The organism is Edaphovirga cremea, from assembly GCF_003332275.1.
GTDB lineage: Bacteria > Pseudomonadota > Gammaproteobacteria > Enterobacterales > Enterobacteriaceae > Edaphovirga > Edaphovirga cremea.
Window position 1 is genome coordinate 1 of record NZ_QOVA01000001.1, and the last position, 115,343, is coordinate 115,343.

The 115,343-nt window shown below is 51.8% G+C and carries 103 protein-coding genes (1 of these 103 running past the window's edge); 61 read left to right on the plus strand and 42 right to left on the minus strand.

Features of this window, described 5'->3' with window-relative positions; all coding sequences use genetic code 11:
* Nucleotides 1-1,290 precede the first annotated feature (1,290 nt).
* From DRI82_RS00005 to DRI82_RS00015, 3 genes are read right to left on the minus strand one after another with little or no spacing between them, the layout of a single operon-like run.
* A complete protein-coding gene (locus DRI82_RS00005) occupies nucleotides 1,291-2,109 on the minus strand; it encodes a dimethyl sulfoxide reductase anchor subunit family protein (RefSeq protein ID WP_114191471.1) in 819 nt (272 codons plus the stop codon).
* Between the two features lie 9 nt (nucleotides 2,110-2,118).
* The gene (locus DRI82_RS00010; protein ID WP_211317620.1) at nucleotides 2,119-2,667 is read right to left on the minus strand and encodes a 4Fe-4S dicluster domain-containing protein; all 549 of its coding nucleotides are present in this window, start codon (nucleotides 2,665-2,667) and stop codon (nucleotides 2,119-2,121) included.
* Nucleotides 2,668-2,670: 3 nt separating this feature from the next.
* The gene (locus DRI82_RS00015; RefSeq protein ID WP_114191472.1) at nucleotides 2,671-5,004 is read right to left on the minus strand and encodes a molybdopterin-containing oxidoreductase family protein; all 2,334 of its coding nucleotides are present in this window, start codon (nucleotides 5,002-5,004) and stop codon (nucleotides 2,671-2,673) included.
* Nucleotides 5,005-5,263: 259 nt separating this feature from the next.
* Here DRI82_RS00015 and DRI82_RS00020 point away from each other — a divergent pair, with 259 nt between their 5' ends.
* The 8 genes from DRI82_RS00020 (at nucleotide 5,264) to araD (ending at nucleotide 14,602) form a co-directional block, all read left to right on the plus strand.
* Nucleotides 5,264-5,962 carry an IclR family transcriptional regulator gene (locus DRI82_RS00020; protein ID WP_114191473.1) on the plus strand — a complete coding sequence of 233 codons (699 nt, stop codon included), beginning with the start codon at nucleotides 5,264-5,266 and terminating at the stop codon, nucleotides 5,960-5,962.
* Between the two features lie 676 nt (nucleotides 5,963-6,638).
* Nucleotides 6,639-7,712, plus strand: a complete 1,074-nt coding sequence (locus tag DRI82_RS00025) for a zinc-binding dehydrogenase (RefSeq protein WP_114191474.1) — start codon at nucleotides 6,639-6,641, stop codon at nucleotides 7,710-7,712.
* Between the two features lie 346 nt (nucleotides 7,713-8,058).
* Nucleotides 8,059-8,976, plus strand: a complete 918-nt coding sequence (locus DRI82_RS00030; protein ID WP_114191475.1) for a substrate-binding domain-containing protein — start codon at nucleotides 8,059-8,061, stop codon at nucleotides 8,974-8,976.
* A gap of 71 nt (nucleotides 8,977-9,047) precedes the next feature.
* Nucleotides 9,048-10,538, plus strand: coding sequence for a sugar ABC transporter ATP-binding protein (locus DRI82_RS00035; RefSeq protein WP_114191476.1), 1,491 nt, complete (start codon nucleotides 9,048-9,050; stop codon nucleotides 10,536-10,538).
* The gene (locus DRI82_RS00040; RefSeq protein ID WP_114191477.1) at nucleotides 10,535-11,521 is read left to right on the plus strand and encodes an ABC transporter permease; all 987 of its coding nucleotides are present in this window, start codon (nucleotides 10,535-10,537) and stop codon (nucleotides 11,519-11,521) included. Before DRI82_RS00035 ends, DRI82_RS00040 begins: the two co-directional genes overlap by 4 nt.
* Nucleotides 11,522-11,539: 18 nt before the next feature.
* Entirely contained in the window at nucleotides 11,540-13,024 is a 1,485-nt protein-coding gene (locus tag DRI82_RS00045) for an FGGY-family carbohydrate kinase (protein ID WP_114191478.1), read from the plus strand.
* On the plus strand, nucleotides 13,014-13,901 hold the full coding sequence (locus DRI82_RS00050) for an L-ribulose-5-phosphate 3-epimerase (RefSeq protein ID WP_114191479.1): 888 nt from the start codon (nucleotides 13,014-13,016) through the stop codon (nucleotides 13,899-13,901). The genes DRI82_RS00045 and DRI82_RS00050 overlap by 11 nt, the downstream gene beginning before the upstream one ends.
* A gap of 8 nt (nucleotides 13,902-13,909) precedes the next feature.
* Nucleotides 13,910-14,602 carry an L-ribulose-5-phosphate 4-epimerase gene (gene araD, locus DRI82_RS00055; RefSeq protein WP_114191984.1) on the plus strand — a complete coding sequence of 231 codons (693 nt, stop codon included), beginning with the start codon at nucleotides 13,910-13,912 and terminating at the stop codon, nucleotides 14,600-14,602.
* A 56-nt stretch (nucleotides 14,603-14,658) separates the two neighbouring features.
* On the opposite strand, the gene DRI82_RS00060 is transcribed toward araD, so the two are convergent.
* Complete coding sequence (locus DRI82_RS00060; protein ID WP_114191480.1) at nucleotides 14,659-15,675, minus strand: substrate-binding domain-containing protein; 1,017 nt, start codon at nucleotides 15,673-15,675, stop codon at nucleotides 14,659-14,661.
* A 418-nt stretch (nucleotides 15,676-16,093) separates the two neighbouring features.
* On the opposite strand from DRI82_RS00060, the gene ada reads away from it, so the two are divergent.
* Nucleotides 16,094-17,167: a bifunctional DNA-binding transcriptional regulator/O6-methylguanine-DNA methyltransferase Ada gene (ada, locus tag DRI82_RS00065; protein ID WP_114191481.1), complete on the plus strand. Its 1,074-nt coding sequence runs from the start codon at nucleotides 16,094-16,096 to the stop codon at nucleotides 17,165-17,167.
* A gap of 67 nt (nucleotides 17,168-17,234) precedes the next feature.
* On the opposite strand, the gene DRI82_RS00070 is transcribed toward ada, so the two are convergent.
* The 3 genes from DRI82_RS00070 to DRI82_RS00080 all read right to left on the minus strand — a co-directional run bounded on the left by DRI82_RS00070 (nucleotide 17,235) and on the right by DRI82_RS00080 (nucleotide 19,067).
* Entirely contained in the window at nucleotides 17,235-18,203 is a 969-nt protein-coding gene (locus tag DRI82_RS00070) for a quinone oxidoreductase family protein (RefSeq protein WP_114191482.1), read from the minus strand.
* Between the two features lie 190 nt (nucleotides 18,204-18,393).
* The gene (locus DRI82_RS00075; RefSeq protein WP_114191483.1) at nucleotides 18,394-18,732 is read right to left on the minus strand and encodes a helix-turn-helix domain-containing protein; all 339 of its coding nucleotides are present in this window, start codon (nucleotides 18,730-18,732) and stop codon (nucleotides 18,394-18,396) included.
* A complete protein-coding gene (locus DRI82_RS00080; RefSeq protein WP_114191484.1) occupies nucleotides 18,729-19,067 on the minus strand; it encodes a type II toxin-antitoxin system RelE/ParE family toxin in 339 nt (112 codons plus the stop codon). Before DRI82_RS00080 ends, DRI82_RS00075 begins: the two co-directional genes overlap by 4 nt.
* A gap of 206 nt (nucleotides 19,068-19,273) precedes the next feature.
* Between DRI82_RS00080 and DRI82_RS00085 the strand changes: the two genes are divergently transcribed.
* Complete coding sequence (locus DRI82_RS00085) at nucleotides 19,274-20,014, plus strand: 3-oxoacyl-ACP reductase family protein (protein WP_114191485.1); 741 nt, start codon at nucleotides 19,274-19,276, stop codon at nucleotides 20,012-20,014.
* Between the two features lie 86 nt (nucleotides 20,015-20,100).
* On the opposite strand, the gene DRI82_RS00090 is transcribed toward DRI82_RS00085, so the two are convergent.
* Nucleotides 20,101-20,535 carry a GNAT family N-acetyltransferase gene (locus DRI82_RS00090; RefSeq protein WP_114191486.1) on the minus strand — a complete coding sequence of 145 codons (435 nt, stop codon included), beginning with the start codon at nucleotides 20,533-20,535 and terminating at the stop codon, nucleotides 20,101-20,103.
* Between the two features lie 257 nt (nucleotides 20,536-20,792).
* Here DRI82_RS00090 and adrA point away from each other — a divergent pair, with 257 nt between their 5' ends.
* From adrA to DRI82_RS00105, 3 genes are all read left to right on the plus strand, one after another.
* Nucleotides 20,793-21,848: a diguanylate cyclase AdrA gene (gene adrA / locus DRI82_RS00095; RefSeq protein WP_114191487.1), complete on the plus strand. Its 1,056-nt coding sequence runs from the start codon at nucleotides 20,793-20,795 to the stop codon at nucleotides 21,846-21,848.
* Between the two features lie 237 nt (nucleotides 21,849-22,085).
* Nucleotides 22,086-22,370 carry an Arc family DNA-binding protein gene (locus DRI82_RS00100; protein WP_114191985.1) on the plus strand — a complete coding sequence of 95 codons (285 nt, stop codon included), beginning with the start codon at nucleotides 22,086-22,088 and terminating at the stop codon, nucleotides 22,368-22,370.
* A 314-nt stretch (nucleotides 22,371-22,684) separates the two neighbouring features.
* On the plus strand, nucleotides 22,685-23,119 hold the full coding sequence (locus DRI82_RS00105) for a DoxX family protein (protein ID WP_114191488.1): 435 nt from the start codon (nucleotides 22,685-22,687) through the stop codon (nucleotides 23,117-23,119).
* 89 nt (nucleotides 23,120-23,208) lie between these two features.
* On the opposite strand, the gene DRI82_RS00110 is transcribed toward DRI82_RS00105, so the two are convergent.
* Entirely contained in the window at nucleotides 23,209-23,724 is a 516-nt protein-coding gene (locus DRI82_RS00110) for a GNAT family N-acetyltransferase (RefSeq protein WP_114191489.1), read from the minus strand.
* 49 nt (nucleotides 23,725-23,773) lie between these two features.
* Here DRI82_RS00110 and DRI82_RS00115 point away from each other — a divergent pair, with 49 nt between their 5' ends.
* On the plus strand, nucleotides 23,774-24,316 hold the full coding sequence (locus DRI82_RS00115; protein ID WP_114191490.1) for a cysteine hydrolase family protein: 543 nt from the start codon (nucleotides 23,774-23,776) through the stop codon (nucleotides 24,314-24,316).
* A gap of 33 nt (nucleotides 24,317-24,349) precedes the next feature.
* Here the strand turns inward: DRI82_RS00115 and DRI82_RS00120 are convergent, their stop codons facing one another.
* The gene (locus DRI82_RS00120; RefSeq protein ID WP_114191491.1) at nucleotides 24,350-25,642 is read right to left on the minus strand and encodes an SLC13 family permease; all 1,293 of its coding nucleotides are present in this window, start codon (nucleotides 25,640-25,642) and stop codon (nucleotides 24,350-24,352) included.
* Nucleotides 25,643-25,791: 149 nt separating this feature from the next.
* Here DRI82_RS00120 and DRI82_RS00125 point away from each other — a divergent pair, with 149 nt between their 5' ends.
* Together DRI82_RS00125 and amyA are read left to right on the plus strand one after the other, a co-directional pair.
* Nucleotides 25,792-26,322 (plus strand): GNAT family N-acetyltransferase, encoded by a 531-nt coding sequence (locus DRI82_RS00125; RefSeq protein WP_114191492.1) that lies wholly within the window; start codon nucleotides 25,792-25,794, stop codon nucleotides 26,320-26,322.
* Between the two features lie 162 nt (nucleotides 26,323-26,484).
* Entirely contained in the window at nucleotides 26,485-27,972 is a 1,488-nt protein-coding gene (gene amyA, locus DRI82_RS00130; protein WP_114191493.1) for an alpha-amylase, read from the plus strand.
* Between the two features lie 52 nt (nucleotides 27,973-28,024).
* Here amyA and DRI82_RS00135 read toward each other — a convergent pair whose 3' ends face one another.
* The gene (locus tag DRI82_RS00135; RefSeq protein ID WP_114191494.1) at nucleotides 28,025-29,500 is read right to left on the minus strand and encodes an aminotransferase-like domain-containing protein; all 1,476 of its coding nucleotides are present in this window, start codon (nucleotides 29,498-29,500) and stop codon (nucleotides 28,025-28,027) included.
* Nucleotides 29,501-29,636: 136 nt separating this feature from the next.
* Between DRI82_RS00135 and DRI82_RS00140 the strand changes: the two genes are divergently transcribed.
* A complete protein-coding gene (locus DRI82_RS00140) occupies nucleotides 29,637-30,251 on the plus strand; it encodes a LysE family translocator (protein WP_114191495.1) in 615 nt (204 codons plus the stop codon).
* 259 nt (nucleotides 30,252-30,510) lie between these two features.
* Here the strand turns inward: DRI82_RS00140 and cspE are convergent, their stop codons facing one another.
* Nucleotides 30,511-30,723 (minus strand): transcription antiterminator/RNA stability regulator CspE, encoded by a 213-nt coding sequence (gene cspE, locus DRI82_RS00145; protein ID WP_114191496.1) that lies wholly within the window; start codon nucleotides 30,721-30,723, stop codon nucleotides 30,511-30,513.
* A 405-nt stretch (nucleotides 30,724-31,128) separates the two neighbouring features.
* Between cspE and pagP the strand changes: the two genes are divergently transcribed.
* Nucleotides 31,129-31,779: a lipid IV(A) palmitoyltransferase PagP gene (pagP, locus tag DRI82_RS00150; RefSeq protein WP_411704428.1), complete on the plus strand. Its 651-nt coding sequence runs from the start codon at nucleotides 31,129-31,131 to the stop codon at nucleotides 31,777-31,779.
* 172 nt (nucleotides 31,780-31,951) lie between these two features.
* Nucleotides 31,952-33,265 carry a bifunctional glucose-1-phosphatase/inositol phosphatase gene (agp, locus tag DRI82_RS00155; RefSeq protein WP_114191498.1) on the plus strand — a complete coding sequence of 438 codons (1,314 nt, stop codon included), beginning with the start codon at nucleotides 31,952-31,954 and terminating at the stop codon, nucleotides 33,263-33,265.
* 198 nt (nucleotides 33,266-33,463) lie between these two features.
* On the opposite strand, the gene DRI82_RS00160 is transcribed toward agp, so the two are convergent.
* The 4 genes from DRI82_RS00160 to DRI82_RS00175 all read right to left on the minus strand — a co-directional run bounded on the left by DRI82_RS00160 (nucleotide 33,464) and on the right by DRI82_RS00175 (nucleotide 36,686).
* Nucleotides 33,464-33,664 carry a hypothetical protein gene (locus DRI82_RS00160; protein WP_114191499.1) on the minus strand — a complete coding sequence of 67 codons (201 nt, stop codon included), beginning with the start codon at nucleotides 33,662-33,664 and terminating at the stop codon, nucleotides 33,464-33,466.
* Between the two features lie 171 nt (nucleotides 33,665-33,835).
* On the minus strand, nucleotides 33,836-34,690 hold the full coding sequence (gene sseA / locus DRI82_RS00165; protein WP_114191500.1) for a 3-mercaptopyruvate sulfurtransferase: 855 nt from the start codon (nucleotides 34,688-34,690) through the stop codon (nucleotides 33,836-33,838).
* Between the two features lie 193 nt (nucleotides 34,691-34,883).
* Entirely contained in the window at nucleotides 34,884-35,462 is a 579-nt protein-coding gene (locus DRI82_RS00170) for a GNAT family N-acetyltransferase (protein ID WP_114191501.1), read from the minus strand.
* A gap of 303 nt (nucleotides 35,463-35,765) precedes the next feature.
* The gene (locus DRI82_RS00175) at nucleotides 35,766-36,686 is read right to left on the minus strand and encodes a DUF808 domain-containing protein (protein ID WP_114191502.1); all 921 of its coding nucleotides are present in this window, start codon (nucleotides 36,684-36,686) and stop codon (nucleotides 35,766-35,768) included.
* A 560-nt stretch (nucleotides 36,687-37,246) separates the two neighbouring features.
* Between DRI82_RS00175 and aroL the strand changes: the two genes are divergently transcribed.
* The 3 genes from aroL to ppnP all read left to right on the plus strand — a co-directional run bounded on the left by aroL (nucleotide 37,247) and on the right by ppnP (nucleotide 38,632).
* Entirely contained in the window at nucleotides 37,247-37,783 is a 537-nt protein-coding gene (aroL, locus tag DRI82_RS00180; RefSeq protein ID WP_114191503.1) for a shikimate kinase AroL, read from the plus strand.
* A 114-nt stretch (nucleotides 37,784-37,897) separates the two neighbouring features.
* Entirely contained in the window at nucleotides 37,898-38,101 is a 204-nt protein-coding gene (locus DRI82_RS00185; RefSeq protein WP_114191504.1) for a YaiA family protein, read from the plus strand.
* 240 nt (nucleotides 38,102-38,341) lie between these two features.
* Nucleotides 38,342-38,632: a pyrimidine/purine nucleoside phosphorylase gene (gene ppnP, locus DRI82_RS00190; protein ID WP_114191505.1), complete on the plus strand. Its 291-nt coding sequence runs from the start codon at nucleotides 38,342-38,344 to the stop codon at nucleotides 38,630-38,632.
* 118 nt (nucleotides 38,633-38,750) lie between these two features.
* Here ppnP and rdgC read toward each other — a convergent pair whose 3' ends face one another.
* Together rdgC and DRI82_RS00200 are read right to left on the minus strand one after the other, a co-directional pair.
* Entirely contained in the window at nucleotides 38,751-39,662 is a 912-nt protein-coding gene (gene rdgC / locus DRI82_RS00195) for a recombination-associated protein RdgC (protein WP_114191506.1), read from the minus strand.
* Nucleotides 39,663-39,748: 86 nt separating this feature from the next.
* The gene (locus DRI82_RS00200; protein WP_114191507.1) at nucleotides 39,749-42,385 is read right to left on the minus strand and encodes an ATP-binding protein; all 2,637 of its coding nucleotides are present in this window, start codon (nucleotides 42,383-42,385) and stop codon (nucleotides 39,749-39,751) included.
* A 143-nt stretch (nucleotides 42,386-42,528) separates the two neighbouring features.
* Here DRI82_RS00200 and DRI82_RS00205 point away from each other — a divergent pair, with 143 nt between their 5' ends.
* The 6 genes from DRI82_RS00205 to DRI82_RS00230 all read left to right on the plus strand — a co-directional run bounded on the left by DRI82_RS00205 (nucleotide 42,529) and on the right by DRI82_RS00230 (nucleotide 48,714).
* Nucleotides 42,529-44,040, plus strand: a complete 1,512-nt coding sequence (locus DRI82_RS00205) for a sugar ABC transporter ATP-binding protein (RefSeq protein ID WP_114191508.1) — start codon at nucleotides 42,529-42,531, stop codon at nucleotides 44,038-44,040.
* A gap of 9 nt (nucleotides 44,041-44,049) precedes the next feature.
* The gene (locus DRI82_RS00210) at nucleotides 44,050-45,042 is read left to right on the plus strand and encodes an ABC transporter permease subunit (protein WP_114191509.1); all 993 of its coding nucleotides are present in this window, start codon (nucleotides 44,050-44,052) and stop codon (nucleotides 45,040-45,042) included.
* A 78-nt stretch (nucleotides 45,043-45,120) separates the two neighbouring features.
* Nucleotides 45,121-46,062: an ABC transporter substrate-binding protein gene (locus tag DRI82_RS00215; protein WP_114191510.1), complete on the plus strand. Its 942-nt coding sequence runs from the start codon at nucleotides 45,121-45,123 to the stop codon at nucleotides 46,060-46,062.
* Nucleotides 46,063-46,110: 48 nt separating this feature from the next.
* Nucleotides 46,111-46,800 (plus strand): D-lyxose/D-mannose isomerase, encoded by a 690-nt coding sequence (locus DRI82_RS00220; RefSeq protein WP_114191511.1) that lies wholly within the window; start codon nucleotides 46,111-46,113, stop codon nucleotides 46,798-46,800.
* 27 nt (nucleotides 46,801-46,827) lie between these two features.
* A complete protein-coding gene (locus tag DRI82_RS00225; RefSeq protein WP_114191512.1) occupies nucleotides 46,828-47,688 on the plus strand; it encodes a ketose 1,6-bisphosphate aldolase in 861 nt (286 codons plus the stop codon).
* Between the two features lie 9 nt (nucleotides 47,689-47,697).
* Nucleotides 47,698-48,714 (plus strand): carbohydrate kinase family protein, encoded by a 1,017-nt coding sequence (locus DRI82_RS00230; protein ID WP_114191513.1) that lies wholly within the window; start codon nucleotides 47,698-47,700, stop codon nucleotides 48,712-48,714.
* Between the two features lie 38 nt (nucleotides 48,715-48,752).
* Here the strand turns inward: DRI82_RS00230 and DRI82_RS00235 are convergent, their stop codons facing one another.
* On the minus strand, nucleotides 48,753-49,505 hold the full coding sequence (locus tag DRI82_RS00235; RefSeq protein ID WP_114191514.1) for a response regulator: 753 nt from the start codon (nucleotides 49,503-49,505) through the stop codon (nucleotides 48,753-48,755).
* 209 nt (nucleotides 49,506-49,714) lie between these two features.
* On the opposite strand from DRI82_RS00235, the gene mak reads away from it, so the two are divergent.
* Nucleotides 49,715-50,629: a fructokinase gene (gene mak / locus DRI82_RS00240; protein WP_114191515.1), complete on the plus strand. Its 915-nt coding sequence runs from the start codon at nucleotides 49,715-49,717 to the stop codon at nucleotides 50,627-50,629.
* A gap of 67 nt (nucleotides 50,630-50,696) precedes the next feature.
* On the opposite strand, the gene DRI82_RS00245 is transcribed toward mak, so the two are convergent.
* Nucleotides 50,697-54,392 carry an AAA family ATPase gene (locus tag DRI82_RS00245; protein WP_114191516.1) on the minus strand — a complete coding sequence of 1,232 codons (3,696 nt, stop codon included), beginning with the start codon at nucleotides 54,390-54,392 and terminating at the stop codon, nucleotides 50,697-50,699.
* The gene (sbcD, locus tag DRI82_RS00250) at nucleotides 54,389-55,621 is read right to left on the minus strand and encodes an exonuclease subunit SbcD (protein WP_114191517.1); all 1,233 of its coding nucleotides are present in this window, start codon (nucleotides 55,619-55,621) and stop codon (nucleotides 54,389-54,391) included. The genes DRI82_RS00245 and sbcD overlap by 4 nt, the downstream gene beginning before the upstream one ends.
* Before the next feature lie 212 nt (nucleotides 55,622-55,833).
* Here sbcD and phoB point away from each other — a divergent pair, with 212 nt between their 5' ends.
* The 6 genes from phoB (at nucleotide 55,834) to malZ (ending at nucleotide 64,007) form a co-directional block, all read left to right on the plus strand.
* A complete protein-coding gene (gene phoB, locus DRI82_RS00255) occupies nucleotides 55,834-56,523 on the plus strand; it encodes a phosphate response regulator transcription factor PhoB (RefSeq protein ID WP_114191986.1) in 690 nt (229 codons plus the stop codon).
* A gap of 23 nt (nucleotides 56,524-56,546) precedes the next feature.
* On the plus strand, nucleotides 56,547-57,863 hold the full coding sequence (gene phoR / locus DRI82_RS00260; RefSeq protein WP_114191518.1) for a phosphate regulon sensor histidine kinase PhoR: 1,317 nt from the start codon (nucleotides 56,547-56,549) through the stop codon (nucleotides 57,861-57,863).
* A gap of 17 nt (nucleotides 57,864-57,880) precedes the next feature.
* Complete coding sequence (locus DRI82_RS00265) at nucleotides 57,881-58,849, plus strand: PstS family phosphate ABC transporter substrate-binding protein (protein WP_114191519.1); 969 nt, start codon at nucleotides 57,881-57,883, stop codon at nucleotides 58,847-58,849.
* 423 nt (nucleotides 58,850-59,272) lie between these two features.
* Nucleotides 59,273-60,592 (plus strand): branched-chain amino acid transport system II carrier protein, encoded by a 1,320-nt coding sequence (gene brnQ / locus DRI82_RS00270; protein ID WP_114191520.1) that lies wholly within the window; start codon nucleotides 59,273-59,275, stop codon nucleotides 60,590-60,592.
* A gap of 96 nt (nucleotides 60,593-60,688) precedes the next feature.
* The gene (proY, locus tag DRI82_RS00275) at nucleotides 60,689-62,071 is read left to right on the plus strand and encodes a proline-specific permease ProY (RefSeq protein ID WP_114191521.1); all 1,383 of its coding nucleotides are present in this window, start codon (nucleotides 60,689-60,691) and stop codon (nucleotides 62,069-62,071) included.
* Nucleotides 62,072-62,180: 109 nt separating this feature from the next.
* Nucleotides 62,181-64,007 carry a maltodextrin glucosidase gene (malZ, locus tag DRI82_RS00280; protein ID WP_114191522.1) on the plus strand — a complete coding sequence of 609 codons (1,827 nt, stop codon included), beginning with the start codon at nucleotides 62,181-62,183 and terminating at the stop codon, nucleotides 64,005-64,007.
* A gap of 67 nt (nucleotides 64,008-64,074) precedes the next feature.
* Here the strand turns inward: malZ and ggt are convergent, their stop codons facing one another.
* The 3 genes from ggt to DRI82_RS00295 form a co-directional block, all read right to left on the minus strand.
* On the minus strand, nucleotides 64,075-65,835 hold the full coding sequence (gene ggt, locus DRI82_RS00285) for a gamma-glutamyltransferase (protein WP_245956743.1): 1,761 nt from the start codon (nucleotides 65,833-65,835) through the stop codon (nucleotides 64,075-64,077).
* 312 nt (nucleotides 65,836-66,147) lie between these two features.
* Nucleotides 66,148-66,750 carry a peroxiredoxin C gene (locus tag DRI82_RS00290; protein ID WP_114191524.1) on the minus strand — a complete coding sequence of 201 codons (603 nt, stop codon included), beginning with the start codon at nucleotides 66,748-66,750 and terminating at the stop codon, nucleotides 66,148-66,150.
* A gap of 235 nt (nucleotides 66,751-66,985) precedes the next feature.
* Nucleotides 66,986-67,567 carry an acyl carrier protein phosphodiesterase gene (locus DRI82_RS00295; RefSeq protein ID WP_114191525.1) on the minus strand — a complete coding sequence of 194 codons (582 nt, stop codon included), beginning with the start codon at nucleotides 67,565-67,567 and terminating at the stop codon, nucleotides 66,986-66,988.
* A 137-nt stretch (nucleotides 67,568-67,704) separates the two neighbouring features.
* On the opposite strand from DRI82_RS00295, the gene queA reads away from it, so the two are divergent.
* The 5 genes from queA (at nucleotide 67,705) to secF (ending at nucleotide 73,221) form a co-directional block, all read left to right on the plus strand.
* Nucleotides 67,705-68,775 (plus strand): tRNA preQ1(34) S-adenosylmethionine ribosyltransferase-isomerase QueA, encoded by a 1,071-nt coding sequence (queA, locus tag DRI82_RS00300; protein ID WP_114191987.1) that lies wholly within the window; start codon nucleotides 67,705-67,707, stop codon nucleotides 68,773-68,775.
* A gap of 95 nt (nucleotides 68,776-68,870) precedes the next feature.
* Entirely contained in the window at nucleotides 68,871-69,995 is a 1,125-nt protein-coding gene (gene tgt / locus DRI82_RS00305) for a tRNA guanosine(34) transglycosylase Tgt (protein WP_114191526.1), read from the plus strand.
* A 39-nt stretch (nucleotides 69,996-70,034) separates the two neighbouring features.
* Nucleotides 70,035-70,367 carry a preprotein translocase subunit YajC gene (gene yajC / locus DRI82_RS00310; RefSeq protein ID WP_114191527.1) on the plus strand — a complete coding sequence of 111 codons (333 nt, stop codon included), beginning with the start codon at nucleotides 70,035-70,037 and terminating at the stop codon, nucleotides 70,365-70,367.
* 27 nt (nucleotides 70,368-70,394) lie between these two features.
* On the plus strand, nucleotides 70,395-72,242 hold the full coding sequence (secD, locus tag DRI82_RS00315) for a protein translocase subunit SecD (RefSeq protein WP_114191528.1): 1,848 nt from the start codon (nucleotides 70,395-70,397) through the stop codon (nucleotides 72,240-72,242).
* A gap of 10 nt (nucleotides 72,243-72,252) precedes the next feature.
* Entirely contained in the window at nucleotides 72,253-73,221 is a 969-nt protein-coding gene (gene secF, locus DRI82_RS00320; protein WP_114191529.1) for a protein translocase subunit SecF, read from the plus strand.
* Nucleotides 73,222-73,279: 58 nt separating this feature from the next.
* Here secF and DRI82_RS00325 read toward each other — a convergent pair whose 3' ends face one another.
* Nucleotides 73,280-73,858 carry a SadB/YajI family lipoprotein gene (locus tag DRI82_RS00325; protein ID WP_114191530.1) on the minus strand — a complete coding sequence of 193 codons (579 nt, stop codon included), beginning with the start codon at nucleotides 73,856-73,858 and terminating at the stop codon, nucleotides 73,280-73,282.
* Between the two features lie 197 nt (nucleotides 73,859-74,055).
* On the opposite strand from DRI82_RS00325, the gene nrdR reads away from it, so the two are divergent.
* The 6 genes from nrdR (at nucleotide 74,056) to pgpA (ending at nucleotide 78,493) form a co-directional block, all read left to right on the plus strand.
* Nucleotides 74,056-74,505 (plus strand): transcriptional regulator NrdR, encoded by a 450-nt coding sequence (gene nrdR, locus DRI82_RS00330; RefSeq protein ID WP_114191531.1) that lies wholly within the window; start codon nucleotides 74,056-74,058, stop codon nucleotides 74,503-74,505.
* A gap of 8 nt (nucleotides 74,506-74,513) precedes the next feature.
* Complete coding sequence (ribD, locus tag DRI82_RS00335; RefSeq protein WP_114191532.1) at nucleotides 74,514-75,623, plus strand: bifunctional diaminohydroxyphosphoribosylaminopyrimidine deaminase/5-amino-6-(5-phosphoribosylamino)uracil reductase RibD; 1,110 nt, start codon at nucleotides 74,514-74,516, stop codon at nucleotides 75,621-75,623.
* A gap of 140 nt (nucleotides 75,624-75,763) precedes the next feature.
* On the plus strand, nucleotides 75,764-76,234 hold the full coding sequence (ribH, locus tag DRI82_RS00340) for a 6,7-dimethyl-8-ribityllumazine synthase (protein ID WP_114191533.1): 471 nt from the start codon (nucleotides 75,764-75,766) through the stop codon (nucleotides 76,232-76,234).
* A gap of 21 nt (nucleotides 76,235-76,255) precedes the next feature.
* Nucleotides 76,256-76,672 carry a transcription antitermination factor NusB gene (gene nusB, locus DRI82_RS00345; protein WP_114191534.1) on the plus strand — a complete coding sequence of 139 codons (417 nt, stop codon included), beginning with the start codon at nucleotides 76,256-76,258 and terminating at the stop codon, nucleotides 76,670-76,672.
* Between the two features lie 274 nt (nucleotides 76,673-76,946).
* Entirely contained in the window at nucleotides 76,947-77,927 is a 981-nt protein-coding gene (thiL, locus tag DRI82_RS00350) for a thiamine-phosphate kinase (protein ID WP_114191535.1), read from the plus strand.
* A gap of 71 nt (nucleotides 77,928-77,998) precedes the next feature.
* Nucleotides 77,999-78,493: a phosphatidylglycerophosphatase A gene (pgpA, locus tag DRI82_RS00355; protein WP_114191988.1), complete on the plus strand. Its 495-nt coding sequence runs from the start codon at nucleotides 77,999-78,001 to the stop codon at nucleotides 78,491-78,493.
* 63 nt (nucleotides 78,494-78,556) lie between these two features.
* Here pgpA and DRI82_RS00360 read toward each other — a convergent pair whose 3' ends face one another.
* The 4 genes from DRI82_RS00360 to xseB form a co-directional block, all read right to left on the minus strand.
* On the minus strand, nucleotides 78,557-79,531 hold the full coding sequence (locus DRI82_RS00360) for an aldo/keto reductase (protein WP_114191536.1): 975 nt from the start codon (nucleotides 79,529-79,531) through the stop codon (nucleotides 78,557-78,559).
* Nucleotides 79,532-79,675: 144 nt separating this feature from the next.
* Complete coding sequence (gene dxs / locus DRI82_RS00365) at nucleotides 79,676-81,538, minus strand: 1-deoxy-D-xylulose-5-phosphate synthase (protein WP_114191537.1); 1,863 nt, start codon at nucleotides 81,536-81,538, stop codon at nucleotides 79,676-79,678.
* A gap of 33 nt (nucleotides 81,539-81,571) precedes the next feature.
* Nucleotides 81,572-82,501 carry a (2E,6E)-farnesyl diphosphate synthase gene (ispA, locus tag DRI82_RS00370; protein WP_114191538.1) on the minus strand — a complete coding sequence of 310 codons (930 nt, stop codon included), beginning with the start codon at nucleotides 82,499-82,501 and terminating at the stop codon, nucleotides 81,572-81,574.
* A 6-nt stretch (nucleotides 82,502-82,507) separates the two neighbouring features.
* Nucleotides 82,508-82,750, minus strand: coding sequence for an exodeoxyribonuclease VII small subunit (gene xseB / locus DRI82_RS00375; protein WP_114191539.1), 243 nt, complete (start codon nucleotides 82,748-82,750; stop codon nucleotides 82,508-82,510).
* A 256-nt stretch (nucleotides 82,751-83,006) separates the two neighbouring features.
* Between xseB and thiI the strand changes: the two genes are divergently transcribed.
* Entirely contained in the window at nucleotides 83,007-84,455 is a 1,449-nt protein-coding gene (gene thiI / locus DRI82_RS00380; protein WP_114191540.1) for a tRNA uracil 4-sulfurtransferase ThiI, read from the plus strand.
* Nucleotides 84,456-84,565: 110 nt separating this feature from the next.
* Here the strand turns inward: thiI and yajL are convergent, their stop codons facing one another.
* Both yajL and panE read right to left on the minus strand, forming a co-directional pair.
* Nucleotides 84,566-85,147: a protein deglycase YajL gene (gene yajL, locus DRI82_RS00385; RefSeq protein WP_114191541.1), complete on the minus strand. Its 582-nt coding sequence runs from the start codon at nucleotides 85,145-85,147 to the stop codon at nucleotides 84,566-84,568.
* Nucleotides 85,110-86,021 (minus strand): 2-dehydropantoate 2-reductase, encoded by a 912-nt coding sequence (gene panE, locus DRI82_RS00390; protein ID WP_114191542.1) that lies wholly within the window; start codon nucleotides 86,019-86,021, stop codon nucleotides 85,110-85,112. The genes yajL and panE overlap by 38 nt, the downstream gene beginning before the upstream one ends.
* A 210-nt stretch (nucleotides 86,022-86,231) precedes the next feature.
* Here panE and DRI82_RS00395 point away from each other — a divergent pair, with 210 nt between their 5' ends.
* Nucleotides 86,232-86,723 carry a YajQ family cyclic di-GMP-binding protein gene (locus DRI82_RS00395; RefSeq protein WP_114191543.1) on the plus strand — a complete coding sequence of 164 codons (492 nt, stop codon included), beginning with the start codon at nucleotides 86,232-86,234 and terminating at the stop codon, nucleotides 86,721-86,723.
* A 98-nt stretch (nucleotides 86,724-86,821) separates the two neighbouring features.
* Here the strand turns inward: DRI82_RS00395 and DRI82_RS00400 are convergent, their stop codons facing one another.
* The 8 genes from DRI82_RS00400 to DRI82_RS00435 all read right to left on the minus strand — a co-directional run bounded on the left by DRI82_RS00400 (nucleotide 86,822) and on the right by DRI82_RS00435 (nucleotide 95,830).
* Nucleotides 86,822-88,189, minus strand: a complete 1,368-nt coding sequence (locus DRI82_RS00400; protein ID WP_114191989.1) for an MFS transporter — start codon at nucleotides 88,187-88,189, stop codon at nucleotides 86,822-86,824.
* Nucleotides 88,190-88,433: 244 nt separating this feature from the next.
* Nucleotides 88,434-89,321 carry a heme o synthase gene (gene cyoE / locus DRI82_RS00405; RefSeq protein ID WP_114191544.1) on the minus strand — a complete coding sequence of 296 codons (888 nt, stop codon included), beginning with the start codon at nucleotides 89,319-89,321 and terminating at the stop codon, nucleotides 88,434-88,436.
* An 18-nt stretch (nucleotides 89,322-89,339) separates the two neighbouring features.
* Nucleotides 89,340-89,672 carry a cytochrome o ubiquinol oxidase subunit IV gene (locus tag DRI82_RS00410; RefSeq protein ID WP_114191545.1) on the minus strand — a complete coding sequence of 111 codons (333 nt, stop codon included), beginning with the start codon at nucleotides 89,670-89,672 and terminating at the stop codon, nucleotides 89,340-89,342.
* Nucleotides 89,672-90,286: a cytochrome o ubiquinol oxidase subunit III gene (locus tag DRI82_RS00415; protein WP_114191546.1), complete on the minus strand. Its 615-nt coding sequence runs from the start codon at nucleotides 90,284-90,286 to the stop codon at nucleotides 89,672-89,674. Before DRI82_RS00415 ends, DRI82_RS00410 begins: the two co-directional genes overlap by 1 nt.
* Nucleotides 90,276-92,267 (minus strand): cytochrome o ubiquinol oxidase subunit I, encoded by a 1,992-nt coding sequence (cyoB, locus tag DRI82_RS00420; RefSeq protein ID WP_114191547.1) that lies wholly within the window; start codon nucleotides 92,265-92,267, stop codon nucleotides 90,276-90,278. Before cyoB ends, DRI82_RS00415 begins: the two co-directional genes overlap by 11 nt.
* Nucleotides 92,268-92,270: 3 nt before the next feature.
* Complete coding sequence (gene cyoA, locus DRI82_RS00425; RefSeq protein WP_114191548.1) at nucleotides 92,271-93,233, minus strand: cytochrome o ubiquinol oxidase subunit II; 963 nt, start codon at nucleotides 93,231-93,233, stop codon at nucleotides 92,271-92,273.
* A gap of 388 nt (nucleotides 93,234-93,621) precedes the next feature.
* Nucleotides 93,622-95,100, minus strand: a complete 1,479-nt coding sequence (gene ampG, locus DRI82_RS00430; RefSeq protein ID WP_114191549.1) for a muropeptide MFS transporter AmpG — start codon at nucleotides 95,098-95,100, stop codon at nucleotides 93,622-93,624.
* A 151-nt stretch (nucleotides 95,101-95,251) separates the two neighbouring features.
* Entirely contained in the window at nucleotides 95,252-95,830 is a 579-nt protein-coding gene (locus DRI82_RS00435; protein WP_114191550.1) for a lipoprotein, read from the minus strand.
* A gap of 311 nt (nucleotides 95,831-96,141) precedes the next feature.
* Here DRI82_RS00435 and bolA point away from each other — a divergent pair, with 311 nt between their 5' ends.
* The 9 genes from bolA (at nucleotide 96,142) to DRI82_RS00485 (ending at nucleotide 107,085) form a co-directional block, all read left to right on the plus strand.
* Nucleotides 96,142-96,456 (plus strand): transcriptional regulator BolA, encoded by a 315-nt coding sequence (gene bolA / locus DRI82_RS00440; protein WP_114191551.1) that lies wholly within the window; start codon nucleotides 96,142-96,144, stop codon nucleotides 96,454-96,456.
* 439 nt (nucleotides 96,457-96,895) lie between these two features.
* Entirely contained in the window at nucleotides 96,896-98,200 is a 1,305-nt protein-coding gene (tig, locus tag DRI82_RS00445; protein ID WP_114191552.1) for a trigger factor, read from the plus strand.
* A 494-nt stretch (nucleotides 98,201-98,694) separates the two neighbouring features.
* On the plus strand, nucleotides 98,695-99,318 hold the full coding sequence (gene clpP, locus DRI82_RS00455; protein WP_114191554.1) for an ATP-dependent Clp endopeptidase proteolytic subunit ClpP: 624 nt from the start codon (nucleotides 98,695-98,697) through the stop codon (nucleotides 99,316-99,318).
* 147 nt (nucleotides 99,319-99,465) lie between these two features.
* Nucleotides 99,466-100,740, plus strand: a complete 1,275-nt coding sequence (clpX, locus tag DRI82_RS00460; protein ID WP_114191555.1) for an ATP-dependent protease ATP-binding subunit ClpX — start codon at nucleotides 99,466-99,468, stop codon at nucleotides 100,738-100,740.
* A 192-nt stretch (nucleotides 100,741-100,932) separates the two neighbouring features.
* Entirely contained in the window at nucleotides 100,933-103,287 is a 2,355-nt protein-coding gene (gene lon, locus DRI82_RS00465) for an endopeptidase La (protein WP_114191556.1), read from the plus strand.
* Nucleotides 103,288-103,502: 215 nt separating this feature from the next.
* Nucleotides 103,503-103,775, plus strand: a complete 273-nt coding sequence (gene hupB / locus DRI82_RS00470) for a nucleoid-associated protein HU-beta (RefSeq protein ID WP_114191557.1) — start codon at nucleotides 103,503-103,505, stop codon at nucleotides 103,773-103,775.
* Between the two features lie 292 nt (nucleotides 103,776-104,067).
* Nucleotides 104,068-105,948: a peptidylprolyl isomerase gene (gene ppiD / locus DRI82_RS00475; RefSeq protein ID WP_114191558.1), complete on the plus strand. Its 1,881-nt coding sequence runs from the start codon at nucleotides 104,068-104,070 to the stop codon at nucleotides 105,946-105,948.
* A gap of 138 nt (nucleotides 105,949-106,086) precedes the next feature.
* The gene (locus DRI82_RS00480; RefSeq protein ID WP_114191559.1) at nucleotides 106,087-106,467 is read left to right on the plus strand and encodes a ComEA family DNA-binding protein; all 381 of its coding nucleotides are present in this window, start codon (nucleotides 106,087-106,089) and stop codon (nucleotides 106,465-106,467) included.
* Nucleotides 106,468-106,671: 204 nt separating this feature from the next.
* Nucleotides 106,672-107,085 (plus strand): acyl-CoA thioesterase, encoded by a 414-nt coding sequence (locus DRI82_RS00485; protein ID WP_114191560.1) that lies wholly within the window; start codon nucleotides 106,672-106,674, stop codon nucleotides 107,083-107,085.
* Between the two features lie 97 nt (nucleotides 107,086-107,182).
* On the opposite strand, the gene queC is transcribed toward DRI82_RS00485, so the two are convergent.
* Nucleotides 107,183-107,881 carry a 7-cyano-7-deazaguanine synthase QueC gene (gene queC / locus DRI82_RS00490; protein ID WP_114191990.1) on the minus strand — a complete coding sequence of 233 codons (699 nt, stop codon included), beginning with the start codon at nucleotides 107,879-107,881 and terminating at the stop codon, nucleotides 107,183-107,185.
* Between the two features lie 123 nt (nucleotides 107,882-108,004).
* Nucleotides 108,005-109,705: an SgrR family transcriptional regulator gene (locus DRI82_RS00495; protein WP_114191561.1), complete on the minus strand. Its 1,701-nt coding sequence runs from the start codon at nucleotides 109,703-109,705 to the stop codon at nucleotides 108,005-108,007.
* 104 nt (nucleotides 109,706-109,809) lie between these two features.
* Between DRI82_RS00495 and cof the strand changes: the two genes are divergently transcribed.
* Complete coding sequence (gene cof, locus DRI82_RS00500) at nucleotides 109,810-110,631, plus strand: HMP-PP phosphatase (protein WP_114191562.1); 822 nt, start codon at nucleotides 109,810-109,812, stop codon at nucleotides 110,629-110,631.
* 56 nt (nucleotides 110,632-110,687) lie between these two features.
* Here the strand turns inward: cof and DRI82_RS00505 are convergent, their stop codons facing one another.
* On the minus strand, nucleotides 110,688-111,728 hold the full coding sequence (locus DRI82_RS00505) for a PLP-dependent cysteine synthase family protein (RefSeq protein ID WP_114191563.1): 1,041 nt from the start codon (nucleotides 111,726-111,728) through the stop codon (nucleotides 110,688-110,690).
* A 122-nt stretch (nucleotides 111,729-111,850) separates the two neighbouring features.
* On the opposite strand from DRI82_RS00505, the gene DRI82_RS00510 reads away from it, so the two are divergent.
* From DRI82_RS00510 to DRI82_RS00520, 3 genes are all read left to right on the plus strand, one after another.
* Nucleotides 111,851-112,312, plus strand: a complete 462-nt coding sequence (locus DRI82_RS00510; protein ID WP_114191564.1) for an Lrp/AsnC family transcriptional regulator — start codon at nucleotides 111,851-111,853, stop codon at nucleotides 112,310-112,312.
* Between the two features lie 89 nt (nucleotides 112,313-112,401).
* The gene (locus tag DRI82_RS00515; RefSeq protein WP_114191565.1) at nucleotides 112,402-114,177 is read left to right on the plus strand and encodes a SmdA family multidrug ABC transporter permease/ATP-binding protein; all 1,776 of its coding nucleotides are present in this window, start codon (nucleotides 112,402-112,404) and stop codon (nucleotides 114,175-114,177) included.
* Nucleotides 114,170-115,343, plus strand: the 5' portion of a protein-coding gene (locus DRI82_RS00520; RefSeq protein ID WP_114191566.1) for a SmdB family multidrug efflux ABC transporter permease/ATP-binding protein. The gene runs 620 nt beyond the window's last position; only the first 1,174 of its 1,794 coding nucleotides appear in the window; the start codon lies at nucleotides 114,170-114,172; the stop codon falls past the right edge of the window. The genes DRI82_RS00515 and DRI82_RS00520 overlap by 8 nt, the downstream gene beginning before the upstream one ends.

Genomic DNA, 115,343 nt, shown 5'->3' on the forward strand with positions numbered 1-115,343 from the left:
AGGTTTCGGTTGATATAAATGTATTTTTCTACTTGAGCCTCGAAGCCTCAACCGACAAAGGGTCGCCAGTCGCCGCGACCCTTTGAACCCGGGCTTTTCCGCGGCATTTCTCGCCGGCTGCGCCGGTGCCTTCACTCATCACTCCGGCGGACGGGTCGGCTTTAGGTTCGGGTCATGCGTGAACTATTGTTTAAAAGCAGGCTTGGAGCAGGTTTCGGTTGATATAAATGTATTTTTCTACTTGAGCCTCGAAGCCTTAACCGACAAAGGGTCGCCAGTCGCCGCGACCCTTTGAACCCGGGCTTTTCCGCGGCATTTCTCGCCGGCTGCGCCGGTGCCTTCACTCATCACTCCGGCGGACGGGTCGGCTTTAGCCACCAGTCCCTGGCGGCGGACGCCTCTCACCGCCGTCCATGGCGGTTCGCCCCTGCCTGCGTTCTTCGCTCAGCGAGTCATGACGCTCTGGGAAGGTCAAAGGAAACAACAACAGATAAAAAAATGATAATGAATTGAGACAATCTTGATGTTTTCATTTTCTCTTTTGATTATTTCTTTTGTCTTTTGTCTTTTGTCTTTTGTCTTTTGTCTTTGTTTTTGACTTTCCCCTGAGCATCATGAATTGCTGAGGGCGGAATGTAGGCAGGGATGAGCCGCCATGGATGGCGGCGAAAGGCGTCCGGCTACAGGGACTGTAGCCTAAAGCCGACCCGTCCGCCGGAATGACAACCGAGGGGACCCGCAACGCGGGCAATTTATGCTGCAGAAAGCGCGGGTGCAGGGGGCGCGCTTCGCCCCCTGCTTAGATGCCGATCTTCACACTAAAAGAACAACATCATAGCGTAGGCATCTAACCAACAGAGCAATCTTTTGACGTTCACAGGCATTGAAATACAAAGTTTATTTTGAAGTTGACCTTCCCCCGAGCATCATGAATTGCTGAGGGCGGAATGCAGGCAGGGGTGAGCCGCCAGGACGGCGGCGAAAGGCGTCCGGCTACAGGGACTGTAGCCTAAAGCCGACCCGTCCGCCGGAATGACAACCGAAGGAACCCGCAACGCGGGCAATGAATGTTGCGTAAAGCGCGGGTGCAGGGGACACGCTTTTGTCCCCTGCTTAGATGCCGATCTTCACACTAACAGAACAAAATTATAGCTTAGGCATCTAACCAACAAAGCTATCTTTTGACCTCCACGAACATCAATCTGATATCAACAGAAACCCGCTCCGAGCCTGTTTTAAAAACGGATGCAAAGGGGGCGCCCCCCCTTTTAGTACCAACAGACACCATAACTAACACCATGGAAATTGACTCATCACATTGTTATAAAACAACATTCGTCCTACCACTTCACCTGAGACGATCATTGCCCCAGCCACTATCGCCAGCGTGGGTGACAGATGAACGCGGGTGCGGAGCAAAGTAAACATCGCCGCAGCAATCAAAATGCTGCCACAGATCTGCCACCAAAGCAGAACTCCCAACGTGCTTGCGCCGTCAATCTGATAACGTCCTGCCAGCGCGACAAGAACCATCACGATACCCGCCAGCATACCGCCACGAATCAGCCTCGAAACGTTGAGTCCACACGCGTTGAGCACGATCCCCAACGTAGTAAAACCTAACAACAACGGGGTGCCGAGGAAAGCCACTTGGGTGAAGGGGGTATGCCAGAGTGGGTGAAGCGCCATCTGCGCATAAATTTGCGCGGAAGACAGAATCGCGACGATACCCAATGCGGTGATGACTAATCCGAGAGCCGATTGCAGCGCTTTATTCTGCGGTCTGAACCAACATGCCAGCAGCCACAGCAACATACCACCGTTCAGCACAATGAATAACACTGCTTCACGACTGAGCCATGAATGACCCAGCCCCAATACGACGCGGTAAGCTTCAAAAGGGCTGCCCAGATGCGCCATCGAGAGTGACGATCCCAGTACTTCCACCAGCCACAGACCCAACGCAGTATATTTAATCTGTTGATGTGAAAGAGCCGGTTCTGCTTTCCGCCCAGCATTGAGCTGATAGAGAGTCAGAGCCAGCACGCCACCGATACCCCATTGGGTGAAAACGGTGAAAAAAACCAACGGCAATTCATATTCGCTCATAACCACTCCTTATTTATCAGCTGGAATAATGACCACGTTCGGTCCACTGATGTTATGGTCTGGCAGGTGATAACGCGCCTCCAGAGCGGTCCAATCGGTGGTGTGGATTTTCCTCAGTTCCTCAATATCGCCAAAGAGAAGCACACCGGCCGGACAAGACTCTACGCAGCGTGGTAATAGACCGTCGTCTAGTCGTTCTGCGCACATATTGCATTTGCTGGTTTTTCCCTCGGCGGGATCGAAAACTGGCGCGTTATACGGGCAGGCCATGATGCACATGCGGCAGCCAATACATTTATCGTGATCCTGCACGACAATACCGTCCGCCCGCTTGGTGTAAGTGTTGGCAGGGCAGACTTTCATGCATTGCGGATCGTCGCAGTGGTTGCATGACATCGCGATAAAGCCGCCGGTGTTGGGATTATCGGTATTGTATTCACGTACCCGCCGCCACAATACGCCCGGAGGCGTGTCATTTTCCGATTTACAGGCCATTGAGCAGGTCTTGCAGCCGTAACAGCGCTTGATATCGATTAGAAAACCATATTGCTTAACCATGGATTATCCCTCCGCCCTGACGTCAACCAAGGTACTGTTACAGCAATGGCCGGTACCCAGAAGTTCAACCTGGTCGTTGGTCACGTGACTGCTGCTGCCTCCTTGCTGCTCCCACCAACCGTTGTCCAGACACACCACACCCTGCTTGATCTGGGTAGTGACGACAGCCAGCGCCCGGTGTTCCCCGCGATCGTTATAAGCGACCGCCCAATCGCCGTGGCGAATGTTGCGTTGCCTTGCATCCTGCGGATGAATCATGACGTTCGGTTGATTGCGCTGTATTTCGAGGATCCACTCGTTCATCCCGTGGCTTGAGTGCACACTGCGCGCCAGTTTGCGCTGTACCGCCATCAGGGGGTATTTCTGCGCCAACTGCGGCGAACCCTTGACCGATTCAGTGACCTGCATATAGGTAACCACCGGGGAGAACTTCTGTTTCTGCCACTCTTCGATAAAAAAGTGCGCTTTCTTGGTCGTGGTGCGGAACTTGGCGTTCTCAAACGGTATCCAGTCTCCTTCAACGGGGCGAACCGGCCCTTTTTTCAGTTGTTCCAGCGTAATACCCGAGCCTTGCAGACAGGCGTTGATGTAGTGCTCGATGGGTTGGTTGAATACCTCGCCAAAGCCAAAGCGTTCTGCCAGCCGGGCGAATATCCAGTAGTCAGGTTTGGCTTCGCCCGGTGGTTCAACGGCTTTTTCCATCAACTGCACGTAGTGACTGCGTACCCCGGCCATCAGGCTTACGTCTTCAAATATCGTGGTAACTGGCAATACCAGATCCGCATACAGCGCCGTAGAGCTCATCAGGTTATCGGCGACCACAACAAACGGAACCTTTTTCAGGGCCTTGCGTACCTGATTGGTATTAGGCAATTGCGTCATTACCCCCATCGTCATAATCCACCAGAGTTTAATCGGATGAGGTTTGTCATTGACGATCCAGTCGCCCACTTTGGATACCGGAATGGGTGCAATTTTTTTCACATTGGCTGGCGGAGGAATTATCGGGCTGAATTTGGCCATCTGCCGCGCACCGCCAGCATCACACACGCCCGCACCGCGTTTGCCGATATTCCCGGTGAGCAACGCCAGATAGAACTGGCTCGCGGCAACGTAAGTGCCGAATTCGGTACGTTGCGCGCCGGACATGTTCTGGATAATCATGGCTGGTGCACTGCTGGCATAATCGCGCGCCAGGCGCAGAATCGTGTTGGCAGGAATATCGGTCTCCTGCGCGACGCGCTCCACCGGCCACGCTTTGGCCTGCTGGTAAACCTGTTCGAAAACCGTGCTGTAACCAGCCTCTGCGGGGAGCTGGTGCTGGAAAAGGGCGGGTACAATGGCGGGCGTGTCATGCCTGACTGTCTTCCCACTGAGCGTGTCATAAACCAGATAACTGTCTGCATCCTGTGGATCGGCACGCATCAGTTGATTGTCTGCCGACACCAGATAAACAGCCCCGGTGTACTGACGCAGAAAATCGGCATCAATACGCTGTTCTTCAATGATGATTTTCATCATCCCCAATGCCAGGGCGGTATCCGTACCCGGAACAATGGGGATCCACTCATCGGCTTTTGCGGCCGTTTCACTGAAACGCGGATCGATCACGACGATACGCGCGCCGTTTTCCTGAGCTTTGAGGTAGTTCTTAAAGTAGGCGTGCATTGTCACTGCGGGGTTGTTTCCCCAACAGAGAATGTAGCGGCTGTCGGCAATGGTATCGCGGGTATCGGCGTAGCGCAGGCCGACCATCGGCATCATGGCGGCAGTGACCGCCGAGCAGCACAACGAACCGGCCTGTTTGGTGGATCCGCCAAGATAGTCAAAAAAGGCTTTGCCCATGTCGTTCTTGATCGAATCCATATTCCCGGCGTGGGTAGAGATCAGCATTCCCTCATTGCCGTGTTCTTTGATCGTTGAACGTATGTTTTTCTCGATCAGATCGAGCGCTTCGTCCCAGGAGATTGGCTTGAATTTGCCTTCTCCTTTTTCACCGGTGCGCAGCAGTGGCGTAGTAACCCGCTGTTTGCTGTAAACCCACTTGGTGCGGCTGATCCCGCGCAGGCAGCACTTAACGTTGAAGTCTTTGCTGGCTTCAATTTTGATCAATTTGTCCTGGTAAACAAATGCGGTCAGATTGCAGTGCAGACATTCCATGGCACAGGTTGAACGGAAGGTTTTATAGTCTGAAAGCTGCAAGCGCACCCGGGGGAGGGGCGTGCTTTGACCGGGAGCCAGCGAGAAGGCGCAGGGAGAGATAAAGGCCATCCCGACGACACCCAGTCCTTTTAGCAGCGTCCGGCGGTTAAGCCGAAGGAGTGAGAGATTATCCATAATTTCCTCTTCTATTTTTATTCTACAACACGACATTACTTTTGTTCACCATTAGTAAACTTGGTTCACTTTTCAGATCTTGCAGAAAATCAAACTAACCCTATTTAGGTAGAAAAAAGAGTAAAAATGGGATCCAGGTAGAATAAATTCTGAACGTATTGAGTTAGCGGGATTGACAGCCTTTCGTGGGCGGATGTCTCTCGGGGCATTAAAATGTTAAAGTTACTCAAGTGGATGACCAATAATCGGGATGTTACTAATGGCAGAGGCGCAAGGGGTAAATTCGGTGGACATCGCCGTTTCGGTGCTGGAGTGTGTAACGGCGCTGGGGGGAACTGCGCGTGCGGCAGATATCGCGCGTATGAGCGGTCTGTCGAAAAGCCGTTTGCACAAATACCTGGTGTCGCTGTGTCGTTGCCAAATGCTCTATCAGGACAGCGAGACGAGCCGCTATTCGCTTGGCAGCAAGTTGCTGGCGCTGGCTGCGGTGGCGGAAAAGAAGAATACCCTGTTGACCATTATCAATAATGCGCTTTGCGAACTGCGTGACGAGCTTAACTACTCGACGGGTTTGGTGATCCGTCAGGGCGAATATCTGCTTCTCACCAACTATAACCGCAGCTATAAAAATATCGATATCGACTACCTGGGCAATTCACCCGTTCCCATGCTCTCAAGTGCCGCGGGCTGGGTTTTCATGGCGTTCGATTCTTCGCTGACGGTTCACCCCGACGCAGATCCGGCGATATTGGAAAAGGTACGGCGCCAGGGCTACGCGGTGCGTTATCAGGCGACCGAAGGAATTCCCGGTGCACGAGCAATCTCATGCCCCATTTTCAGTAAAAACGGGATGATGCTTGCTGCTGGCACAACAATGGGCTTCATTCCGGCAGAAGAAGAGGAAATTGAACGTTTGGCACGTTCTCTGATGGCGAAAGTGAAATCGATTCAGCTCTGACAAATAGAAGAAAATGTCCGCTTTACGTTTTCTGGTAGCGGACTACTTTTTTGAAACAATAGCGTAACGCATTTTCTGTGGCTTATTGGAGTAACAACGCCGGAAATTTACCTTTTCAGGTTAGGTAAATTGAAGGGTTTATTTCCGCCACTTCAGCGGAAAATCTCAATATATTATGTAACCACACTTAATCTGATTCTATTTGTAGGCCGAACAAAGGATATTCTGGATCAAAAATAATGACCAATAATAGACTGAAAATATTTCAGAACGAAATGTGAATGAAAAAGAGTCCTATTTAACCCCTGCTTTTCACCCGACTTCGCCTTTATTTCCCTAGTATAATGACAACTATTTTTCAGCTGAAATCATTCAGCTCTCAATAAATATGGATTTTTTTTGCAAAAAAGAGGCTGTTATCGATCTACCGTCACAATGCAAAAAGTTCGCATCACAACGTTAACAATTTGTGACTGCATTCATGTTTTTCGCCGACTTATCGTGATTATGATGTTGACGTTGTCATTTTGATGTCGATAAGTTTGAACTGGGCAGTAAAAAGAATTCCCCTTAATTTTTCTGGTGCGTTTTGGAGGTGGTGTTAGGGACGGTGTTGCTTTTTCATTAAAAAATGACAACGTCAACATATGCTCTGAACGCCAAATTGGAGATAAGAATGAACAGCTTGCCAACGAAAATGAAAGCCGTGGTTTGCCATGGTCCAGAAGATTACCGCTTCGAACACATTCCAACGCCGCGTCCAGGGCCAAGGGAAGTGGTCATCAAGGTCGATGGATGCGGGATTTGTGCGGGAGACTGTAAAGCCAAGGGCGGTGCACCTATGTTCTGGGGCGACGATCCGTGGGTGAAAACACCGGTGGTCCCAGGGCATGAATTCTATGGCCGCGTGGTTGAGTTGGGCGTTGGTGCAGCAGAAAAATTCAAAATCAAGGTGGGGGACCGGATTCTGGCGGAACAGATTGTTCCTTGCTGGGAGTGCCGTTACTGCAAATCCGGTAAGTATTGGATGTGCGAAGTCCATGATATTTATGGCTTCCAAAAAGATGTGGCAGAGGGCGGTATGGCGGAATACATGCGCTTCTCTGATCGGGCGATCATTCACAAGATTCCTGAGGGGTTGTCCCATAACGACGCGGCGCTGATTGAGCCCATGGCGTGCGCTATTCACACCGTGACGCGCGGTGACATTCAGCTCAACGATGTCGTGGTTTTGGCCGGTGCTGGCCCACTGGGGCTGTGCATGGTACAGGTCGCCAAACTGAAAACGCCGAAGAAACTGGTGGTTATCGACGCCATTGACGAACGTCTGGAACTGGCTAAATCCATGGGTGCCGATGTGGTGATTAATCCGTTGAAAGAAGATGCGGATGCCATCGTAAAAGCCATGACCGAGGGATACGGCTGCGACGTGTACATCGAAGCGACCGGCGCACCTATCGGCGTAACCCAGGGTTTGCAGATGATTAGAAAACTGGGGCGTTTTGTTGAATTCAGCGTCTTTGGCAAAGAGACGACGGTTGACTGGTCAATCATCGGTGACCGCAAAGAGCTGGATATCCGTGGAGCACACCTTGGCCCTTACAGCTATGACATTGCCATTGATCTGTTTGAGCGTGGTTTGGTGACAGCAGAAGGCATCATCACGCACAACTATGATATCGATGAATGGGACAAAGCCTTCGATATGGCGGCTTCCACCGATTCGATCAAGGTTGTCATCAATCCTTAAAGAATCCGGTTTTTGGTGGCTAAGTGTTTATTTTTAATCGTTGTTTGGTCGCTTAGTCACTCTTTTTATTAACCAGCAAGTTACATTTGTATGAAATATGCACTTAATCACAGTGTGGTTATTCCATATCGGATAAGCTAATGTTCACGTTGTCATTTCTGAATGGCAACGTGGTATGAAATATCACTATGCAACAATTGGCTGCGTCAGGCTTATTACTGATGGGGTCGGCTGTAACTGAAGCCGCAATAGGCAGATGTCAGTCTGTGATACCGGTTTCCATTTTTACCTAAAGCAATAACTAAAACACTCGGAAAAAGATAGAACACCTCATAGGAGATTTCTTATGTCATTCATTTTTAAAAAAGCACTGGCCGTATGTGGCGTCGCTGTTATCGCACTGGCGGCAAATATGGCAAATGCAAAACAAATAACGGTGGGAATGTCTTTCCAGGAAATGGACAACGCTTATTTTGTAACGATGAAAGAAGCATTGGATCAGGCTGGCAGCGATATTAATGCAAAAATCTATGTTGCCGATGCCCGTCATGATGTATCGAAACAAATTAGCGATATCGAAGATATGCTGCAGAAGAAAATTGATATTCTGCTGATTAACCCAGCCGATTCGGTAGGCGTTGAGTCTGCGGTATTGGCGGCAAATAAAGCGGGCGTCGTCGTCGTGGCGATTGATGCACAAGCGAAAGGGCCTCTGGACTCTTTTGTGGGTTCCAAAAACTATGATGCCGGTTTACAGGCCGGTAAATTCCTCGGTGAGTCGCTGAAAGGCAAGGGCAAAGTCGCGATTCTTGATGGGATCCCGGTTGTACCGATTCTGGAGCGCGTGCGTGGTTTCGAAGATGCCATGAAAGCTTTCCCGGACATCACCATCGTCACCAAACAAAACGGTAAACAGGAACGTGATACCGCACTGACAGTGACAGAAAACATGCTGCAGGCTAACCCGGATCTGGTGGGGATATTCAGCGTCAATGATGTCGGCGCGCTAGGTGCCCTGGCAGCCATTCAAGCCAACGGTGCGGATGTCAAACTGGTCAGCGTGGACGGTCACCCTGAAGCCATCAAAGAGATCCTGAAAGACAAATCTGCGTTCATTGCTACCTCTGCACAGTTCCCACGCGATCAGGTACGTATTGGTCTGGGTATTGCGCTGGCAAAATACTGGGGTGCCAACGTTCCTGCCGAAATTCCGGTTGACGTTAAATTGATCACCCAATCAAACGCGAAAGGCTTTAGCTGGTAAGTCGATTTATTGCAGGCTCCGCAGGCGATCCTCGTCTGTTGGAGCCTATGTTGACTGACGAGGAAGTTGTCATGACGCCACTATTACAGTTAAAGCAAATAAAAAAATCATTCCCCGGGGTAAAAGCACTGGACGGTATCAATCTCACGGTTGCAAGTGGTGAGATTCATGCGCTTTTAGGCGAAAACGGTGCAGGTAAATCGACGCTGATGAAAATTCTCTGCGGCATTTACCAACCCGACAGCGGTGAGATATGCATTGAGGGGAAAAGCCGGTCTTTTAGCAATTACCGCGAGGCCATTGATTCTGGCGTTGGCATTATATTCCAGGAATTTTCACTGATTCCTTACCTGAATGCGGTAGAGAACATATTCCTGAACCGGGAAATAAAGAACAGTTTTGGATTGCTGGATCGCAGCAAAATGCGCGCGAAAGCCGTCAACATATTCAAACGCCTGTCGGTGACGCTGGATATGGACGTGCCCGTCGAACAGTTAAGCGTGGCGCAGCAGCAATTCGTTGAAATCGCCAAGGCACTCTCACTGGACGCGAAAATACTGGTGCTGGACGAACCCACCGCCACGTTGACACCGGGCGAAGCGGAACATCTGTTTTGCGTCATGCGCGATCTGCGACTGCTGGGCGTCGGCATGGTGTTCATCTCCCACCATCTGGAAGAGATATTCCAGGTCTGCGACACCATTACCGTTCTGCGTGACGGGCAATATATTGGCACGGTACCTACCGCAGAGTCCGATATTAATCAGCTGGTTGAAATGATGGTGGGCCGCAAGGTCGAACAGGCATTTCCTATCAGGAGCCTCAAGCCCGATCGCAGCGTGAAAGTCCTCGAAGCGACAATCCAGCGGACGAAAACCAGCCCGAAAGACTGCTTTCATCTGCATAAAGGTGAAATTCTGGGCTTTGCCGGCCTGGTTGGATCGGGACGTACCGAAACGGTCTGCGCCCTGATTGGCGCCCAACGCTGTTTCCAGAAAACTATTAGTCTGCATGGCAAAACCACCCGGTTAAGCGATCCGGCGCATGCGCTGGAACAAGGCATTGGTCTATTGCCGGAAAGCCGCAAAACCGAAGGATTAGTGCTGCCTTTCTCTGTGAGCCAGAACATTACCCTCAACCGCCACGAAAAGATCGCCTCGATTTTAATTCATAGCAAAAAGGAGCGTTTGATCGTTAGGCAATTAATCAAAGCGGTGGGCGTGAAAACACCCAATGCCGAGACGGCAGTCAACACCCTCAGCGGTGGCAATCAGCAGAAAGTGGTGATTGCGCGTTGGCTGAACAATACGTGCAGCGTGTTGATCTTTGATGAGCCTACGCGCGGCATTGATGTGGGGGCAAAAGCTGAAATTTATCAATTAATGCATGAACTTACCGAGAAAGGAATCTCGATCATCATGATTTCTTCTGAGCTGCCAGAAATTATCGGCGTGTGCGACCGGGTTCTGGTTTTCCGCGACGGACATATTGTGGCGGAGTTGGACAATCAGGGAATCGACTCAAATACCATCATGTTACATGCAACGGGGAACACTTTATGAGTAGTCTGGACAACGCCTCCGGCCCGGTACCAAAACCATCAGGGCAACGCAGCTATCTGGATAAGTGTCTGCATCATCCCGCTTTCTTGCCCTTTATTGGTTTTATCGCGCTGTTTGTATTGATGATTTTCATGAACGACAGCTTCCTGACCTCCAACAATCTGACCAACGTGGCGCGGCAGGTCTCAATCAACGCCATTATCGCGGTGGGAATGACGTGCGCCATCCTGACAGGCGGGATCGATCTGTCGGTTGGCCCGGTGATGGCGCTGTCGGGCACCGTTGCGGCAGGTTTGATGATTGCCGGGATCCCCGTTCCGCTGGCACTGCTGGCGGGTGTGGCGATCGGTGGCGTATTTGGTGCCATCAATGGTGCATGTATCGCCTGGGCACGTATGCCCCCCATTATCGTTACCCTCGCTACCATGGGGATCGCCCGCGGCCTGGCGCTGATCTATACCGGCGGTTATCCGATTTCTGGCCTGCCTGAATGGTTCTCCTTCTTTGGTCGTGGCTCGATTGCCGGTATTCAGGTACCGATCCTGATTATGATTCTGGTTTACATCGTTGCCTGGGTGATTCTTAACCACATGTCTTTCGGGCGTCATGTCTACGCCATTGGCGGTAATGAAGAGGCCGCGCGCCTGAGTGGCATACGCGTTTCTCGTACCAAACTGCTGGTGTACGTCATCAGTGGCATTACCGCTGCGATCGCGGGCCTGGTTCTGACCTCCCGTTTGATGAGTGGACAACCCAACTCTGGCGTCGGATTCGAGCTGGACGCGATTGCGGCCGTGGTACTGGGCGGCGCGGCGATATCCGGCGGCAAGGGCGCGATTATCGGCACGCTGGTCGGTGCAATGATGCTTGGGGTACTGAACAACGGGCTGAACCTGATGGGGGTTTCACCTTATGTGCAAAACGTCATCAAAGGCGGGATCATTCTGGTCGCCATTTACATCAGTTCAGGTAAACGCAAATAACAGCCGACGGAGTAGGTAATGGCTTATTTTCTGGGTATTGATATTGGCGGTACGGTAACCAAAGCCGGGCTCTATTCTGCCGACGGGTGTGAAGTGGGAGTGGTAGAGCAAGATGGCGAAATGCTCTCTTCGCAACCCGGTTTTAGCGAACGTGATATGAACGCGCTGTGGTCCTCGGTGTGTCAGGTCGTAAAACAGGTGATTGCGTCCAGCGCCATTCAGCCAGCAGATATCCGTGGCGTGAGTTTTTCCTCACACGGCAAAGGTCTGTATGCCATCGATCAGCACGGAAAGCCGGTACGTAACGGGATCATCTCTTCTGATACCCGTGCGCTTTCGCTGGTACAGCAGTGGTGTGAGCAGGGGCTGGATCGTCACACGTATCAGCGTGGTTTGCAGCAACTCTGGACCGGCCATCCCGTTTCGTTGCTGCACTGGCTCAAACAGCATGAACCCGCGAACTACGATCGTATCGCCGCTGTGCTCATGGTGCATGACTATGTCCGCTTTTGCATGACCGGGGAAATCGCCGCAGAGATTACCAATATCTCCGGCAGCAATCTCTATAACCAGCATACCCGCAGTTACGATGCCTCGTTGATGGCGGACTTTGGTATCCCAGAAGCCGAAGGTAAAACCGCGCCAGTGATCGGATCCAGCGAGCAGGCCGGGGTGGTCACCGCAAGTGCCGCCGCCGCTTGTGGCCTTCTGGCAGGAACGCCAGTCTATGGCGGCTTGTTTGATGTGGTTGCCTCGGCGGTCTGTTCCGGGGTCAGTGACGAGAAAACCCTCAGTGCCGTGGCGGGCACCTGGTCAATCGCCACGTGCGTCACGGATCAAGTGATTGCAGCCGATCATCCTTACGTGTGGGGCAGTTATTGCATACCTGGAAAATATTTCGTTCACGAGGGCAGTCCAACGTCTGCCGCCAACCTGAACTGGTTTATGCGCCATTTCTGGGGCAACGATCGCAGCCTTTATACGCAATTTGATCAATGGGTTAAGCAGAACAATGGTAAGCCGAGCGATATCGTTTTCCTGCCCTATCTGTTTGGCTCGAACCTGAATCTCAACCTGAGCGGCAGTCTGGTCGGTATGCGCGGTCATCATGGGATGCCAGACGTGGTGAATGCCATCTACCAAGGCATCGTTTTCTCCCATCTGCTGCATCAGGATCGGATCCTCAAGCTGAATCCACACGTAGAACGCATTCGCATTACCGGTGGGCCGACGCATTCTGAACCCTGGATGCAGATGTTCGCTGACGGCGGAAATATTCCGCTGGAAGTGGTGGATATTCAACAATGTGGTTGCCGTGCCGCTGCGCTGTGTGCCGCTGTCGGCGCGGGTTACTACGCCGATTTCTCTGAGGCCATGGCCGCGACCCAACCGGCGGTACGGACGTTTATCCCGCAATCCACCTCCAATCAGAATCTGCGCCAACAGATGGCGCGCTATATCAATGTGGCTGAGGCATTAAGTGAGGTTGAGTATGCAAAGTAATGAATCCCAGCGCTATTCGTCGCCGATCTCGTTGGGGATTTATGAAAAAGCGCTGCCGGCAGGAATGGGCTGGTCTGAACGCCTGGATACTGCCCGCGAACTGGAGTTTGATTTTGTCGAGATCTCCATTGATGAGCAGCCTGAACGACAGGCGCGCCTTGACTGGAATCGGCAGCAACGCAGTGACTTTAACTGCGCCAAAATGAACAGTGGTATCAGGGTACCCAGCATGTGTTTATCGGCGCACCGCAGTGCACCTTTTGGCAGCCGCGACGCCGCAACCCGTGAACGTGCGCATGTCCTGATGGAAAAAGCGCTGGATTTTGCCGTCGATCTGGGGATTCGCAACATCCAGTTGGCCGGGTATGACGTTTACTATGAACCGGCAGATCGCGGCACGCGCCAGCGTTTTATCGACGGGCTGCAATGGTCGGTTGAACGGGCGGCACAGGCGCAGGTCATGCTGTCAGTAGAAATCATGGATACCACATTTATCAATAGCATCAGCAAGTGGCTGGAATATGATGAATTGATCCAGAGCCCCTGGTTCACCGTCTATCCCGATCTGGGGAATCTGTCCGCCTGGGGTAACAACATGGCGACGGAATTAACCAAAGGGATTGATAAGATCACCGCTATTCACCTGAAAGATACGGTACCTGTAACGCCGGATTCGCCTGGCAAGTTTCGTGATGTTCCCTTTGGCGACGGTTGCGTTGACTTTGTCCACGCTTTCGAAGTCCTCAGTGCACTGAACTACCGGGGACCTTATCTGCTGGAGATGTGGGCGCAAGGGCGCGACGACGATATCGACAGGGTGCGCAACGCCAAAGCCTGGATCGAGGATAAAATGCACGAAGGGGGGATTGGTCTGTGAGCGCAAAGATCAGTAAGCAACTGAAAGAACAGGTGCTGGAGGCCAATCTGAGCCTGCCGGGATATGGGCTGGTGACGTTTACCTGGGGGAATGTATCCGCGATTGATCGTGAACTCGGGCTGGTGGTAATCAAACCTTCAGGCGTCGACTATGCACATATGAAGCTCGACGATCTGGTGGTGGTGGATCTGGACGGAAATGTGCGTGAAGGGCAGTGCAAACCCTCGTCGGATACCGCCACTCATCTCTCGCTGTATCGCCATTTTCAGGAGTTGGGCGGGATCGTTCATACTCACAGCCGCCACGCCACTATTTGGGCGCAGGCGGGGCGGGATATTCCCGCACTTGGCACCACGCACGCGGACTATTTTTACGGAGCCATTCCCTGCACCCGGCCAATGAGCACGGAAGAGATCAACGGTGAATACGAGCATGAAACCGGGGAGTTGATTGTGCGGACATTCAATGAGCGCCACTTTCAGCCTGCGAGTGTTCCGGGGGTGCTGGTCTATTCCCATGGGCCATTCGCATGGGGAAAAGATGCCGATCAGGCGGTGCATAATGCCGTGGTATTGGAAGAAGTGGCAGCAATGGCATTGGCGACGTATCAACTGAATCCGCAGATTTCATCAATGCAACAGCCGTTGTTGGATAAGCATTTCTTACGTAAGCACGGCAAAAACGCCTATTACGGCCAGTAACCTTGACCATGAAGCAGATCGGGTACCCGACAGTACCTGCTCTGCTCCATGGGCTCTTATTCGTTTCCTTTAGTGTAGATAAGCTCCCCAGCAACATACTCGCGCCTTGGTTCTGCCTTGTTGTCTTTTGATTCAATTGCATGAAACAATATGTCGGCGGCTTTTTCACCCAGCAATACTGTGTCGTGATAGATCCCCGGTATTTGTTGGCCATAGGCGGCGGCATAAGGTGGATTATCGACAGAAAAGAATTTTATTTTCTCGTAAATATCCAATTGATGACAAATCGACATCGCGCCAAGAGTAATTATTCCGTTCAGCCCAACAATATATTGTGGCAGTACTTTCTGGTTTTTCAGTAATTCCCGCAGTTGCGTATCCTGTGAGTGAAAAGTATAATCACCGTACAGTGTCTGAATATTTTTATCATGACCGATCAACGCGCCCATAATTCCAGCAGTACGATCTTTGGTTATTTCAGAATCTTCAGGGCCACCGATAATCAGCAAACGCTCTTCGGATTGCTCAGCAAGAAAACGCCCGGCGCGGACGCCTATTTCGATATTATTCAGGAATACGCCACTGAGGTTTTTGCCATAGATATCTCTATCTATCAATACAATAGGTATTTTATACGCATCAGCCAGATCGAGGTAGTCAGGCTGGTAGCCTTTATCATCCCTTACCGCAGACAGAATGATGCCCCGCGCCTGATAACTGAATAGGGATTGTATCGCCTGATTTTCCACAGATTCATTGCTATCGGAATCAAACAGCATAATCTGGTAACCTTTATTACGTGCTATGCGTGATACGGTTTGAATAAGACTTGAATAGAAAGGATTGTAAATACTGCTGGTGACGACGCCAATAATTTGACTGCTATTTTTCTTTAACCCTTGTGCGAATGCGTTGGGAACATAATTCAGCTCCTTGGCGATAGCCAATATTTTATCGCGGGTTTCCGGCTTGACCAGATGCGGCTTATTAAAAGCACGTGAAACAGTAATATTCGTCACATTAGCGCGCTGTGCGATATCAATAATCGTCGAATTGCTATTTTCTTTGGCCACCTGTCGCCTCTGACGTCGAATAATGAAGCTGAGTATTACATTGTAATTAAGCGGGCTGAGCCTTGCTACACTTATATCGCTTACTTTCAAGCCGGTTAACGCACAATGACGCAAATCGACAGAAAATAGGCAGAGAAGTGTGAAACCCGCAGGCGGGTAGGTTACTTTAGGGTCGTTTTTGCTATTGTTTGTTTCAGGACGTTTGATGAGGGAAACTTTAGGACAAATATGTTTGAAACCAAAAATATATCGAGGTATTGCGTGTCACAGAACATCTATGATGATCAGACTTTTTTTGATGGCTATGCATAACTGAAGCGCCGTCGAATGAGAAAGCAAGAGCCGGAGTGTTTGCTTTTCCCATTGTCTCTATCCTGATGAGTATTGAGATACGCTATGCTCCAAGGTGAGGTTAATCATGAAAACAATTGAGACAAAAAACAGCAACCCGTCAACGGATGAAATGCGCTGGCAGGCGATAGTGACCCGCGACAAAAAGTCTGAAGGTCATTTTATCTATGCCGTTAAAACGACGGGGATCTATTGCTCACCGGCCTGCCCATCGCGGCAACCAAAGCGCGAAAATGTCCAGTTCTTCAATGATGCCGCTGAAGCCGAGGCTGCCGGTTTTCGCCCCTGCAAGCGTTGCAGGCAGGGACTGACGTCGTTGGCCGATCGGCATGCCGCACAGATAGCCAGCGTGTGTCGTTATATCGAGCAGGCCGAAGAAACGCCCACGCTGAATGAATTGGCGAAATATGCCGGTATGAGTACGTTCCATTTTCATCGCCTGTTCAAATCGATAACGGGGCTTACGCCGAAAGGCTACGCCGATGCACATCGCAGTCAGCGGGTGCGCGAACACCTGTCGCAGGATACATCAGTCACTGAGGCGATTTTCGATGCCGGCTATCACTCCAACGGGCGATTTTATGAGAAATCGAACGCGATGCTGGGCATGACGCCCACCGCATTTCGCACCGGGGGGCAAGGAATGAAAATCTACTTTGCCGTGGGATTATGTTCGCTGGGCGATATTTTGGTGGCTCAAAGCGAGCGTGGGATATGTGCCATTCTGCTGGGTGACGAACCGCAAAAATTGCTTCAGGATCTACAGGATAAATTCCCCAAAGCGGAACTGGTGGGCGGTGATAAAGCCTTTGAGCAGAGGATGGCGCAGGTTGTCGGCTTTATCGAAGCACCGGATACCGGTTTGGATTTACCTCTCGATATTCGCGGTACAGCATTTCAGCAGCGGGTCTGGCAGGCGCTGTGTGATATTCCGGTCGGCAGCACGGTCAGTTATGCCGTTATTGCACAAAAGATCGGCGCGCCGAAAGCGGTGAGAGCCGTGGCAGGTGCCTGTGCCGCCAACATGCTGGCCGTTGCTATTCCCTGCCATCGGGTGGTGCGCAATGACGGCGCGCTGTCAGGCTATCGCTGGGGTGTCGAGCGCAAACGCGCCCTGCTTGATAAGGAAGCCAAGGCATAAGGAGCGAGGGGTAACGTCTGGATGGTTTTGTCGCCCAAACGTGTTGATGTTGGGCGACATTTACCCATCAGGAAATCTGCAATACCGGACGAATGTCTTTATTTTCTTTCACCGCCCAGGCTTGCGCAATATCGGCAAGCGCAAACACTTGCGTCTCGACGGTAACCTTTCCTTCGGCAGCAAGATCGAGTATTTCGCCGACGATTTTTTTCATTGCGGGAATGGGGGGGAAATTCCCCGTACCGCTGCCGAGAATGTGCAAGTGGGAACTTCGCAGTACGGCAGCGGGCAGGCAAATGGTTGGTGATGCCATGGAACCGACATTGACCAACCGAATACCGTGATCAGAGCTACCGGCGTGGGAAGAGAGATCGTGATTGGTCAGCGTGCTTAACAATGCTTCTGTTGCTGGGCCCCAAATATAGTCAACAATCACATCATAACCTTCTGGCCCAGCCGCTTCGGCAAATGCAGCAACCAGCGCGTCACTCTCCAGCGTGAGATCGACAGTGGCATCTGCGCCGAGTGTATCCAGCACCGACTGCCGACGTCCGGCGGCAACAATACGTCCGGCACCGAGACTGCGCGCGGCGGTAATCGCCAGTTTTCCCGACGTTCCGGTAGCGCCGATAATCAATACCGTCTCGCCCGGTTGCAGTTTTGCCCGCCAGGCCAGAGGCAGCCACGCAGCCAGCGCCGGATTGATCAACGCGGCGGCTGTCGCATCGTCAACACCCTCAGGCACGGGAATGCTCCATGATGCGGGGGCCTTTTCCGCCATCGCCCCAAAAGGTTGGCGAAAGGATGAAAAATAGACCCGCGTGCCGTCCTGCAAACGACCGACACCATCGGTACCAGGCACAATGGGCAGCGTTTTCGGGCTGGAATAATGCACGCCCTTTACGATAGCTCGATCAAGTTGCTTGATACCGGCGGCGATAACATCGACGATCACTTCCCCTTCCAGCGCCGTGGGCTCTTCGAAATCACCCAGCGTTGGAACTTCACCAAGAACTTTTGCGATTGCTGCTTTCATAGACAGTCCTTATTTATGCCATCGTCCGCGTAGTGTGTGCCGAACGCATTCTCGAGCTGCTGAACTGAATGTTTACGTCTTTAACCAACGTTGCGTTGAGCACCTATCAGCGAATAGGGTGGGTGTCCTGCGCTGGGAGTTGGACGCCCTATGAATTTGGCTTCATGGGTTGTTGATTACACGATGTTGATTATTCAATAACAATACGTACTTTCATTCCTATGTTCGCTGCCATACTGACCAGCGAATCAAGGGTGAACTTCTCTGTTTTTTGATTCACAACATCTGAAACCCGCGGGCGTGAAACATGTAAAACCTGTGCGGCTTCTGACTGCCGGATACCTTCAGTTTTTATCCAGCAGGCGATTTTTTGCATAAGAGCCTTTTTCATCTTAACGGCTTGCTGAATTTCTTGATCCGATTCTGCAAGCAAGGCTGCGGCTTTCTCATCAGAAAATCCTAAGTCGGCAAAAATGTTCCCGTCCGCTGGAGTGACATGACGGGAAGCAACATCAATTTTGTCTGTCATTTTTTGGTTCTCCGTTCATTGAGCACTTCGCTGTATCGCGTCGTGATTGTTTTGACGTCTTTCTTGCTTGTTTGCTGCGACTTTTTTTGAAAGCTATGAAGCACGTAAATTTTATCTTCGAATTTAGCGACATACACTACGCGAAAGGTTCCTGCTTGTGCATCAATACGAATTTCAATCACTCCCATGCCCCAATCATTGATGAGCTTGAAATCTGATGCATCATGGCCGTATTGTATTTTCCGCAACTCTTTACCGGCTGATATTTGGGCATCTTCTGGAAATTTAATCAGGTCATTAAGTGAACTGCCGCGCCAGTCAATTTCCTTTGCCATCTACCCGTCTCCTTTTCAATGTATAAAATTTTATACATTTTAAGAAGGGAAAGCAATGCACTCAGTTAACTATTCGTTTGGTAACCCGAATCTCTGATCGTCGATCTTATGGGTAGGGTAAACGCGATTACCGACTACGCTTTGTCTATGTTTTATTTAATATTGCTCGCGTTATCCCGACGTCCACCCATCAACGGAGAACTACCATGACCACACTTCAAGGCAAAATCGCGTTTGTTCAAGGCGGATCTCGCGGCATTGGTGCCGCGATCGTTAAGCGTTTAGCCAAAGAGGGCGCTGCTGTCGCCTTTACCTATGTCTCATCTGCCGCCAAAGCCGAGGAGTTGCTCAACCAGATCCAGCAACAGGGGGGACGAGCGCTGGCGATTCAGGCCGACAGCGCCGATGCAGAGGCATTGCAAAGCGCGATTCAGCAGGCCGTCGCCACGTTTGGTGCGTTGGATATTCTGGTCAATAACGCGGGCGTGTTGGCGATGGCTCCGCTCGATCAACTGACGCTGGAAGATTTTGACCGCACGCTGGAGATCAACGTGCGCAGCGTTTTTGTTGCCAGTCAGGAAGCGGCCAAACACATGGGCGATGGCGGGCGGATTATCAATATCGGCAGCACCAATGCCGATCGCATGCCGTTTGCCGGAGGGGCCGCGTATGCCATGAGTAAATCTGCGCTGGTGGGATTGGTAAAAGGGTTGGCCCGCGATCTCGGTCCGCGTCAGATTACGGTCAATAATGTGCAACCCGGTCCGGTGGATACCGATATGAATCCGGCTGACGGTGATTTCGCAGAGGTGATGAAATCCATGATTGCCGTTGGCCGTTACGGCAAAGATGACGAGATCGCCGGTTTTGTTGCCTATCTGGCTGGCCCGGAAGCTGGTTATATCACGGGTGCGAGCCTGACTATTGACGGGGGTTTTGGTGCCTGACTTTTACCACGTTTAGCATCATGTGGGCGATCACACCGCTCCGCTGCTGTTCGTCCAGCAACGGGTGGGATATTGGCGTGATTGCCTCAGGTTGCAATGATTTTTTGCAACCGGAGTACGGCGTTTTCTTCCTCAACAGGAGAGAATCCCCTGCGCAGATAGAGTGCGCAGGCTGGGTTCTCTTTGAACACCGAGAGACGCAGCAGATGGCATCCGCGCTGTCGGGCCATGTTTTCCAAAACGTCCAGGGCTTGCGTGCCAATGCCCTGTTTGCGGAAGTCAGGATAGAGTTGCAGATCGCGAATAGTCAGTATGCCACTGTACGCCTGAAAACGGACGAAACCCGCCAGCGAACGTTGCCAATGGATGCGGTAGTTTTCCGTGTCTGGCCAGCTTTGCAGGAAGAGTTCCGGCTGCCATATCAGGCCACGCTGTGCGTAATAGTTGGCCATGTTTTCACGGGTGAGTGTTTCAGCCAATTCTTTATCGCTTTCGCTGACGCCGACCAGAGTAATTTCCATTGATTCCGTTCCTTTATCGTTTTCTGCTCTTCAAAATAGGCAAACAAACACGACCTCTCTTGATGATAGCGCAGGATATTTGTTGTCCGCTATCTCCTCCTTACGAAATTGACTCTATGCAAAGCGCCGCTTCCTGCTGTCCTGCCGAGGGTGGAAATAAAAAACGGCGCAATGGTCAATATCACCTAATATAGTTTAATAAACAGAGAGTTCACAACGAACCAAACAATAACCGCTTATCCGTTAAATGGAACCGAATGCCAATAGACACGTTGTTGAAGCCAGATCCCTACCGCTCAGGCTTGAGTTTTGTCAAAAGAGTCTACGCTCCCCGAGTGATTGGTCTTGGGGGCGGATTCTTCTGCGTCGCATCGGTTTTAATGACCCAGCCAGTGGTTTATTGGGTGTGGGGATTATTGTTTATCAACGGTTTTATCTGGCCGCACCTGGCGTATAGATGGGCGATCCGCTCGCCACAACCCTTTGGTGCCGAGATCCGTAACCTGATGGTTGATGCGTTGTTTGGTGGGGCATGGGTAGCGATGATGGGATTCAACGCGCTACCGAGCGCCATCATTATTTCGATGATGGGGATGAACAATATTGCTGCTGGGGGCAAGAATCTGTTCTTCAAAGCCTTGGGATTGCAGGTATTGGGGGGGCTTGTGGTGAGCCTGATCGCCCGGCAACCGCTGAATATTGCCACTACCCCAATGCAGGTTTACATCTGTCTGCCGATGCTGATGATCTACCCGATCTCGCTGGGGCTGGTGACATACCGAACCGCCCGGCATTTGGCAGAGCATAAGAAAAAACTGTTCTCAATCAGCGTGTTGGATGGGCTAGCCGGCATCAATAACCGGCGTTACTGGGAACATCTGCTGCACAACGAATATGACCGCTGTATCCGCTACCGGCATACGGCAACGTTGGTACTTATCGATATTGATCATTTCAAAAGTATTAATGATACCTACGGTCATAGCGTGGGTGACGAGGCCATATTGATGCTGACCGATGAGTTGCGTCTGAGCCTGCGAATGGTGGACGTTATTGGGCGCTACGGCGGCGATGAGTTTGGGGTTATTTTACCCGACACCCATATTGATCAGGCCTACCTTGTCGTGCAACGTTTGCGTGAGAAAATCAGTGCCCAGCGGCTTAAGAACGCACCGGATCTGGTTCTGCGCATCAGCGCGGGGATTGCTGAATATCAGCCCTCGATGGAAGGTTATCAAGAGTGGCTGAAGGCCGCAGATATTGCGCTCTACCGGGCGAAAAAAGCGGGGCGTAACCGAACCGAGCGCGCCTGACGATTATTCTTTTGCTGTTTATATCGATGATTATTTTTCTGTCACCTTAAAACGATAATATTCATTAGGTCATTGGCGATATGTTATTACGCCGATTGCCGTGAAGAAATAGGGTGGAGGGTAATATGAAATTTGAAATAATGTATTGTGACGGTTTGATGAAATTTTTATGTCAATATGGACAAGCCCGCCTCCATTGTCTACTTTGAAGATAACCCTATGATGGAGCGTAAAAAAATGAATGACTCAGTTAATCTGACAATTAAAATCCCTCTCGATTTAAAAGAAAAAATCAGGGCGGCTGCGTTGGAAAATGAAAATTCCCTGAGTGCTGAAGTGACCGCACGTTTAACTCAGACTTTTGCCTCCCCGTCAGCAAAACACCACCCGAAACGTCATGAACACGCCATCGATAATCAGGGTACTGAAGAGCAGGAAGAACAGGCATTAAGCCAGAAAGAGCTGAAAAGCTTGCGTCTGTTGCTCAAAAGCGTCGCCAAAAGTAAATCCAAAAAGAAATAACTGCACATAATGTCAGTGCCGCGTATTCGCTCACGGGCACTGACCCTCGTACTGACAGAATCATCCCGTCAAATGTGCCCTCTCCGACCAGCACAAATTCGCTTTATCTGTGCAAAACTCAATTTCCCTTAAGGGGAAAGATGACGTGCCATCCATAGAACCTTCAATAAAATTGCACTAAACTCATTATGTTAGTGAGTTTTTTTGGGATTGTTCTTAAATTTTCCCGCGGATCAATAAAACCATATTTATCACTTTGAGCGCGATCAACCTCATTATATGTTGGAGAGGTTTCCCTCAACTGGTATCAAAAAATGTTGAAATCTACACTGATCAAATTCAATCAAGCACTGGACAATAACGATCTCGGTAAACTGATTTTACGTATCACAGTCGGAGGTTTAATTCTTTTTCACGGCTGGCATAAATTAATCGGAGGCATTGGCGGAATTCAGGGCATGCTGGCGGAGCATGGGGTGCCAGCCTTTTTCGGCTACGGCGTGTTAATTGGTGAGGTTGTTGCACCTGTGCTGATTGTTCTTGGCATATTGACGCGTCCCGCCGCATTGGTTTTGGCCGCAACGATGTTTGTTGCCTGGCTGATGGCCGGTCTGGGGAAAACGTTTCTGCTAACGTCGGTTGGCGCTTGGGCCATTGAAGATTTGGCGTTCTTTTTCCTGGCGGCAGTCGCAGTTGCGCTGTTGGGAAGTGGGCGTTTTTCTGTTTGTACCAATCCTCTCTGGCGGTAAACCTTGTCGCCCCAACGCGACATTCGCTGCGTCGGGGCATTTATCAGGATTTGCGCAGCGGTAAGCCGCCGTCGCTTTTCCCCATTCCATCACGACAATAATTTGCTCATGATCCACATGCCTTCGTTTTGGCTGGGGCTGACAAAAACCGTTTCACCGACGATCTCCATTCCGCAGCGGGAATAAAAATTCTGCGCCCGGGGATTAATCTTCAGCACTTCCAGCCATAAACAGGGTTGCTGGTGCTCACGACTGTAATTTTCTATTGCGCAGAGCAGTGTTTTGCCATGCCCACTGCCGACAGCGTCAGGCAGAAAATAGAGTTTGTGGAGCAGTGCTCCGCTCAAGGTACTTTCGGGTATCGCGACGTCCCAACTGACCTTGGCATAGCCGAGCTCCTTGTCATCTTTACAAGCCAGCAGCCACAAATGTTCTCGGCTTTGCAGGCTTTTCTCCAGCGTTGGCAAGGTAAATTCCTTCTCCAGAAATTCTTCCATGTCTGTTTTATCGCGCCATAGATGACCAAAGTGTGCGTAGTAACTCTCTTTGGCTAACTTTCTCAGGACGTGAAGGTCATTGCCATTTGCTTGCCGAATGTTCAACATAGAATCCTTTCAGGGTTTTACTGTTTATCGGTATGGTCAGGAGATAATAATGTCATACGCATTACTGGTTATTGATGTGCAGCAAGGACTTTTTCAAACGAATCCACCGCCCGATAGCGTCGAACGTACGGTATCACGCATTAATTCCCTTTCATCACGCGCGCGTCAGAGCGGGGTGCCGGTGATTTTTATTCATCACGAAGCTGCTGGCAGCGTATTGGAATATGAATCTCCTGGCTGGGAATTGGCCGAAGGGCTGCATGCAGAACCGGGCGATCTGCGCGTGCGCAAAACCACACCTGATTCCTTCCTCTACACCGATCTCAGTAGCCACTTATCTGCATTGCAGGTGACCACAGTGGTGGTTTGTGGCTATGCCAGCGAGTTTTGTGTAGATACCACGGTTCGTCGTGCGGCAGCCGCTGGTTACGATGTGATTTTGGCCGCAGATGCGCACACTACCCATGATAAAGCCCATGCCGCTGCCGGAAAAATTCGTGAGCATCACAATGTAACGCTCGCGGCCATCAGGAGTTTCGGCAGTAAAATCAGCGCATTGCCCGCAGATAGCGTGGCGTTTTCAGCCGTTTGATTTATCCCGTTGGATGATGCGAGCCGCGGGTAGTCACCCGATATATCCCAATACACGGAACCACAGATAACTGAGTGGAACCAGCAGCACCCAGGTTGCAATGGCCGTGACCAGGCACAATTTCAGGCCATCCCGGGCCGGGACTTTGCCCATTCCCATTGCGACCACAATCGGCGATGCCTGATAGGGCAGTAGCGGTGTCGCATAACCAATAACCTGCGTCATCAATACGGTCACAAGCGGCAAGCCGCTGCCATCGGCCAGCACTTTTGCCAGCGGTGTGAATAGCGCGGGTACACCGTTTGCTGTGACCACAAAATTCAGCGCGGTAGTGATGCCGATCATTGAGGTGAAGGCGGCAAACGTTCCTTTATCCTCCGGCAATATTTTCAGCAATTGATGACCAATCGCGCTGCCAATTCCGCTATGGGTTACCAGCGCGGTCAACCCCAGAATACCGGCAACGTAGATACAGGTACGAATATTTACCCCGGCGGCAAATTCATCACCACTCAGGAATCCCCAACGCGGCAGCAAACAGAAACAGGCCGATGCCAACCCGATCCAGGCCGGCGGAATGCCGTGCAGCGTATCGCTCATCCATAACAACACCGTAATGATCAGCAGCGCTGAAAGTCGGTACTCTTTGGCCTGCATCGGTGGCAACGAGGTTTTGACGCCCGTCATCACCGGTTTGGCAGGGAACAGCCAGCACAGGCAGGCAATCAGGATAATCCCTTTCAGCACACCCTGAACGGGGGCATGCAGGAGCAGGTAGGGGAGGTAGGCGAAATGGATATCGAATGCGCTCTCCGCTGCGCCAGCCATGATCAGGTTGGGGACGTTGGCCGGTAAAATGGTCGCGGAGAGCTGAAAGGTACCAAATCCCACCGCCAGCGCCAGACCAATCCGCCCGCGTGAACCCTCACGTAACTGAATGCGATCGGCCATAGCCATGACAATCGGCATAAGCAACGTGATACGGCCCATATTCGACGGCATGATAAAAGCCAGTGCATAGGCCATCAGCACAACGCCACCGATCATTCTCGGCCACGACGTCGCCATATGCGGCAAAACGGCGCTGGCAATTCGATCGGCCAGACCCGAGTTACGGATCGCACACCCCAGAACAAAACCACTCAGTACCAGCCAGAACGCTGAGGAGGAAAAACCGGAAAAAATCACGTCGGCGGGCGCTAAATGCAAAACCATCGCCGCAGCGAAAAACAGCAGGGCGACAAAATACTCGGGCAATTTGGCGGTAGCCCAGAGGGCGATAATGATGAATGTCAGCAACGCTGGCAGAATAAATGAGGTATCCATCGAAACCTGAAGCTCCCTTTTAAATGTTATTATTTTGTTAGCTAATGACGGCAATAGAATATATCACAGGGCAAACAGTGTGTTGCGCCTTCTCACATTTCACCATTAAGATTGCGACATTCACATGGTCGATACAACGGGATTTAAAAATGAATGAGTCGTTATGTATCACCGATGCTAGCGCAGAAGATATGGCAGCGGTGCAGACTATCTATACCCATCATGTGTTACATGGCATTGCGACGTTTGAAGTGGAGCCGCCGGATCTGGCCGAAATGCTGAAACGGCGGCAGGCCGTCCTCGATAACGGATTGCCTTATTTGGTGGCCCGACTGGACGGGCAGATCGTGGGATATTGTTATCTGGTTCAGTACCGGCCACGCCATGCCTACCGTTTTACAGTGGAAAGTTCGGTCTATGTGGCGGAGAATTGTCAGGGAAAAGGGATTGGCAATGCGTTGATGACTGAGGCAATTGTGCGGGCAGAGCGCGGTGGTTGGCGGCAAATGATCGCCAATGTCGGGAACAGTGAAAATTACGGATCGCTGAAGCTGCATGAAAAATTGGGTTTTCGTACCGTAGGAACCCTGGCCTCGGTAGGCATGAAACATGGACGCTGGATCGATACGGTTTTAATGCAACGTCCCCTCGGTGAGGGGGACATGACGCTGGCCCAGTAGCCGCAGGCTGGGGATTTCAAATGTCATTTCCAGCCTGACAGTCGATTGTTTGCAATGGGGAAAATGCTTTTCACAAGCTCCATTTCCTCTGCTCCTACTTTTTTCAAAATCTGCACCATACTTTGCGTGCATCCATGCGGACTTTAAGGGGTAATCCGTACTATGAAAAATCCAACCATCCTTCAGTTTTTCCACTGGTATTACCCTGAAGGGGGAAAGTTATGGCCTGAGGCGACGGAACGTGCACAACACTTGGCTGATATCGGTGTGACGGCGGTTTGGTTGCCCCCAGCGTGCAAAGGTGCGTCTGGTGGATATTCGGTGGGTTATGACACTTACGATCTCTTCGATTTGGGGGAATTTGATCAAAAAGGAACCCGGGCGACGAAATATGGTGATAAAGAAGCGTTATTGCAGGCAGTCAGCACGTTAAGGGAAAAAGGCGTACAGGTGCTGATGGATGTGGTGTTCAACCATAAAATCGGCGCGGATGAAAAGGAGCGGGTGAGTGTCCGACCTGTGGATCCGGATAATCGTAATAATATCTCCTGCGAAGTGATCGAGGGACTGGCCTATACACGCTTTACCTTCGATGCGCGTGAAGGTAAATACTCAAAATTTATTTGGGATTTCAAATGCTTCAGTGGCGTTGATTATCTTGAAGATCCCGACATGCATGGTGTTTTCAAGATCGTCAATGATTACGGGGATGACGGCTGGAACGACGAAGTTGATGATGAACTCGGTAATTTTGACTACCTGATGGGGGCAAATATCGAGATTCGCAATTTGGCGGTTCAGGAAGAGTTGAAATATTGGGGACGCTGGCTGCTGGAAAACGTGCCCTGTGATGGCTTCCGACTGGATGCGGTGAAGCACATCCCGGCATGGTTTTTCAAAGACTGGCTGGAGCATGTCCGGGAGGAGGCGTCGCAGGATCTGCTGGTGATTGCAGAATACTGGTCACCTGACCTGGAGAAACTACAGCAATATATCGACCGTGTGGAAGGCAAATTGATGCTGTTTGATGTGCCGTTGCACTTCAACTTCCATACTGCGTCAAATCAGGGAGCGGAGTACGATCTGACAAAGATCTTCGCCGGAACATTGACCGCTGTCGATCCGTTACATTCTGTGACGATCGTGGCAAACCATGATACTCAACCCTTGCAGGCTCTTGAAGCACCGGTTGAACACTGGTTCAAACCACTGGCCTACGCGTTGATTTTGCTGCGTGAGCAGGGCGTGCCTTGTGTTTTCTATCCTGACCTGTTCGGTGCCAGCTATGAAGATGAAGGCGGTGACGGTGGAATGTACCAGATTGATATGCCGATCGTGGCGGGGCTTGAGACGCTGATCAAGGCCAGGGAACATTTTGCGCACGGTGCGCAAACCGACTATTTCGACGATGCCAACTGCATTGCTTTTGTGCGCGCTGGAATCGAGGGGGCACCCGGTTGCGTGGTTGTTCTTTCCAATGGTGCCGAGAATGCAAAAACCGTGGCCTTGGGTGAAGGGTTTGAGCATAAAAAATTCCGCGATTATCTTGGCAACCGTGAAGATATCCCGCAGGCCGATGAGCATGGCAATGTGACGTTACCCGTCAAAGAGGGCAGTGTCAGCGTTTGGATTCTGGAGGACGTACTTTAAACCAGTCGGCGGAAAAGGGGTCTTTTCCGCCTGTTGTTTGATGTGGTCTGTTTCAGGGCGTCTGGCCTGCGTTTAGGCCGGGCGCAATTTCACTCATTTCGCAGGCTACCTCACCAATTCTTTGTAGCGCATGGGTATAACGGGCATTGAACGGATAGCAGCACGACAGGCGCAGGGCGTTGCGGTAGCGCTGGCTGTTGGGCGAATAGAGTGTGCCGGGCGTTACGCAAATATTCTCGGTCAGCATGCGGTGAAACAGTGCAATGGTATCCACTTGCTCGGGAAACTCCACCCAGAAAACAAACCCCCCTGCGGGTACTGTCGCACGGGTTCCGTTCGGAAAATATTCGGCAATCAATGCCCTGGCCGCATCGACCTGCGCAGCATAGCGACGGCGCAAGCGGCGAATGTGGTGATCGTAGCCCCCGCTCTCTAAAAATTGTGCCACCGTTTCCGACAACAACCCTGATTCGGACATGGAAGAAACCGCTTTAAGCTTGTGCAGCGCCGAAGTAAAACGTCCGCCGATGACCCAGCCAAGACGGAAATCGGGTGCCAGCGTTTTCGAGAAGCTGGAGCAGAAAATCACCCAACCTCCGCGATCAAAGGATTTTACGGCCGGTGAAAGCGTCTTGCCGAACTGAATCTCGGCATACAGACCGTCTTCAATCAGCGGTACCTGATAGGTATTCACCAGATCGGCCAGGCGCTTTTTCGCCGCCACCGGCATACTGAAACCCAACGGATTTTGCACCGTGGGCATTGCAATGATTGCGTTCAGCCGTTTCTCGCTGAGCATCAGTTCCAGCGCGTCGAGCGATAACCCGTTCTGCGGATCGGTAGGGATTTCCAGGGCTTTCAATCCCAGACTGGCCAGCAGGGGCAGCAGATAAAAATAGGTCGGGGTCTCCAACCCGACGCAGTCACCGGGCCGTGTCACCACGCGCAACGCCAACTGAATCGCCTCCATACATCCGTGAGTCACCGTGATGTCATCCGCCTGCAACGTCATACCTAAAATCAATGAACGGCGGGCAATCTCCCGGCGCAATGTGGGACTCCCCGGTGGCAAAGGATACGTACCAATTAACTGCGGCTGTTGTCGCAACAGTGACGTCATGATTTTCGACAGACGTCCTGACGGATAAAAATCAATGGCTTGCGGGCAGGCGAGAGACACATTGGTAAATGCCGGATTGGTTTGGGTGGCAAACACCGTATCAATCAGGTCGAGCACGGTATCAGAAGGGGCTTTGACCGTTTGCGGAGGCGTAGCGGGAGTGTGTAACGTGGGTAACAGCGTGCGGACGTAGTAACCGGATTGCGGCCTGACTTCGATCAGTCCGCGATCTTCCAGTCGCTGATAGCTGGACAATACGGTATTGATACTGACCTGATGGGCTTCGGCGCAGCGTCGTAATGAGGGTAAACGACTACCGGGAGGAAATGTCCCGGCATGGATCGCGCTTGCAAGGCGTTCCGCCAAACGCTGATAACGGTTTTCTCCATTCTGTTCACCAATAGTCACAATGTGCCTCTCAAGCCATGGGTACAGTTAAGAATTTGAGTAATTGTACCCTATACAATAGTTATTTTCTGTCCCTGTAACCATAAGTCCGCACCGATTAACATGCAACAAAGGACTTTCATCAGGACAGATAATCATGCTCGATCCCTCATTTTTCAGTTACGTCACCGTGATGTCGATCACCCCTGGCCCCAATAATTTGCTATTGGCCGCTTCGGGAGTAAATTACGGTTTCAGGCGCACATTACCCATGGTATTGGGCGTCTCCTTTGGCTGTGCAATTCAGTGCTTATTGGTCTCACTTTTGCTCAGTTGGGTATTGAGTTGGGCCAGCGTATTGCGCTTTCCTCTGGCGGTGATGGGTTGCCTGTATTTATTGTGGCTGTCATGGAAAATCAGCCAGTCGGCCAGTCCAAAGATGCGCGAGGGTTCCAGGCCGATGAGCATACTCGGCGCAGCCCTGTTTCAGGCCGTGAATCCGAAAGCCTGGTTGATGGTGATCAACGTTGCGATTCTGTTTTCTGCCAAACAGGGTGGCGGTATTAGTCACATGCTGTTCGTTAGCGTGATGTTTTTCGCGTTGAATTTACCCTGCATTATCATTTGGGCACTGATGGGCGATCGCCTGCGTTTTGCCTTGCAGCAAGCGTGGAAACTCCGCCTGTTTAATGGGGTGATGGGAGGATTGATGGCAGCCACGGCATTGTGGTTGCTGGTGGAAGAGTGGCAGGTTTTTCGTTCTGTCGCGTAGACTTCTTGTAACGCCGTTGATACCGGCAAGGAGCGCAAGCGGCCCTGAGTTTGTAACCGCTGGTTGCTTTAACGGGGTAAGCGGTTTTACTGCGGAAAAACGATGATAAAAAACGGACAAAAAAAGCCCCGGCGGGTAGCCAGGGCTTCTTTATGTGCAGGACATTGAATAATCTGATTACTTGTCTGCTCCGGCTTAAACCATCATCGCGGTTGCAAGTTTCAACAACTTATTTTTTGTCACACACCACTGAATTCAATTACAGCGCAACAACGTTAACCGCTGAAGGGCCTTTCTGGCCAGCTTCGATACTGAATTCTACACGTTGACCTTCGTCAAGCGTTTTGAAATCATTGCTCTGGATTGCAGAGAAGTGTACGAACACATCTTTGCTACCGTCAGCAGGAGTAATGAAACCGAAACCTTTACCAGCATCAAACCATTTTACCAAACCAGTCATTTTAGTAGACATAATATTTCCTTTCAATTTTTTAGTGCCACCGAGTGGCGATGTAGGGTCTGCTTATCAGTATTTACTTATGGGGAGCACTAAAGAGAAGGAAATTCGTCGAGAAGTGATTTTTTATATCGCTTTAACTAAGAACTGCTTTACTTAAATGACTTACATAAATAGGTCTGTACTACAAACCGATGTAGCTATTAACGCATGCTGGGTTTTTAATAGCAAGCCTTATTTCACTTAATGACACAGGGACAAGAAAATCCCGAGCCAAAAACCCGGGCATTGAGAAGCGCATCTTGTTGCCGCGCACTGCCCACAGACGCCCATCCGCAGAGCATTGCAACGGGCTCGAAAGGCGTGTTTTAACTTTTGTCAGGAAAACACAAGATAAGTAAATTAAACGGTCGTTTAATAATGGTTGATAGCATCTGTCATATGATAAGAAGGTTATCCGTAAATGCGATACACATTATGATGTTTCTTGAAAAATCGACGATGAAGGCCCTGATGACATTATTCCTGGTTATTACTTTGCCGGGTGCTTTTGCTGCGACTGCTGTAAAGGAAAGTGCGTCAGAATCATCGCCAGGTTTATGGTCGACATTTAAAAATAATGTCGAAAAAACATGGGATAATTCTGATAACAAGGATTTTTATTTACCGGTAATTATGTGGCATAACCGTTGGACCTACGATGATGACAAAATAGAACAGTATAATGAGCATCCATGGGGGGCCGGTTACGGTCTTTCCCGCTTTGATGATCGGGGTAATTGGCACTCGTTATCTATAATGGCGTTTAAGGATTCGCATAATAAGTGGCAACCTCTTGGTGGATACGGCTATGAAAAGATTTGGCGGCCACTACAGGATCAGGATTTCCGCCTGGGTTTGGGTTTTACCGCTGCAGTAACAGCGCGCAATGATTATGACTATATCCCCATTCCCATTGTCTTGCCTTTGGCGTCAGTGAGTTATGACCAACTTTCTTTGCAGGCCACCTATATTCCGGGTACCCACAATAACGGTAATGTATTGTTTGCCTGGTTAAGGTGGCAATTCTAAGCCATATGGGCTATTTCACTCTCTCGCTGCGGCGAGCGGGATATCGATCCGCGACTCTGTGAGCCACCTCGCTACTTTTCCTGCGATAACTTCTATGCTGAATGATGACATTAATATGAATCAGTGCTTTCAACGGCTTACTGATAATAATAGATCTTTTATGGAGCTTTGAATGGAAAAAACAACTAAAGGTCTGGCACTGAGCGTGCTGGCATTATTGGTACCCCTCTCTTTCAATGCGGTCGCGGCAGGGAATAACAGTCAGGCACCGGACGGTTATCAACTGGAAAAGGTATTAATCATGAGTCGCCACGGGATCCGTGCTCCGCTGGTTAATTATGGTGATGTTCTGGCTGAATCAACGCCGCATAAGTGGCCGGTGTGGCAAACAGAAGGTGGATTATTGACGCCGAAAGGGGGATTGGTTGAGGAAAATGTTGGGCAATATTTCCGCGCCTGGCTGGCTGATACCAAATTATTACCCGCAGGAAGCTGCCCAACCGCACAACAGGTATTTACTTACGCCAACAGCTTGCCACGCACCATTGATACCGCGAAACACTTCGTTATTGGCGCTTTTCCCGACTGTAATATCACCATCAACCATCAGGCTGAAATCGGAAAAATGGATCCCACATTCAACCCGATTATCACTGCTGATGTTACCGACGAATTTAAAGAAAAAGCGTTATCTTCTCTGGCACAGCATGCCGGTGATGGCGGAATTGATGGGCTGAATCAGCGCCTCAAGCCTAATTATGCCCTGCTGGAAGAGGTCATGGATTATAAAAATTCCAAGCTCTGCAAGCAGGATAAACAGTGTGATATTTCTGCGCAGCCCTCCAGCGTGACGTTGCTAAAAGGCAAAGAACCGGGAATTTCAGGGCCCTTGCGGGTAGGAACCGGGGCATCAGATGCCTTTATGCTGCAATATTATGAAGGCTTCCCGCTGAAAGATGTGGCCTGGGGCAAGGTAACCACCACTGAACAGTGGCAGAAGTTGGAAGCGATCAAGAACCAGTATCATGAAACCCTGTTCGGTTCACCGGCGATAGCCGCCAATGCCGCCGCGCCGTTGATGAATTTTATCGCGGGTGCACTCGATCAACAGCCGGTTGGCGATAGCCGCCAGCAAGCCGCACAACAGGCGAAGCTCGCTGTACTGGTCGGGCATGATTCCAATATTGCGTCTTTGCTGTCTGCGCTGAAAACCAAAGACTATCAGTTGCCTGAACAGTTTGAGAGAACACCGATCAGCGGTGCGGTGGTATTCCAGCGCTGGCACGATACTGAGAAGAATCGTGATTTGATGAAGATCGAGTATGTTTACCCAACGACTGAGCAAATCCGTAACAAGAGCGCATTAACGCTGGCAACGCCTCCTCAGCGTGTAACGCTGGAGATTGCCGGATGTGCGGTGGATGCCCAGGGTTTCTGTCCTATGGATCAATTCACCAAAGCGTTGAAAGAGGATCAGCAAGGCTAGGAGCGGTAAGGCAGCGACTGCGCGCGGTATGGGTTAACGCGCAGTCGTTCTGTTCGGATGGCACACGTCTGAATTGTTCAAAATTAAACACAATTGATATTATTTAATTACATTTTAATAACATTAATTGTTGGTTTTTCGGTCTACAATTATCCTCAATAAACCAGAAGAAAGTGCTCTAGCCCATACCAGTTTATTTCAGCCCGCGTAGTGCGGGCTTCTTTTTTTGTCGTCAGGCGTCGATTTCTCCTGTGCTGAAGAGAACAGTTGCTGCAAGATTTCCAGGCGCTGTTCCGGGTTGGGGAACCAACGGCGCAGGAAGGTTGAACGTGATTCCGCGTCGCGCGTCGCGCGATAATAGCGGGTAAGGTATGGGGCGAGATAAGTATGAAGATCCATCAGATTTTCCTCCTGTTGGCGATGACGTAAGTATCGATCGCTAAAACAAGAAGAAATAGTGACAGCTTGTTTTTTATACTTCCGGTTTTATCTGTCCGTTTTTATTCTTACTGCTTTACCTAAAAAAATGGCTAAAAAAGGCGGACCCCAGTCCGCCTGATAAGATAACCGTCAGCCTTTGGCGACCGGCCACTGTTTGTTGACGTCACCCCATTCGGTCCAGGCTCCGTCGTATAATCCAACGGTTGGCGCTCCAACGGAGTGCAGCGCAAAGGCCAATGCCGCAGCCGTAACGCCCGAACCACAACTGACGATGATGGGCAGGCGAATATCCACCCCGTGTTCGGCGAAGGTTTTCTTCAGACCATCCAGCGGCTTCAGGTGACCATTTTCAGATATTTCGGTGAAGGGCACATTAATGCTGCCGGGGATATGTCCGCTGTGCAGTCCCGGACGGGGTTCAGCCACTTCGCCTTTGAAACGGCCTGCCGCGCGCGCATCAAGGATTTGCGTGCCGCCATTTTGCACAACGTTCATCACGTCTTTTTGCGTTTTAATTGCGCCCGCTGCGAGTTTGGCGCTGAATTTCTCAGGTGCTCGCGTCTTTTCGCCACTTTCTACCGCCAGACCCAACTCATGCCAGGCGTTGATCCCTCCGTCCAGAACACGGATCTGAACCTCAGGCAAGCCGACTCTGAGCAGCATCCACCAGGCGCGCGGCGCGCTGAAGAGATCGCCTTCGTCGTAAAGCACCACGGTATGTTTATTACTGATGCCAAGATTACCCATCGTTTTGCTGAATGAGGCATCCGTTGGCATCATATGCGGCAGCGGGGTGGAGGTATCGGAAGTGCCATCAATATCGAGATAAACAGCACCCGGAATATGTCCTGCCAGATACTCGGCTTTCATATTGGGTACTGAAGACGTGCCGGGTTTGGGCATGCGGCAGTCAACGACTATCAGGGAGTTATCCGTAAGGTGGTCGGCAAGCCAGTGAGCTGAAACGATAAAAGGTGATTTCATATCAGTTTTGTCCCTCATTGAGTACGGCAGGTTATTCAGCGCTTTACGTTCGGTTCATTAAGTATACCTGTCATATTTCAAGCTTCAGGTGCCCCCAGTCACATAGTTATCTATGCCTCTGGTGATTTGTGGGCGGATCGCGTTACTCACCCCATCTCTGGGCTCGCCCTTAAAGGGGCTGCTGCAAGTCGATTTAATCCTGCAAACCGAAATATTCAAGGCACAATATATCACCGGGAATAATCGAAAAAACCCAGGCATGGCGCGGTTTTCCATGATAGTAGAGGCGGTTGCGATGCAAGCCTTCCGCCGTCGCGCCAATTTTTTCCGCCACTCGCCTGCTGCGATGATTCTCTTCCATCATCACGATTTCCAGACGGGTCAAGGAAAGGCGATTGAACGCGAATTCGCTGATATATTTTACGGCCAGCGGTGCCAGTGAACGTCCGGTAAACTGGCTATGGATCCAATAGCCGACATTGGCTATTTTGTTCTCATGACTGATGTTGTTGATCGCAGCGCCGCCAATAACCCTGCCGGTCGCGATCTCGAACAGATTAAAATTGAATTCACTGCCTTTATGGCGTTTGTGCTCGGAATCATGCAGAAAACGCTGTGTATCCTTGAGCGTCATTGAATCAGTACACCAGTTTTCCCACTGACCGATTTCATGACGCGAGCTATAAATAGCAGAAAACAGCTGATCGGCTTCCTGTTCCAGAGGCACGCGTATTTCAATCTGTTGGTCGCGGTAAATCTGACGTGGAATCATGGACGGCTCCTGATTTTTATGAAGATTCAGCGTCACATATTGAATGATGTCCTGTCAATCAGTGGCCGATAAACTTGCTCACGGGATAATATAATCTCCACCAACGCGTGAAATCGCGAGTTGCAAAAAGGGGCCTCTGAGGATGTGGTGCGACACTTTGCTATTCAAGGCGATGGCTCGTTCAGCAGCGACATTATGATGATTAATGAAGTAGCGTATCAGCCGCTGACAGGGGGAAAAATGGGTCAGCGGCTGATCGGATAATTTGGCTCGCTCAGCGCATTTGGCTGGCTAAAGCCGAAACTACTTCTTACCGAACATCTTGCTTGCAAGCGTAACGACGGCCAGCACAATCGCGCCAGTAACAATACCCACGACCAAGTCGCTGGCACCGGTAATCAGCGTGTTCACAAATCCATTATGTCCATGGGTCATGGTATCGATCAGGCTATGCGCCCAGGGAAGTCCATGGGTGAGAATGCTGCCACCCACCAGAAACATGGCGATGGTACCCAAAAACGACAGCGCTTTCATCAACCAGGGAGCCATTCCCAACAGAAATCCTCCCAGTCCACGCAGTGCATGGCGAAATCCGCCTCGCCCCTCGAGACTGCTCAAGTAGAGACCGGCATCGTCAATTTTCACAATACCCGCAACCAACCCGTAAACGCCGACGGTCATGGCAACGGCAATCAATACCATTACGGTGATCTGATTGACAAAAGGAGCACCGGCAACGATTCCCAACGAGATAACGATGATCTCCGCCGAGAGAATAAAGTCGGTGCGGATCGCCCCCTTGATCTTCTGTTTTTCGATTTTGACGATATCGGCATCGGTCTTTGCCGCAGCGAGTTCCGCATCCCGTTCGGCATGGGGATCTTCGCTGTGCAGATATTTATGCGCAATCTTTTCAAACCCTTCGTAGCACAGATACGCACCGCCAATCATCAGCAATGGAGTGATCGCCCAAGGGATAAATGCGCTAATCAGCAATGCCAATGGAACCAGAATTGCTTTATTAATCATTGAACCTTTGGCGACAGCCCATACGACCGGCAATTCCCGATCGGCATTTACCCCGCTGACCTGCTGGGCGTTCAGCGCCAGATCGTCGCCTAAAACGCCGGCCGTTTTCTTGGCCGCCACTTTGCTCATTGCGGCCACATCGTCAAGTATCGACGCAATATCATCAATCAAAGCCAACAGGCTGGTTCCAGCCATAATCAGGTTCCTTAAGGTTAAATTTTCCGTAATACGGCAATTATTATTGATAAATCTGGGGCGAAATGACATCAGAAAGCTGCCATTTCTTTTTCTATACCCGCTAATTCTATGCCCGCTAAGTTTAGGCGTTACCGGAGATTTTAGCCTGCGACTGACTGATATTCCTCACCTATTATTCACCGTGAAAAACTTCCCGCCTGCGTTGGTTTATATCGGGAAACCCTTGTAATGATTTAGGGGCCAGCAGAGACATATAAGTAGCCACTAAATACACTGCAATGTAAATATTTATTTACACTTCATGTCCCTATTGCCCGCTGGTGCGGGCTCCTGATTATCGGAAATTCTCTCTTTCGTAAAAAAATATTTACGCAGTGATTGATTGATGCTCGATTATTCGCCATAGTTGGGGAAGGTTCTCGTAAAAACAGTGGGGCATTGCGTGAGATTTATTTCTATGTATGATGCCCTCTGCCTAAATACATCGAATACGGCCGAACAGTGTAACTATTAGTTCACACTCGCGGTAAAATTGGCGGCATAAAAGGATAACAGCAATGACTCAACCCATATTCATGATCGGCGCCCGTGGCGCAGGTAAAACGACAGTAGGCAGCGCGCTGGCTGAGGCCCTGGGTTTCAGATTCGTGGATACCGATCTGTATATGCAACAGAGCACGGGTCTAAGCGTTGCTGAAGTGGTTGCCCGCGAAGGATGGCAAGGATTCCGGGCTCGTGAGTCCCAGACGCTGGAGAAACTCAGTGCAGCCGATACGGTCGTGGCGACCGGGGGCGGAATGGTGTTGTCCAGTGATAACCGTGCCTTCATGCGCAGCGCAGGCACCGTATTCTATCTGCGTTCACCTGCCAATGTGCTTGCCCACCGTTTGGAAGAGTATCCGGAAGATTCGCAGCGCCCAACGCTGACCGGCCGTCCGATCGGTGAAGAGATGGTTGAGGTGCTTGCTGCCCGGGAAGCGCTCTATCAGGAAGCCGCCCACTATGTGATGGACGGTACCGTCCTTCCTCCGGTGGTGGTTGAGCATATTATTCTGACGCTCTCCCCCGTGTTTTCTGCCGCAATGGTGAAGTAATTTCGCTGGCCGGGACACGGATGTGTTCCGGCAAATTTTCAGACCCATCCGCCTCACTCGCTCTCAACGCTGTTCTATACTTACCCCTTAAGTGGATAATTACAGGACAAAAACATGCCAACACAACCTCCTTATCCGCGCACTGCGCGCATTGTGCCCGTTGATAAAGGCAGGCCTGGACATACCGTCATCTGGTATCAGTTAAGAGCCGATCACCCTCATCCTGATAGCTTGATCAGTGAACATGAAACAGAACAGGAAGCGATTGACTCGAAACATCGCTATGAAGACGAAAATATCGAAGGGTACAAGAAGTGATTGAGCCTCCCAGAAATGGGAGGCTTGCTCGCGCGCTCTATTCAGCACAATCTATAAAACCAGCACGTCCCGGTCGCTCGCGCGCGAGGAAAAATGCGCTTTCCCTGTCTGTAACGCAGGCTTTTCCCCCAGCCATGTCCAACTCCGGTGCACGATCCCACTTCCCTATAATAATCAGTGACAGTAGAAGTCGTCTCACCCTAATATGGTGATTCCATTTTTCGGGCGCAGGGTCAATCTATGCTGAATGTGAATGAGTATTTTGCAGGAAAAGTTAAGTCTATCGGCTACGTGAGTGACTCAGTTAACAAAGCCAGCGTGGGCGTAATGGAGAAGGGGGAATACACGTTCAGTACCCATTTGCCGGAAGAGATGACGGTGATAACAGGCTCATTGAAAGTCCTGATGCCGGGTGCACCGGATTGGCAGGTCTTCATGCCGGGAGAAACTTTTTTTGTTCCGGGTAAGAGCGAATTCAATCTGCAAGTTGCAGAAGCGACAGCTTATCTTTGTAAGTACTTGAGCAAATAGCTATTTTTTTCAAACAGGAAAGGGTTTCTATTTAAACAGGAAAAGGTTTCTGCTCAAACAGGAAAGGGCGCAATGCGCCCTTTCTGCTATCTGCAAGAAGCTGATTTTCTCGCGGTGATTATTTCTGTGCTTCGCCACCGAGTGCTTCAATGACATTGGCAATCAGTGCAGCAAGCTCACCGGTCATGAGAATGAAATCGGCATCAAAACGTGCCGCAAAATCCTCCCGGTCAATATCTTCATTCTGATCGCGGATCACGTCAGAAAACTTCAGGCGCTTGATGCTGCCATCGTCAGACAGAACGATCTGAATACGCTCCTGCCAGTCGACAGCCAGTTTGGTGACCAGTTTGCCATTTTCAATATGCACGGCAATCTCATCACCGATCAGATTCTGTTTTTTACAGCGAATCACGCCGCCTTCTTCCAGAATCGCTTTCAGTTCGGCTTCGTCCTGCAAAGCAAAACCGGCAGGCATGTCGTTGGAGCGCACCCATTCGGTCATCGTCAACTCGATGGGGCTTTCCATCGTCAGTGGCACCACCGGCAATGAGCCCAGGCTCTTACGCAGCAGGGCCAGCGTATCTTCGGCTTTTTTGGCGCTGGCGCAGTCGACCATAATCAGACCGTTAACCGTATCAATCCACATTAACGTCTGGCTGAAACGGCTGAATGCACGAGGCAACAACGTGTGCAGAACCTCATCTTTCAGGGAATCTTTTTCGGTTTTTTTCAGTTTGCGGGCTTGCTCGCTTTCCAGTTTTTCAATCTTGGATTGCAACGCCTGTTTGATCACCGGCGACGGCAGAATTTTGTCTTCTTTACGGGCGCAGATCATGATCTGACCATTGGCCGTGTGCGTCAGGGCATCACTGTGCGATCCCATCGGCGAGACCCAACCCGTTTTCGACATATCCTGGCTGCCGCACGGCGTAAAACTGAATGCGCTGAGTTGCTTTTCCATTTCTTCCGCAGACAGTGCAACTTCACGGCTCAAACGATAAACCATTAAATTTTTAAACCAAAACATCATGTTATCCCTGTCCCGGGCGCGCAGGTGGCGCGCAAATTGTCGTATGCTGGGCGGCATGATAACGAATTGAGGCGCATCAGTCGTTAAGAAATGTCACCGTGCGCGCTGATATTACGCTGCCACGCGCGACGTATCGCCTGTGCTAATTGACGTTGATTATAAGGTTTGGATAATTGTTCTACGCTGGTCAATGTCTCGTCGCGCTGCTGGCGGATATCCTGCCCGCTGACCAGCAGCGTAACCAGTCCCGGATTAATGATTCGCGCCTGCCGAATCACATCTGCACCGCTAAGGGAGCCGGGCAGCATCAGGTCACTGATCAGCATGGCAATGTCCGGCGTCTGGCGTAATAATGCCAGCGCGCTCTCCCCGTCGGCGCTTTCCAGCGTGAGGTAGCCAAGTTGGTGCAAGTGCTCACACAGGGTTTGCCGGACATCTTCTTCGTCTTCCAATACCAGCACCAGTTGATCGCCATTGTCGGTCTCTTCTATCGGCTCATCAATCACCGGACTCGGCGTTTGTGCAGAGGCACGCGGGAGTTGTAATCGCACCAGCGTGCCTTGCCCCGGCGCGGATTCTATCTGCACCCGGCCACCCGATTGCCGAATGAAGCCGTATACCATCGACAGCCCAAGCCCGCTGCCCGTACCAACGGATTTGGTGGTGAAAAATGGTTCGAACACCTGGGCTTTCACCTCCGCCGACATTCCGCAGCCATGGTCGATAACCTCGACCGCCACCATATCCTGTTTCTTGCCGCCGGTGCGTTCCACCCGCTGATTATAAATACGGATTTTTATCTCACCGGCCTCACCTTCCAGCGCATCACGGGCATTGACCACCAGATTCATCAGCGCATTTTCCAACTGATTGGCATCGATCCACGCTGGCCAGCCCGGCTGTTGCACTTCTATGGTCAGCGTCTGGCTGGCGGGCAGCGAATGCCGCAGCAACTCATGCAGGTTTTCGACCAGCGAACCGACCTGGACTGCCCGCGGATGCAATGCCTGTTTGCGTGAGAACGCCAGCAGGCGCTGGGTGAGTTGCGCGCCACGCCCTGCGGCCTTCAGCGCCCGGCTGACGCGCTGATCGGTTTGCGGATCCCGCGTTTGTGTGGTGATCAACTCCAGACTGCCGATAATGACCGCCAGCAGATTATTGAAATCATGCGCCAGTCCCCCGGTCAGTTGTCCAACGGCTTTCATTTTCTGGCTGTGCACCAGCGCTTCTTCCAGAGCTTTGCGCTCGGTACGTTCCAGTACCACATTGACCATGCCGCGATCGGGCACCGGGCTGAAACGCAATTCGATGACCCGCCCATCGTTGAGCCGGACTTCTTGCGGCTTGGGCAGTTCGCTGGTCAGATTCGCCAGCGTGTCGTCCCAACTGTGATCGCCGAGCCAGGTATGCTGTGGATGGCTGACGCGCTGCAATAATTCACGGTAGTGCTGACCGCGATGCAAGTGGTGTTCACCGAGTCCGAGCAATAGCGGATATTGCGGATTCCACACCACCAGATGCCCGGTACTGTCAAACAGCGCAAAGCCGTCCCGCATCGCGTGGAACGTGGTCTCAAGTTGGGTACTTTTTTCTTTGAGCAATTTTGACGTGTGCTCCAGCGACGCGGTATTTCGTGCGAAGACGCTGAAAGCGCGCGCCAGATCACCCAGTTCGTCGCGGCGCTGCAAGGCGGGCACGCTGACGTCGCGCTCGCCTTTTGCCAGCCGGGTCATGGCTGAGGCAATGGCCGTCAGGTGTGAGCCAAGGTTACGGTAGATATATATCCCGGCGAAACCGGTGATCACCAGCGCCAGCAGGGCAAAGGCGCCGATAAAGATGATGATCGAATTCAACTCCTGATGTGTTTTCGCGGTGCGTAGCTCGGATTCATCGGCCACTTTGCGCACATAGAGATTGATGTCGTCATTGAGCATCTCCACCAACGCTTTGATTTGGTAAGTGTAATACGTGATGGCCAGATCGCTGTTCTCCAACCGTTGCGCCAGCGGCATCAGGCTCTGTTGGGTATCCACAAACAGGCGCATTTTATCTTGCAGCAAAGGATCGTTTTGCACCGGCATCCAGAATTGCATGACGTGATTGAGTTGGGTGACGGCCGCCTTGGGCGAAGGGGTCTGGATAGCGATGGTCAGCAGTCGATCGATTTCGCTGCGCAGGGCCAGCGGCGGAGAGTTGGTCTTCTGACGGAACATGATGCTATTGATGTGATACAGGGTCGATTGCGCCTGATACAAGCCGCTCAGCAAGATGTTGCGCTGCAAATGGCGCGCATGGCCGTTGGTCAGCAACCGACTGACACTCTGTTCAAGCGTGGTGCTATGCGAAATAATCCGGCTGACCAACTGCGGTTCACTTTTCGCCAGTGGCGCATCCGCCAGACCCGCCAACGACGTTTGCAGCGCCAGCTGCGTCTGCTTCAGACGCGCCGATTCACTCTGGTATTCCAACGCGCCGACCACCTGGGAAAGCCGCACGGCGGAGGTTGCCACGTTCGCCGTATCACGCGCCAATGCCATGCTGCCGGTCATTTCGCTCAGCGTTTGTGCCTGCGCCAGCTCCTGGATTTTCCCGGCGTGGTTAAAACCGATAATTGCCACGCCGCTGACCATCAATGTGACGGCGACCACCAGCAGGTTGAACATCAATAAACGACCACGGGCACCAGCGAGCAGCCTCGGGCGGGGTGGGGATTCAGGCATCACGTTCGTCCAAAGCCGGGCAACTGAACTGAGTATAGAAGTCCGCGCCGTTAACATTATGACAAAGATGAATGGCGTCTGACATTTTCCATTTATCTGCGCCTGTTTTACTGCTGCGATGACATAAGAACAGGAGTGGCCCGATGGCAGTAACACCGATTCTGCAAATGAAAGACATCTCGCGCCGCTTTGGTCAGTTCTACGCGCTGAAAGATGTCAATCTCACCGTCTACGCGGGGGAAGTGCATGCGTTGATGGGCGAAAACGGTGCCGGGAAAAGCACCCTGATGAAAATTCTGGCCGGTGCCTATACCGCCACCAGCGGAGAGATTCTGATTGATGGTAAACCACACGCCATCAAAGGCCCAAAGGAGGCGCTGGCTGCGGGTATTACGCTGATTTATCAGGAGATCAATCTGGCGCCTAACCTGACTGTGGCTGAGAATATTTTTCTCGGCAGCGAGATTCATCGCGGTGGGCTGGTCAAGCGCAAGCAAATGGCGCTGGAGGCACAAAAAGTCATCGATCGCCTCGGTGCCCAGTTCAGCGCCACCGATCTGGTAATGAAACTGAGTATCGCGGAACAGCAGCAGGTTGAAATTGCCCGTGCACTGCATCGCAACAGCCGGATTCTGGTGATGGATGAGCCGACCGCCGCGCTGTCATCACGCGAGACCGAACAGCTTTTTGCCTTGATCAAACGCCTGCGCTCGGAAGGCATGGCGATCATCTATATCAGCCATCGTATGGCGGAAGTCTACGAATTGTCGGATCGGGTCAGCGTACTGCGTGACGGCGAGTATGTCGGTAGCCTGACGCGGGAAAATCTCTCCGCCACCGAATTGGTCAGAATGATGGTCGGTCGCCCGCTGAGCGATCTGTTCAATAAAGAGGCCGCCCAGATCAGCAATCAGCCGCGTCTGACTATTGAAGGTCTCACGGACGGGAAAAAAATTCATCCTTGCGATCTGATGGTCCGCGCTGGCGAGATCGTTGGGTTGGCGGGTCTGGTCGGTGCGGGTCGATCGGAGCTGGCACAGTTGATCTTTGGCGTGCGCAAGCACAGCGCAGGTCGGATCTTGATCGACGATAAACCGGTGAAAATCGGATCACCGCGCGATGCCATTGCGCTGGGAATTGGCTTCCTGACCGAGAACCGCAAAGAGCAGGGGCTGTTTCTCGATCTGGCCGCCCATGAAAATATCGTCATGGCGACGATCGAGCGGGACTCCCATTACGGCATGCTGGATCGCCGCAAAGGCCAGATCATTTCCCGTGAAGCCATTGATTCATTGAATATCCGCGTGCCACATGCCCAGGTACGTGCTGGAGGGCTTTCCGGTGGCAATCAGCAAAAACTGCTGGTTTCGCGCTGGATAGCCATCGGCCCACGAATTCTGCTGCTGGATGAGCCGACGCGCGGGGTGGATGTCGGTGCGAAAAGTGAAATTTACCGCATGATGAATCAGATGGCGCAACAAGGCGTGGCGATCCTGATGATTTCCAGTGAATTGCCGGAAATAGTTGGAATGAGCGATCGTGTTTATGTGATGCGTGAAGGTGCCATCGCCGGGGAGTTGCAGGGCGACATCACCCAGGAAAAAATAATGACGCTGGCTACCGGCGTTGCACTCTCTCAACCGACGCCCGTTTAAGGAGCCGCCATGACGACCAACCCAGAGACGCCGCGCATTAAAACTCCTACGCTGAAACGTGCCCTATTCAGTGATCTGATGCAAACCATCGGTATTCTGCCGATTTTGATTCTGATTGTGGCGGTATTTGGTTTTCTCACCCCCAACTTTTTCACCGATGCCAACCTGATGAATATTACCCGTCAGGCCTCGATCAATATTGTGCTGGCCGCGGGGATGACGTTCATCATCCTGACCGGCGGTATTGATTTGTCGGTGGGATCAATGCTCGGCGCAACAGCGGTGGTTGCCATGGTGGTGTCGCTCGATCCGGCCTTTGCCGCATTCTCGATCCCGATGGCGCTAATAGCGGGATTGGTTATGGGGTTGTTCAACGGCATGTTGGTGGCGTGGGCAAGGCTGCCACCTTTCATTGTGACATTGGGCACCTATACCGCCTTGCGCGGTGCGGCCTATCTGCTGGCGGACGGCACGACGGTGATCAATTCCAATATCAACTTCGAATGGATCGGCAACTCCTATCTCGGCCCGGTGCCGTGGCTGATCGTAATCGCGTTTGCGGTGATCGCCATCTGCTGGTTCATATTACGGCGTACCACGCTCGGCGTTCATATCTATGCGGTCGGCGGCAACATACAGGCGGCGCGCCTGACCGGCATCAAAGTAGGTTTTGTTCTGCTGTTCGTCTACGCCATGAGCGGGCTGCTATCAGGTCTGGCCGGGCTGATGAGCGCCTCGCGGCTCTACAGTGCCAACGGTAATCTCGGCACGGGGTATGAGCTGGATGCCATCGCGGCGGTCATCCTCGGCGGAACCAGTTTTGTCGGTGGCATAGGCACTATTACCGGTACGCTGGTAGGTGCGTTGATCATCGCCACCCTCAACAATGGGATGACGTTGATGGGTGTTTCTTATTTCTGGCAACTGGTGATCAAAGGTGCGGTGATCATCATTGCAGTACTGATAGACAAATACCGTACCCGTAATCATCAGGCCAGTTAATCATCCTCGGATAATTTTCAGGCGTAGTGCATGCCATGCTGCAGTTGGCGAAGAAGGTCAATCATCAGGAGAAGGTCTATGCGTTTTAATCACATCATGAGCTGTTTGCTGGCGGCATCTGTATTGGCGGCAGCCCCGCTGGCCCAGGCAAAAGAGTTGAAATCGATTGGCGTTACCGTAGGGGATTTGGCAAACCCGTTCTTCGTTCAGATAACCAAAGGAGCCGAACTCAAAGCCCGTGAACTGGCAGGTGACAAAGTCAACGTCACGCTGGTTTCAAGCGGTTATGACCTCGGCCAGCAGGTCGGGCAGATAGATAACTTTATCGCGGCAAAAGTCGACATGATCATCCTTAATGCCGCGGATTCCAAAGGCATTGGGCCAGCGGTAAAACGGGCCAAAGACGCCGGTATTGTCGTGGTCGCGGTGGATGTGGCCGCCGACGGTGCAGACGCCACCATTACGTCAGATAACACCCAGGCCGGGGTCATGGCCTGTAAATACATCGCCGATCACCTGAAAGAGAAAGGCAATGTGGTCATCATCAATGGTCCTCCGGTATCCGCCGTGCAAAACCGCGTTGAAGGCTGTATGACCGAGCTGAAAAAACATCCGGAAATCAAACTGCTGTCGTATAACCAGAACGCCAAGGGCAGTCGTGAGGGTGGACTGGAAATCATGACGTCATTGCTGTCGGCGAATCCGAAGATTGATGGTGTGTTCGCGATCAACGATCCGACCGCGATCGGTGCCGATCTGGCAGCGAAACAGGCGCAACGTAACGAATTCTTCATTGTTGGCGTGGATGGATCGCCAGACGGTGAAGAGGCGCTGAAACGTGAGAACTCCCTGTTTGTTGCCACACCAGCCCAGGATCCGCAGGTGATGGCGGCCAAGGCCGTTGAGATCGGTTACGACATTCTGCAGGGCAAACCCGCGCCGAAAGAGCCCGTGCTGATCCCGGTGACCCTGATCGATCGTAACAACATTGGCACGTACAAAGGCTGGACCGTGAAATAAGTCGCGGTTTGATTGAGGAACGAGAGTTATCTGGTGGCAGGAGGCGTTATGGATCGTTCGCAGGTGAATCGGATTTTACAGGAAACCCAACAATTCTTTGTCCGTCAGGATGTTCATCTGCCGCCTTTTGCCCATTTCAGCCCGCAGTCCTGGCAGTTACAGACGCGGGAAAACTGGCAGGAAGTGTTCGATCTCAAACTGGGTTGGGACGTCACGAGCTTCGGTAGTGACGATTTTCGTCACCATGGGCTGACGCTGTTCACGCTGCGCAATGGCTCGGTTGATGGGAAGCGTTACAGCAAAAGTTATGCCGAAAAGGTGATGCACTGTCGTGAAGGGCAGGTGACGCCGATGCATTTTCACTGGCGAAAGATGGAAGACATTATCAATCGCGGGGGCGGAAATCTGATTGTTGAGTTGCATAACCAGCAGCAGCAACAATTGGCTTCGACGCCAGTGAGCGTTGCCATTGATGGTTTTCGTCAGACGCACGCAGCGGGTAGCCGCATCCGCCTTTCACCGGGCGAAAGTGTCACGCTGACACCGGGGCTTTTTCATAGTTTCTGGGGTGAAGAGGGCTATGGCGACGTGTTGGTGGGCGAGGTTTCCATGACCAATGACGACGAACACGATAACTATTTCCTGACGCCGCTTGCACGTTTTGATCCGATTCGCGACGACGAAGCACCGCGCTGGTTGTTGTGCAATGAATACGCGCGCTATCTGTCGTCGTCATAACGTTTCTACACCAGTAAGGAATTCATTATGGCATTGATTTCTCTGGCCGAAGGGTTGGCGCATGCACGTCAGCACGGCTATGCGTTGGGTGCATTCAACGTTCTCGATACCCATTTCCTGCGGGCGATTTTCAGTGCAGCAGAGCGTACCCGTTCGCCGTTTATCATTAATATCGCTGAAGTGCATTTCAAATATGTCTCGCTGGAAACGCTGGTGGCGGCGATCAAGGTAGAAGCCGCTCAGCACGATATTCCGGTGGTGCTGAATCTCGATCATGGCCTGCATTTTGAGGCGGTGATGCAGGCGCTGCGTTACGGTTTTACCTCGGTCATGTTTGATGGCTCAACGCTCAGCTATGACGAGAATGTACGGCAGACGCAAGACGTGGTGCGCATGTGCCACGCTCTCGGCGTGTCGGTGGAAGCCGAACTGGGCGCAGTTGGTGGTGATGAAGGTGGCGCTCTGTACGGCGAGGCCGACAGCAATAAATTCACCGATCCGGCGCGGGCGAAAGATTTCGTCCAGCAAACCGGTATCGACACGCTGGCTGTCGCGATCGGTAACGCCCACGGCAAGTATAAAGGGGAACCAAAACTCGACTTTGCACGACTGGAGGCTATCCGCAAGCAAACGGGTGTTCCGCTGGTTCTGCACGGCGGATCGGGGATCAGTGATGCGGATTTCCGGCGGGCGATCCAGCTCGGCATCCACAAAATCAACTTTTACACCGGGATGTCGCAGGCGGCCCTGACGGCGATCGAGGGACGGATGGGCGAACGCAAGGCAATCTACGACGAATTCGCCGAACTCCTGATGGCAATCGAAAACAGCATCGCAGATGTTGTGGCACAGCAGATGCAGATTTTCGGCAGTGCCGGTAAAGCCTAGGAGACGATCATGACACAGCGGTTCGGGATCCTGTCGGCGGGCAATATGTTGGTGGATCACGTCCAGCGTATCGATCACTGGCCGCAACAGGGTTGGCTGACCGAGATTGAGCACAGCGACAAAGGCACCGGTGGCGCACCACTCAATGTCCTGCTGACGCTGGCGAAAATGGAAACCGGTCTGCCGCTGGCCGCGCTTGGGCTGGTGGGAGAAGACAGCGACGGCGATTACATTTGCCAGATGCTGGATACCTACCACGTTGACCGTTCCCGGGTACGGCGCACCGCCAAAGCCGCTACCTCAATGACCCAGGTGATGACCGAGAAAAATGGTCAGCGGACCTTTTTTCACGCCCCGGCCGCTAACCGCTGGCTGGATCTGGATGCGTTCGCCGACCTTGATACCCAACACCGTATTTTTCATTTGGGGTATCTGCTGTTGCTCGATAGTCTCGATAAGCCGGATGAGGAGTTTGGCACGCGCAGCGCGCGGCTTCTGGCGCAGATGCAGCAGCAGGGATATCAGACGTCGCTGGATTTGGTGTCACGTCAGGGCGATCCGCGTTATCAGTCGCTGGTTCTGCCCAGTCTGCGTTGGCTGGATTATCTGGTGATTAACGAACTGGAAGCCGGTGAATTTACCGGTCTGGCACTGCGTGAAGTGCAAGGTTCGCTGGACGTGCCCTTGATGGAAGAAGCGGCGCGGAGGCTGAAACAACTCGGTGTGCGACAGCGAGTGGTGATTCATGCACCTGAAGGGGCGTATGGGCTTGAGAATGGCAGTGGACTCTGGTTGCCTTCATGGCCACTGCGTGCAGAACAGATTGTTGGTTGTGTTGGCGCAGGTGACGCATTTTGTGCTGGTGTGCTCTACGCCAGCCATCAAGGTTGGTCGCTGCACGACACGTTGGAACTGGCACATACCAGCGCCTGTTTCAATTTGCGTTGTGCCAATGCCATCGACGGCGCGCGTCCGTTACCCGAGATGCAGGCATTTATACAACATCAACGTATACAACCTATATAGGCGTTTACAACGTACATAGGCTTTTACAAGCTGCGCGTTCAGGCCGTTCGGCTGGCGAGCACTGAGGCATCAGGCCGGGTGACGTCGGCTGAAAATACGTAGCCCAATCCGCGAATAGTGCGGATTAACATGGGTTGATGGGGATTGGTTTCTATTTTGCGCCGCAACCGCATGATCAAAACATCGACCGTGCGATCGAAGACATCCAGCGTTTCGCTGTGGGTCAGTTCCAGCAACTGATCGCGGGTGAGCACTTTGCGCGCGTGTTTTACCATCGCCAGCAGCAGGGAATATTCGCCCTGGGTGAGGAACACCTCTTCGCGTTGGGGATTGATCAACGTACAGCGCTGATCGTCCAGCCGCCAGCCGTTGAAAATCCAGCCGGAGGTGGGCGCGAGGTTGGCCGGTTCCAGTCCAAGCGCACCGCTGCGGCGCAATACGGCTTTGGCGCGGGCGACGACAACGCGGGGATTGAACGGTTTGCCGATATAATCGTCGGCACCCATTTCCAGTCCGACCACGACATCGGACTCCGATCCCAGTCCGGTCAGCATGATCACTGGCAGATCGGATCGTTGGCGATGGAGCTGTTGCAGAACCAGCAGACCGTTGGTATCGGGCAGGATCAGATCGAGCAGAACCAGCGCGATATCAGGATGCTGCTCAAGGAGTGTCAGCGCCTCACGACCATGATGGCAGGTATAGACCGTGAAAACGTGTTCATTCAACACATCGCAAAGCAATTCACAGATGGCGGGATCGTCGTCCACCACCAGAACAGCAGGTTTCATCACGTCTGCCTCATTATGTTACAAACAGGTTAAATTGAGTCTACTTGAAGGTATTGGAAAGCGTGGTGATGAGGCTGCGGAAATGTGAGAGCCGTCGCGGGTTGCGTGAGGATTTCGATCGGGCGGTCAACGTATCCGCAGCTTGCAGTCTGACGGGTATATACTGACTGTGATGAAACGTATTTAAGGCGAGCAGCCGGAGGCATAACGTGCGAATTGGTATCGATCTCGGTGGTACAAAAATTGAAGTGATTGCGTTGGCGAATGACGGGCGCGAACATTTCCGTAAACGGGTGGATACGCCGCGTCATGACTATCCGAAAACGCTGGAGGCGATTGCGGGGCTGGTGGCTGACGCCGAACAGGCAACGGGGGAGCGCGGCAGCGTCGGAATCGGTATTCCCGGCACCATTTCGCCGTACACCGGTAAAGTCAAAAACGCCAATTCCGTCTGGCTTAATGGGCAGACGCTGGATAAGGATTTGGCGAGTCTAATCAACCGTCAGGTGCGGGTCGCCAATGATGCCAATTGTCTGGCGGTGTCGGAAGCCACCGACGGGGCTGGTGCGGGTAAAAAAACCGTCTTTGCGGTAATCATTGGCACCGGCTGCGGCGCGGGCATTGCGATTAATGGCGAAGTGCACGCTGGCGGCAACGGCATTGGCGGTGAATGGGGACATAACCCGTTACCATGGCTGGATGATGATGAAGTGCGTTTTCAACGCGACGTTCCCTGCTATTGCGGCAAAAAGGGCTGTATCGAGACATTCATCTCCGGTACCGGATTTGCGCATGATTACTTCAGACTGAGTGGTATTCAACATAAAGGGGTCGAAATCATGCAGTTGGCGGAGCAGGGCGATCCGGTGGCGGAGCTGGCTCTGAGCCGCTATGAGATCCGACTGGCAAAATCGCTTGCGCATGTGATCAATATACTCGATCCGGACGTCGTGGTGCTCGGCGGCGGTATGAGTAACGTCGAACGCCTGTACAGTACGGTTCCATTGATGCTGAAACAGTGGGTGTTTGGCGGCGAGTGTGAAACACCGGTGCGCAAAGCCATTCACGGCGATTCCAGCGGTGTGCGTGGCGCGGCCTGGCTATGGCCGCAAGTGCTGGTCTGAGTCTTGGAACCAGCGGGGATCGGCGATCAGTTGCCGCTCCCCAAGACCGGACGACGCAAAGAGAGCGTTAAACCGCAAACTCGCTGCCCAAACGGCTGATCCCCAGCCCGTTGACCTTCTTCACTTTTATCTGCACCGGAATGCGCTCTTTCATGGCCTCCACGTGGCTGATTACCCCAATGGTTTTGCCGGAGGCGTTCAGGCTGTCCAGTGCATCAAGCGCGGTGTCGAGCGTTTCCGCATCCAGCGTGCCAAAGCCTTCATCAAGGAACAGTGAGTCGATGCTGGTTTTGTGGCTGACCAAATCGGAAAGCGCGAGTGCGAGCGCCAGACTGACCAGAAAACTCTCGCCGCCGGACAGCGTGCGGGTATCGCGCACGGCGTCCGCCTGCCAGGTATCGACCACCTGTAATTCCAACGCCTCGCTGGCCTTACGTTGCAGGAGATAGCGACCGTGCAGGCGTGAAAGCTGCAAATTGGCCAGATAGACCAGATGATCGAGCGTCAGCCCCTGTGCGAATTTGCGGAATTTATCGCCTTCCTTCGAACCAATAAGATGATTGAGATAACTCCAGTCATCATAGTGCAACTGACTCTGGGTGATTTGCTCGAACAGCGCCTGCTGACCGGCGCGGCGGCTGAGGTCGGTCGTTAACTGGTTACGGCACTCTCCTTGTTGCTGCACGGCCATTTTCAGTTGCAGATTGACGTCATCCCATTGCGCCTGAATCGCCGCGATTTCCGCCTCTTCTTTGCCCGACAAGAGGGATAGATCGTCAGGGCGCTGTTGCTGATGTTGTTGCAGCGCCTCTGCGGCCTGCTGTTGCAACACCTGAACCTGATGGTGGCGCTGCATTAATTTCTCTTTCCACTGTTGCAAACTCGCACGTTGTTCATCGCTCAATAGCGCGGCACGCAGGGATTCTTCATCGGCAAACTCACTGTGCTGCAAGGCGAGGCGCAACTGATCTTCCGCCTGCTGCAAACGTTGCCCGATGTGTTGCTGCTGCAATTGCAGACTGCTCAGTTCACCGGCCAATCGGTTGGACTGCGCCTGCGCCTGTTGCAGGGCATCGGAGGCATGCTGGCAGGCCGTTTCGCACTCACTGCTTTTCTTGCGCAGTTGCTCACGAACGGCAGCAACCGTGTTGTCCCCAAACAGATGCTGACGCTCCTGACGCAGTGTCAGTAGCGTCTGTTCAAGTTGCTGATATTGACCGTTAAGAATGACCAGTGCGTCGCTGCACTCTTGCAGGCTGCGCTGCTGGTTCTTGCGACCGGTTTCCAACACCTTTAGCGACAAGTCGAGATTCTGCTGCTCTTGCTGCTGGGTTTGCCAGCGCAACGCTTCTTCACTGCGCTCGGTAAGCCATTGATCCTGTTGCTCAGCGGCGGGCAACGTCAGACCAAATTCGGCCAGACTGGCCGCGAAGCGACTGCGTAGCTGCTCAAGGTGCAACTGCTGTTCGCTGGCCTGCTTTTGCAAACTGTCGTAGGTTTGCGTTTGGCTCTCCAGCCGCTGGGTGAGCAGCGCCAATTGCTGCTGGCTGGTTTGCAGCGCCTGCTGTGCAGTATTGAGTTGCTCACGCGATTGTTGCAGTTGGCGTTCAGCCTGTTCGAAGCGCGTCAATTGTTGCTGATTGTGCTCTTCTTCGCGATCGCAGGTGGTCAGCCACTCGCTCAGGGCGTGTTGGTCTTCCAGCACGAAATTCAGTGACAACGGTTGCGTCAGTGAATGCCAGCGCTGCTGCTGTTCCGCCAGTTCTGCTTCAGCGTGGGTAATCTCCTGTTGCAGGCGTTGCTGCTGATCTTTCAGCCCTTCGCTGCGGGTGCGTAATTCGGTGCCTGCGGTATAGAGTGCGTCAACCTGCACGCGCAGTTCCGCCAGACGCCGTGCGGTTTCAGTGGGTGTAACGGCGTGATAATCGGCAATGGCCGGATGTTCGGTTGAACCGCAAAGCGGGCACGCTTCGCCGGGTGTCAGCTTTGCCCGTTCTGCTTCCAATGAAACGATCAATTCCTGGCTTTTCAGCAGCGCTTCCAGATCGGTCAGATGGGCTTTCTGCTGTTTATAGGCGAGGCGTTTCTCCGTCAACTGCTGTTCTGTCTCAGTGAGTTGCTGCTGTTGCTGGGCAAAGTGCTGGCGCTGTTTCTCCAGCCGCTGCGTCGTTTGCTGCGACAGTTGCGACAGCATCAGCAACTGCTGGCGGGCAGGGCGCAGGTGATTCAGGCGATCGCGTTGTTCGCGCAACTGCGCTGGCGGCGTCTGTTTTTCCAGCTCGATAAATAACGTCTGCTGTTCGTCAAAGTGCGCCTGCGCCTGAACCCAGTGTGGTTGCTGCTGGCTCTGTTGCTGAACGATCGTCGCGATCTGTTCCTGCAACGCCTTGATCTGTAGAGTTTGCTGCTCTGAATGCCGGGACGTTTCCGCGAGCGTTTGCGTCAGTTGCTGCTGTTGGCGAAATTGCTCGCGCCACAGTTCAAGGTTACTGCTCCAATACTGATGGTGCGGATGCGCGGCGGCATAGTCGGTCAGCCGTTGCAGGCGCTGGCGAGCCTGTGAAATCTGCCCATCAGTCTGTTGCAACTGCTCTTTTCGCTGCGTTTCCTGCTTCTGTAATTCTTGTCGCTGCGCAGCTAACTGGTTAAGGCTGGACTGCTGCTGCGCGATTTGGTTATCCAGCGGAATCACCCGCTCTTCGATCAGTTTTTCTTGCTGAACCTGTTCGTCAGTATGCTGTTTGCGTTGGGCAGTGGCGGTTTCCAGTGCCTGTGTCAATGGCGTCAGGGCGGCCTGCTGTTGTTGCTGTTGCAGGGTGAGGCGATCGAGCTGCTGGTGTAATCGTTGTAAATCCTCTTTGCTGCGATCTCGCTCGCTTTGGAGAGGACGTAATTTCTCTGCGGGTTCACTGCGTGCCAGTCGCTGTAGATCCGGCTGCGCCTGCTGTAATTCCTGCTCGATCGTCTCCCGCTGCTGGCTGTAATCCTTAAGCTGACTTTCCCGCTGCTGCCACTGCTGCAACCATGACAGTTGATTTTGGTGGTGACGCGCCCGCTGGCTGAGCGCCTGTTCCTGTTGATCAAGCTGTGCAAGCCGCTCCTGCAAGGCAAGCGTCTGTTCGTCCGTGAGCAACTCGATACCGGCGGCGCGCTGGTGAAGCCCGTCCAGATCGATTTTCGCCTGCTTGTGTTTCTCAAAGACCTCGGCGGAAAGGCGACCATAAATTTCGGTGCCGGTCAGTTCTTCCAGCAGTTCGGCGCGATCGTTGGCGTCAGCATTGAGGAACGCAGCAAATTGCCCTTGGGAAAGCATCATCGACTTGGTGAAGCGGCCAAAATCCAGACCGGTGATCTGGGCGATCATATCCAGCTTGTCGCGCACTTTATCGGCAAGGATCTTGCCATCCGCGCAGAGCGCCAGTTCGACTTTTGGCGCCTGTAAATTGCCTTCGGCGGAATTTTTGGCCCGTCGCTGGCTCCAGAAAGCCCGGTAGGCGATGCCTTTCACTTCAAATTCCACCTCCGCCAGGGATTCGGCGGTGTGGCGGGTCATCAGTTCATTTTGGCTGGGCGTGACGTTAAGTCGTGGCGTCTGGTGGTACAGCGCCAGACAGATGGCATCCAGCAGGGTGGTTTTCCCTGCGCCTGTCGGGCCAGTGATGGCAAACAATCCGTTACTGGCGAAGGGTTCGGCTGTAAAGTCTATTTTCCATTCACCTTGCAGTGAATTGAGGTTCTTCAGGCGTAAACTCAGAATTCTCATGCCTGTTCGTCTCCCTGTGCATGCTGCACCTGCTCAACCACCTGGCTGAACATATGGGTGATTCGCTGCTGTCGCTGCGGATCGATCGCCTCTTCCTGTGCCAGTCGGCGTTCAAAGACGTCACTGATGCTCAATTCATTCAACGTCTCTTTTTCCTGGAGTGCGAGGCTGCGGTTGCGGTGCTCTTTGCTGCGGCGCAGCAGAATGACTTCCACGGGCAGCGTCTCGACCAGCGCCTGAATGCGGCGTTGGATATCGCTGAGATAATCCTGCGTTGCAACCTCAATATCCAGCCAGACCGGCAGCGCCGGATCTGCATCGGAGAATTGCTTCAACTGCTGTGCAATCTGCTCAAGATCGCCCTTGATCAACTGCATCGGTTGAAGCTGCGGGATCTCCAGCGTGTCGATACTGCGCAACTCCTGCCGCTCAAAATCAAGCAGGAAAACGCTTTTGGCGGTACCCAACTCATCGAAACTCAGTGGAATGGGGGAACCGCTGTAACGGATATGTTCGGTTTTTGCCACGCACTGCGCGCGATGGATATGACCCAGCGCAATATAGTCCGCCGGGGGAAACGCCTGTGCGGGAAAGGCATCCAGCGTGCCGATATAGATGTCGCGCACGGAATCCGACGTGCTGACGCCGACGGTGGTCAAATGCCCGGTGGCGATAATCGGTATCGCAAGACCCAACGTCTCCCTCAGTTGCAGCGCAGAGTGGTAAAGCTGTTGATAATGCCCGGAAATAGCTTCCTGTAGAGCAAGCTGTTTTTCATTGCCCGACTGCCCGGCGCGGCTGGCGATCAGATCGCGGGGACGCAGGAAAGGGATGGCACAAAGAATGGCACCGGGTTCTCCTTGACGGGTATTCAGCGTCAATACCTGTTGTTGCAGATCGCCGCTGGCATTGGCGATCACGGTGGTATTCAGACATGAAAGTAATTCGCGTGATTCATTAAGCGTTGCCACGGAATCATGGTTGCCACCCAGAACGACTAATTGGCAGCCGGTGCGCTGTAATTCCACCACAAAACGGTTATAGAGTTCGCGCGCATAGCTCGGGGGCGAACCGGTATCAAAAATATCTCCGGCGACGATCACCGCGTCGACAGCGTGCTTTTCGACCTGTTCAATCAACCAGTGTAAGAACGCCTGATGCTCTGCCGCACGGCTTTTGGTAAAAAAGTACTGACCGAGGTGCCAGTCAGAAGTGTGGATCAGACGCATAAGGCTCCCGTTTTGGCGGAGAAAGTTGTTGCTGATTATAAGCGTCGGGAGGGAGAGATGTCGTTGGTTAATCTGTTGTTAGTGGTAATGATGAATAGGAACTAGAATCAGCATCAGTCATAAGCATGTTTTTTCATAAATCTGTCACAAAACTGACGCATAATGGCGACCGCAACCAAGCTTTGGTTGCTAACACATTGGCAGGATTGACGATGGCAAGACGCATATTGGTCGTGGAAGATGAGGCGCCGATCCGTGAGATGGTGTGCTTCGTGTTGGAGCAGAATGGCTACCAACCCCTGGAAGCTGAAGATTTTGACAGTGCGATCAGCCGCCTGACCGAGCCTTTCCCGGATTTAGTCCTGCTGGACTGGATGTTACCCGGTGGATCTGGCATTCAGTTCATCAAGCATATGAAACGTGAAGCGCTGACGCGTGATATCCCGGTAATGATGTTGACTGCCCGCGGTGAAGAAGAAGATCGGGTACGTGGGCTGGAAGTGGGTGCTGACGACTACATCACCAAACCTTTCTCGCCGAAAGAGCTGGTTGCGCGCATCAAAGCGGTCATGCGCCGTATCTCGCCGATGGCGGTCGAAGAAATGATTGAAATGCAGGGGCTAAGCCTCGATCCGTCATCGCATCGGGTGATGGCGAACGAGCAGCCGCTGGATATGGGACCCACCGAGTTCAAATTGCTGCACTTCTTTATGACGCACCCGGAACGTGTTTACAGCCGCGAACAGTTGCTGAATCACGTCTGGGGCACTAACGTTTATGTAGAAGATCGTACGGTTGATGTGCATATCCGCCGCTTGCGCAAGGCACTTGAAGAGAGCGGCCATGATAGAATGGTACAAACTGTCCGGGGAACCGGATACCGCTTCTCAACGCGCTACTGAATGACAGCGCCGGGGAACACGTCGTGTTAGAACGCTTATTATGGAAAAGGCTGGCGCTGGAACTCGGTCTTTTCTGCTTGCCCGCCCTGATTCTCGGGCTACTGTTTGGCTATCTTCCCTGGCTGCTGCTGGTTTCATTGCTGGCTGCGCTGGGGTGGAATTTCTATAACCAACTCAAACTCTCCCACTGGCTGTGGCTCGACCGCAGCATGACCCCGCCCGCAGGCCGTTGGAGCTGGGAACCGCTATTTTATGGCCTCTACCAAATGCAACTGCGTAACCGGCGGCGGCGGCGTGAGCTGGCGCTGTTGATCAAACGGTTTCGCAGTGGCGCCGAATCCCTGCCAGATGCGGTGGTTATGACCACGGAAGAGGGCAATATTTTCTGGTGCAACGGACTGGCCCAGCAACTGTTGGGATTCAGATGGCCAGAGGATAATGGTCAAAACATTCTTAACCTGCTGCGTTACCCCGAGTTTACCCGCTATTTGCAAGGCCAGGATTTTGGTCGCCCTTTGACGCTGGTGCTGAATAACGGTCGCCACGTCGAGTTCCGCGTGATGCCCTATTCGGAAGGACAATTGCTGATGGTGGCGCGTGATGTCACCCAGATGCGTCAGCTTGAGGGCGCGCGGCGTACCTTCTTCGCCAACGTCAGCCACGAGTTGCGCACGCCGCTTACGGTCTTGCAAGGCTATCTGGAGATGATGAACGATCAGGAACTGAAAGAGCCCCTGCGCGGCAAGGCGCTCGACACCATGCAGGAACAGACGCGAAGAATGGATGGATTGGTCAAACAGCTTTTGACCTTGTCGAAAATTGAGGCGGCGCCGAATCTCGATATGCAGGAGCGGGTTGATATCCCGATGATGCTGCGGGTATTGCAACGTGAAGTCCAGACGCTGAGCAATGGTAATCACGACGTGATATTCCGCGTTAATGACGAGCTGAAAGTGTTTGGCAACGAGGATCAATTGCGCAGTGCGGTGTCGAATCTGGTGTATAACGCAGTGAACCATACGCCTGCGGGGACGCGGATCGAAGTCTGCTGGCAAAAAACGGCGCAGGGCGCGCAATTTCAGGTCAGTGATAACGGGCCGGGGATTGCACCAGAACACCTTCCCCGTCTGACGGAAAGATTCTATCGGGTCGATAAAGCCCGCTCGCGACAAACTGGCGGCAGCGGGTTGGGGCTGGCAATCGCCAAGCATGCCCTGAACCACCACGAAGCGCAACTTGAGGTGATCAGTGAACTGGGCTCGGGAACCCGCTTTGTGTTCACCCTGCCGAATCGATTGATTGTTTCCGATACTTCGACTAAAAATGTGACCCATTCCTGACACTTATGAGATTCCTGATGACCCACTGGCCTGATACGAGAAGATGGCGCAACGCACTCTGTTTGTGGTGCGCGCTTCTTGTCGCTGGCCCGGCGATGGCGCAGGAAAAAAACATGCTTTCGGGCAATCTTTCCAGCGTAGGATCTGACACGCTGGCGAATCTGATGACGCTTTGGGGCAATGATTTCGCCCATTCCCATCCCGGTGTGAATTTACAGATTCAAGCCGCCGGTTCGTCAACGGCACCCACGGCACTGGCCGCCGGGGCTGCACAGTTAGGCCCGATGAGTCGTCCCATGAAAGCCGGTGAAGTGACCGCTTTCGAGCAAAATTATGGCTATGCCCCGTTGGCCGTTCCGGTGGCGGTAGACGCGCTGGTGGTGCTGGTGCACCAGGACAATCCGCTGCGTGGCCTGACGCTGAATCAACTGGACGCCATTTTCTCAAGTACGCTCAATTGTGGTGAAGCGAAACCCGTCACCCGCTGGGGCGAACTGGGGTTGGGCGGCAGTTGGCAGAATCGATCGTTTCAACGCTATGGGCGTAACTCCGCCTCAGGCACTTATGGCTACTTCAAGTTGAAAGCCCTGTGCGGTGGCGATTTTATACCACAGGTCAACGAGTTACCCGGCTCCTCTTCTGTGTCACAGGCGGTAGGCGGGGCGCTGAATGGCATTGGTTACGCCAGTATTGGTTTTCATACCAGCGGGGCGCGACAGATTCCCTTGGCTGAGCAGGGAACGGATTACGTCACGCCGAGCGCAGAAAACGTACGTAATGGTCGCTATCCACTCTCCCGTTTCCTCTATATCTACATTAATAAGGCACCCAATCAACCCTTGGAACCGTTGACGGCGGCGTTTCTCGATCACGTGCTTTCAGCGACTGGTCAGGACGTTGTCTCGCGGGATGGGTACTTGCCGCTTCCTCCGGAGATGCTCGCCAGCACGCGGGAAAAACTGGGTTTGGCCGCCGAAAAACCATAAGCATTTCGTGCGTGAATGAGTGATAAATCATCTTTTTCGCGCATGAATATGCGTTGTTGAGCATATTTTGTGTGTTGATTGACTAAAAATGATACAAATCATGTAGTGTATATTAAATAATAACTGGCACGATTGACTGGTATGGGGAAAAACTCTGGTTGATCGTCCTGCTTTCTGGATCCCGCCTTGCCTTTGCGCACTACTAACGTTTACCTTAGCCCCCCGTTGTCGTTCCATAACATCTAAAACATTGCACATCATCAAGGGCGGTTACATTTTCCAGAAAGGAATTCTGTTTAATTTGCTGTAGGCATAAGGGCCATTTTTTGGCGTTTGCTGGCAATTAAAGAAAGTGCTGACAATTCAAGAAATTCGACAACGTGGGACTTTTTTTTCATTTGAACAGGTAACACGGCACCAATCATGAGTCATCGTTTAACAAGTAAAGATATTCTGGCATTGGGTTTCATGACCTTTGCCCTTTTCGTCGGCGCAGGCAATATCATCTTTCCTCCAATGGTGGGTTTGCAGTCGGGCCAACACGTCTGGTGGGCTGCGGCAGGCTTCCTGATCACCGCCGTAGGTCTTCCGGTGGTCACGGTTATCGCGCTGGCCCGCGTCGGTGGCGGCATCGATGCCCTGAGCACGCCAATTGGCCGCAACGCGGGTCTGCTGCTGGCGACCGTCTGCTATCTCGCCGTGGGGCCTCTTTTTGCCACACCGCGTACCGCAACAGTCTCTTTTGAAGTGGGTATTGCCCCGCTGACCGGTGACGGCGCACTGCCGCTGTTCATCTACAGCCTGGTGTACTTTGCGGTAGTGATTGCCATTTCGCTCTATCCTGGCCGTCTGCTTGATACCGTCGGGCATGTTCTGGCCCCACTGAAAATGGTGGCGCTGGCTATTCTCGGTATTGCCGCCGTGCTGTGGCCAGCCGGTCAAATTATTCCCGCCAACGAAGTTTATGAGCACGTGCCATTCTCCTCGGGTTTCGTCAATGGTTACCTGACGATGGACACACTGGGGGCGCTGGTCTTTGGGATCGTTATCGTCAATGCTGCCCGTTCGCGTGGCGTTACTGACGCCAAACTCCTGACGCGTTATACGGTGTGGGCCGGTTTGATTGCCGGAGTGGGCCTGATGTTGGTCTACCTCAGTCTGTTCAAACTGGGTTCCGGCAGCGGTGTGTTGGTGCCTGATGCCCAGAACGGCGCGGTGATCCTGCATGCCTATGTGCAGCATACGTTCGGCGGTGTGGGAAGTGGTTTCCTGGCAGTACTGATATTTATCGCCTGTATGGTGACGGCTATCGGCCTGACCTGCGCTTGTGCAGAGTTTTTCGCCCAGTATTTGCCATTGTCCTATCGCTCGCTGGTATTCATTCTTGGCCTGTTTTCCATGGTGGTTTCAAATCTGGGGCTTAGCCATTTGATCCAGATCTCCATTCCTGTGCTGACAGCCATCTATCCTCCCTGTATTGTGCTGGTGGTATTGAGCTTTACGCTGCGCTGGTGGAACAATAATTCGCGGATCATTGCGCCAGCGATGCTGATTAGCCTGATCTTTGGTATCCTTGATGCGTTGAAAGCCTCGACTTTCCAGCCATTGTTGCCTGCCTGGACCGACCATCTGCCGTTATCGACGCAAGGTCTGGCCTGGTTACCGCCAACGTTGCTGATTATGGTCGTGGCGGGAATTTACGATCGCATCATCGGCGAAAGCAAAGTTACCGTTCATCAATAGCAATCCGCCAAACGTAACCGGAGCGACTCTATCCGGAATATTTTGCCACGGGATCCTGCCCGTGGCTTTTTGCGTCAATAAAACAGGTTTATACACATGCAACAACCCGTCAATAAGCTCAAACGTGGCTTAAGCACCCGGCACATCCGTTTTATGGCATTGGGTTCGGCGATTGGTACCGGACTGTTTTATGGTTCTGCTGAAGCAATCAGAATGGCTGGCCCCAGCGTGTTGCTGGCCTATCTGGTGGGCGGTATCGTCGCCTTTATCATCATGCGCGCGCTGGGTGAGATGTCCGTCAACAACCCGCAAGCCAGTTCCTTTTCACGCTATGCGCAGGACTATCTGGGGCCGATGGCCGGTTATATCACCGGTTGGACCTACTGCTTTGAAATCCTGATCGTTGCCATCGCTGATGTGACGGCATTCGGTATCTATATGGGCGTCTGGTTCCCGGATGTACCGCACTGGATCTGGGTGTTGAGCGTGGTGTTGATTATCGGTGCCATTAATCTGCTGAGCGTCAAGGTATTCGGTGAGCTTGAGTTCTGGTTCTCCTTCTTCAAGGTACTGACCATCATCATCATGATCGTGGCGGGTATCGGGATTATCTTCTGGGGCATTGGTAACGGCGGGCAAGCGACCGGCATCCATAATTTGTGGACGCACGGCGGTTTCTTCAGCAACGGCATTATGGGCACCATTCTGTCACTGCAATTGGTAATGTTCGCCTACGGCGGTATTGAGATTATCGGTATCACCGCGGGTGAAGCCAAAGATCCGAAGGTCTCGATTCCGAAGGCGATCAACTCAGTGCCATTGCGCATTCTGGTGTTCTATGTCGGCACGCTGTTTGTGATTATGTCGATTTACCCATGGAATCAGGTAGGTACGCAGGGTAGCCCCTTTGTATTGACCTTCCAGCATATGGGGATCACCATTGCCGCGGGGATCCTGAATTTCGTGGTGATTACGGCGTCGCTTTCCGCTATCAACAGCGATGTGTTTGGCGTGGGCCGCATGCTGCACGGCATGGCAGAGCAAGGGCATGCGCCCAAGATTTTCAGCAAAGTGTCACGCAATGGCATTCCGTGGGTGACGGTGGTGGTGATGATGCTGGCAATGCTGGTTGCTGTTTATCTGAACTACATTATGCCGGAAAGCGTGTTCCTGGTGATTGCTTCGCTGGCGACCTTCGCGACGGTGTGGGTATGGATCATGATTCTGTTTTCACAGATCGGTTTCCGTCGCCAGCTCTCGTCGCAGCAGATAAAAGCACTGGAATTCCCACTGCGGGGCGGCATTTTTACCTCGGTAATCGCGATTATCTTCCTGGTATTCATCATTGGCCTGATTGGTTACTTCCCTGATACCCGCGTTTCGCTCTACGCCGGATTGATTTGGGTTGTATTGCTGCTGGCCGGTTACTGGTGGAAGACGCGCGTACAACGCACAATTGCCAACGCTACCAGCGAGTAAACGCTCTCCGCCCCCGTCCTCCTCCCTGAGTAACCTCAGAAAAGATGAGGGCGTGGGCGTCCTCTCGTGGCATGGTAGCGGCAAATGATTTTCTGAATCAGGAGTCCCTATGCTTAATGCCTGGCATCTGCCTGTGCCGCCATTCTTGCGGCGAAGAGGCGATCGACTTTACATCACCCTATTGCTGAGCGCTGAGAGTGCTCCTTCACAGGTTTTCTTGCGCGGTGAACCGGATAATGAAGAGTGGCTGCTGCCCATGCCTTCAAGCAAGCAGGGTGAATATATCCGTTATCACACCACGCTGGCCCTGCATGAAGGTGAGGATATTCGCCGCTATTGTTTCAAACTCCTGTGGCCTGAACGCCAGCAGTGGTTTGGGCCGCGGGGATTCAGCGCGATACCTCCGGGACAGTTGGAACAGTTCGCCGTCAGCGTACCGGATAGCGGCCCTGACTGGGTGGCGGATCAGATCTTTTACCAGATTTTCCCCGATCGTTTCTTTAGCAGCGGTGGTGACTATTTACTGCAAAACGACAGCTATTTCCATCACGCTGCCGGGCGCTGGTCAACGCGTAGCGACTGGAAAAAAACCTTGAGCGAAGAGGGTGCCGCGTCTGATTTCTATGGTGGCGATCTCGATGGGATCAGCAGCAAACTGCCGTATCTGCGCAAACTCGGCGTAACAGCCCTCTATCTGAATCCCATTTTCACCGCTCCGAGCGTACATAAATACGATACGCATGATTACTACCACGTAGATCCCTTTTTCGGTGGCAATGAGGCCTTGCTCCGCCTGCGGGAAAAGACCCGTAAAATGGGAATCAAGCTGGTACTTGACGGGGTATTCAACCACGCCGGGGATTCGCACCCGTGGTTTGACCGCCATAAATTGAGTGAAAAAGGTGCCTGCCACCACCCAGATTCACCTTATCGCGGCTGGTTCAGTTTCTGGCCAGACGGCACCACGCGCGACTGGAAAGGCTACAGCAGCTTGCCAAAGCTGAACTATGCCGATCCCGAGGTCGTGCAGCGGATTTATCAGGGTGATGACAGCGTTGTCCGTCATTGGCTTCGCCCGCCTTACAGTATTGATGGCTGGCGACTCGACGTGGTGCATATGCTGGGCGAGCACGGCGGAGCCAAAGGTAATCTGCATCATCTGGCTGGGATTTATCAGGCAGCCAAAGATGAAAATCCACAAGCCTATATTCTGGGTGAACATTTCGGTGATGCCCGGCGCTGGCTTCATGCCGGTGTAGAAGATGCCGCAATGAACTACATGGGGTTTGCCTTGCCGCTGCGGGCGTTTCTTACGGGAATCGATATTGCCATGCAACCGGTGGCGATAACGGCCAATGAATGTGCCGAGTGGATGGAAAACTATCGCGCCGGATTGTCCCACCAAACGCAGTTACGTCAATTCAATCAATTAGATAGCCACGATACTGCACGCTTCCTGACGCTCCTCAATGGCAATATCGAGCGCATGCGCATGGCGGTGGTGTGGATGTATACGTGGATCGGGGTTCCATGCATCTACTACGGTGATGAAGTTGGGTTGGACGGTGGTAACGATCCGTTCTGTCGTAAACCTTTCCCCTGGGAAGAGTCAGAGTGGAATCACGATTTGCTGGCACTTTATCGCCAGATGAGCGCACTGAGGCAACAGAACAAGGCGTTGCGTCATGGCGGATGCCTGATTTTGCACTCGACAGACGACACGTTGGTGTTTGTGCGTGCTTACCAGCAGGAACGAATCCTGATTGCGATACAGCGCAGTGCGTCGGCAACGGCAACGCTTCCGCTATCCCCATTAGTGATTGATGGCAGATGGCAGTGTCTGGAAGGTGAGGGAGTACTTACCTCGCAAACCACACATCTGCATATGGCGTTGCCTGCCGAAAGCGTTACGGTTTGGCGACTCATCCCTGCGTAAGGGCATGATCTTCAGGCTATGATTGAAACAGGCCGTAATCCCCAGCAGTGCGGATTACGGCCTGTGCTCAATACCCGATTGCCGATCCCGCCGGACGCCGGACGTCGTTGGCACCGTAGAAATACCCTTCACGCACGATCCCTGATACCGCAGAATCATTGCCTGAGTTCGCCGGTGTGACACCCACCGCGCCGGGCAGGCCAACCATAATCAGTTCTGCGGCTCCCCATGGCGTCTGCTCTACCATTTTATAGCCCCAGTTGCTCAGGATGTTGAGGCTATCAGCGGATACGCCGCGCTGCTCGTAATAAACCTCATCCGGCAGCCACTGGTGGTGAATACGCGGGGCATCCACGGCTTCCTGCGGTGCCATGCCGTAATCGATAATGTTCAATGCGGTTTGCAGCGTGATAGTAATGATGCGCGATCCGCCCGGCGATCCCAACACCATGAAAATTTTGCCGTCTTTAGTGACCAGGGACGGGCTCATGGAGGATAGTGGGCGCTTACCGGGGGCGATGGCATTGCTGGAACCTTGAACCAGCCCATAGAGATTCTGCTCGCCCACTTTGATGGTAAAATCGTCCATCTCATCGTTGAGGAAAAACCCAGTGCCGGGGGCGATAACGACGGCGCCGAAGCGACCATTCACCGTATAAGTGGTAGAGACGGCATTACCCAGACTGTCCACAATGGAGTAATGCGTGGTTTCAGGCTTTTCGTGCGGCTCCATACCGGGCTGAACCTGAGTAGATAGCGTGGCTTTTTGCGGCTCGATTTTTTTGCGGATTTCATCGGCATAACTTTTGCTGATTAAGCGGTCGATAGGGTTATTAACGAAAGCGGGATCGCCAAGATAGGTGTTGCGATCCATATAGGCATGGCGCATGGCCTCGGTCAGGGTGTGAATCGACGCTGCCGAGTTGAACCCCATACTCTTCAAGTCGTAACCTTCAACGATATTGAGAATTTCACACATCGTCACCCCACCAGAACTGGGCGGCGGGGCCGAGACAAACTTATAGCCACGGTAGCTGCAACTGATGGGTGTGGCTTCGCTGATCCGGTAGTTGGCGAAATCAGCGGAGGTCAGAATTCCGCCGCCTTTTTTGGCCGCAATTTCCACGGCCTGTGGGATTTTACCTTGGTAGAAGGCGTCTGGCCCCGTGCTGGAGATCGCTTGCAGCGTAGCCGCCAGATCGGTTTGCACCAGTTTGTCTCCGGGTTGTAAGGCACTGCCGTCGGGGCGCAGGAAGATACGTGATGACTCGGGATCCTGCTTGAAGCGTTTTACGGTGGTATCAAGAATATCGGTGTCAGCGCGGGTCAGTATAAAACCTTCACGCGCCAGCCGAATGGCCGGTGCCATCACTTGCTCACGGGTGAGTTTGCCATACTTATGCTGCGCGGTGTCCATACCAAGCACGGTTCCTGGGACTCCTGCCGCCAGATAACCGTACAGGCTGGCGTCTTTCTTCACTTTACCCTGGGCATCAAGGTACATGTCTGCGCTGGCTGCGGCCGGTGCGGTTTCGCGGAAGTTGATGAAGGTGTCACGGCCATCGGCCAGGTGAATCGTCATAAATCCACCTCCACCGATATTGCCGCAGCAAGGGTTGACCACCGCCTGCGCGTAACCTACCGCAACCGCCGCATCAACTGCATTGCCACCCATCTTGAGTATGTCGACCCCCACTTGGGAAGCCAAATGTTGCGACGTCACCACCATCCCATTTTTGGCTTCCACGGCGGGATTCGATGCGGCTTGCAGTGAACCACTGACCAGCAGCGCCAACACGCACAACGGTTTTTTCCACTTGGTTAACACTCTGTTCTCTATCAGCAAAATAGTCGCTCCTGTCGGTGGTTGTTTTCCCATCCAGCGTAATGAAACTAATGCCCAGCGTAATGTAACAAGCGCAGCGACAGAGGATGAGTCGGCAGGAAAAGCGTAGCAGATGAATAAATGTTCAGCTTAACAATGGTTTGTTTTTACGGCATAGGCCGCAAACTGCGAGGAGGAAAAGCAGGGAATGGAGAATGGAGCAGGATAAAAAAAACCGGCCAGCAAGGCTGACCGGGATTTACGTATATGCCATGAGCATAAATGCCGTGCTAACAATAATTCGCCGGGGCGAAATTACAGTTTAGAGGCGTTTTCAGTCAGGTATTTAGCTACGCCGTCTGGGGATGCGCCCATACCGCTTTTGCCTTTTTCCCACTGAGCCGGGCACACTTCGCCGTGCTCTTCGTGGAATTGCAGCGCGTCAACCATACGCAGCATTTCGTCGATGTTGCGGCCCAGTGGCAGGTCGTTAACAACCTGGTGGCGAACCACACCTTCTTTGTCCACAAGGAAAGAGCCGCGCAGTGCAACGCCAGCGTCTGGATGTTCGATACCGTAAGCTTTCTGGATTTCACGCTTAACGTCAGCAACCATCGCGTATTTGACTTCGCCGATGCCGCCATTTTCTACCGGGGTTTTACGCCATGCGTTGTGAACGAATTCTGAGTCGAAGGAAACACCAACTACTTCTACGCCGCGTTTCAGGAATTCTTCATAACGGTGATCAAATGCAATCAGTTCTGAAGGGCAAACGAAAGTGAAGTCCATCGGCCAGAAGAAAATTACAGCAGGTTTGCCGCTGATGTGTTTCTTCAGGTTGAAGTTTTCAACGATTTCGCCGCTACCGAGAACTGCTGAAGCGGTAAAGTCAGGGGCTTGACGAGTTACCAAAACCATAATTAACTCCTGTTAAAATAGGTAAGGGAGAGTTGATGTATAAGACGAGGGCAAGTATAGGGTTTAATGTCAGGTGAATAAAGGGTATCCGGCCAATCGATAAGATAGGTTTCCTCAATCGGATTAAGTAATAAGAATTAATCTTCTTTAAAAATACCCATTCCAGATCAAAGGGCTTCGTGCTGGTCACCCAGAATTCGCCACCCAGGTCTCAGATGTTCGCAGACAGTATGGACTAAATCGACTTCGATTTCGCCTGCGCCATCATTCTTGGATAGAATTGCCAGAAAAGGGTTTCAAATTGATGATAGTTACGCTCTATATCCGTAAAAGAGCCTGCCAGCGCATAAAGCCGCGGGCGGCGATTCGCCATGCCCTGTAACACATTGGCGATAAACGGCAGCTCGGCATAACGTTCCAGCCAGCGTTCGGGCCACATATAGGCGTTGAGATTCTGAAACCGTTCCGGGGTTTGTGCCAGTTGCGGCACGATAAGTCGCTGCGCGCGATTGATGAATGCGACCAATGTTTCTGCTGGCTCAATGCGTTGCCAGTGGCGGGCCAGAAAATGATCCCATAATACATCCAGCGTGATGGGTGATACGCGACGGTATTCGTCACTGAAATATTGTCGTGCCAGTTTGACTTCGGGGAGAGAGTCGGTCAAGGCATCTACCCGGCGGTGCATCATGATGCCGTCTGCAACGATCGGGCTGTAATGGTTACGTGGGTTTCCCCGAACAAAATCGGCCAGCAGATTTCCCAACAAGGAGCTTTCGGCCAATTGAGCCAGATGGAGGTGTGCGAGAAAATTCATCGACAAAGTATATACAAATCTTTTTGCAAATACCTTATTTCTTGCAGCCAAAGGCCGCTAGCCCTAGACTAGGCCGCCTGTTTTTATCAACCCCGGAATGCATGTTGGTCTGGGCCTATGTCTATAAGTGGAAAGCTATGCGCGTTGCCGATTTTTCGTTTGAACTCCCAGAGTCTTTAATTGCCCGCTACCCGCAACCTCAACGTAGCGGATGCCGTCTGTTGTCGCTGGATGGGCCAACGGGAGCGCTGACGCACGGCATTTTCACCGACCTGCTGGATCGGCTGGAGGCGGGCGATCTGCTGGTGTTCAATAACACCCGGGTGATCCCGGCACGTCTGTTTGGCCGCAAGGCGAGCGGCGGCAAGCTGGAGGTATTGGTTGAACGCGTACTGGATGACCATCGCGTTCTGGCGCATGTCCGCGCGTCGAAGTCACCAAAACCGGGTACAGAGCTGCTGTTGGGTGATGACGAAAGCATTTCGGCCACTATGCTGGAACGCCACGATACCCTGTTTGAGCTGCGCTTTAACGACGACCGTGATGTTTTCACCCTGCTGAATGCAGTCGGGCATATGCCATTACCGCCTTATATTGATCGCCCGGATGATGATGCCGATCGTGAGTTATATCAGACGGTATACAGCGAAAAACCAGGCGCCGTTGCTGCGCCGACCGCCGGGTTGCACTTTGATGAACCGTTGCTGGCTGCGCTGAGAGAGAAGGGCGTGGAAATGGCGTTTGTCACGTTGCACGTTGGGGCTGGAACTTTTCAACCGGTGCGGGTCGAAAGCATTGAAGATCACATCATGCATGCCGAATATGCGGAGGTTCCGCAAGAAGTGGTCGATGCGGTACTGGCCTGTAAGGCGCGGGGCAAACGTGTTATTGCGGTAGGCACTACGTCGGTTCGCTCGCTGGAAAGTGCGGCTCAGGCCTGCGAGAGTGGGCTTATTGCGCCGTTCTTTGGTGATACGCGGATTTTTATTTATCCCGGCTATCAGTATCAGGTTATTGATGCGTTGATTACCAATTTTCACCTGCCGGAATCTACGTTGATTATGCTGGTCTCGGCATTTGCCGGTTATCCGCAAACCATGAATGCCTATCATCAGGCCGTGGCCGAGCAGTATCGATTTTTCAGTTATGGCGATGCAATGTTCATCAGCCGTAACCCGCTGGCACCGCAACAGGCGGTTGGCCAGTAATTCCCGGGCTGGACATTATTCCGGTCCCTGTTTTCCGGGCGTTCAACGTTTCGGAGTTAACCTCGTTAGACTGTTTCTCTGACGCTGGAGGCAATGTGAAGTACGAATTACTGCAAACTGATGGCCGCGCGCGTCGTGGTCGTCTAGTCTTCGATCGTGGCGTAGTGGAAACCCCGGCTTTCATGCCTGTGGGCACCTACGGCACGGTAAAAGGCATGACGCCAGAAGAAGTAAAGGAGACCGGTGCACAGATTTTGCTGGGCAATACGTTCCACCTTTGGCTGCGTCCTGGTCAGGAAATCATGAAGCTGCACGGTGATTTGCACGACTTCATGCAGTGGCACGGCCCGATATTGACCGACTCCGGCGGCTTCCAAGTTTTCAGCCTGGGCGCAATGCGCAAGATTAAGGAAGAGGGTGTTCACTTCCGTAACCCAATCAATGGCGATCCGGTTTTCCTCAGTCCCGAGAAGTCGATGGAAATCCAGTACGACCTGGGTTCTGATATCGTGATGATTTTTGACGAATGTACGCCATACCCAGCCGATTGGGATTATGCCAAGCGTTCGATGGAGATGTCGTTGCGTTGGGCAGCACGCAGCCGTCAGCGTTTTGATGAGCTGAATAACAAAAATGCGCTTTTTGGTATCATTCAGGGCGGTGTTTACGAAGATTTACGAGATGTCTCAGTAAAAGGACTGGTGGATATCGGCTTTGATGGTTACGCTGTTGGCGGTTTGGCTGTCGGTGAGCCAAAGGAAGACATGCACCGTATTCTGGAGCACGTCTGTCCGCAGATCCCTGAAGGGAAGCCGCGTTACTTGATGGGTGTGGGTAAACCAGAAGATCTGGTGGAAGGCGTGCGTCGTGGAATTGATATGTTTGACTGCGTGATGCCGACCCGTAATGCCCGCAACGGTCACCTTTTTGTGACTGACGGTGTGGTGAAAATCCGTAATGCCAAGCATAAAGATGACACTTCTACCCTGGATGAACATTGTGATTGCTACACATGTCGCAATTACAGCCGTGCCTACTTGCATCATCTCGATCGTTGCAACGAAATATTGGGCGCGAGATTGAACACTATTCATAACCTGCGTTATTACCAGCGTTTGATGGCGGGTTTACGGCAGGCTATAGAAGAAGGTAAATTAGAGCAGTTCGTAACAGATTTCTACCAACGGATAGATAAACCGGTTCCACCTTTAAACGCTTGATTTCATACAACTGAATTTGATAACAATGAGGGAATTTAAATGAGTCTTTTCATTTCCGATGCCGTGGCATCTGCAGGGGCCCCAGCTCAAGGAAGTCCGTACTCTCTGGTAATTATGCTGGTGGTATTTGGTCTGATTTTTTACTTTATGATCCTGCGCCCACAGCAAAAGCGTGCCAAAGATCATAAAAAGCTGATGGACTCTATCGGCAAGGGTGATGAAGTTCTGACCACTGGTGGTCTGATTGGTCGCGTAACCAAAGTAGCAGAAACTGGCTATATCGTTATTGCGCTCAACGAGACGACAGAAGTGATGATTAAACGTGACTTTGTTGCTGCCGTTCTGCCGAAAGGTTCGATGAAAGCTCTGTAATTTTGATTTTTCCCGAAGGGAACTACCGTGTTAAACCGTTATCCTTTGTGGAAGTATCTGATGCTGATCGTTGTGATCTTCATCGGTCTGCTATATGCACTTCCCAACCTGTATGGTGAGGATCCGGCTGTTCAAATCACTGGCGCGCGGGGAACCGACGCCAGTGTTGCAACACTGGATCAAGTCAAAGATGTATTAGATCAGGAAAAGATTGCGAGCAAATCCATCGCGCTTGAGAACGGTGCGATCCTTGCTCGCTTTAGAGACACTGACGTTCAGTTGCGGGCGCGTGAAGCGCTGACGACGGCAATGGGCGATAAGTACGTTATCGCGCTCAACCTTGCGCCAGCTACCCCACGTTGGTTAAGCATGCTGGGTGCCGAGCCGATGAAGCTTGGGCTGGATCTGCGTGGTGGCGTTCACTTCCTGATGGAAGTCGACATGCAAACCGCGTTGGGCAAGCTGCAAGAGCAGACGATGGATTCTCTGCGCAGCGATCTGCGTGAAAAAAATATTCCATACGCTACCGTGCGTAAGCTGGAAAATCAGGGTGTTGAGGTTCGTTTCCGCGATGCCGATACCCGTGATAGTGCCATCAGCTACCTGACCTCGCGCCATCGCGATCTGGTTCTCAGTGCGACAGGTGATAACGCATTGAAAGCCGTTATGACCGATGCCCGCCTGAGTGAAGCACGTGAATACGCCGTTCAGCAAAACATCAATATTCTGCGTAACCGTGTGAACCAATTAGGGGTTGCCGAGCCGCTGGTACAGCGTCAAGGTGCCGACCGTATTGTTGTTGAACTGCCGGGTATCCAGGATACGGCGCGTGCCAAAGAGATTCTTGGTGCGACTGCGACGCTGGAATTCCGTATGGTCAACAGCAACGTTGATGAAACCGCCGCAGCCACTGGCCGCGTGCCGGGCGACAGCGAAGTCAAGAATATGCGTGATGGCCGTCCGGTCGTCTTGTTCAAACGCGTAATCCTGACCGGTGATCATATTACCGACTCGACTTCCAGCACCGACGAATATAACCAACCCCAGGTAAATATTTCGCTCGACAGCGCTGGGGGCAATGCCATGTCCAACTTCACCAAAGACAACATCGGCAAGCTGATGGCGACTCTGTTTGTGGAGTATAAGGACAGCGGTAAAAAAGATGCCAATGGCCGTTCCATTCTGGTGAAACAAGAAGAAGTCATCAACGTCGCGACCATTCAGTCCCGCCTTGGCAACAGCTTCCGTATTACCGGGATCAACGATCCGAACGAAGCTCGTCAGCTCTCACTGCTGCTGCGTGCTGGTGCCTTGATCGCGCCGATTCAGATTGTTGAAGAGCGGACCATCGGTCCAACGCTGGGTATGCAGAACATTACCCAGGGTCTGGAAGCCTGCTTGTGGGGTCTGGTCGCATCAATTGTCTTTATGGTGGTTTACTACCGTAAGTTCGGTGTGATTGCTACAACGGCGCTGATCGCCAACCTGGTATTGATTGTCGGTGTTATGTCATTGTTGCCGGGTGCCACGCTGACGATGCCAGGGATTGCGGGTATCGTGTTAACCCTTGCGGTCGCGGTGGATGCCAACGTACTGATAAACGAGCGTATAAAAGAAGAGCTGAGGAACGGGCGATCCGTTCAGCAGGCGATTCATGAAGGATATAAAGGCGCGTTTTCAAGTATCGTGGATGCGAACGTCACGACGCTGATCACGGCTATTATCCTGTACGCGGTAGGTACCGGTTCGATTAAAGGTTTTGCTATTACCACCGCTATCGGGGTAGCAACTTCCATGTTTACGTCGATCGTCGGTACTCGTGCCATCGTCAACCTGCTTTACGGCGGCAAGCGCATTAACAAGCTGTCTATCTGAGGAGTGCGTTGTGGCACAGGATTATACTGTTGAACAATTGAACTATGGCCGTAAAGTCTATGACTTTATGCGCTGGGATTACGTCGCCTTCGGTGTTTCGTTGGCTCTGTTGATCGCCTCGTTGGTGGTGATGTCGACCCGTGGCTTCAACTGGGGTCTCGATTTCACCGGTGGTACGGTGATTGAGATCAGCCTTGAGGAACCGGCCAATCTCGATGCGATGCGCAGTACCCTGGAAAAGGCTGGTTTCGCCGATCCCGTGGTACAGAACTTTGGCAGCAGCCGCGATGTGATGGTGCGTATGCCACCGGCAACCGGCCAGGCGGGTCAGGAACTGGGCAATAAAGTCATTAGCCTGATTAATGCTGAAATCGACAAAAGCGCGACGGTTAAACGTATCGAGTTTGTCGGACCGAGCGTCGGCAGTGATTTGGCGCAGGCCGGGGGGATGGCGCTGTTGGTCGCGCTCATCAGTATCCTGATCTACGTCGGTTTGCGGTTTGAATGGCGACTGGCGCTCGGTGCGGTTATCGCATTGGCGCATGACGTGGTCATCACCATGGGCGTGCTATCGCTGTTCCATATTGAGATTGATTTAACCATTATCGCCTCGTTGATGTCGGTTATTGGTTACTCGCTCAATGACAGCATCGTGGTATCTGACCGTATTCGTGAGAACTTCCGCAAGATCCGTCGCGGTACGCCTTATGAAATCATGAACGTGTCACTGACCCAGACGCTAAGCCGTACCATCATGACCTCGGCGACCACGCTGATGGTTGTATTGATGCTCTATATCTTTGGTGGTGCGATGCTGGAAGGCTTCTCATTGACCATGCTGATTGGTGTGTCTATCGGTACCGTGTCCTCTATCTACGTCGCCTCCGCGCTGGCGTTGAAACTGGGCATGAAACGCGAACACATGCTGCAGCAGAAAGTGGAAAAAGAGGGCGCCGATCAGCCTTCGATTCTGCCGTAATCTGTACAATGAAGGCGTAATGAAAAGCCCCGCAAGGGGCTTTTTTTATGGCGGGAAATCAGTTCATTACCGGGGATGACGCCGTTGCGGAGTCTGTGCTTGCTGACACTGGCACCACGTGATGCAGGCGAATAAAACCCAGTTGCTCTGGCGTCAAACCGCTGAAACGCAATTCAATGGTCTCCTCGGTTTTAGGCAGCAGGGATGTGCTGACGCTGATCGGTTGGGAAAGCATATCGATAGTCAACGGTTTCCCTGTAGCGGGATCGACTTCACCCCAATCTACGGTAGCGGTAAACGCTGGCAGTTGGGCTTGCGACAGCGCGCGAATGTGCAGCAATGCCTGTGTACCATTGGCCTCTGGTGAGATATGGCTTAAAGAAATACTCAGTTCACCAATGCTGGTTTTCAGCCTGGCGCCACTATTGGCTGCGGGCAACAGATAGACACCCTGATCGGACATTCTGTTAAGCGAACTCTGCTGTTCCAGTGCCGAAGCCTGGTTAGTGAGTGATTGCAATTTTTGGTTGAGTTGGCCGACTTCCGACTTGAGTTGCGGTATTTCCGGATTTTGTGCGCATGCAGTGAGCAGCGCCAATACCGAAAGTAAGCTGATTTTACGATAACTGATTGTCATGGCGGCGATTTCCTTTTCTATGTTTCTCCCTTCCAGCTTAGCCGTGATGACATTGAAAGTCATGTGATTCGCCGGAATGTTGCCCGTTAATGCGTGCTGGCTTAAGGCTTCCGTTAACAATTCCTCGCCAGCCTTTGTTGTCGTGCAACTTCGCGGTAAACTGTTATTCAGTTTAAGAATACTTATCAGGAAACTCCATGCATTGTCCATTTTGTGCCGCTGTTGATACCAAAGTGATCGATTCACGCCTGGTGGGTGATGGATCTCAAGTGCGCCGCCGACGCCAATGTCTGGTTTGTAACGAACGTTTCACCACGTTTGAAATCGCTGAATTGGTGATGCCGCGCGTGATCAAGAGTAATGGCGTCCGCGAACCGTTCAACGAAGACAAACTGCGTAGCGGAATGCTCAAGGCGTTGGAGAAACGTCCGGTCAGCTCTGATGATGTTGAAATGGCGATCAGCCATATCAAAACCCAACTGCGGGCGACGGGCGAACGCGAAGTGCCTGCCGAGTTTATCGGTAATCTGGTGATGGACGCGTTGAAAGCGCTGGATAAAGTGGCCTATATCCGTTTTGCCTCGGTATATCGCAGTTTTGAAGATATCCGTGAGTTCGGCGAAGAGATCGCCCGTTTGCAGGATTAAGGATATGTATGCACCACGATGAATTCTTTCTGGCCCGCGCGTTTGCCCTGGCGCGGTTAGGACGCTTTACCACGACGCCGAATCCCAATGTGGGCTGTGTATTGGTGCGCGAGGGTGAGATTGTTGGCGAAGGTTATCATCTTCGTGCCGGAGAACCTCATGCGGAAGTGCATGCGCTACGCATGGCGGGCGAAAAAGCCAAGGGAGCGACGGCTTACGTCACACTTGAACCTTGCAGTCACCATGGCCGCACTCCGCCTTGCTGCGATGCACTCGTGGCGGCGGGCGTGACCCGGGTTGTGGCTGCGATGCAGGATCCCAATCCGCAAGTGGCGGGGCGCGGGCTTTATCGCTTGCAGCAGGCCGGTATTGACGTCAAACACGGTGTGATGCTGGCCGAAGCCGAAGCGGCCAATCCTGGTTTCCTTAAAAGGATGCGCACCGGTTTTCCTTATGTTCAGGTAAAATTAGGCGCGTCGCTGGATGGGCGTACTGCCATGGCCAGCGGTGAAAGCCAATGGATCACATCGAAGCAGTCACGTCAGGATGTGCAGCGTTTCCGCGCTGAAAGCTCCGCGATTCTCAGCACCAGCAGCACCGTTTTGGCGGATGACCCGTCGTTGACCGTGCGTTGGGATGAACTGGATGAACGAACCCAGTCGGCTTATCCGCAGGTAAATCTACGCCAGCCACTGCGAATTGTTATCGACAGTAAAAATCGCGTTACACCACAGCATCGAATTATCTCGCAGCCAGGAAATACCTTGTTGGCACGATTGCAGGCTGACGATGTGATCTGGCCTGAGTCTGTTGAACAATGGCAAGTGCCTGGGCGTGATGGCCAGGTGGATCTGGTTTTATTGATGATGCAATTGGCGAAACGCCAAATCAATTCGATCTGGGTAGAGGCGGGAGCCAAACTGGCTGGCGCGTTGCTGCAGGCTGGATTGGTGGATGAACTGATAGTGTATATGTCGCCGAAACTGCTGGGTGATAACGCCCGCGGCCTATGCACATTGCCTGGTCTGACAGCCTTGGCGGATGCGCCGCAGTTGGCATTTACCGACGTCCGTCAGGTAGGCCCTGATCTGCGTTTACGATTAAAACCGATTGCCTAGATGTAAACTGACTGCCGCGAGAGTCAGCCAGGAAACCGTTTGCCTGTTGCACTTTACGAAAACCTCCTGCGCAGGAAACGAAAGAATATGATAGAATCCGCCCCCCTACGGGGTATTGAACCCATATTGAAGGAAACCGTATGAATGTTATCGAAGGTGTTGTTGCGACCCCTGACGCACGTGTGGCGATTGCAATTGCTCGTTTTAATAATTTCATCAACGACAGCCTGTTATCTGGCGCAATTGATGCGTTAAAGCGTATTGGTCAGGTTGCTGACGACAATATCACCGTGGTGTGGGTACCGGGTGCCTATGAACTGCCGCTGGCAGTCCGCGCTCTGGCAACTACCAAGAAATACGACGCTGTTATCGCGTTGGGTACGGTGATCCGTGGGGGAACCGCACACTTCGAATATGTGGCTGGCGAATGTAGCTCTGGCCTGTCAAGCGTTGCCATGAGCAGCGAAATCCCGGTGGCCTTCGGTGTTCTGACAACCGAAAGCATCGAACAGGCTATTGAACGCGCTGGCACCAAAGCGGGTAATAAAGGGGCTGAAGCCGCCCTGACCGCACTTGAAATGATCAATGTTATCAAGGCCATCAAGGCCTGAATTTAGTTTAAGGGGATTTCCGTGAAACCTGCTGCTCGTCGCCGCGCTCGTGAGTGTGCTGTTCAAGCGCTTTACTCTTGGCAGTTGTCTAAAAATGACATCGCCGATGTTGAATTACAGTTCCTGACCGAGCAGGACGTCAAAGATGTCGACGTAGCCTATTTCCGCGAATTGCTGACTGGCGTGGCAACCAATGCTGCCAGCCTGGATGCAATCATGGCACCTGTCCTGTCCCGCCAGCTTGAAGAACTGGGTCAGGTCGAAAGAGCCGTTCTGCGTATTGCGCTGTTTGAGCTCAGCAAGCGTCAGGATGTTCCCTACAAAGTGGCTATCAACGAAGCTATCGAACTGGCTAAAACCTTCGGTGCGGAAGACAGCCATAAATTCGTCAATGGCGTGCTGGATAAAGTGGCACCGACCCTGCGAAAAACTAAATAACACGCTATACCCGTCATACTTCAATTTGCAGGTGCGTTAACCGCGCCCGTTCACCCCAGTCACATAGTCATCTATGCTCCTGGGGACTCACGGGCTTGTCGCCTTCCTGCAATTTGAATTATTTAGGGTATACATATATGTTGAAGACACGGGCTGTCCTACAATTACAGCAGTCTGTTACGTTGAGCGACAACGTTCACACAACACTTTCAACATGTCAAAGGCCGGTTATCCGGCCTTTATCTTTTTTCGTCTCACTTTTTGGAATTGTACTATGGCATGTGGCGAATTTGACCTGATTGCCCGTTATTTCGATCGGTTTAAACGTACCCGTCTGGATGTACAGTTAGGAATTGGGGATGACTGCGCGTTGCTGACGGTGGCTGAAAACCAGGTGTTGGCAATCAGCACGGATACCCTGGTTGAGGGCATCCATTTTCTCAAGACGATCGATCCTGCGGATCTGGCCTACAAAGCGCTCGCGGTGAATTTAAGCGATCTTGCGGCAATGGGCGCCGATCCGGCCTGGCTTTCCCTGGCGTTGACGTTACCAAAAGTTGATGAACCCTGGTTGAAGGCATTCAGCGACAGCCTGTTTGAACACCTGAATTATTACGGTATGCAGTTGATCGGCGGCGATACCACGCGTGGCCCTTTAAGCATGACTCTGACCATTCATGGTCTGGTGCCAGCCGGGCGTGCCTTGACGCGTTCAGGTGCACGGGTTGGTGACTGGATCTATGTCACAGGCACGCTGGGCGATAGCGCGGCGGGTCTGGCGATTTTGCAGGACCGTTTGCATGTAGAAAATGAAACCGATCGGCAAGCTTTGATCCATCGCCATCTGCGCCCCTATCCGCGGATATTGCAAGGTCAGGGACTGCGCGATTTGGCCAGTTCAGCGATCGATATTTCTGACGGTCTTATCTCCGATCTTGGGCATATCCTCAAGGCCAGCGAATGCGGTGCCAGAATCGACCTTAATGCGCTCCCTTACTCGCATTGGATGAGTAATAACGTTGAGGCGGATCAGGCACTGAAGTGGGCACTTACTGGCGGTGAAGATTATGAGTTGTGTTTCACGGTACCGGAAATAAATCGCGGCGCGCTGGACGTATCCCTCGGGCATTTGGGGGCAGAATTCACCTGCATCGGCCAGGTTGGCCCCTCATCGGAAGGCGTACAGTTCTTCCGCTCGGGTGAACCGGTGGAATTGGATTGGCGTGGATTCGATCACTTTTCGGCGGGAGGCTGAGCATGAGTTCAATGAACAAGAAGCGCCCGATAAGTACGGAAGAGCAGGATCTGGATGCTGCGCTCAATGCAATGGACGTCGCGAAAAAACGTCTGAATATGCGCAATCCCTGGCATTTGCTGGCAACCGGTTTTGGTAGTGGCCTGTTTCCTTTCGGGCCGGGCACGGCCGGTTCTATCGCAGCGATTCCCTTCTGGATCCTGTTGACCTTTCTGCCATGGCAGGTCTATTCGCTGGTGGTGATGTTCAGCATCTGCATCGGTGTCTATATTTGCCATCAGACCGCGAAAGACATGGGTGTTCACGACCATGGCAGTATCGTCTGGGATGAGTTCGTGGGCATGTGGATCACCCTGATGGCGCTGCCGGTGAATGATTGGCGATGGGTACTTGCAGGGTTTGTGGTGTTCCGCATTCTGGATATCTGGAAACCGTGGCCGATTCGTTGGTTCGACAGAAATGTGCATGGCGGCATGGGCATTATGGTGGATGATATTGTTGCGGGGGTTTTCTCTGCGGGAATTATCTACCTGATCGGGCATCACTGGCCCTTCGCCCTGTTCTGATTGTCAGCAGGCGGGGTGTATATCCCGCCTGTATATTCCTCTTTACTGTACGTCTGTCAGCCGCTATTTAAAACCAACGACAGGGTGCGGTTTATACGCGCTTTCCAGCTCAGCTATCTCTTCGATTTTCAGCTCAATATCCAGCGCGGCAACGGCATCAACGAGATGTTCTGCGCGTGATGCGCCAATAATCGGCGCGGTGACGGCCGGTTTATGCAGCAACCAGGCCAGCGCGATTTGTGCGCGGGGAACGTCGTGATCTTCCGCCAGTGCAGCGACCCGTTCAGCAATATGCCCGTCGGCTTCTTCCGTTTGGTTGTAAAGCGTTTTACCAAACTCATCGGACACAGAACGGGCAGTGGTTTCCCCCCACGGACGGGTCAGACGACCACGCGCCAGTGGACTCCAGGGTAGCACGGCGATGTTTTCCTGTTCGCAAAGCGGATGCATTTCATTCTCTTCTTCGCGCTGAATCAGGTTGTACTGATCCTGCATCGAAACAAATTCTGCCCAGCCATTTTGCCGTGATATATCCAGCGCCTGGCGAAATTGGGCCGCATGCATTGAGGATGCGCCGATGTATCGGGCCTTGCCGGATTTCACCACGTCATTCAGCGCTTCAAGCGTCTCTTCAATGGGGGTGTTGTAGTCCCAGCGATGGATTTGCAGCAGATCAACATACTCCATTCCTAGCCGGTTCAGGCTGTCGTCAATGGACTGCAAAATCTGTTTACGTGACAAACCTTCGCTCAGATTATGCGTCTTATGGAAAACCTTGGTGGCTACGATCACCTCATCACGGCGGGCGTAGTCACGCAATGCACGGCCGACAATTTCTTCGCTGCTGCCATCGGAGTAGCTGTTGGCGGTGTCAAAAAAGTTAATGCCTGATTCAATTGCCTGTTTGATCAACGGGCGGCTGCTCTCTTCCGGTAGTGTCCACGCATGGTTGCCACGGCTGGGCTCGCCGTAAGTCATACAACCGAGACAGATGCGGGAAACGTTCAGATCCGTTTTTCCGAGTAGGGTAAATTTCATTTTTTTCTCCTTCGGTGATTAAAACAGTTCAGTGATTAAGAAAGAATGCCAAAAAGCGATCTTTTAACTTTAGTGTGTCTATAGGGTTATAGCGACAGCGATAGGGATTATGCCCTCCTCCAGAACAGGAGGAGGGAGAACGGATCAAGCTAACCACGCCTCGATCTGGCGTTGAATACCTGCGGCATCAAGACCGAGATCGCTGCGAATCTCTTCCTGCGAACCCTGCGGAATAAAGTGGTCAGGAAGGCCGATATTCAAAACCGGGGCCAACTGACGTTTTGCCATCAGCAGTTCATTCACACCGCTGCCTGCGCCGCCCATAATGGCGTTCTCTTCAATCGTGACCAGCACTTCATGACTGGCCGCCATTTCCAGAACCAACTCTTCATCCAGAGGTTTCACGAAACGCATATCGACCAGCGTAGCGTTGAGTTGTTCAGCAGCCTGTTGGGCTTCGGCAAACAGAGTACCGAAATTCAGGATCGCCACTTTTTCACCTTCACGACGAACGATGCCTTTACCGATAGGCAGCGACTCTAAAGGCTCGCAGGTTACCCCCGTACCGTTACCGCGCGGATAGCGGACAGCGGACGGCCCCAGATTATAGTGATAACCGGTATGCAGCATCAGACGGCATTCATTTTCATCGCTTGGCGTCATGATGACCATATTGGGAATCGTGCGCATGAATGAAAGATCGAAAGCACCCTGATGCGTCTGTCCATCCGCGCCAACAATGCCTCCGCGATCGATAGCAAACAGGACGGGCAGATTTTGGATCGCCACATCATGAATCAATTGATCATAGGCGCGCTGCAGGAACGTTGAATAGATCGCCACGACAGGTTTATAGCCGCCGATCGCCAGTCCCGCAGCGAACGTCACCGCATGCTGCTCGGCGATGGCGACATCAAAATATTGTTTCGGATATTCACGCGAAAACCGCACCATGCCCGAGCCTTCACGCATGGCTGGGGTTACGGCCATTAATTTGCTGTCTTTTGCCGCTGTTTCGCACAACCAGTCGCCAAAGATCTTGGAGTAGGTGGGCAACCCCCCTGCGCTCTTTGGCAGAGTCCCGGAGGCGGGATCAAATTTGGGTACCGCGTGCCAACTGATCGGATCCTGTTCAGCCGGGGCATATCCTTTGCCCTTTTTGGTCATGATATGCAGCAGTTGAGGACCTTTCAGGTCGCGCATGTTTCTCAGCGTCTGCGTGAGTGCCTGCACATCATGGCCGTCGACCGGACCGATATAGTTGAATCCAAGCTCTTCGAACAGCGTTCCGGGAACAACCATCCCTTTCAAATGCTCTTCGGTACGGCGGATCAGCTCTTTGATTGGCGGTATGCCAGAGAGGACTTTCTTGCCCCCTTCACGCAGTCGCGAATAGAGTTTGCCGGACAGCAGTTGCGCCAGATGATTATTGAGCGCCCCCACGTTCTCAGAGATCGACATTTCATTGTCGTTGAGTACCACCAGCATGTCGGAATTGATATCACCCGCGTGATTCATCGCCTCAAACGCCATACCGGCAGTAATAGCACCGTCACCAATCACACACACCGTGCGGCGGCCTTTACCTTCGCGCTCAGCGGCGACGGCCATACCCAGGCCCGCACTGATCGACGTGGAGGAGTGGCCCACGGACAACACGTCAAACTCGCTTTCACCACGCCATGGGAAGGGATGCAGCCCATTTTTCTGGCGAATGGTGGAGATGCGGTCACGGCGGCCCGTCAGGATTTTGTGCGGGTAAGCCTGATGGCCGACATCCCACACCACGCGATCAAAAGGCGTGTTATAGACGAAGTGCAGGGCGACAGTCAGTTCAACGGTACCCAACCCGGAAGCAAAGTGCCCGCTGGATTGGCTCACGCTGTCCAGCAGGTACTGTCGCAATTCATCACAAAGCTTGGGTAAGCTCTCTTTCGGCAATATACGGAGATCTTCCGGATTCTCCACCAGTGCCAGTGTCGGGTATTTGGCTATATCAAGACTCATCAGATGCTCATATCAGAGGTTTAACGATCATCATTAGTTATCGCGTTCAATAATGAAGCTGGCTAACGCCTGGAGTGGCGCCGTGTTATAAGATTGTTCAGCTAACAGGGTGAGCGCAGCTAATGCTTCCTGATAAAGATCCCACGCCTTTGCCTGCGCGCTGTCAAGTCCCAATAGGGCAGGGTAGGTACTCTTACCGTGTTGCTGGTCTGCTCCCTGACGTTTGCCGATGGTCGCTGTGTCACCGATCACATCCAGAATATCGTCCTGTACCTGGAAGGCCAGGCCAATCGCCTCGGCATAGCGATCGAGCAGCGGCAATGCCTTGCGTCCGTTCTCCCCGGCGGCGAATGCCCCCAATCGCACAGCGGCGCGGATCAATGCGCCCGTTTTGTGGCGGTGGAGTTGCTCAAGCTGGGCCAGGCTGATCGGCTTTCCTTCAGCGGCGAGATCAAGTGCCTGCCCGCCGCACATACCAAACACACCGCTGGCCGTTGCCAACTCAGAAATCATGCTCAGGCGATCTTTCATTGCCACATCGGGCATCGGCGCATCAGCGATAATAGAAAAGGCCAGCGTCTGCAATGCATCACCCGCCAGAATTGCACTGGCTTCGCCAAATTTAATGTGACAGGTGGGTTGTCCGCGACGCAGGTCGTCGTCGTCCATGGCGGGCAGATCGTCATGAATGAGGGAATAGGCATGAATACACTCAACGGCTGCCGCAGGTGCATCAAGATTATCCAGGGAAACACCAAACATCTCACCTGTAGCATAGACCAGATAGGGACGAAGGCGTTTTCCGCCTAACAGTGCGCCGTGTCGCATCGCACTCACCAACTGGGTCTCGTTGAAAGGCAATGTATCGAGATAACCTGTCAGTGCGCCATCAACCCGCTGCTGATGCACACGCAGCATGTCAGGAAAATCAATGGCATTGGCCTGCGGATCGAATTCAGCCATAAAATATTACTCAGCTTCCTGTGTAAAGGGTGCCAAAGGGGCGTCGTTGTCACTGTCCAGCAAGATTTGTACGCGTTGCTCTGCTTGCTGCAACTTTTGTTGCCCCTGACGAGCCAGTTTCACGCCGCGCTCAAATTCATTCAGGGCGTCGTCCAGTGGCAATTCCCCGGATTCAAGTCGGGAAACAATCTGTTCGAGTTCACTCAGTGCCGTCTCGAAATTGGCAGGTGGTACCGCTTTTTTTGGCATATTCTTTTTTCAACATCGTAGGTTAAGCACCGCAACCCGTTTCTGGCTGCCCCTTCCCCTAACAGGCGGATGGGAGGATTTCGTGGCGCATGGATGTGGTTTTACGCGCAGAACACCCAGGTATGGTGATATACTCCGCGCCTTGGATGTTATTGGTAAAGGCCGTTTCAGTCACGCAGCCTTTACCAATAACATGATTTTAGATCCATATTCATTCACTTACGACCCACTCCACACCAGACAATAAAAGACCGCCATGAAGTTTATCATTAAATTGTTCCCGGAAATCACCATCAAGAGTCAATCAGTGCGTTTGCGCTTTATAAAGATTCTTACAACTAACATTCGCAACGTCCTGAAAGATTATGATGAAACACTGGCGGTTGTCCGTCACTGGGATCACATTGAAGTCCGTGCCAAAGATGAAAATCAGCGTGAACCCCTCTGTGACGCCTTGACCCGTATTCCGGGTATCCATCATGTCCTTGAGGTTGAAGACCGCAGCTACACAGATTTACACGATATTTTTGAGCAGACGCTGGTCGCCTATCGCGATCAGGTCGAAGGCAAAACATTCTGTGTGCGGGTTAAGCGCCGGGGCAAGCATGCATTCTCTTCCGGCGAAGTCGAACGCTATGTCGGCGGTGGCTTGAACCAGCACATTGAGAGCGCCCGCGTGAACCTGACGCATCCTCAAGTGACCGTGAAACTGGAAGTCAACGACGACAAGCTTGTACTGATTAAAGCCCGTTATGAAGGTCTTGGCGGTTTCCCGATTGGTACGCAGGAAGACGTTATGTCTTTGATCTCCGGCGGTTTTGACTCGGGCGTTTCCAGCTACATGCTGATGCGTAGAGGGTGCCGGGTTCATTATTGCTTCTTCAATCTCGGCGGCTCGGCCCATGAGATTGGCGTCAAGCAGGTTGCCCACTATCTGTGGAACCGTTTTGGCAGCTCCCATCGCGTCCGCTTCGTCGCCATCGATTTCGAGCCGGTAGTCGGCGAAATTCTGGAGAAAATCGAAGACGGTCAAATGGGTGTGGTACTGAAACGAATGATGGTGCGCGCGGCTTCGCAAGTTGCGGAACGCTATGGTGTGCAGGCGATTGTTACCGGCGAAGCGCTGGGGCAGGTCTCCAGCCAGACGCTGACCAATTTGCGGCTGATTGATAATGCCAGCGATACATTGATCCTTCGCCCACTGATTTCTCACGATAAAGAGCACATTATTAATTTGGCCCGGCAGATCGGTACCGAGGATTTTGCCAAGACCATGCCGGAATACTGTGGTGTGATCTCTAAAAGCCCGACCGTAAAAGCGGTCAAGGCCAAGATCGAAGCTGAAGAGAGTATGTTTGACTTCGAGATTCTCCAGCGGGTGATTAACGAAGCGAAGAATGTCGATATTCGTGAAATTGCCGAGCAGACGCGCGAGCAAGTGGTTGAAGTAGAAACTGTTGCCGAATTTGCGCCAACCGACGTACTGCTGGATATCCGCGCACCGGATGAGCAAGACGAAAAACCGCTGAAAATGGAACAGGTCGAAATTAAACCTTTACCATTCTATAAATTGAGCACGCAATTTGGCGATCTCGATCAGAGTAAAACCTATCTGCTTTACTGTGAGCGTGGCGTAATGAGCCGTTTACAAGCGCTGTATCTGCGTGAGCAAGGCTTCAACAACGTCAAAGTTTACCGTCCGTAACTTCTGGGCAAGGCAGAGAGCATTTCCAAATAGAGACAGTCCTGGAAAAAGACTGGTTCTAGAAAAGGAATAGTTCTAGAAAAAGAATGGCTCTGCCTGGCTTAATCCATCTATCCTTCAGTTCCACACGGTAAAACCAACTGTCTGGCCACTTCTTCTGCTTTCTCACTGCTGGTTAAAAGCGCAATCAGTTTCAAGGCAAATTCCATGGATGTGCCCGGTCCCTGACTGGTCAATAAATTGACGCTGGCATCAAACACCACGCGATCCTTTTGCCAGCGGTCTTGCGGGATTTTATCTTTAAGGCCAGGAAATCCGGTCAGGCGGGCAGTGGGATAGAGTTGGTGATGCATCAAAACCAGCGCGGGTGCGGCGCAAATAGCAGCCACCAGCGTTGCCGCTTGCTCCCGCTGGCGGAGGGTTTCAATGAGCAAAGGCGTATCGCGAAAACGTTCTGCGCCTTTCAACCCACCGGGCAAAACAATGGCGTCAAAGGAATCATTGGCAACCTGTGCGAACGTTGTATCTGCCAGCAGATGTACGCCACGCGAGCAGACTATTTCCCGCGTGCCAGCATCATCAACGCTGGCGGTGGTGACCGCAATCCCCGCGCGGACCAGGAGATCTATGGTGGTTACTGCCTCGATCTCTTCACTACCAGGTGCCAGGCATACCAGAACTGACACGTTCATATTCATTCTCCTTTCGCTTGATCATTTCGAATAAGCGACTGTTCTCAGGAAGTAGCAGTCCATGGCTGCGGGCACGGCGCAGCAGGAAACCGGTGATATAGTCGATTTCGGTATGACGTTGGGTGCGGATATCTTGCAGCATTGAGGACGTATTGGCCTGCGTACTGTCGATGACTTCGCAAACATAATTCATCAGTGATTCCGTTGAAGTGTGATACCCCTCCATCGTCATAACCTGGGCAACTTCGCTGCAAATGGTCTCGATCTGCAGAGGATATGCCCGCAAATTGCCATTGCTGCAATTGTAGATCGCCGTGAGCGGATTGATGACGCAGTTAACGGCCAGCTTCTTCCAACTGGCAGAATGGATATGGTTATGCCAGGCCACATCGGGCAACGCCTTATGCAGCACTTCTGCCAGATAACTGACCGAACTGCCACGCGCGGATGTCGGTCCAATATGGGTTGTTCCGCTGGCGACATGGACAATTGTGTTGCCTTCATGACGCGCCGCGTGGGTGGTGACGCCTTGCAGAATCGGGAAGTCGTTCAGTGGCAGTTCATCCTGCGTTCCCATACCATTATGCAGCAGCAAAATGGCACAATCAGGATTCAGTAATGGCATTAATGCAGCGACTGCACCGGAAACCTGCCAGGCTTTCAACGTGACCAACAGCAGTTCACTTTTGGCAAGATGTTCTGGATCGTTGGTGGGCATATTGCGGTTGAACGATTCGCCGTTTAACGAGATGACATTTACAGAGCAAAAGGGTTGCGGCACGCGCAGCCAGCCCTGTACGTCATGTCCCTGCTGGTAAAGGGCCGAAATCCAAAGTTGTCCGAGTGCGCCACAACCAAGAACGGTTATTATCATCATTTCTCCCTTGGCTCTTTGGCGTTGCTCTTACAGATATAGAGATAATCGCTGATATTGAGATAATTATAGTATAGACATTTCTGTCATCGCTTAGTGGGCAAGTATGCAGCCAGACCTCGCTGTAAACCAGATGTCGACCACGCTATTTTGTTTCATGCCACGAAACGGTTATCATATTGGGTATTATTGATATGTGGGAGAGCCCCAATGCCATCTTTCGACATTGTTTCAGAAATTGATATGCAAGAAGTGCGAAATGCGGTGGATAATGCCACCCGTGAGCTGGGAACCCGTTGGGATTTTCGCAATATCCCGGCCAGTTTTGAGCTGAATGAAAAAAATGAGAGCATCAAAATCGCCAGCGAATCTGATTTTCAGGTCAAACAACTGGTTGATATCATTCGTGAAAAATTGGCGAAGCGCGGTATTGAGGGAGCAGCGCTGGATATTCCGGAAGAGATGGAACATAGCGGTAAAACCTACAGCGTCGAGGCTAAACTGCAGCAAGGCATTGAGCCTGCCGTGGCCAAAAAGATCATCAAGCTGATTAAAGACAGCAAGCTGAAAGTGCAGGCGCAAGTTCAGGGGGAGCAGGTTCGCGTAACCGGTAAAGCCCGTGATGATTTGCAAGGCGTGATGGCGCTGATTCGTGGTGCGGAGCTGGGACAACCTTTCCAGTTCAACAACTTCCGTGACTGATCGCTAACTCGTGAACATCCAGCAAAAAGGCGTCGAGTGCAAACTGACGCCTTTTTTTCTGTTTATGAAAGTCGGTTTATGAAAGCCGGACTTGTAGCTCAGACGGCATTTACCAATTGTTCCAGGGCTTTCCGGTTGGTTACTTTGGTGTCCACTTTTACGTACGCACTGCGCTCTTCTGGCACCACAATCGCTTCCGCTACGCCGGGTTGGGCCTTTAGGCGCGCTTCCAATGCCGAATCTTTCACCGCCAATTCGGACAGCGTAATCCTCAGGCTGCTGACATAAGGCGGTTCCTGCATCGTGGAACTCACGGTAAACCATACTGCTGCAAGCGCCGCGCAGACGATAAAGACTGCGCCTGCCCCAGCGAACCCGTATAACCAACCACCCAGGCTTCCGCCAATCGCGACACCGATGAACTGGCTGGTGGAGTAGACTCCCATCGCGGTGCCTTTATATCCGGCGGGGGATTCTTTACTGATCAGTGAAGGCAGAATCGCTTCCATCACGTTAAAGGCCAGGAAAAAAAGTTGGATGCCCGCCACGATAATCCAGAAACTGTGGCCGCCAGCGGACCAGAGCACAATTTCCGCCACGAAGAGTACGGCGACACAGCCCATGAAAACCTGCTTCATACGGCGTTTCTTCTCGGCATAGATAATAAAGGGAATGACCGCCGCGAAGGAGACCAGCATGGTGATCAAATAGACTTTCCAGTGTTCGCTGGGTGGGAAACCAGCCTGTTCCATTACTTGCGGCAATACGACAAAACTCGACATCAACAAGATGTGCAGACACATAATGCCGAAGTTCAGCTTCAGTAATTTGGCATTGTTCAGCACCTTGGTGAAGCTTCCCTTCACCATACTCGATTCGCGGTTCAGAACATGATTTGAGGCGGAAGGAACTACCGCCAGCGTGATGCCAATACCGCATAGAGCGAGAATGGCAATCATCCAGAACAGCGCATGCAGACCCAACGCATGCGTAATGATCGGCCCAAGAACCATGGCGATGGCAAAAGTGACGCCGAAGCTGATGCCGATGAAAGCCATCGCTTTCGTCCGGTTTTGCTCGCGGGTCAGATCAGAAAGAAGCGCCATGACAGCGGCGGCGATCGCCCCCGAGCCTTGTAATGCGCGGCCGATGATCACCCCCCAGATGGAGTCCGTCACTGCCGCGATCACACTGCCCAGTGCAAAAATCAACAAACCGAATACGATAAGTGGCTTACGTCCGATGCGATCCGAGATTAAACCAAAAGGAATCTGGAATAGGGCCTGCGATAAGCCATAAATACCGATGGCGATACCAATCAGGGCTTCACTGGCACCTGAAAGCGCCATGCCGTAGGTGGTCAGAACGGGCAATACCATAAACATGCCAAGCATGCGTAAAGAGAAAACCGTCCCTAGTCCCCACGTCGCCCGCCTCTCCTGCGGGGTCATTTGGTTATCGTTCATTACCACCTCAAAATGACAAACTGCGACATTGTAGTGCGGTTCGCGCATCAGGGTAAATTGCTTGTTGTTTAGCAGATATTACCGACGAATGGCGTGATGCAACAGCAATGTGTATTGGTTTTGCGAATGACTCAGGCAAATAAGAAAATATGCGGTTGAAAGCAGGCAGGGGAGGGGATAAAAAAAGTGAAGTGTCTGGCAAGTTGAATGCCAGTTCACTTCACTTCCAATAGTGTAAATCGCGTTACCAAACGTAGGTCAGCAGCGAGCCTGTTACCGGTACGTTGAAATCGACGGACATCATCACGCTTAATGAGGTGATGGCGACGATGGAGAAAACAAACAGTTTTCTTGCCCAGACGCGATCGTTGTCGGTCTTGTAGCCGCGCAGAGCCATACCCAACCACCAGACGCTGACCGCAGCGGCAACCACCAGGTATTTGTAACCTGCATAACCGCCGAGTGTCAGCATCAGTGTGGCCACCATAAACGCCAGGATATAAAGCGTGATATGGTTTTTGGCAACGGAGATGCCTTTCACCACAGGCAGCACGGGTATATTCGCAGCCTGATAATCCTTAAAACGGAAGATCGCGATGGCATACGAATGCGGCATTTGCCACAGACTGAAAATCGACAGCAGAATCAGTGCACCCGCATCGAATTCGTTGGTCACGGCACAATAACCGATAACGGGCGGCGCTGCGCCTGACAGGCTACCAATCAAGGTACCGTAGACTGAATGACGCTTCATGTAGAGGCTATAAACCCCGACATAAATGACGAAACCCATCACTGCCAGCCACATGGCCAACGCATTCGCTGCTACATAAAGCAGCGCGCCGCCTGCAAGACCCAGTATTGATGCATAAACCAGAGTGGTTTTCGGCGCAATGAGTCCTCTAACGAGGGCCCGGTTCTTCGTTCTCTCCATTTTCTTGTCGATGTCGCGGTCAATAAAGTTGTTAAAGACACAACCTGAGGCGACAACCAACGAGACACCGATGAGGGTGGCGAGAAAGAGGGGATAGTCGATGCTTCCTTTGGAAGCAAGGAGGAACCCCCCGACGACAGAAATTAAATTACCGAAAATAATTCCTGGCTTGGTTACTTGCAGGTATTGCTTAATCATCTCGCGCAGCTCGGCTCTTTAATGGACCATCATATTGATGTTGAGGTTGTACATAATCCAAAGTGAGCCCACAACAACGATAAGAATAATCATAACGGTGAACAGAAATGCCACCAGGTTCCAGCGTTCTTCCGACGACGAGTTCATGTGCAGGAAGTACACCAGATGTACGACGATTTGAACGACAGCGCAAGCTAGCACAACGCCGAGAATGGCCGCCTGGGAAGCTCCGCCGTTCATGACCATCGTAAACGGGATTACCGTCAGGATGATAGACAGCACGAAGCCAATCAAATAAGTTTTCAGGCTGCCGTGGCTTGCCCCGCCTTGCCCTGTAGGTGCATGACTCATTACATCGCCCCCATCAGATAAACTACGGTGAATACACAGATCCAGACAACGTCAAGGAAGTGCCAGAACAGGCTCAGGCACATCAGGCGGGTGCGGTTCACCGGAGTGATACCGCGACGGCTGACCTGAATCATCATTACCAGAATCCACACCAGACCGGTCGTTACGTGCAGACCGTGTGTACCCACCAGCGCAAAGAATCCCGACAGGAAACCACTGCGTGACGGGCCGTAACCTTCCACGATCAAATGATGGAACTCATAAACTTCCATGCTCACAAATCCGAGACCGAACAGGAAGGTCAGGAACAACCAACGATTCACCGCACCGATATTGCCTTTGTACATGCCGAGCATCGCCATGCCGTAGGTAATACTACTGAACAGCAGGAAGAAGGTTTCGACCAGAACGAACGGCAGTTCGAAAATGTCTTTACCTGCGGGACCGCCAGCGGTCCCGTGCACCAGGACTGCATAGGTTGCGAAAAGGCTCGCAAACAAAATACAGTCGCTCATCAGGTAGATCCAGAAGCCAAAGACTTTGGTATCCCCTGCATCGTGGTGCCCATGCTCAGCATGGGCCGCGTTGTGGGTAGTCAGAGTATCAGTTGACATGTTTCACGCCTGCCTTACTAATTTGTTCATAGTGTTGGGCTTCAATACGCTCGATTTCTTCAACCGGCACATAGTAGTCAACATCTTCGTCAAAGCTTTTGGCGATCCAGGTAATGATCATTCCGAGGAAGCTGACGATGGCCAACCACCAGATATCCCAGATCATTGCGAAGCCAAAGAACAGACTGAACGCTGCAATGATGACACCCGCACCGGAGTTTTTCGGCATGTGGATGGGTTCGTATTTCGCCGGACGTTTGTACGCTTCGCCTTTCTCTTTCATGTCCCAGAATGCATCACGGTCATGAATTTCAGGAACGATGGCGAAGTTGTAGAACGGCGGTGGAGAGGACGTTGACCACTCCAGAGTACGGGCACCCCACGGGTCACCGGTCAGATCGCGGTTTTGGTCGCGGTCACGCACGGAGATGAAGATCTGAATCAGTTGGCACAGAATACCGCAAGCGATCAGCGCAGCACCGCCAGCGGCAACCAGCAGCAGCGTGTGGAATTCTGGGTTGATGTCCTGGCTGATACGACGTGTCATACCCATAAAGCCGAGAACATACAGCGGCATAAATGCAATGAAGAAGCCGATAATCCAGAACCAGAATGCGCGGATCCCCCATTTTTCGTTCAGCGTGAAGCCGAACGCTTTCGGGAACCAGTAAGTCAGGCCAGCGAAGCAACCGAACACCACACCACCGATAATGACGTTATGGAAGTGGGCGATCAGGAACAAACTGTTGTGCAGAACGAAGTCAGCACCCGGCACGGCCAGCAGAACGCCGGTCATCCCACCGATAGAGAAGGTGACGATGAAGCCTACGGTCCACAGCATTGCCGAGTTGAACTGGATACGTCCCTGATACATGGTGAACAGCCAGTTGAATATTTTCACCCCGGTTGGGATGGAAATAATCATGGTCGCGATACCAAAGAACGCATTGACGTTCGCGCCAGACCCCATCGTAAAGAAGTGGTGCAGCCAAACGATAAATGACAGAACGGTAATCGCGATGGTTGCCCATACCAGCGAGGTATAGCCAAACAGACGTTTTTTCGAGAAAGTTGCAGTAACTTCCGAGAACACCCCAAATACGGGCAGAACCAGAATATACACCTCTGGGTGACCCCAGGCCCAAATCAGGTTGATGTACATCATCATGTTGCCGCCCATATCATTGGTAAAGAAATGGGTGCCCAGATAGCGATCCAGGGTCAGCAGCGCGACGGTGACGGTCAGAATTGGGAAAGCGGCGATAATCAGTACGTTGGTGCACAGTGCGGCCCAGGTAAAGACCGGCATTTTCATCATCGGCATTCCTGGCGCACGCATCTTGAGGATGGTCGCGAAGAAGTTTACCCCGGTGAGAAGGGTACCTATACCTGAGATCTGCACGCTCCATATCCAGTAGTCGACCCCGACCCCCGGACTGAATTCCTTGCCTGACAGTGGTGGATACGCCAGCCAACCCGTCTGCGCAAATTCACCGACCCCCAGGGAGATGTTGATTAACACCACGCTGACGGCGAAGAACCAGAAACTCAGGGAGTTCAGGAAAGGGAAGGCAACGTCACGAGCACCGATCTGCAACGGAACTACGATATTCATCAAGCCGATCACGAAAGGCATCGCCATAAAGAAGATCATAATCACGCCGTGGGCAGTGAAGATCTGATCGTAGTGATGAGGGGGCAGGAAACCCGCCTCACCCGCTGAGGCCAGCGCCTGTTGACTACGCATCATGATGGCGTCGGCAAAGCCGCGCAACAACATGACGATAGCAACGATGATGTACATGATACCAATACGTTTATGGTCAACGGTGGTTAACCATTCGCTCCACAAATAATTCCATTTACCGAAATACGTTATTGCGGAGACAAGTGCCAGACCGCCAACGATAATTGCAGCAATGGTGACCATGATAATCGGCTCATGGTACGGAACCGCATCAAGTGTTAGTTTTCCGAACATCTTTTATTCCTCGGCTCCGGCGTGCGAGTGTTCACCCATGTCCATGTCCATGTCCATGTCGTGCGTCGTGTCCATGCCTTCAGGCATTTTCGGCCCTCTTTGCGCGTTCATGTCGCTGCCCATGAATTTGCCAATAATTGCTTTGAACAAATCAGGTTTAACATTGGAGAAATACTCAACCGGGTGATTCTCACTCGGCGCAGCCACTTTGTTGAAATCTTCGGTTGTATTCAGGGTGTTAGGCGATTGCTTAACTTTTGCCACCCACGCGTCGAAGTCACCTTCGGTCGGTGTTGCAATGGCCGTAAACTTCATACCTGAGAAACCCTTGCCGCTGAAGCTGGCAGAGATACCCTTGAATTGTCCCGGTTCATTCGCAATCAGGTGCAACTGAGTCTGCATGCCGGCCATCGCGTAGATCTGTCCACCTAACTGAGGAATAAAGAACGAGTTCATTACTGAGTTGGAGGTGACTTTAAACTGAACGGGGACGTCTTTCGGGAACGCCAGTTCGTTTACGGTCGCGATACCTTGTTCCGGATAAATAAACAGCCATTTCCAGTCGAGGGATACGACCTCGATAGTCATGGTTTTGTTATCGCTGACAATCGGTTTGAATGGGTCTAATTGGTGGGTGGTTTTCCAGGTTATCGTTGCCAGAATGGCGATAATGATAATGGGAATAGTCCAGACCACGGCTTCGATTTTATTGGAATGGGACCAATTGGGGCTGTATGTTGCATTTTTATTGGAAGCGCGATACTTCCAGGCAAAAGCAAACGCCATAATAATGACGGGCACCACCACAATCAACATAAGACCGATAGCTGTAAGTATCAGCGTCCTTTGTTCAAGTCCTATTGCTCCTTTGGGATCCATCAATGCCGTATTGCAACCACTGAGCATTACAGCAGAGGCGAATAAAGACAACATCCCGATACTTTTATTGTATTTCTTAAGTCTCATCTAACGACCTCAATTACAAGGGCTCTATTGTCGTTTCATGTGTGCGGGCATTTTACGGGAACGTTGCAGTACTGTAAACACGCTTAAGTTCGTGTCAGTGGCTTGTTGACACTTTATGTTAACAAGGTCACAGATGTTGCTATGCGTGGTTATTTCCTAATGCCAACAATATGTTGCGACGAAAAAAACTTGTATTTCTGTATATTTGGAGCAAAAACAACACATAGTGCTTCTAAATAATTGACCTTATGGAAACGTTGTAGAGTCGATAAGTTTCTTTTATGTAAAAAATTTGTGATTTTAACGTAAAATTTAATTTAAGTCTCGAGTCCGAAAAAGAGCTGCAAGAAACGAACTGTTAATTAAAAATTAAATTTTAGCGAAGAAATTACGCCAAATTACTTCGGCGTTGAACTATATAGTCCAAGGCCGCCCCGGAAATTACACCGGAAACGCCAAGGATAATGCCAATTTCCAGCAGGCGATCGGCGAGCAAATGAAGTTCAGCCCAGCCGAGAGAATTGAAGATTAAAATCACCAACCAAACGAATAAACACAGGCAACCGCTGGTAAAAAACCTGAGTGCCCAGCGATAGCCGCCGTTGTAAGCAGTGCGGCGTTTGAAATCGTCATTATGTTGTGCATATTCAAGCGTTTGCTTACACGCTGCCAACAACAGTAATCCCGGAAGCGCCGCGACAATCGAGAACAGGTAAAACAGGGGCCAACCATGTGCTTCAACAAACCAGCCAGCGATAGGGCCAACGTAGACCCGGCCCACGGCAGAGAGTGCTGAAAGCAATGCAAATTGGGTCGCGGAAAATGATTTATTACAGAGCGTCATCAGCAAAGCCACAAACGCCGTAGTCCCCATGCCGCCACACAGATTTTCAAAGAAAATGGCTGCCGCCATGGTCGTGATATCTTTATCCGTGATCGCCAGTAGCCAATATCCGGCGTTGGAGACGGCCTGTAAAATACCAAATAACATCAAGGCGCGGAACAAGGATAGTCGCTGCATCAGCATGCCGCCATACAGGGCGCCAATGATTGTGGAAATTAACCCGAGGGTTTTATTCACCAACCCGACTTCTCCGGTATCAAAACCCACACCACGGATCAAAAATGTGGTGCTCAGACTACCTGCGAAGGCATCTCCCAATTTGTACAGCACGATCAGGCAGAGAATCATCCAGGCATTGTTACGGCCAAAAAAGTCACGCAAGGGCGCAACCACGGCTTGTTCGAGCGTACGTGGACTTGGTAGCGAATTATCGGGTTCGGGTGCCATAAACGTGGCGATCACGCCAATGAGCATCAGTAAAGCCATTAGCCAGTAAGTGGCTTGCCAGCCGAGATAGCGATCGGCTATCCACAGCGCCAGTCCACCGGATACCAACATCGCCAACCGGTAACCTAAAACGGAAATGGCGGCACCGCTGCCACGCTCTTCGGCGGGAAGCAGATCGGTTTTATAGGCATCAAAAACAATATCTTGCGACGCGGAGCAAAATGCGATCACCACAGCCAGCACAGCCAGCCACCACAAATCCCGCGAGGGTTGCATAAAGCCCATTGCCACAATAGCGACAATCAGCAGAAGTTGCGTCACGATCAACCAGCCGCGACGCCGCCCAAGAAAAGGGGGGGTATAGCGGTCCATCAGCGGTGACCACAGAAACTTGAAAACATACGCCTGACCTACCAGTGAAAAAATACCAATGGTTTTCAGATCAACATTCTCAACCGTCATCCACGCTTGCAGCGTACCGGATGTCAGCGCCAGCGGCAGCCCTGAGGCAAAACCCAGCAAAAGCAGAACGGCAGTATTTCGCTGAGAAAATATTTTAAGGTACTGATTGAACATGAAGCGCTTCCCGCAGGCATGAATTCATAATGTTGCAGACGCATAATAAAGGATGCGGGCAGATAATAAAGGAGGGAATAAAGAATGCGTAACAAGGACGTAAAATGGCATCTGCCCATATTCCTTGGGCAGATGCGGTAAAATACCTGATTTAGCGGGCGTTCTGCTTGATAAAGTCGCTAACGCTGGTGTCCTGCGCCATATCGGCAATGACATCACCCAGCACGGTGTTGACGGCGTTGGTGATCTTGTCATTGGTCGCGGTGAAGGCACCTTGAACGTTATAGGTAGAACGGTAGTTCTTGACCTGTTTGTTACCGTTCTTGGCGGTCGCAATAATCGAGATATCTGCCTTGGTGGTGATGTTGTAGCGCAGATTGCCTTCCTGAACGTCAGCAAACAGATTGTTTACCACGATTTGCAGGCCAATGGCGCCGTCTGCACCAATCATATAACCACGGGCACCCATCTGTTTCTCAAGCACTTCCTGCAGCAAGAAACGCAGGTCGCGGGATGGGGTCAGGGTGATCAACTGACCGTCACGGTTCACTCTGGCCAGTGCCTGATCTTTACGCTGATCGGCGCCATTAATGCTGACCGTCACGCCCATCAACGTAGGATCCTGCTGCGGCAGCACGATCTTCGGGGTGACGTTCAGGGTGTTGGTGCTGGTGGCACAGCTGGCTAACATCATCACGGCCAACATAGGAAAAAAGAGTCTCTTTAACATGGTCACTTCTCAATAATTATAGTGGGATAGCTGACAATAAAATTTTCAACATCATAGCATTGCCATAGCCCGGGGGAAGAGCTGATCGCATAGAAATTCACCTTGCCGATGCCTTTTTCACCAGATGGCCCGGCATACGGTCATTTTATGCCCATACAATCCTTACTAAATGATGCTAATTCTTAAAAGAGCGGCTCTAATGACCGTTATCAATGATAAATTTACATCGGTAATGCGATAACGCGTCAAAAAGCAGCTAATATTTAAAGACATGGGGCGCAGCTCTCTGCTGGTGTAATGAGGAGATCTCTATGATTCGCGAGCAAATAGAAGAAAAGTTAAGGGCAGCGTTTGAACCTGTGCACCTGGAAGTGGTGGATGAAAGTTATCGCCATAACGTTCCAGCAGGCTCGGAGAGTCACTTTAAAGTGGTGATGGTATCCGATTGCTTCTCTGGCCAACGTTTTCTGGAGCGTCATCGCTCCATTTATGGCGTTTTGTCCGCAGAGCTGGCGGATGGCGTACATGCGCTGGCATTGCATACCTATACGCAGAAAGAGTGGGCGGGTCTGCAAGACACTGTCCCCGCGTCACCGCCGTGTCGCGGTGCCGGAACGATGGCCTGACTGCCCCGGAACGCCAGCTAATTGCGCTGGATGAAAAGACCACACAGAGTATCGGTGGAACTTTTAGTCGTAAATGGGGTATTACTAGAGACGTATTTTGTAAACGGCCTGCGGGCCGTTTCTGTTTTTTTATTGCGCGACAGGTCGCTTTACCGATGCAAAGTCGGTAATTATGCCCTGAATCGAGGAAAGTGTGAGTTTTACCGCGCCAGTATTAGCTTGCCTCCTCGACTCATCACGCATGCACCGCTATAATGTCGCGTCTTATTTTTCCGGAATGGTTTCGGGACGCTTCTGAATACAGGGATAGGTTCTGGTTTAAGCGGCCGTCCCGGTTCTTTGAAGCCGTTTTCAAAGTAAGCAGTCTTTTATACAGGCTCTCATTTTGAGAACGGCTTCTGGAGTTGACCGAGCACTGTGATTTTTTTGAGGTAACAAGATGCAAGTTTCTGTTGAAACCACTCAAGGCCTTGGGCGCCGTGTAACGATTACTGTTGCTGCTGACAGCATTGAAAAAGCAGTAAACAGCGAACTGGTCAACGTGGCTAAAAAAGTTCGTATCGACGGCTTCCGTAAAGGAAAAGTGCCTAAGCACATCGTTGAGCAGCGCTACGGCGCATCCGTTCGTCAGGACATCCTGGGCGATTTGATGCAGCGTAACTTTGTTGATGCCATCATCAAAGAAAAAATTAACCCGGCTGGCGCCCCTAACTATGTTCCGGGCGAGTACAAAATGGGCGAAGACTTCACTTTCTCCGTTGAATTTGAAGTGTACCCAGAAGTCGAGCTTAAAGACCTGGAAAGCATCGAAGTCGAAAAACCGGTTGTTGAAGTCAACGACGCGGACGTCGACACCATGCTGGAAACCCTGCGCAAGCAGCAGGCTGACTGGAAAGAGACTGACGCTGCAGCGCAAGCTGAAGACCGCGTTACCGTTGATTTCAATGGCTCTATCGATGGCGAAGAATTTGACGGCGGCAAAGCTTCTGATTTCGTTCTGGCCATGGGTCAGGGTCGTATGATCCCAGGTTTCGAAGAAGGTATCCTTGGCCATAAAGCGGGCGAAGAATTTACCATCAACGTTAACTTCCCTGAAGATTACCATGCAGAAAACCTGAAAGGGAAAGCTGCCCAGTTCGCTATCGTTCTGAAGAAAGTAGAACAGCGTGAACTGCCAGAACTGACTGAAGAATTCATCAAGCGTTTCGGCGTGGCTGATGGTTCTGTTGAAGGTCTGCGTGCTGAAGTGCGTAAAAATATGGAACGCGAGCTGAAAGGCGCAGTCCGTAACCGCATCAAGACCCAGGTTATCGATGGTCTGGTGAAAGCGAATGAAATCGATGTCCCGTCTGCACTGGTTGATGGCGAGGTTGACGTTCTGCGTCGCCAGGCTGCGCAGCGTTTTGGTGGCAACGAGAAACAAGCGCTGGAACTGCCTAAAGAACTGTTCGAAGAGCAAGCTAAACGCCGTGTGGTTGTTGGCCTGCTGCTGGGCGAAGTGATCAGCAAAAAAGAACTGCAAGCTGATGAAGATCGCGTGAAAGCCCTGATCGAAGAAATGGCTTCTGCGTATGAAGATCCGCAGGAAGTTGTTGAGTTCTACAGCAAAAACAAAGAGCTGATGAACAATATGCGTAACGTTGCACTGGAAGAGCAAGCAGTCGAAGCATTGCTGACCGACGCCAAAGTAACTGAAAAAGCCACCACCTTCAGTGACCTGATGAATCAGGCCCCTGCTGCGTAATGTGCTGAACGCTATTGAGCTTTTCATGCTCAGATGACAGAGCCCGTGGCAATATGCTGCGGGCTTTTTCATTTATGGCAAAAGGACATTCCTGCGCTTCATGTGTTATTTGCACTATATTTAAAGTACTGATAAAACATTTAAGAGCTTGATATAGAGTCTTAACTCGTTGGGAAGCTACGGGTGCAGCTCGACAAAATCTGGAGGATTTCTCAACGCCAGAGGGCGAAGCCTTGTGAGTTATCACGATAGGGAAGGCGTAGGGTAGCGCAGTTGGCGTGTAAAAGAATTTTCCTACTCAACTTGAAAATGACCTGGTTGTCCCCCAACTGTTGAAGATAGTAAGGCTGTTGAGTTATGGCAGCACACGACTGATTGATAATGACCGTCTGAATGAGTGGGGCGAGCTGGCGTTTGAGCATGGTCATCATTGGCTATCTCAAGTAGAATCGGTTAAAAATGGCGCCGAAGTGAATTATATCTAGGAGACGGTAATGTCATACAGTGGCGAAACAGAACAATTTGCACCTAACATGGCTCTTGTACCCATGGTCGTAGAGCAGACTTCCCGTGGTGAGCGCTCATACGATATCTATTCACGCCTGTTGAAGGAACGTATAATCTTTTTGACCGGTCAGGTTGAAGACCATATGGCTAACCTGATTGTGGCGCAAATGCTGTTTCTTGAAGCAGAAAACCCGGAAAAAGATATTTTTCTCTACATCAATTCCCCGGGTGGGGTGATTACTGCGGGTATGTCAATTTATGACACAATGCAGTTTATCAAACCAGACGTCAGTACCATCTGTCTGGGACAGGCGTGTTCAATGGGGTCATTCCTGTTGGCTGCCGGGGCTAAAGGCAAGCGTTTCTGCCTGCCGAATTCACGCGTAATGATTCACCAGCCATTGGGTGGCTTCCAGGGTCAGGCGACGGATATTGAAATCCATGCCAGAGAGATTCTGAAAGTTAAAGCCCGCATGAATGAGCTGATGGCGAAACATACGGGTCAACCTCTTGAAGTAATAGAGCGCGACACTGAGCGCGACCGTTTCTTGTCTGCAGAACAATCTGTAGAGTATGGCTTGGTAGACTCCGTGATGAGCCACCGTCCCTGATGGCTCATGTCTGGTGCCGATAGGCTATAATTTACAGGCTCCCTGATGTAGAGGGCGTTAACTTTCGGCGATCAGAACGGTTAACAAGTCACTGGTCGTGCTGCTGCGGTATGGCAGCGGGACAGATATTAATGAAGAGGTTTACTGATGACAGATAAGCGCAAAGACGGTTCAGGAAAGCTGCTGTACTGCTCTTTTTGCGGCAAAAGCCAGCATGAAGTGCGTAAGCTGATTGCCGGGCCGTCAGTGTATATCTGCGATGAATGTGTTGATTTGTGCAATGACATTATTCGCGAAGAGATTAAAGAGGTGGCTCCGCACCGCGAGCGTAGTGCTTTGCCAACGCCACATGATATCCGCCAGCACCTGGATGACTATGTCATTGGTCAGGAGCAGGCCAAGAAAGTATTGGCTGTGGCGGTATATAACCATTACAAACGTCTGCGCAGTGGTGATAGCAGCAATGGTATCGAACTGGGCAAGAGTAACATTCTGCTGATTGGTCCGACCGGTAGCGGTAAAACGCTGTTGGCAGAAACGCTGGCGCGTTTTCTGGATGTACCTTTCACGATGGCAGATGCCACCACCTTGACCGAAGCCGGTTATGTGGGTGAAGACGTTGAGAATATCATTCAGAAGCTGTTGCAGAAATGCGATTACGATGTACAGAAGGCCCAGCGCGGTATTGTGTATATCGATGAAATTGACAAAATTTCGCGTAAGTCTGACAACCCCTCCATCACCCGTGACGTTTCAGGTGAAGGTGTGCAACAGGCATTGCTGAAACTGATTGAAGGTACGGTTGCCGCTGTTCCTCCGCAGGGGGGGCGTAAACATCCTCAGCAGGAGTTTCTGCAGGTGGATACCTCCAAGATCCTGTTTATCTGCGGCGGTGCATTTGCCGGTTTGGATAAAGTGATCGGCCAGCGTATCAATACAGGTACCGGCATCGGCTTTGGTGCAACGGTTAAAGGCAAAGCAGAGAAAGCGACCGAAGGTCAGTTGCTGGCTCAGGCAGAACCTGAAGATTTGATTAAATTTGGTCTGATCCCAGAATTCATTGGCCGTTTGCCGGTAGTGGCGACGCTGAGTGAACTGAGTGAAGATGCGCTGATTCAGATCCTGAAAGAGCCGAAGAATGCCCTGACCAAACAGTACCAGGCGTTGTTCAATCTTGAAGGTGTGGAACTTGAATTCCGCGAAGAGGCGTTGAATGCCATCGCCAAGAAAGCCATGGCGCGCAAGACGGGGGCTCGTGGTCTGCGTTCCATCGTTGAAGGTGCGTTACTTGATACCATGTACGATCTGCCTTCATTGGAGAGCGTAGAAAAAGTGGTTATTGATGAGTCGGTCATCGCCGGGCAATCCGAGCCGTTGCTGATTTATGGTAAGCATGAAGCGCAGCAAGCTTCTGGCGAATAATTAACCATTTTTTCCAGAGAGTTAGCAGCCAAATGGGGGATTTTTTCCCCCATTTGTTTTTCCTCGCATTCTTATCGTTGAATGTAAGATATTCATCCCCATATACTCAATAACCTACTTGCTGAAACCCTGAAAAGTGGAGTTTCACGAGATTTCCTTAACCTGGCGGAAGCTAAACTAAGAGAGAGCTCTATGAATCCTGAGCGTTCTGAACGCATAGAAATCCCCGTATTGCCTCTGCGCGATGTGGTGGTTTATCCGCACATGGTGATCCCGTTATTTGTTGGTCGGGAGAAATCGATTCGGTGCCTTGAAGCCGCAATGGATCACGATAAAAAGATCATGCTGGTGGCGCAGAAAGAGGCCTCAACGGATGAACCAGGTGTCAACGATCTCTTTTCAGTAGGGACCGTTGCATCGATCCTGCAAATGCTGAAGCTGCCAGACGGTACAGTAAAAGTACTGGTAGAAGGCTTGCAACGAGCGCGTATAACCACCCTGTCTGACAGTGGTGAACATTTTGCTGCCCAGGCGGAATATCTTGACTCACCAGCTATTGATGAGCGTGAGCAGGAAGTTTTAGTACGTACAGCGATTAATCAGTTTGAAGGTTACATCAAACTGAACAAAAAAATTCCGCCGGAAGTGCTGACTTCTTTGAACAGCATTGATGATGCTGCGCGTCTGGCTGACACCGTTGCTGCGCATATGCCGCTGAAATTAAGCGACAAGCAGTCAGTACTTGAAATGTTCGACATTACCGAACGCCTGGAATATCTGATGGCGATGATGGAATCGGAGATCGATCTGTTGCAGGTTGAGAAACGTATTCGCAATCGCGTCAAAAAGCAGATGGAAAAGAGCCAGCGTGAGTACTATCTGAATGAGCAAATGAAAGCCATTCAGAAAGAGCTGGGCGAAATGGATGACGCCCCGGACGAGCATGAGGCGCTGAAGCAAAAGATTGAAGCGGCAAAAATGCCGAAAGATGCGCGTGAGAAAACGGAAGCTGAGTTGCAGAAGCTGAAGATGATGTCGCCGATGTCTGCCGAGGCGACCGTTGTCCGTGGTTATATCGACTGGATGCTTCAGGTTCCGTGGAACAGCCGCAGCAAAGTGAAAAAAGATCTGCTGAAAGCGCAGGAAGTGCTCGATACCGACCATTATGGTCTTGAGCGCGTCAAAGACCGTATCCTTGAATACCTGGCGGTTCAGAGCCGTGTCAGCAAGATCAAGGGACCGATCCTGTGTCTGGTTGGGCCTCCGGGCGTGGGTAAAACCTCGCTGGGTCAGTCCATTGCCCGTGCAACGGGACGTCAGTATGTGCGTATGGCGTTGGGTGGCGTACGTGATGAGGCCGAAATACGCGGCCATCGCCGTACCTACATCGGTTCAATGCCAGGCAAGTTGATCCAGAAAATGGCAAAAGTTGGGGTTAAAAACCCACTCTTCCTGTTGGATGAGATCGACAAGATGTCGTCTGACATGCGAGGCGATCCGGCGTCTGCACTGCTCGAAGTTCTTGATCCAGAACAGAACGTGGCATTTAACGATCACTATCTGGAAGTGGATTATGATCTGTCCGATGTCATGTTTGTTGCTACGTCAAACTCGATGAATATCCCGGCACCGCTGTTGGACCGTATGGAAGTGATTCGTCTTTCCGGTTATACCGAAGATGAGAAACTGAACATTGCGATGCAACATTTGCTGCCGAAACAACTCGAACGTAACGCGCTGAAAAAAGGCGAGTTAACGGTTAATGAGAGTGCGATTGTTGGTATCATCCGCTACTACACCCGCGAAGCCGGTGTGCGTAGTCTGGAACGTGAAATCTCCAAACTGTGCCGTAAGGCGGTTAAACAGTTGCTGATGGATAAAACCCTCAAGCATATCGAGATAAACGGCGACAATCTGAAGGATTTCCTCGGCGTACAGCGTGTCGACTATGGTCGTGCCGATACAGAAAACCGTATTGGCCAGGTTACCGGGCTGGCGTGGACGGAAGTGGGCGGCGATCTGCTGACCATCGAAACGGCTTGTGTGCCGGGTAAAGGCAAACTGACCTATACCGGTTCGCTGGGCGAAGTTATGCAGGAATCCATTCAGGCAGCACTGACCGTTGTGCGTGCCCGTGCGGATAAACTGGGCATCAACCCTGATTTTTACGAAAAACGTGATATTCACGTTCACGTACCTGAAGGCGCGACGCCAAAAGATGGTCCAAGTGCGGGTATCGCGATGTGTACGGCGTTGGTTTCCTGTCTGACCGGTAATCCGGTGCGTGCCGATGTGGCAATGACGGGTGAAATTACGCTGCGTGGTCATGTTCTGCCAATTGGCGGGCTGAAAGAGAAGTTGCTGGCAGCTCACCGCGGCGGCATCAAAACCGTACTGATTCCGGACGAGAATAAACGCGATCTGGAAGAGATCCCGGCGAACATTATTGCCGATTTGGATATCCATCCGGTGAAGCGGATCGATGAAGTTTTGAACCTTGCATTACAAAATCCGGCGTTCGGCGCACAGCCTGTCGCGGTAAAATAGTGACGTACAGCAAAAACAATGGATAAAAGCAGGGCTGGCAGGCTAAATCTTACTTGCCAGCCTTTTTTTGTGCCGCTAAGTTAGATCCCTGTCTAACAACGCTTTGTCGCCGTCTGGTGACTTGCATCGAAATGACAGGCTTGCTATAAAAGCTGCGCGGTCGCGTGGGTAAGGATTGTTGGAGCGCGACAATAGAATTCTAGAGGGGAAGAAGAGTGAATAAGTCACAACTGATCGACAAAATTGCCGCAGGTGCTGATATTTCCAAAGCAGCAGCTGGACGTGCTTTAGATGCAATCATTGCTTCTGTTACAGAGTCTCTGAAGGAAGGGGATCAGGTCGCTCTGGTTGGTTTCGGTACTTTTGCAGTGCGCGAACGTTCTGCCCGCACTGGCCGTAATCCGCAGACAGGCAAAGAAATCGATATTCCAGCAGCAAAAGTGCCGGGTTTCCGCCCAGGTAAAGCTCTTAAAGATTCCGTAAACTGATTACCCGATGACTGTGTCCAACGTCAGGCATGTTTATGCTAAACAATCACCTGACGTCACTGAGTTGGTAAGGTAAGATACAAGGCGCATCGAAGTGATGCGCTTTTTTTATTTCATGCGCCATGAGCGTTATGCGGCACATGCGTTATTCTGGCGGGCTTGTCGGTAACGCGGGCAGTATTTGCATGCAGCGATATCTCGCTGCAACCTGCGGATTACCGCAGGGAATGTTGGGCACTCACGTGTCTGCGCAGGGTTTTTAATCCACATTACAGCGGAGTGTTGTCACACTATGATGGACAATTTACGCGCGGCCTCCAGTCATGTCGCGCTCAAAGTCATCCTGGCTATCATCATCTTGTCATTCATATTGACTGGGGTGGGTAACTACCTGGTCGGTGGTTCAAACGACTATGCAGCTAAAGTCAATGGTCAGGAAATTGGTCGTGCCCAGTTGGAACAGGCGGTGCAAAACGAGCGCGCCCGTTTACAGCAGCAGATGGGCGAGAATTTTTCTGCACTGGCTGGCAGCGAAGGTTACATGCAGCAAATGCGTCAGCAAGTGTTGAATCAGTTGATTGACGTCGCTTTACTGGATCAATATGCCAGAAAGCTGGGCATCTCTATCAGCGACGAGCAAGTCAAACAGGCTATCTTCAAGACGCTTGCTTTCCAGACCAATAATCAGTTTGATAACGAGAAATACCTGAACTCAGTCCGGGCGAATGGTTATACGCCAGATGCCTATGCGCAGTTGCTGCGTCGTCAGATGATTAGTCAGCAGCTCAATCAGGCATTTGCAGGCAGTGATTTTGTCTTGCCTGCTGAAGTGCAGAATATCGCTGATTTGGTGCTGCAAGAGCGTGATATCCGTCTGGCGACTTTCGATACCGACGCGCTGGCTGCCAAACAGCAGGTCACTGATGATGAGCTGAAAGCCTACTACGATCAGAACAAAAACAACTTCATCGCCCCTGAGCAGGTCAAAGTCAGTTACATCGCGATGGATGCAGCAGCAATGCAGGACAAGGTTAGCGTCAGCGATGATGAAATTGCAGCTTACTACGACCAGCACAAAAGTAGCTTTGGGCAACCTGAACGCAAGAAATTCGCGGTGATTGTGCTGAAGACGGAAGCTGATGCAAAAGCGGTTATTGCCGAGCTGACGAAAGGCGCTGATTTCGCTGAACTGGCGAAAACCAAATCTACTGATACGTTCACGGGCCAGCGCGGCGGTGAATTGGATTGGATGGAGCCGGACACCACGCTGCCTGAATTCAAAGAGGCAAATCTGACTGAGAAAGGACAGATTTCGGATGTCATTAAATCATCTTCTGGCTATCTGGTTGTGCGCCTTAACGACATTCAGCCAGAGCAGGTGAAACCTCTGACCGAAGTGCGTGACAGCGTTCTGGCCAAGCTCAAGCAAGAGAAAGCCCTTGATGCCTATTATGCACTGCAGCAGAAAGTCAGCGAAGCCGCTACCAGTGATAATGAATCCCTGGCGTCTGCGGAAGAAGCATCTGCCCTGAAAGTGGTGCACACGGATTGGTTCAACCAGAACTCAATTCCTGAAGCAATCAACTTCAAGCCGGTTGTACAGAATATTTTTGACGGCTCACTGATTGGTGCGAATGGTACTCCTGGAAGCAACTCGGATGTGATTACCGTTGATGGCGATCGCGCTTTTGTTGTTCGTGTCGAAGGTCATAAACCTGAAGCGGTCAAACCTTTTGATGAAGTACGCGATCAAGTCACCGTACTGGTAAAACGTCAGAAAGCTGAACAACAGGCACGCGTTGACGCAGAGAAACTGCTGGCAGACCTCAAGCAGGGTAAAGGCGAAGAGGCACTGAAAGCAGCGGGATTGGCTTTTGGTGAAAAGCAGAAGGTGCAGCGTTCACAGCAACCCGGTGCTTTTGAGCAGAGCGTATACGCGATGCCACAACCGAAGAAAGATCAACCAACCTTCGCCGTGTCTGAGGACGCCAAAGGGAATGTGGTCTTAATCGAACTGACAGCGGTAAATGCAGGTAAATTGCCTGAGACTGAAATCCAGAATTTCTCTCAGCAGATTCAGGAAGGTGCAGCGAATATCACTTATGATTCCCTGTTGGCCAACTTGCACAAAGAAGCGAAGATCACGTTGGGTACGGGTGCACAAACGCAGTAATCCTCGCAGCAAAATGTAACTCGTTGCAAAAACAAAAGGTCGCTTTCGCGGCCTTTTCCACATTTTGAATCCCTCAATTGTTGCTTTCCCCGCATTACGGCACTGTAGCCATGCTGTCAAACAAAGGGAGGAAACAGCATGAAAAAATTAGGAATTAGGTCACTTTCACTCGCATTGGCACTTGGACTTTGCAGCTTACCCGTGATGTTGCAGGCGGCACCCAATGCCGATACCAAAGCACCTGTTTCGCTCAGTGACTCAAATAAAAAAGTGGAAAAGACACCGCAAAGTGCGCAAGCAACAGAGCAAAGTCAAACGGTGGAAAAGCCCGTGAATATCAATACGGCAACGGCGGAGGAGTTTGCACAGGGACTGAGTGGGGTTGGACTGAAAAAAGCGGAGGCCATTGTCACCTATCGCGAAGAGTTTGGTCCTTTTACCGACATTGAACAATTGCAGGAGGTACCCGGAATCGGTCCTTCCTTGATTGAAAGAAACATGTCACGCCTGAAATTGTGATCCGGATCGCGGCTACAGTTTCTGGATTTCTGTAGTCGCGATGCTCTGCTACGCTAACATGAGAAGTCCGACCAGTGCGTCAAAGAACGCACTTTTCTTTTATTAGTCCCGAAATATTTAGAGATGCAGGTAACAGCAAGCGAATAACGCGTAATGCCCTGCAACTTCAAGTACGAAGGGGATAGACGGAGCAGTCATTCACCTATGCATACCTTAATTAAAGTTCGTGGTTTTCATATCGATGTTTATCAACATGTTAATAATGCGCGTTATCTCGAATTCCTTGAGGAAGCGCGTTGGGAGTGGTTGGCGCAGTTGAATGGTTTTCGCTGGATGCATGAAAATAACATCGCCTTCATCGCAGTGAATATCAATATCAACTATCGCAAGCCTGCTGTGTTGGGCGATATGTTGCGTATAGACAGCACACTGGATCGGCTGAATGGTAAAAGTGGTGTCATTAATCAGGTGATAACCCGTATTTCTGATGATGCGCCCGTGGTAGATGCGGCACTGACCTTTGTTTGCATCGATCTGAAAACACAAAGAGCATTACCACTAGAAGGAGAGTTGCTGGAAAAACTACAGGAACTGAAACGTCAGGATGAGGCTTCCTGATATCTTTCTTTGGAGACTAACTACCGTCGACGAGATAAATCATTCCACATTCTGTCCTGTTCTTCCCCGTCCTGCTAAAAACAGGACGGGCTGCTAATTATCGTAAACCCGTTTTATGCTTTAGGCTAAGCATCACCTGTTGCTGATTTTGTTGGTATTGTTGCAGGCCCTTGGCGCGAAGGTGACAGGCGGCACAGGTACCGCATCCATCGCCTTGAATACCGTTGTAGCAAGTCAGGGTGTCGTGGCGTACTTTATCAAGCTGCTGATAATAATCGGCCAAGGCCCAGGTTTCGGCTTTATTCAGCCACATTAATGGTGTCTCGAAGCGAATGTCCCGGGCGATACCAAGCGAAATGGCATGGTTCAGGGCTTTGACAAATTCATCCCGACAATCGGGATAGCCGGAAAAATCGGTTTCACATACGCCAGTAATGACCGCTTCAGCGTCAATCTGATAGGCATAGATCGCAGCCAGCGTCAGAAAAAGGATATTACGGCCAGGGACAAACGTGCTTGGAAGTTGACTGGAGGACTCGCTTTCGTAATCAGGCACCGGAATGTTGTCGCGAGTGAGGCTGCTGATGGCAAGCTCGTTAAGCAGGCCGACATCCAACACTTTATGGGCTCTGGCACCTAACTCAGCCGACAGCTTTTTCGCGACGTCAATTTCTGCCCGATGACGCTGGCCATAATCAAACGTAATGCAATGCGCTTCATCATATTGATGAAGCGCCTGGATCAGGCACGTTGTTGAATCTTGCCCACCGCTGAATACGACAACTGCTTTTTTCATCTGCTTACCTTTATCCGACTCGGCTCCCACCTGCTTACAAGCGGACAGGAGAATGAATGCAGACATGGTACTTTTCTTCGCTGCTGTTGGGTAGTCTTGAAGGCAAGCCGCACAATAAGGTATTTACTCAAGAGGTGGCGGGATCCATGCCTGCGAAAAATCAAACCAGCCCCACGCAGTGAGTTGAACACCGTTAACCCTTGGTGGCGCGCTGACCTGATATTGATAATTAAACAGTGGCGTTATCAGACCATTTTGCATCAACCCTTCAAAATAGTGCTGCAGGCTGGCCGAGCGCAGTAAAGCATCTTCAATTTGCTGTATGTCGAGCAGGGTGGATTGCAGATGCTCCCACGCGCCAGGCGGCAGAATGCCCTGCCATAAAGGATCTTGCCTCAACCAATTTTCCAGTGTGGCTTCTGGCGCTTCACCGATTAACCTATCACCCAGCAATAAATCTACCGTATCGACCTGTTCTGCCCCCATCCAGAGTTTGCCGGGATGATAAATGATCTCTAACTGGCAGCCTTCTGCGGCGAGAAGTTGTTGCAGTGCTTGCGTGACCGCTTCCAGTTCCAGCGGGGGATGGTAAAGCAATGTGAGTTTTTTCGGCAAGGAGATGTCGTCAACCTGCTGTTCTGGTATTTGCCAGCCAGGCAACATATCTCGGCTGGGCGTAATGAGGTTGGTGTCAATTGGCAAATTATCCAGTAGACGGGATCGCTGGATCAGCATGATCACTTTCTGCGCCTGTTGCTGATTCAACGTCTTACGGCGCAAATTGATGGCCAGATAACAGAATCCCAGGCTGGTACTGCGGCTGACAGGTTGTGCGAGTGGCAGCTCCTCTTTTCCTCCCAGCGTGATTCTCACCGGATGTTGGCAACTCACGCCAACCGACTGGTTAAAAATCTGCGGGGTTATCCAATATTCAATCGCTGCCAGATAAGGATGCTGCAAGTGGTAATAGCTATGCTGTTCAAGCCGGATCAGTCTCTCATTGAACGTCATCAAGCGAAAAGGGCCGCTACCGAGGGTGGCATTGTCTGGATGGGCCATCAGGCAAGTAAAATCAGCCAGACGATGTGCCAGCCAGTAGTCAGGCTCATGCAAATCAAATTGCAGGCATAGGGCGTGGGGCAGGGTGATCTGCGCGATGTTACGTAAACAGGCTTCTGTTCTGGGCGCGTCCCTGAGTTGTTGCAGCGTTAGCAATAATTGCTGTGCCGTAAGGTCTTCACCATTGTGCCAATGCAATTGGCTGCGCAAGAAGAAACACCAGGTTCTTCCTTCATTCGACAACTGCCAGTGGTGCGCCATATCGGGTTGCGGTTCGGGCGAACCGGTCACAAAACGGGTCAGACCGGCAAAAAGCGAATGAACCAAGTGTTGTTCGGCCCTGCCGGTAATGGTCTGGGGATTAAGGGTTTCAAGCGGACGATAATAGGGGATTCGCAACGTTGGGCTGTCAGCGTGCCATTGCCCGCCCATGTGGGGGGAAAGCAGTGTTTGCAGGTGCGCAGAATCAAGTTGGGTCAACTCCAGCGCTGCCGAATGGTCGCCTGACTTAAGCAATTGTTGTAAAAAGTTTTTGCGCAACTCTTCTGGAGTAATGAGGCACTCAAGCACTGCTCGTTTGGAACGGCCGGGTTGGGATTGCCAGCGCACCCACCCCTCAAGCTGTAGTTGTTGCACCAGCGTGCGGGCATGCCGTTCACTACAGATAAATATTTTCGCCAGCTCCGCGACGGTAAGCGTCACTTCATGGGCACCTGTCGATTGATACAAGCGCTGATATTGTTTTAATCGATTCAAAATACGCATGAGCTAAACCCGGCACTGTTTTTATAAAGTGTTCACTATTAGTTCCGTAAATACCACGCCATACTGACATCTCTGCTGTGAAGATCACATTCCAAGGGGTTCTGATGGTTCGTTTAGCCGCATTCGATATGGATGGCACATTATTGATGCCTGACCACCAGATAGGACAACTGTCTTTGGAGACACTGTTTCAGCTCAATAATCATGGTGTGATACTGACATTCGCGACGGGTCGTCATTATATTGAAATGAAAAGCGTTCTGGCCCGAGCTGGTTTGCAAGGGCATTTGATTACCGGGAATGGTACGCAAATTCATGATATGGAAGGTAATAAATTGCAGGGTGTCGATTTGCCACCCGATGTTGCTTACCACGTTCTGCACAGCCATTGGGATACTCACGCCAGCATGCATGCGTTCCGGGAAGAGGGATGGTTTACTGCGTATGATCAACCTCGTATGTTACTTGCCCATAAGTTCAGCGGTTTTCATTACCAACTGACCGACCTTCGAACCTTACCTGCCTTCGGTAATAACAAAGTCTGCTTCTGTGGCGCTTATGACGATCTGTTGCGGTTGAAAATCCAGTTGGAAGAGCAATTTACCGGTCAGGTGGATTTCTGTTTTTCTGCGGCGGATTGCTTGGAGGTTCTGCCGCTGGGGTGTAACAAAGGTTCTGCGCTGGCGATTTTAAGCGAACACCTCGGCGTGACATTGGCGCAGTGCATGGCATTTGGTGATGCAATGAATGACAAAGAGATGTTGGAGAGCGTGGGACAGGGTTTGGTTATGGGGAATGCACTGTCGGAATTGAAAAATCAACTGCCACATCTTCCGGTTATCGGCCCTTGCAGTAAGCAGGCCGTAGCCCACTATTTACAACATTGGCTGCATTCACCTCACCTCAGTTATTCCCCCGAATACTGAGGTCTTCTTGCTGGCCGGCCGGATACTCACTATCCGGCTTTTTTTGGCCTGTCATATTATATTCCGCTCAGCGCTGCCTCAAAGGAGGACAGATCGCCAATGTTATTGGCAACCCATTGTGGATCGTAATAGGTGTCGAGATAGCGTTCTCCGCTGTCACACAGCAAGGTGACAATGGAACCCTGCTCGCCTGCATCCCTCATTTTAATCGCCAGTTGCAGTGCGCCCCACACGTTGGTACCGGTAGAAGCCCCGACTTTGCGTCCCAGTTTTTTCTCCAGCCAATGAATCGTCGCTATGCTTGCTGCGTCAGGCACTTGCATCATGCTGTCGATCACCTCAGGGATAAAAGACGGCTCCGCGCGCGGACGCCCAATTCCCTCAATGCGGCTACCACATTGGCCCGTTATCGAACGGTCTTTTTGCTGAAAGCAGGGGTAAAACACCGAGTTTTCAGGATCAACTACCATGAGTTCGGTTGGATGGCCTTTATAGCGAATGTAGCGGCCCAATGTGGCCGATGTGCCGCCAGTTCCTGCGCTCATCACCAGATAGCGCGGTATAGGGAAAGGTTCCCGTTCCATCTGTCGGAAAATACTGTCAGCGATATTATTGTTTCCGCGCCAGTCAGTTGCGCGCTCAGCATAGGTAAACTGATCCATATAGTGGCCGTGCAGTTCTTTGGCCAATTGTTCCGAGGCGGCATAAATTTGCCCTGACTGTTCGACAAAGTGGCAGCGACCGCCGTAAAACTCGATTTGTTCTATTTTTCGCCGGGCGGTGCAGGTAGGCATAACTGCGATGAAGGGCAGGCCAATCATGCGCGCGAAATAGGCTTCCGAAATAGCGGTGCTGCCGGAAGATGCCTCGATAATGGTGGTGCCCTCTTTAATCCAGCCATTGCACAGACCGTAAAGAAACAGCGAACGGGCCAGTCGGTGTTTGAGGCTGCCGGTAGGATGGGTGCTTTCATCTTTCAGATAGAGGGAAATCCCTGGAAAATCCGACAGCGCCAAACGCATGAGATGGGTATCCGCCGAACGCTGATAGTCGGCTTCGATTTCATTGATGGCACGAGTAACCCAAGAATTGGTCATAAAACATCCCCGAAGGAAAAGTGATTTCTATGAACCAGCATAACGGGAATTGAAGAAAAAAAGATTGCCATTTCCTCTTCATGATCGCCTAATAAGAGAAATATTTTCTCTAAAAGAACGCTATGTTAGATAAAACCGACCGGAAACTGCTTTGCTTGTTACAGCAGGACTGCACATTATCGCTTCAAGTGTTGGCCGAGGCGGTTAATCTGACGTCTACACCGTGCTGGAAACGGCTAAAACGCCTGGAAGATGAAGGGTTCATCAGGGGGCGGGTCGCGCTTCTGGACCACGAAAAATTGGGGCTGTCGCTGACCGCTTTTGTGATGATAAAAACACAGCAGCATAACAGCGATTGGTATCAACGATTCGTCAAACAGACCAAGGATATGCCCGAGGTTCTGGCATTTTACCGCATGGCGGGTGAATTCGACTATTTGATGCAGGTGCGCGTCGCTGATATGAAAAGTTATGACGGATTTTATAAGCGTCTGGTCAATGCCGTTCCGGGGCTGATTGACGTGACATCCAGCTTTGCGATGGAAGAGATCAAATACACCACGATTTTACCCGTACCTGAGTAAAAGTTTCATTAAATCCGCATTTAACGATGTTATTCTATCGCCAAAGTCTGTCGAAACAGCCCAATAAATCCAACTAGGAATCAAACTGCGTGAGATTGTTTGCCCAATTAGGCTGGTACTTCCGCCGGGAATGGCGTCGTTATCTCGGAGCGGTGGCCTTGCTGATTATCATAGCCATACTACAGCTCTTACCGCCAAAACTGGTGGGTGTGATTGTTGACGGTATTACTGAGAAACAGATGACGGCCTCTGGGGTGTTGGCCTGGATTGGCGTGATACTGGTCACCGGGATTATCGTTTATCTGCTGCGTTATTTATGGCGCGTGATGCTCTTTGGGGCGTCCTATCAACTGGCCGTTGAACTGCGGGAAAGTTTTTACCGTCAGTTAAGTCGCCAGCATCCTGCCTTTTACTTGCGTCACCGGACGGGTGATTTGATTGCGCGGGCAACCAATGACGTTGACCGGGTGGTATTTGCTGCGGGTGAAGGCGTGCTCACGCTGGTGGATTCACTGGTGATGGGCTGCGCGGTGCTTATTGTGATGAGTACGCAGATTAGTTGGCAATTGACGCTGTTGTCACTGGTGCCGATGCCGATTATGGCAATAGTGATCAAACACTATGGCGATCAACTTCATCAGCGGTTTAAATCGGCACAGGCGGCCTTTTCCTCGCTGAATGATCAGGCACAGGAGAGTTTGACCAGCATCCGCATGATCAAAGCCTTTGGGCTTGAGGATCACCAATCCAATCAATTTGCTGATGTCGCCGCCGATGCGGGGGCGAAAAACATGCGTGTGGCCCGTGTTGATGCCCGGTTTGATCCCACGATTTATATCGCGATTGGGATGGCCAATCTGCTGGCTATTGGCGGCGGGGGCTGGATGGTGGTAAATGGCCTGCTGACGCTTGGTCAACTCACCAGTTTTGTCATGTATTTGGGTCTGATGATTTGGCCGATGCTGGCATTGGCGTGGATGTTCAATATTGTTGAGCGCGGAAGTGCCGCTTATGGCCGCATCCGCAGCCTGCTGGATGAAGCTCCCTCGGTCGTCGACGGCGAAATTGAACTCCCGGCTGGGCGTGCCACGCTTGACGTCAATATTGTCAACTTCCATTACCCTGAAAATTCACAGCCAGCATTGCATGATGTGCATTTTTCGCTGGCACCGGGACAAATGTTGGGGTTATGTGGACCGACTGGAGCCGGGAAAAGTACGCTGTTGACGTTGATACAGCGGCAATTCGATGTGACGGAAGGAGAACTGTGCTATCACCAGCTCCCTTTGGTCTCGATCCGCCTTGATGACTGGCGTAGCCGTATTGCGGTAGTCAGTCAGACACCTTTTCTGTTTTCAGATACCGTGGCGCAGAATATTGCACTGGGCAATCCGGATGCTACGCAGGAACAGATTGAAAATGCGGCTAAATTGGCCAGTGTTCATGAAGATATCCTGCGCCTGCCGCAGGGTTACGACACCGAAGTTGGGGAGCGCGGCGTGATGTTGTCGGGTGGACAGAAACAGCGAATCTCGATTGCCCGCGCACTGTTGCTGGATGCTGAAATCCTGATTCTTGATGATGCGTTGTCCGCCGTCGATGGACGAACCGAGCATAACATTTTGCATAACCTGCGCCAGTGGGGAGAGCATCGTACCGTGATTATCAGTGCGCACCGTTTGTCAGCGTTGACCGAAGCCAGCGAAGTCCTGGTGTTCAACCACGGAACGGTTACCCAGCGCGGTCAGCATGAAAAACTGAGTACGGAGCCGGGGTGGTATCGGGATATGTATCGCTATCAGCAATTGGAAGCCGCGCTGGATGAGCCTGAACCGGAATCGTTGGAGATCATAACGAATGCGTAAAATCCAACAAAGCTGGCCTACGCTGAAACGTTTGTTGGCCTATGGCTCGCCGTATCGCAAGCCCTTGATCCTGGCCATAATTATGTTATGGGTTGCCGCCGCAGCGGAGGTTTGTGGGCCTATTCTGGTGAGTTATTTTATCGATCATGTTGTCGCCAAAGGGGAGTTACCGCTGGGTATTGTTACCCTTCTGGCCACTGGCTTTCTTCTGCTGCAATTGCTGGCGGCCTCTCTGCACTATTTTCAGGCACTTTTATTCAATCGTGCAGCGGTTGGCGTGGTACAAAATCTGCGTATTGATGTCATGGACGCGGCGTTACGCCAGCCACTGAGCGAGTTCGATATCCAACCCGTCGGCCAGCTCATTTCCCGGGTAACCAATGATACCGAGGTGATCAGGGATCTTTATGTCACCGTGGTTTCTACGGTATTGCGCAGCGTGGCGCTGATTGGCGCGATGCTGGTGGCGATGTACAGCCTCGACTGGCGGATGGCTACCATCGCTATCTGTATTTTCCCGGCGGTATTTCTGGTTATGGCGATTTATCAGCGCTATAGCACGCCGATTGTCCGCCGTGTGCGCAGCTATCTGGCCGACATTAATGATGGTTTCAACGAGATAATCAACGGAATGGGCGTGATCCAGCAATTCCGTCAGCAGTCGCGTTTTGGCAAGCGGATGAGCAATGCCAGTTGGTCTCACTATAACGCGCGTATGCAAACGCTGCGGCTGGAGGGTTTTCTGTTGAGACCTTTGCTCAGCCTGTTTTCGACAATGGTGCTGTGTGGATTGCTGATGCTGTTTGGTTTCAGCGCAGTAGGGTCAATTGGGGTCGGGGTGCTTTACGCCTTCATCAATTATCTTGGCAGACTCAACGAGCCGCTGGTGGAACTGATGTCGCAGCAGTCGATTCTGCAACAGGCGCTCGTCGCTGGGGAACGCATTTTTGAGCTGATGGATCGCGTCCAGCAACAGTATGGCGGTGATGACCGTCCGCTGACCAGCGGATGCATTGATGTCGATGATGTAAGCTTTGCATACCGCGCCGATAAAAAAGTACTGCAAAATATCTCGCTGACCGTTCCTTCCCGCGGTTTTGTCGCGTTGGTGGGGCACACCGGTAGCGGGAAAAGTACGCTGGCAAATCTGTTGATGGGATATTACC

Bases quoted from the DNA above. Each gene is read 5' to 3' on its own strand.
- DRI82_RS00265 (WP_114191519.1), top strand. From the start codon at position 57,881: ATGACCCACTGGCCTGATACGAGAAGATGGCGCAACGCACTCTGTTTG.
- clpX (WP_114191555.1), top strand. From the start codon at position 99,466: ATGACAGATAAGCGCAAAGACGGTTCAGGAAAGCTGCTGTACTGCTCT.
- DRI82_RS00090 (WP_114191486.1), bottom strand. From the start codon at position 20,535: ATGGAAATTACTCTGGTCGGCGTCAGCGAAAGCGATAAAGAATTGGCT.
- cyoE (WP_114191544.1), bottom strand. From the start codon at position 89,321: ATGATTAAGCAATACCTGCAAGTAACCAAGCCAGGAATTATTTTCGGT.
- cspE (WP_114191496.1), bottom strand. From the start codon at position 30,723: ATGTCTACTAAAATGACTGGTTTGGTAAAATGGTTTGATGCTGGTAAA.
- DRI82_RS00360 (WP_114191536.1), bottom strand. From the start codon at position 79,531: ATGAAATTTACCCTACTCGGAAAAACGGATCTGAACGTTTCCCGCATC.
- DRI82_RS00115 (WP_114191490.1), top strand. From the start codon at position 23,774: ATGTCATACGCATTACTGGTTATTGATGTGCAGCAAGGACTTTTTCAA.
- ribD (WP_114191532.1), top strand. From the start codon at position 74,514: ATGCACCACGATGAATTCTTTCTGGCCCGCGCGTTTGCCCTGGCGCGG.
- DRI82_RS00050 (WP_114191479.1), top strand. From the start codon at position 13,014: ATGCAAAGTAATGAATCCCAGCGCTATTCGTCGCCGATCTCGTTGGGG.
- DRI82_RS00485 (WP_114191560.1), top strand. From the start codon at position 106,672: ATGCATACCTTAATTAAAGTTCGTGGTTTTCATATCGATGTTTATCAA.
- queA (WP_114191987.1), top strand. From the start codon at position 67,705: ATGCGCGTTGCCGATTTTTCGTTTGAACTCCCAGAGTCTTTAATTGCC.
- DRI82_RS00005 (WP_114191471.1), bottom strand. From the start codon at position 2,109: ATGAGCGAATATGAATTGCCGTTGGTTTTTTTCACCGTTTTCACCCAA.
- thiL (WP_114191535.1), top strand. From the start codon at position 76,947: ATGGCATGTGGCGAATTTGACCTGATTGCCCGTTATTTCGATCGGTTT.
- lon (WP_114191556.1), top strand. From the start codon at position 100,933: ATGAATCCTGAGCGTTCTGAACGCATAGAAATCCCCGTATTGCCTCTG.
- amyA (WP_114191493.1), top strand. From the start codon at position 26,485: ATGAAAAATCCAACCATCCTTCAGTTTTTCCACTGGTATTACCCTGAA.
- DRI82_RS00295 (WP_114191525.1), bottom strand. From the start codon at position 67,567: ATGAATTTTCTCGCACACCTCCATCTGGCTCAATTGGCCGAAAGCTCC.
- cyoA (WP_114191548.1), bottom strand. From the start codon at position 93,233: ATGAGACTTAAGAAATACAATAAAAGTATCGGGATGTTGTCTTTATTC.
- pgpA (WP_114191988.1), top strand. From the start codon at position 77,999: ATGGACGTCGCGAAAAAACGTCTGAATATGCGCAATCCCTGGCATTTG.
- DRI82_RS00505 (WP_114191563.1), bottom strand. From the start codon at position 111,728: ATGACCAATTCTTGGGTTACTCGTGCCATCAATGAAATCGAAGCCGAC.
- DRI82_RS00170 (WP_114191501.1), bottom strand. From the start codon at position 35,462: ATGATTCCACGTCAGATTTACCGCGACCAACAGATTGAAATACGCGTG.
- DRI82_RS00290 (WP_114191524.1), bottom strand. From the start codon at position 66,750: ATGGTTTTGGTAACTCGTCAAGCCCCTGACTTTACCGCTTCAGCAGTT.
- panE (WP_114191542.1), bottom strand. From the start codon at position 86,021: ATGATAATAACCGTTCTTGGTTGTGGCGCACTCGGACAACTTTGGATT.
- DRI82_RS00200 (WP_114191507.1), bottom strand. From the start codon at position 42,385: ATGCCTGAATCCCCACCCCGCCCGAGGCTGCTCGCTGGTGCCCGTGGT.
- rdgC (WP_114191506.1), bottom strand. From the start codon at position 39,662: ATGTTTTGGTTTAAAAATTTAATGGTTTATCGTTTGAGCCGTGAAGTT.
- queC (WP_114191990.1), bottom strand. From the start codon at position 107,881: ATGAAAAAAGCAGTTGTCGTATTCAGCGGTGGGCAAGATTCAACAACG.
- ada (WP_114191481.1), top strand. From the start codon at position 16,094: ATGAAAACAATTGAGACAAAAAACAGCAACCCGTCAACGGATGAAATG.
- DRI82_RS00075 (WP_114191483.1), bottom strand. From the start codon at position 18,732: ATGACAGACAAAATTGATGTTGCTTCCCGTCATGTCACTCCAGCGGAC.
- DRI82_RS00070 (WP_114191482.1), bottom strand. From the start codon at position 18,203: ATGAAAGCAGCAATCGCAAAAGTTCTTGGTGAAGTTCCAACGCTGGGT.
- yajL (WP_114191541.1), bottom strand. From the start codon at position 85,147: ATGAACGTGTCAGTTCTGGTATGCCTGGCACCTGGTAGTGAAGAGATC.
- phoB (WP_114191986.1), top strand. From the start codon at position 55,834: ATGGCAAGACGCATATTGGTCGTGGAAGATGAGGCGCCGATCCGTGAG.
- thiI (WP_114191540.1), top strand. From the start codon at position 83,007: ATGAAGTTTATCATTAAATTGTTCCCGGAAATCACCATCAAGAGTCAA.
- DRI82_RS00510 (WP_114191564.1), top strand. From the start codon at position 111,851: ATGTTAGATAAAACCGACCGGAAACTGCTTTGCTTGTTACAGCAGGAC.
- DRI82_RS00495 (WP_114191561.1), bottom strand. From the start codon at position 109,705: ATGCGTATTTTGAATCGATTAAAACAATATCAGCGCTTGTATCAATCG.
- brnQ (WP_114191520.1), top strand. From the start codon at position 59,273: ATGAGTCATCGTTTAACAAGTAAAGATATTCTGGCATTGGGTTTCATG.
- agp (WP_114191498.1), top strand. From the start codon at position 31,952: ATGGAAAAAACAACTAAAGGTCTGGCACTGAGCGTGCTGGCATTATTG.
- cyoB (WP_114191547.1), bottom strand. From the start codon at position 92,267: ATGTTCGGAAAACTAACACTTGATGCGGTTCCGTACCATGAGCCGATT.
- DRI82_RS00435 (WP_114191550.1), bottom strand. From the start codon at position 95,830: ATGTTAAAGAGACTCTTTTTTCCTATGTTGGCCGTGATGATGTTAGCC.
- sseA (WP_114191500.1), bottom strand. From the start codon at position 34,690: ATGAAATCACCTTTTATCGTTTCAGCTCACTGGCTTGCCGACCACCTT.
- DRI82_RS00030 (WP_114191475.1), top strand. From the start codon at position 8,059: ATGTCATTCATTTTTAAAAAAGCACTGGCCGTATGTGGCGTCGCTGTT.
- DRI82_RS00410 (WP_114191545.1), bottom strand. From the start codon at position 89,672: ATGAGTCATGCACCTACAGGGCAAGGCGGGGCAAGCCACGGCAGCCTG.
- DRI82_RS00325 (WP_114191530.1), bottom strand. From the start codon at position 73,858: ATGACAATCAGTTATCGTAAAATCAGCTTACTTTCGGTATTGGCGCTG.
- DRI82_RS00225 (WP_114191512.1), top strand. From the start codon at position 46,828: ATGGCATTGATTTCTCTGGCCGAAGGGTTGGCGCATGCACGTCAGCAC.
- DRI82_RS00160 (WP_114191499.1), bottom strand. From the start codon at position 33,664: ATGGATCTTCATACTTATCTCGCCCCATACCTTACCCGCTATTATCGC.
- DRI82_RS00035 (WP_114191476.1), top strand. From the start codon at position 9,048: ATGACGCCACTATTACAGTTAAAGCAAATAAAAAAATCATTCCCCGGG.
- DRI82_RS00175 (WP_114191502.1), bottom strand. From the start codon at position 36,686: ATGGCTGGAACCAGCCTGTTGGCTTTGATTGATGATATTGCGTCGATA.
- dxs (WP_114191537.1), bottom strand. From the start codon at position 81,538: ATGAGTCTTGATATAGCCAAATACCCGACACTGGCACTGGTGGAGAAT.
- DRI82_RS00400 (WP_114191989.1), bottom strand. From the start codon at position 88,189: ATGAACGATAACCAAATGACCCCGCAGGAGAGGCGGGCGACGTGGGGA.
- adrA (WP_114191487.1), top strand. From the start codon at position 20,793: ATGCCAATAGACACGTTGTTGAAGCCAGATCCCTACCGCTCAGGCTTG.
- DRI82_RS00020 (WP_114191473.1), top strand. From the start codon at position 5,264: ATGGCAGAGGCGCAAGGGGTAAATTCGGTGGACATCGCCGTTTCGGTG.
- DRI82_RS00395 (WP_114191543.1), top strand. From the start codon at position 86,232: ATGCCATCTTTCGACATTGTTTCAGAAATTGATATGCAAGAAGTGCGA.
- DRI82_RS00015 (WP_114191472.1), bottom strand. From the start codon at position 5,004: ATGGATAATCTCTCACTCCTTCGGCTTAACCGCCGGACGCTGCTAAAA.
- DRI82_RS00230 (WP_114191513.1), top strand. From the start codon at position 47,698: ATGACACAGCGGTTCGGGATCCTGTCGGCGGGCAATATGTTGGTGGAT.
- DRI82_RS00215 (WP_114191510.1), top strand. From the start codon at position 45,121: ATGCGTTTTAATCACATCATGAGCTGTTTGCTGGCGGCATCTGTATTG.
- ampG (WP_114191549.1), bottom strand. From the start codon at position 95,100: ATGTTCAATCAGTACCTTAAAATATTTTCTCAGCGAAATACTGCCGTT.
- DRI82_RS00415 (WP_114191546.1), bottom strand. From the start codon at position 90,286: ATGTCAACTGATACTCTGACTACCCACAACGCGGCCCATGCTGAGCAT.
- aroL (WP_114191503.1), top strand. From the start codon at position 37,247: ATGACTCAACCCATATTCATGATCGGCGCCCGTGGCGCAGGTAAAACG.
- ppiD (WP_114191558.1), top strand. From the start codon at position 104,068: ATGATGGACAATTTACGCGCGGCCTCCAGTCATGTCGCGCTCAAAGTC.
- yajC (WP_114191527.1), top strand. From the start codon at position 70,035: ATGAGTCTTTTCATTTCCGATGCCGTGGCATCTGCAGGGGCCCCAGCT.
- DRI82_RS00025 (WP_114191474.1), top strand. From the start codon at position 6,639: ATGAACAGCTTGCCAACGAAAATGAAAGCCGTGGTTTGCCATGGTCCA.
- DRI82_RS00480 (WP_114191559.1), top strand. From the start codon at position 106,087: ATGAAAAAATTAGGAATTAGGTCACTTTCACTCGCATTGGCACTTGGA.
- DRI82_RS00140 (WP_114191495.1), top strand. From the start codon at position 29,637: ATGCTCGATCCCTCATTTTTCAGTTACGTCACCGTGATGTCGATCACC.
- DRI82_RS00010 (WP_211317620.1), bottom strand. From the start codon at position 2,667: ATGGTTAAGCAATATGGTTTTCTAATCGATATCAAGCGCTGTTACGGC.
- DRI82_RS00045 (WP_114191478.1), top strand. From the start codon at position 11,540: ATGGCTTATTTTCTGGGTATTGATATTGGCGGTACGGTAACCAAAGCC.
- DRI82_RS00125 (WP_114191492.1), top strand. From the start codon at position 25,792: ATGAATGAGTCGTTATGTATCACCGATGCTAGCGCAGAAGATATGGCA.
- DRI82_RS00245 (WP_114191516.1), bottom strand. From the start codon at position 54,392: ATGAGAATTCTGAGTTTACGCCTGAAGAACCTCAATTCACTGCAAGGT.
- nrdR (WP_114191531.1), top strand. From the start codon at position 74,056: ATGCATTGTCCATTTTGTGCCGCTGTTGATACCAAAGTGATCGATTCA.
- DRI82_RS00100 (WP_114191985.1), top strand. From the start codon at position 22,086: ATGAATGACTCAGTTAATCTGACAATTAAAATCCCTCTCGATTTAAAA.
- proY (WP_114191521.1), top strand. From the start codon at position 60,689: ATGCAACAACCCGTCAATAAGCTCAAACGTGGCTTAAGCACCCGGCAC.
- sbcD (WP_114191517.1), bottom strand. From the start codon at position 55,621: ATGCGTCTGATCCACACTTCTGACTGGCACCTCGGTCAGTACTTTTTT.
- DRI82_RS00105 (WP_114191488.1), top strand. From the start codon at position 22,685: ATGTTGAAATCTACACTGATCAAATTCAATCAAGCACTGGACAATAAC.
- DRI82_RS00080 (WP_114191484.1), bottom strand. From the start codon at position 19,067: ATGGCAAAGGAAATTGACTGGCGCGGCAGTTCACTTAATGACCTGATT.
- DRI82_RS00120 (WP_114191491.1), bottom strand. From the start codon at position 25,642: ATGGATACCTCATTTATTCTGCCAGCGTTGCTGACATTCATCATTATC.
- bolA (WP_114191551.1), top strand. From the start codon at position 96,142: ATGATTCGCGAGCAAATAGAAGAAAAGTTAAGGGCAGCGTTTGAACCT.
- DRI82_RS00185 (WP_114191504.1), top strand. From the start codon at position 37,898: ATGCCAACACAACCTCCTTATCCGCGCACTGCGCGCATTGTGCCCGTT.
- DRI82_RS00220 (WP_114191511.1), top strand. From the start codon at position 46,111: ATGGATCGTTCGCAGGTGAATCGGATTTTACAGGAAACCCAACAATTC.
- ispA (WP_114191538.1), bottom strand. From the start codon at position 82,501: ATGGCTGAATTCGATCCGCAGGCCAATGCCATTGATTTTCCTGACATG.
- DRI82_RS00085 (WP_114191485.1), top strand. From the start codon at position 19,274: ATGACCACACTTCAAGGCAAAATCGCGTTTGTTCAAGGCGGATCTCGC.
- DRI82_RS00110 (WP_114191489.1), bottom strand. From the start codon at position 23,724: ATGTTGAACATTCGGCAAGCAAATGGCAATGACCTTCACGTCCTGAGA.
- cof (WP_114191562.1), top strand. From the start codon at position 109,810: ATGGTTCGTTTAGCCGCATTCGATATGGATGGCACATTATTGATGCCT.
- DRI82_RS00235 (WP_114191514.1), bottom strand. From the start codon at position 49,505: ATGAAACCTGCTGTTCTGGTGGTGGACGACGATCCCGCCATCTGTGAA.
- malZ (WP_114191522.1), top strand. From the start codon at position 62,181: ATGCTTAATGCCTGGCATCTGCCTGTGCCGCCATTCTTGCGGCGAAGA.
- clpP (WP_114191554.1), top strand. From the start codon at position 98,695: ATGTCATACAGTGGCGAAACAGAACAATTTGCACCTAACATGGCTCTT.
- DRI82_RS00040 (WP_114191477.1), top strand. From the start codon at position 10,535: ATGAGTAGTCTGGACAACGCCTCCGGCCCGGTACCAAAACCATCAGGG.
- DRI82_RS00210 (WP_114191509.1), top strand. From the start codon at position 44,050: ATGACGACCAACCCAGAGACGCCGCGCATTAAAACTCCTACGCTGAAA.
- pagP (WP_411704428.1), top strand. From the start codon at position 31,129: ATGGTTGATAGCATCTGTCATATGATAAGAAGGTTATCCGTAAATGCG.
- ppnP (WP_114191505.1), top strand. From the start codon at position 38,342: ATGCTGAATGTGAATGAGTATTTTGCAGGAAAAGTTAAGTCTATCGGC.
- tig (WP_114191552.1), top strand. From the start codon at position 96,896: ATGCAAGTTTCTGTTGAAACCACTCAAGGCCTTGGGCGCCGTGTAACG.
- ribH (WP_114191533.1), top strand. From the start codon at position 75,764: ATGAATGTTATCGAAGGTGTTGTTGCGACCCCTGACGCACGTGTGGCG.
- DRI82_RS00205 (WP_114191508.1), top strand. From the start codon at position 42,529: ATGGCAGTAACACCGATTCTGCAAATGAAAGACATCTCGCGCCGCTTT.
- xseB (WP_114191539.1), bottom strand. From the start codon at position 82,750: ATGCCAAAAAAAGCGGTACCACCTGCCAATTTCGAGACGGCACTGAGT.